Annotated in this window: 99 protein-coding genes and 1 tRNA gene (2 of these 100 cut by a window edge); 34 read left to right on the plus strand and 66 right to left on the minus strand. The window is 73.5% G+C overall.

Annotation, left to right across the window (positions count from 1 at the left end; all coding sequences use genetic code 11):
* From ABIB16_RS05675 to rsmI, 8 genes are all read right to left on the minus strand, one after another.
* Window positions 1–1,037, minus strand: partial view of a sugar transferase gene (locus tag ABIB16_RS05675; protein ID WP_036384942.1) — the 5' portion only. It extends 457 nt beyond the left edge of the window; 1,037 of the gene's 1,494 nt are visible here — the first part of the coding sequence; its start codon is at window positions 1,035–1,037; its stop codon lies off the left edge, out of view.
* Window positions 1,038–1,177: 140 nt separating this feature from the next.
* Window positions 1,178–3,019 (minus strand): ABC-F family ATP-binding cassette domain-containing protein, encoded by a 1,842-nt coding sequence (locus ABIB16_RS05680; protein WP_036384943.1) that lies wholly within the window; start codon window positions 3,017–3,019, stop codon window positions 1,178–1,180.
* 65 nt (window positions 3,020–3,084) lie between these two features.
* Window positions 3,085–4,053 carry a 4-(cytidine 5'-diphospho)-2-C-methyl-D-erythritol kinase gene (locus ABIB16_RS05685; protein WP_170079823.1) on the minus strand — a complete coding sequence of 323 codons (969 nt, stop codon included), beginning with the start codon at window positions 4,051–4,053 and terminating at the stop codon, window positions 3,085–3,087.
* A complete protein-coding gene (gene rsmA / locus ABIB16_RS05690) occupies window positions 4,050–4,973 on the minus strand; it encodes a 16S rRNA (adenine(1518)-N(6)/adenine(1519)-N(6))-dimethyltransferase RsmA (protein ID WP_230260082.1) in 924 nt (307 codons plus the stop codon). The genes ABIB16_RS05685 and rsmA overlap by 4 nt, the downstream gene beginning before the upstream one ends.
* 60 nt (window positions 4,974–5,033) lie before the next feature.
* A complete protein-coding gene (locus tag ABIB16_RS05695) occupies window positions 5,034–6,845 on the minus strand; it encodes an ABC transporter ATP-binding protein (protein ID WP_206451534.1) in 1,812 nt (603 codons plus the stop codon).
* A 33-nt stretch (window positions 6,846–6,878) separates the two neighbouring features.
* Window positions 6,879–7,832, minus strand: a complete 954-nt coding sequence (locus ABIB16_RS05700) for a TatD family hydrolase (RefSeq protein WP_230260083.1) — start codon at window positions 7,830–7,832, stop codon at window positions 6,879–6,881.
* Window positions 7,833–7,951: 119 nt separating this feature from the next.
* Entirely contained in the window at window positions 7,952–9,439 is a 1,488-nt protein-coding gene (locus ABIB16_RS05705) for an NAD-dependent succinate-semialdehyde dehydrogenase (RefSeq protein ID WP_036384948.1), read from the minus strand.
* 183 nt (window positions 9,440–9,622) lie between these two features.
* The gene (gene rsmI, locus ABIB16_RS05710) at window positions 9,623–10,501 is read right to left on the minus strand and encodes a 16S rRNA (cytidine(1402)-2'-O)-methyltransferase (RefSeq protein ID WP_036384949.1); all 879 of its coding nucleotides are present in this window, start codon (window positions 10,499–10,501) and stop codon (window positions 9,623–9,625) included.
* Window positions 10,502–10,568: 67 nt separating this feature from the next.
* Between rsmI and ABIB16_RS05715 the strand changes: the two genes are divergently transcribed.
* The 3 genes from ABIB16_RS05715 to ABIB16_RS05725 all read left to right on the plus strand — a co-directional run bounded on the left by ABIB16_RS05715 (window position 10,569) and on the right by ABIB16_RS05725 (window position 15,014).
* Window positions 10,569–11,441, plus strand: coding sequence for a glycosyltransferase family protein (locus tag ABIB16_RS05715; RefSeq protein WP_036384950.1), 873 nt, complete (start codon window positions 10,569–10,571; stop codon window positions 11,439–11,441).
* A gap of 55 nt (window positions 11,442–11,496) precedes the next feature.
* The gene (locus ABIB16_RS05720; protein WP_141843371.1) at window positions 11,497–13,110 is read left to right on the plus strand and encodes a dolichyl-phosphate-mannose--protein mannosyltransferase; all 1,614 of its coding nucleotides are present in this window, start codon (window positions 11,497–11,499) and stop codon (window positions 13,108–13,110) included.
* A 68-nt stretch (window positions 13,111–13,178) separates the two neighbouring features.
* Window positions 13,179–15,014 (plus strand): AMP-dependent synthetase/ligase, encoded by a 1,836-nt coding sequence (locus tag ABIB16_RS05725; protein WP_141843369.1) that lies wholly within the window; start codon window positions 13,179–13,181, stop codon window positions 15,012–15,014.
* 77 nt (window positions 15,015–15,091) lie between these two features.
* Here the strand turns inward: ABIB16_RS05725 and ABIB16_RS05730 are convergent, their stop codons facing one another.
* Genes ABIB16_RS05730 through ABIB16_RS05740 form a run of 3 tightly spaced genes read right to left on the minus strand, consistent with a single transcriptional unit; the run spans window position 15,092 to window position 18,267 of the window.
* Window positions 15,092–16,312, minus strand: coding sequence for a TIGR01906 family membrane protein (locus ABIB16_RS05730; protein WP_141843367.1), 1,221 nt, complete (start codon window positions 16,310–16,312; stop codon window positions 15,092–15,094).
* Window positions 16,313–16,359: 47 nt separating this feature from the next.
* Entirely contained in the window at window positions 16,360–17,919 is a 1,560-nt protein-coding gene (gene ahcY / locus ABIB16_RS05735) for an adenosylhomocysteinase (RefSeq protein WP_220478842.1), read from the minus strand.
* A 45-nt stretch (window positions 17,920–17,964) separates the two neighbouring features.
* Window positions 17,965–18,267, minus strand: a complete 303-nt coding sequence (locus ABIB16_RS05740) for a DUF3499 family protein (RefSeq protein WP_020628239.1) — start codon at window positions 18,265–18,267, stop codon at window positions 17,965–17,967.
* 62 nt (window positions 18,268–18,329) lie between these two features.
* On the opposite strand from ABIB16_RS05740, the gene ABIB16_RS05745 reads away from it, so the two are divergent.
* Entirely contained in the window at window positions 18,330–18,875 is a 546-nt protein-coding gene (locus tag ABIB16_RS05745) for a hypothetical protein (RefSeq protein ID WP_254184041.1), read from the plus strand.
* 55 nt (window positions 18,876–18,930) lie between these two features.
* Here ABIB16_RS05745 and ABIB16_RS05750 read toward each other — a convergent pair whose 3' ends face one another.
* Window positions 18,931–19,452, minus strand: coding sequence for a WhiB family transcriptional regulator (locus ABIB16_RS05750; RefSeq protein WP_080696049.1), 522 nt, complete (start codon window positions 19,450–19,452; stop codon window positions 18,931–18,933).
* Window positions 19,453–19,622: 170 nt separating this feature from the next.
* Between ABIB16_RS05750 and ABIB16_RS05755 the strand changes: the two genes are divergently transcribed.
* Entirely contained in the window at window positions 19,623–20,246 is a 624-nt protein-coding gene (locus ABIB16_RS05755) for a hypothetical protein (RefSeq protein ID WP_095695405.1), read from the plus strand.
* A 27-nt stretch (window positions 20,247–20,273) separates the two neighbouring features.
* Here ABIB16_RS05755 and ABIB16_RS05760 read toward each other — a convergent pair whose 3' ends face one another.
* Window positions 20,274–20,834, minus strand: a complete 561-nt coding sequence (locus ABIB16_RS05760; protein WP_002854495.1) for a GtrA family protein — start codon at window positions 20,832–20,834, stop codon at window positions 20,274–20,276.
* 162 nt (window positions 20,835–20,996) lie between these two features.
* Between ABIB16_RS05760 and ABIB16_RS05765 the strand changes: the two genes are divergently transcribed.
* From ABIB16_RS05765 to manA, 4 genes are read left to right on the plus strand one after another with little or no spacing between them, the layout of a single operon-like run.
* On the plus strand, window positions 20,997–22,202 hold the full coding sequence (locus tag ABIB16_RS05765; protein ID WP_144819623.1) for a 5-(carboxyamino)imidazole ribonucleotide synthase: 1,206 nt from the start codon (window positions 20,997–20,999) through the stop codon (window positions 22,200–22,202).
* Window positions 22,199–22,756: a 5-(carboxyamino)imidazole ribonucleotide mutase gene (gene purE / locus ABIB16_RS05770; RefSeq protein ID WP_002854497.1), complete on the plus strand. Its 558-nt coding sequence runs from the start codon at window positions 22,199–22,201 to the stop codon at window positions 22,754–22,756. Before ABIB16_RS05765 ends, purE begins: the two co-directional genes overlap by 4 nt.
* Window positions 22,756–24,369, plus strand: a complete 1,614-nt coding sequence (locus tag ABIB16_RS05775) for an LCP family protein (RefSeq protein ID WP_354436107.1) — start codon at window positions 22,756–22,758, stop codon at window positions 24,367–24,369. The genes purE and ABIB16_RS05775 overlap by 1 nt, the downstream gene beginning before the upstream one ends.
* A gap of 41 nt (window positions 24,370–24,410) precedes the next feature.
* A complete protein-coding gene (gene manA, locus ABIB16_RS05780; RefSeq protein ID WP_036384958.1) occupies window positions 24,411–25,655 on the plus strand; it encodes a mannose-6-phosphate isomerase, class I in 1,245 nt (414 codons plus the stop codon).
* Window positions 25,656–25,678: 23 nt separating this feature from the next.
* Here the strand turns inward: manA and glpX are convergent, their stop codons facing one another.
* Window positions 25,679–26,701 carry a class II fructose-bisphosphatase gene (gene glpX / locus ABIB16_RS05785; protein WP_010079310.1) on the minus strand — a complete coding sequence of 341 codons (1,023 nt, stop codon included), beginning with the start codon at window positions 26,699–26,701 and terminating at the stop codon, window positions 25,679–25,681.
* 107 nt (window positions 26,702–26,808) lie between these two features.
* Between glpX and ABIB16_RS05790 the strand changes: the two genes are divergently transcribed.
* From ABIB16_RS05790 to ABIB16_RS05800, 3 genes are read left to right on the plus strand one after another with little or no spacing between them, the layout of a single operon-like run.
* Window positions 26,809–27,399, plus strand: a complete 591-nt coding sequence (locus tag ABIB16_RS05790) for a DUF4245 domain-containing protein (RefSeq protein WP_036384959.1) — start codon at window positions 26,809–26,811, stop codon at window positions 27,397–27,399.
* Window positions 27,396–28,067 carry a carbonic anhydrase gene (locus tag ABIB16_RS05795; protein ID WP_036384960.1) on the plus strand — a complete coding sequence of 224 codons (672 nt, stop codon included), beginning with the start codon at window positions 27,396–27,398 and terminating at the stop codon, window positions 28,065–28,067. The genes ABIB16_RS05790 and ABIB16_RS05795 overlap by 4 nt, the downstream gene beginning before the upstream one ends.
* 55 nt (window positions 28,068–28,122) lie before the next feature.
* The gene (locus ABIB16_RS05800; protein WP_141843363.1) at window positions 28,123–29,544 is read left to right on the plus strand and encodes a class II fumarate hydratase; all 1,422 of its coding nucleotides are present in this window, start codon (window positions 28,123–28,125) and stop codon (window positions 29,542–29,544) included.
* Between the two features lie 90 nt (window positions 29,545–29,634).
* On the opposite strand, the gene ABIB16_RS05805 is transcribed toward ABIB16_RS05800, so the two are convergent.
* On the minus strand, window positions 29,635–30,138 hold the full coding sequence (locus ABIB16_RS05805; protein ID WP_036384962.1) for a prepilin peptidase: 504 nt from the start codon (window positions 30,136–30,138) through the stop codon (window positions 29,635–29,637).
* A gap of 332 nt (window positions 30,139–30,470) precedes the next feature.
* A complete protein-coding gene (gene phoH2, locus ABIB16_RS05810) occupies window positions 30,471–31,925 on the minus strand; it encodes an RNA 5'-3' helicase PhoH2 (protein WP_036384963.1) in 1,455 nt (484 codons plus the stop codon).
* A gap of 221 nt (window positions 31,926–32,146) precedes the next feature.
* Between phoH2 and ABIB16_RS05815 the strand changes: the two genes are divergently transcribed.
* Window positions 32,147–32,794: a rhomboid family intramembrane serine protease gene (locus ABIB16_RS05815; RefSeq protein ID WP_036384964.1), complete on the plus strand. Its 648-nt coding sequence runs from the start codon at window positions 32,147–32,149 to the stop codon at window positions 32,792–32,794.
* Here the strand turns inward: ABIB16_RS05815 and ABIB16_RS05820 are convergent.
* Complete coding sequence (locus ABIB16_RS05820; RefSeq protein WP_036339992.1) at window positions 32,773–33,546, minus strand: isoprenyl transferase; 774 nt, start codon at window positions 33,544–33,546, stop codon at window positions 32,773–32,775. The two genes, ABIB16_RS05815 and ABIB16_RS05820, sit on opposite strands and share 22 nt — an antisense overlap.
* Before the next feature lie 105 nt (window positions 33,547–33,651).
* On the opposite strand from ABIB16_RS05820, the gene trhA reads away from it, so the two are divergent.
* Entirely contained in the window at window positions 33,652–34,371 is a 720-nt protein-coding gene (gene trhA / locus ABIB16_RS05825; protein ID WP_134416316.1) for a PAQR family membrane homeostasis protein TrhA, read from the plus strand.
* Between the two features lie 156 nt (window positions 34,372–34,527).
* On the opposite strand, the gene ABIB16_RS05830 is transcribed toward trhA, so the two are convergent.
* Together ABIB16_RS05830 and mca are read right to left on the minus strand one after the other, a co-directional pair.
* Complete coding sequence (locus ABIB16_RS05830; RefSeq protein ID WP_036384966.1) at window positions 34,528–34,932, minus strand: hypothetical protein; 405 nt, start codon at window positions 34,930–34,932, stop codon at window positions 34,528–34,530.
* Between the two features lie 48 nt (window positions 34,933–34,980).
* Window positions 34,981–35,973: a mycothiol conjugate amidase Mca gene (mca, locus tag ABIB16_RS05835; protein WP_141843359.1), complete on the minus strand. Its 993-nt coding sequence runs from the start codon at window positions 35,971–35,973 to the stop codon at window positions 34,981–34,983.
* 115 nt (window positions 35,974–36,088) lie between these two features.
* Here mca and ABIB16_RS05840 point away from each other — a divergent pair, with 115 nt between their 5' ends.
* The 3 genes from ABIB16_RS05840 (at window position 36,089) to ABIB16_RS05850 (ending at window position 38,022) form a co-directional block, all read left to right on the plus strand.
* Window positions 36,089–36,535, plus strand: coding sequence for a DUF4307 domain-containing protein (locus ABIB16_RS05840; RefSeq protein WP_002856530.1), 447 nt, complete (start codon window positions 36,089–36,091; stop codon window positions 36,533–36,535).
* Between the two features lie 257 nt (window positions 36,536–36,792).
* Window positions 36,793–37,287: a transcription elongation factor GreA gene (gene greA / locus ABIB16_RS05845; RefSeq protein WP_060973861.1), complete on the plus strand. Its 495-nt coding sequence runs from the start codon at window positions 36,793–36,795 to the stop codon at window positions 37,285–37,287.
* A gap of 96 nt (window positions 37,288–37,383) precedes the next feature.
* Window positions 37,384–38,022 carry a GPP34 family phosphoprotein gene (locus tag ABIB16_RS05850; RefSeq protein ID WP_141843357.1) on the plus strand — a complete coding sequence of 213 codons (639 nt, stop codon included), beginning with the start codon at window positions 37,384–37,386 and terminating at the stop codon, window positions 38,020–38,022.
* A 10-nt stretch (window positions 38,023–38,032) separates the two neighbouring features.
* Here the strand turns inward: ABIB16_RS05850 and ilvA are convergent, their stop codons facing one another.
* From ilvA to ABIB16_RS05950, 20 genes are all read right to left on the minus strand, one after another.
* Window positions 38,033–39,364: a threonine ammonia-lyase gene (gene ilvA, locus ABIB16_RS05855; protein WP_141843355.1), complete on the minus strand. Its 1,332-nt coding sequence runs from the start codon at window positions 39,362–39,364 to the stop codon at window positions 38,033–38,035.
* Complete coding sequence (locus ABIB16_RS05860; RefSeq protein ID WP_141843353.1) at window positions 39,364–40,581, minus strand: AI-2E family transporter; 1,218 nt, start codon at window positions 40,579–40,581, stop codon at window positions 39,364–39,366. Before ABIB16_RS05860 ends, ilvA begins: the two co-directional genes overlap by 1 nt.
* The gene (locus ABIB16_RS05865; RefSeq protein ID WP_141843351.1) at window positions 40,578–41,549 is read right to left on the minus strand and encodes an aldose 1-epimerase family protein; all 972 of its coding nucleotides are present in this window, start codon (window positions 41,547–41,549) and stop codon (window positions 40,578–40,580) included. The genes ABIB16_RS05860 and ABIB16_RS05865 overlap by 4 nt, the downstream gene beginning before the upstream one ends.
* Before the next feature lie 121 nt (window positions 41,550–41,670).
* Window positions 41,671–42,546 carry a Bax inhibitor-1/YccA family protein gene (locus ABIB16_RS05870; RefSeq protein ID WP_036384970.1) on the minus strand — a complete coding sequence of 292 codons (876 nt, stop codon included), beginning with the start codon at window positions 42,544–42,546 and terminating at the stop codon, window positions 41,671–41,673.
* Window positions 42,547–42,730: 184 nt separating this feature from the next.
* Window positions 42,731–42,807: transfer RNA gene (locus tag ABIB16_RS05875), tRNA-Leu, on the minus strand.
* 91 nt (window positions 42,808–42,898) lie between these two features.
* Window positions 42,899–44,314: an NAD(P)/FAD-dependent oxidoreductase gene (locus ABIB16_RS05880; RefSeq protein ID WP_060973857.1), complete on the minus strand. Its 1,416-nt coding sequence runs from the start codon at window positions 44,312–44,314 to the stop codon at window positions 42,899–42,901.
* A 53-nt stretch (window positions 44,315–44,367) separates the two neighbouring features.
* Window positions 44,368–45,966: a DUF501 domain-containing protein gene (locus ABIB16_RS05885; protein WP_141843381.1), complete on the minus strand. Its 1,599-nt coding sequence runs from the start codon at window positions 45,964–45,966 to the stop codon at window positions 44,368–44,370.
* Between the two features lie 50 nt (window positions 45,967–46,016).
* Window positions 46,017–46,829 carry an FtsB family cell division protein gene (locus tag ABIB16_RS05890; RefSeq protein ID WP_134416304.1) on the minus strand — a complete coding sequence of 271 codons (813 nt, stop codon included), beginning with the start codon at window positions 46,827–46,829 and terminating at the stop codon, window positions 46,017–46,019.
* A gap of 137 nt (window positions 46,830–46,966) precedes the next feature.
* The gene (gene eno / locus ABIB16_RS05895) at window positions 46,967–48,244 is read right to left on the minus strand and encodes a phosphopyruvate hydratase (protein ID WP_063189010.1); all 1,278 of its coding nucleotides are present in this window, start codon (window positions 48,242–48,244) and stop codon (window positions 46,967–46,969) included.
* A 177-nt stretch (window positions 48,245–48,421) separates the two neighbouring features.
* Complete coding sequence (locus ABIB16_RS05900) at window positions 48,422–49,228, minus strand: MazG nucleotide pyrophosphohydrolase domain-containing protein (RefSeq protein WP_122053959.1); 807 nt, start codon at window positions 49,226–49,228, stop codon at window positions 48,422–48,424.
* A 7-nt stretch (window positions 49,229–49,235) separates the two neighbouring features.
* Window positions 49,236–50,447 (minus strand): adenosine deaminase, encoded by a 1,212-nt coding sequence (locus ABIB16_RS05905; protein WP_036384864.1) that lies wholly within the window; start codon window positions 50,445–50,447, stop codon window positions 49,236–49,238.
* 24 nt (window positions 50,448–50,471) lie between these two features.
* On the minus strand, window positions 50,472–51,119 hold the full coding sequence (locus tag ABIB16_RS05910; RefSeq protein ID WP_036336738.1) for a DedA family protein: 648 nt from the start codon (window positions 51,117–51,119) through the stop codon (window positions 50,472–50,474).
* Window positions 51,120–51,123: 4 nt separating this feature from the next.
* Window positions 51,124–52,458: a thymidine phosphorylase gene (locus ABIB16_RS05915; RefSeq protein WP_036336740.1), complete on the minus strand. Its 1,335-nt coding sequence runs from the start codon at window positions 52,456–52,458 to the stop codon at window positions 51,124–51,126.
* A 74-nt stretch (window positions 52,459–52,532) separates the two neighbouring features.
* A complete protein-coding gene (locus ABIB16_RS05920; RefSeq protein ID WP_036336742.1) occupies window positions 52,533–52,964 on the minus strand; it encodes a cytidine deaminase in 432 nt (143 codons plus the stop codon).
* 2 nt (window positions 52,965–52,966) lie between these two features.
* Window positions 52,967–54,274, minus strand: coding sequence for an ABC transporter permease (locus ABIB16_RS05925; protein ID WP_036336743.1), 1,308 nt, complete (start codon window positions 54,272–54,274; stop codon window positions 52,967–52,969).
* Entirely contained in the window at window positions 54,271–55,686 is a 1,416-nt protein-coding gene (locus ABIB16_RS05930; protein ID WP_148408464.1) for an ABC transporter permease, read from the minus strand. Before ABIB16_RS05930 ends, ABIB16_RS05925 begins: the two co-directional genes overlap by 4 nt.
* Window positions 55,683–57,281: an ABC transporter ATP-binding protein gene (locus ABIB16_RS05935; protein ID WP_036340061.1), complete on the minus strand. Its 1,599-nt coding sequence runs from the start codon at window positions 57,279–57,281 to the stop codon at window positions 55,683–55,685. The genes ABIB16_RS05930 and ABIB16_RS05935 overlap by 4 nt, the downstream gene beginning before the upstream one ends.
* A gap of 126 nt (window positions 57,282–57,407) precedes the next feature.
* A complete protein-coding gene (locus tag ABIB16_RS05940) occupies window positions 57,408–58,565 on the minus strand; it encodes a BMP family lipoprotein (RefSeq protein WP_354436108.1) in 1,158 nt (385 codons plus the stop codon).
* Window positions 58,566–58,709: 144 nt separating this feature from the next.
* Window positions 58,710–59,966: an amidohydrolase gene (locus tag ABIB16_RS05945; RefSeq protein WP_036314553.1), complete on the minus strand. Its 1,257-nt coding sequence runs from the start codon at window positions 59,964–59,966 to the stop codon at window positions 58,710–58,712.
* A 61-nt stretch (window positions 59,967–60,027) separates the two neighbouring features.
* A complete protein-coding gene (locus tag ABIB16_RS05950; RefSeq protein WP_044659646.1) occupies window positions 60,028–61,179 on the minus strand; it encodes a mannose-1-phosphate guanylyltransferase in 1,152 nt (383 codons plus the stop codon).
* Window positions 61,180–61,425: 246 nt separating this feature from the next.
* Between ABIB16_RS05950 and sdhC the strand changes: the two genes are divergently transcribed.
* The 4 genes from sdhC to ABIB16_RS05970 all read left to right on the plus strand — a co-directional run bounded on the left by sdhC (window position 61,426) and on the right by ABIB16_RS05970 (window position 64,969).
* Window positions 61,426–61,830 (plus strand): succinate dehydrogenase, cytochrome b556 subunit, encoded by a 405-nt coding sequence (sdhC, locus tag ABIB16_RS05955; protein ID WP_078025777.1) that lies wholly within the window; start codon window positions 61,426–61,428, stop codon window positions 61,828–61,830.
* A 3-nt stretch (window positions 61,831–61,833) separates the two neighbouring features.
* On the plus strand, window positions 61,834–62,313 hold the full coding sequence (locus ABIB16_RS05960; RefSeq protein WP_036314556.1) for a succinate dehydrogenase hydrophobic membrane anchor subunit: 480 nt from the start codon (window positions 61,834–61,836) through the stop codon (window positions 62,311–62,313).
* Between the two features lie 77 nt (window positions 62,314–62,390).
* The gene (gene sdhA, locus ABIB16_RS05965) at window positions 62,391–64,178 is read left to right on the plus strand and encodes a succinate dehydrogenase flavoprotein subunit (protein ID WP_036340055.1); all 1,788 of its coding nucleotides are present in this window, start codon (window positions 62,391–62,393) and stop codon (window positions 64,176–64,178) included.
* The gene (locus tag ABIB16_RS05970; RefSeq protein WP_010079347.1) at window positions 64,178–64,969 is read left to right on the plus strand and encodes a succinate dehydrogenase iron-sulfur subunit; all 792 of its coding nucleotides are present in this window, start codon (window positions 64,178–64,180) and stop codon (window positions 64,967–64,969) included. Before sdhA ends, ABIB16_RS05970 begins: the two co-directional genes overlap by 1 nt.
* A 179-nt stretch (window positions 64,970–65,148) precedes the next feature.
* Here ABIB16_RS05970 and ABIB16_RS05975 read toward each other — a convergent pair whose 3' ends face one another.
* The 8 genes from ABIB16_RS05975 to ABIB16_RS06010 form a co-directional block, all read right to left on the minus strand.
* Window positions 65,149–65,676 (minus strand): hypothetical protein, encoded by a 528-nt coding sequence (locus ABIB16_RS05975; RefSeq protein WP_036340052.1) that lies wholly within the window; start codon window positions 65,674–65,676, stop codon window positions 65,149–65,151.
* 7 nt (window positions 65,677–65,683) lie between these two features.
* Window positions 65,684–66,298, minus strand: a complete 615-nt coding sequence (locus tag ABIB16_RS05980) for a hypothetical protein (protein WP_152743679.1) — start codon at window positions 66,296–66,298, stop codon at window positions 65,684–65,686.
* Window positions 66,299–66,376: 78 nt separating this feature from the next.
* Window positions 66,377–67,033 carry a hypothetical protein gene (locus ABIB16_RS05985; protein WP_354436109.1) on the minus strand — a complete coding sequence of 219 codons (657 nt, stop codon included), beginning with the start codon at window positions 67,031–67,033 and terminating at the stop codon, window positions 66,377–66,379.
* 58 nt (window positions 67,034–67,091) lie between these two features.
* The gene (locus tag ABIB16_RS05990) at window positions 67,092–68,375 is read right to left on the minus strand and encodes an ABC transporter permease (protein WP_230260101.1); all 1,284 of its coding nucleotides are present in this window, start codon (window positions 68,373–68,375) and stop codon (window positions 67,092–67,094) included.
* Window positions 68,372–69,133 (minus strand): ABC transporter ATP-binding protein, encoded by a 762-nt coding sequence (locus tag ABIB16_RS05995; RefSeq protein WP_063188983.1) that lies wholly within the window; start codon window positions 69,131–69,133, stop codon window positions 68,372–68,374. Before ABIB16_RS05995 ends, ABIB16_RS05990 begins: the two co-directional genes overlap by 4 nt.
* Window positions 69,134–69,314: 181 nt before the next feature.
* Window positions 69,315–70,397 (minus strand): tryptophan--tRNA ligase, encoded by a 1,083-nt coding sequence (gene trpS, locus ABIB16_RS06000; RefSeq protein WP_002856591.1) that lies wholly within the window; start codon window positions 70,395–70,397, stop codon window positions 69,315–69,317.
* Between the two features lie 26 nt (window positions 70,398–70,423).
* A complete protein-coding gene (locus ABIB16_RS06005) occupies window positions 70,424–71,350 on the minus strand; it encodes an exodeoxyribonuclease III (RefSeq protein ID WP_063188981.1) in 927 nt (308 codons plus the stop codon).
* Complete coding sequence (locus ABIB16_RS06010) at window positions 71,350–71,913, minus strand: hypothetical protein (RefSeq protein WP_063188979.1); 564 nt, start codon at window positions 71,911–71,913, stop codon at window positions 71,350–71,352. The genes ABIB16_RS06005 and ABIB16_RS06010 overlap by 1 nt, the downstream gene beginning before the upstream one ends.
* Before the next feature lie 102 nt (window positions 71,914–72,015).
* On the opposite strand from ABIB16_RS06010, the gene ABIB16_RS06015 reads away from it, so the two are divergent.
* On the plus strand, window positions 72,016–73,518 hold the full coding sequence (locus ABIB16_RS06015) for an MFS transporter (RefSeq protein ID WP_231866272.1): 1,503 nt from the start codon (window positions 72,016–72,018) through the stop codon (window positions 73,516–73,518).
* Window positions 73,519–73,533: 15 nt separating this feature from the next.
* Here the strand turns inward: ABIB16_RS06015 and ABIB16_RS06020 are convergent, their stop codons facing one another.
* The 4 genes from ABIB16_RS06020 to glyA all read right to left on the minus strand — a co-directional run bounded on the left by ABIB16_RS06020 (window position 73,534) and on the right by glyA (window position 78,707).
* A complete protein-coding gene (locus tag ABIB16_RS06020) occupies window positions 73,534–75,420 on the minus strand; it encodes an ABC transporter permease (protein WP_354436110.1) in 1,887 nt (628 codons plus the stop codon).
* Window positions 75,421–75,423: 3 nt separating this feature from the next.
* Window positions 75,424–76,410, minus strand: a complete 987-nt coding sequence (locus tag ABIB16_RS06025; protein ID WP_036338212.1) for an ABC transporter ATP-binding protein — start codon at window positions 76,408–76,410, stop codon at window positions 75,424–75,426.
* A gap of 97 nt (window positions 76,411–76,507) precedes the next feature.
* On the minus strand, window positions 76,508–77,419 hold the full coding sequence (locus ABIB16_RS06030) for a bifunctional methylenetetrahydrofolate dehydrogenase/methenyltetrahydrofolate cyclohydrolase (RefSeq protein WP_354436111.1): 912 nt from the start codon (window positions 77,417–77,419) through the stop codon (window positions 76,508–76,510).
* A gap of 7 nt (window positions 77,420–77,426) precedes the next feature.
* Window positions 77,427–78,707, minus strand: a complete 1,281-nt coding sequence (gene glyA, locus ABIB16_RS06035; RefSeq protein ID WP_063188973.1) for a serine hydroxymethyltransferase — start codon at window positions 78,705–78,707, stop codon at window positions 77,427–77,429.
* 227 nt (window positions 78,708–78,934) lie between these two features.
* Between glyA and ABIB16_RS06040 the strand changes: the two genes are divergently transcribed.
* On the plus strand, window positions 78,935–80,449 hold the full coding sequence (locus tag ABIB16_RS06040; protein ID WP_203552522.1) for a catalase: 1,515 nt from the start codon (window positions 78,935–78,937) through the stop codon (window positions 80,447–80,449).
* A 103-nt stretch (window positions 80,450–80,552) separates the two neighbouring features.
* Here the strand turns inward: ABIB16_RS06040 and ABIB16_RS06045 are convergent, their stop codons facing one another.
* A complete protein-coding gene (locus tag ABIB16_RS06045) occupies window positions 80,553–82,112 on the minus strand; it encodes a hypothetical protein (RefSeq protein ID WP_063188969.1) in 1,560 nt (519 codons plus the stop codon).
* A gap of 179 nt (window positions 82,113–82,291) precedes the next feature.
* Between ABIB16_RS06045 and purU the strand changes: the two genes are divergently transcribed.
* Genes purU through ABIB16_RS06060 form a run of 3 tightly spaced genes read left to right on the plus strand, consistent with a single transcriptional unit; the run spans window position 82,292 to window position 84,803 of the window.
* Complete coding sequence (gene purU, locus ABIB16_RS06050; protein WP_036314586.1) at window positions 82,292–83,197, plus strand: formyltetrahydrofolate deformylase; 906 nt, start codon at window positions 82,292–82,294, stop codon at window positions 83,195–83,197.
* A 55-nt stretch (window positions 83,198–83,252) separates the two neighbouring features.
* Complete coding sequence (locus ABIB16_RS06055; RefSeq protein WP_036338196.1) at window positions 83,253–83,774, plus strand: gamma carbonic anhydrase family protein; 522 nt, start codon at window positions 83,253–83,255, stop codon at window positions 83,772–83,774.
* A 24-nt stretch (window positions 83,775–83,798) separates the two neighbouring features.
* Complete coding sequence (locus tag ABIB16_RS06060; protein ID WP_354436112.1) at window positions 83,799–84,803, plus strand: D-isomer specific 2-hydroxyacid dehydrogenase family protein; 1,005 nt, start codon at window positions 83,799–83,801, stop codon at window positions 84,801–84,803.
* 27 nt (window positions 84,804–84,830) lie between these two features.
* Here the strand turns inward: ABIB16_RS06060 and ABIB16_RS06065 are convergent, their stop codons facing one another.
* From ABIB16_RS06065 to hrpB, 5 genes are all read right to left on the minus strand, one after another.
* Window positions 84,831–86,123, minus strand: a complete 1,293-nt coding sequence (locus ABIB16_RS06065) for an ABC transporter ATP-binding protein (protein ID WP_354436113.1) — start codon at window positions 86,121–86,123, stop codon at window positions 84,831–84,833.
* A gap of 35 nt (window positions 86,124–86,158) precedes the next feature.
* On the minus strand, window positions 86,159–87,061 hold the full coding sequence (locus tag ABIB16_RS06070) for a carbohydrate ABC transporter permease (protein ID WP_080695865.1): 903 nt from the start codon (window positions 87,059–87,061) through the stop codon (window positions 86,159–86,161).
* Entirely contained in the window at window positions 87,058–88,029 is a 972-nt protein-coding gene (locus tag ABIB16_RS06075) for a carbohydrate ABC transporter permease (protein ID WP_041102962.1), read from the minus strand. The genes ABIB16_RS06070 and ABIB16_RS06075 overlap by 4 nt, the downstream gene beginning before the upstream one ends.
* On the minus strand, window positions 88,026–89,330 hold the full coding sequence (locus ABIB16_RS06080; protein ID WP_049159782.1) for an extracellular solute-binding protein: 1,305 nt from the start codon (window positions 89,328–89,330) through the stop codon (window positions 88,026–88,028). The genes ABIB16_RS06075 and ABIB16_RS06080 overlap by 4 nt, the downstream gene beginning before the upstream one ends.
* 86 nt (window positions 89,331–89,416) lie before the next feature.
* Window positions 89,417–92,095, minus strand: a complete 2,679-nt coding sequence (hrpB, locus tag ABIB16_RS06085; protein ID WP_354436114.1) for an ATP-dependent helicase HrpB — start codon at window positions 92,093–92,095, stop codon at window positions 89,417–89,419.
* A gap of 66 nt (window positions 92,096–92,161) precedes the next feature.
* On the opposite strand from hrpB, the gene ABIB16_RS06090 reads away from it, so the two are divergent.
* On the plus strand, window positions 92,162–94,009 hold the full coding sequence (locus ABIB16_RS06090) for a glutaminase (RefSeq protein ID WP_354436115.1): 1,848 nt from the start codon (window positions 92,162–92,164) through the stop codon (window positions 94,007–94,009).
* Between the two features lie 46 nt (window positions 94,010–94,055).
* Here the strand turns inward: ABIB16_RS06090 and ABIB16_RS06095 are convergent, their stop codons facing one another.
* Window positions 94,056–95,654 (minus strand): TIGR01777 family oxidoreductase, encoded by a 1,599-nt coding sequence (locus tag ABIB16_RS06095; RefSeq protein ID WP_354436116.1) that lies wholly within the window; start codon window positions 95,652–95,654, stop codon window positions 94,056–94,058.
* Window positions 95,655–95,726: 72 nt separating this feature from the next.
* Between ABIB16_RS06095 and ABIB16_RS06100 the strand changes: the two genes are divergently transcribed.
* Complete coding sequence (locus ABIB16_RS06100) at window positions 95,727–96,320, plus strand: methylated-DNA--[protein]-cysteine S-methyltransferase (protein ID WP_123244107.1); 594 nt, start codon at window positions 95,727–95,729, stop codon at window positions 96,318–96,320.
* Between the two features lie 145 nt (window positions 96,321–96,465).
* Here the strand turns inward: ABIB16_RS06100 and ABIB16_RS06105 are convergent, their stop codons facing one another.
* The 4 genes from ABIB16_RS06105 to purH form a co-directional block, all read right to left on the minus strand.
* On the minus strand, window positions 96,466–98,688 hold the full coding sequence (locus tag ABIB16_RS06105) for an NADP-dependent isocitrate dehydrogenase (RefSeq protein ID WP_354436117.1): 2,223 nt from the start codon (window positions 98,686–98,688) through the stop codon (window positions 96,466–96,468).
* Window positions 98,689–98,805: 117 nt separating this feature from the next.
* On the minus strand, window positions 98,806–99,300 hold the full coding sequence (locus tag ABIB16_RS06110; protein ID WP_073116024.1) for a hypothetical protein: 495 nt from the start codon (window positions 99,298–99,300) through the stop codon (window positions 98,806–98,808).
* Between the two features lie 39 nt (window positions 99,301–99,339).
* The gene (gene mgtE, locus ABIB16_RS06115; RefSeq protein WP_354436118.1) at window positions 99,340–100,692 is read right to left on the minus strand and encodes a magnesium transporter; all 1,353 of its coding nucleotides are present in this window, start codon (window positions 100,690–100,692) and stop codon (window positions 99,340–99,342) included.
* 68 nt (window positions 100,693–100,760) lie between these two features.
* Window positions 100,761–102,452, minus strand: a complete 1,692-nt coding sequence (gene purH / locus ABIB16_RS06120) for a bifunctional phosphoribosylaminoimidazolecarboxamide formyltransferase/IMP cyclohydrolase (RefSeq protein WP_101967363.1) — start codon at window positions 102,450–102,452, stop codon at window positions 100,761–100,763.
* A 119-nt stretch (window positions 102,453–102,571) separates the two neighbouring features.
* On the opposite strand from purH, the gene ABIB16_RS06125 reads away from it, so the two are divergent.
* Window positions 102,572–103,993, plus strand: a complete 1,422-nt coding sequence (locus ABIB16_RS06125) for an MFS transporter (RefSeq protein ID WP_101967364.1) — start codon at window positions 102,572–102,574, stop codon at window positions 103,991–103,993.
* Here the strand turns inward: ABIB16_RS06125 and purN are convergent.
* Window positions 103,980–104,543 carry a phosphoribosylglycinamide formyltransferase gene (gene purN, locus ABIB16_RS06130; protein ID WP_069941533.1) on the minus strand — a complete coding sequence of 188 codons (564 nt, stop codon included), beginning with the start codon at window positions 104,541–104,543 and terminating at the stop codon, window positions 103,980–103,982. The genes ABIB16_RS06125 and purN overlap by 14 nt on opposite strands.
* Window positions 104,544–104,565: 22 nt before the next feature.
* Between purN and ABIB16_RS06135 the strand changes: the two genes are divergently transcribed.
* Window positions 104,566–105,003 (plus strand): hypothetical protein, encoded by a 438-nt coding sequence (locus ABIB16_RS06135; RefSeq protein WP_036382019.1) that lies wholly within the window; start codon window positions 104,566–104,568, stop codon window positions 105,001–105,003.
* A 10-nt stretch (window positions 105,004–105,013) separates the two neighbouring features.
* Here ABIB16_RS06135 and ABIB16_RS06140 read toward each other — a convergent pair whose 3' ends face one another.
* Window positions 105,014–106,378 (minus strand): cell division protein PerM, encoded by a 1,365-nt coding sequence (locus tag ABIB16_RS06140; protein ID WP_231862054.1) that lies wholly within the window; start codon window positions 106,376–106,378, stop codon window positions 105,014–105,016.
* A gap of 160 nt (window positions 106,379–106,538) precedes the next feature.
* Here ABIB16_RS06140 and ABIB16_RS06145 point away from each other — a divergent pair, with 160 nt between their 5' ends.
* The 4 genes from ABIB16_RS06145 (at window position 106,539) to ABIB16_RS06160 (ending at window position 111,639) form a co-directional block, all read left to right on the plus strand.
* On the plus strand, window positions 106,539–107,756 hold the full coding sequence (locus ABIB16_RS06145) for a glycosyltransferase family 4 protein (RefSeq protein WP_061866968.1): 1,218 nt from the start codon (window positions 106,539–106,541) through the stop codon (window positions 107,754–107,756).
* 74 nt (window positions 107,757–107,830) lie between these two features.
* On the plus strand, window positions 107,831–108,889 hold the full coding sequence (locus tag ABIB16_RS06150; protein ID WP_354436119.1) for an aldo/keto reductase: 1,059 nt from the start codon (window positions 107,831–107,833) through the stop codon (window positions 108,887–108,889).
* A 157-nt stretch (window positions 108,890–109,046) separates the two neighbouring features.
* Window positions 109,047–110,387: an NADP-specific glutamate dehydrogenase gene (gene gdhA, locus ABIB16_RS06155; RefSeq protein WP_061866954.1), complete on the plus strand. Its 1,341-nt coding sequence runs from the start codon at window positions 109,047–109,049 to the stop codon at window positions 110,385–110,387.
* A gap of 193 nt (window positions 110,388–110,580) precedes the next feature.
* Window positions 110,581–111,639, plus strand: a complete 1,059-nt coding sequence (locus ABIB16_RS06160) for a hypothetical protein (protein ID WP_061866955.1) — start codon at window positions 110,581–110,583, stop codon at window positions 111,637–111,639.
* Window positions 111,640–111,779: 140 nt separating this feature from the next.
* Here the strand turns inward: ABIB16_RS06160 and ABIB16_RS06165 are convergent, their stop codons facing one another.
* Window positions 111,780–112,226 (minus strand): acyl-CoA thioesterase, encoded by a 447-nt coding sequence (locus tag ABIB16_RS06165; protein WP_002853740.1) that lies wholly within the window; start codon window positions 112,224–112,226, stop codon window positions 111,780–111,782.
* Window positions 112,223–113,310, minus strand: the 3' portion of a protein-coding gene (locus ABIB16_RS06170; protein ID WP_061866956.1) for an App1 family protein phosphatidate phosphatase. 133 nt of this gene lie beyond the right edge of the window; the window shows 1,088 of its 1,221 coding nt (coding positions 134–1,221); the start codon falls outside the window, past its right edge; the stop codon is at window positions 112,223–112,225. Before ABIB16_RS06170 ends, ABIB16_RS06165 begins: the two co-directional genes overlap by 4 nt.

The following is a 113,310-nucleotide window of genomic DNA, read 5'->3' on the forward strand; positions in this document are numbered from 1 at the left end:
CCGATCCGCTCCTGCCGGAACAGCACCGGCCCGCCGTCCGTGGCCTTGACCGCGATCGCGACGGCGATCAACAGCGGCGAGATGGCGATCAGGCCCAGACCCGACGCGACGACGTCGAACGCCCGCTTGGCGAACGCCTTGCCCTCGGAGAGGCGCGGAGTGGAGAGGTGGATGAGCGGCAGACCCGCGAGGGGCTGCGTGTGGAGGCGGGGTCCGGCGACGTCCACGAGCGCGGGCGCCATGATCAGGGAGACGCCGCGCTCCTGCAGCTCCCAGCCCAGTCGGCGGACGTCCCCGGGGACGAACGAATGGCCCGAGGTGATCACCACGGCTTCGACGTCGCGCACCTCCACGAGGGCGACCACGTCCTCCACGGTGTCCAGGTCCGTGGAGACCGGTATCGGGAGGTAGTCCGCCTGCCGGGCCTTGTATCCGGGGAGAGCCGCCGCCACGGGGGCGTAGCCGGCGCCGGCCTCGGAGTCGAGGGCCTGGAAGATGTGCCGGACCGCCTTCGGGCCGCCGACGAGCAGGAGCCGCCGCCGGAACCTGCCGCGGTGTCGCTGCCGGGCCACCCACCCGCGCACGAGGAACCGGCCCAGCAGGAGCAGGAGCACGCCCAGCGGCAGCGCCAGGCCCACGTAGCCGCGCGCCACTTCGAGACCTGCCGCATAGGCGAGGATCGCGACGGTGCCGAAGAGATAGAGGGTGCCCTGCAGGACCCGCTTGTACTCCTCGCTGCCCACCCCCAGGATCCGGATGTCCCGCGAGCCCTGGATGGTCAGCGCGAGCACCCAGGCCGCGCTCAGCGCGAGGCTGATGACGCTGTAGTCGATGATTTCGGTGCCGGGGAGGGTGGTGCGCCGCGATCCGCCGAAGCGGAGCTGGGCCGACACGAAGGTGGCGAGCAGGACCGCGACCACGTCCACGATGAGGACGAGCAGCGGAAGGCCCCGCTCCCAGGGCCGACCCAGGACACGACCGCGGGCCGTCGAGCCCATGCGGTGCGTGGTCGACTCATCACCGGGACTCGCGATCACGCTCTGCTCCTCCGTCCTGACGTGGGGGATGGTTCACGTCGTGGGGGTCGAGCACATTGCTGTGCCCCGGCCCCCGATTATAGGTCGGAAATTGTGAATGGCTGTGCCGTCCGCCGCACCCTCCTGTGAGCGCCCGCCGGTCAGTCCCCTTCGGCGAGTTCAGCGGCCTGCAGCCACTCCTCCTCCAGGACGTCCAGCTGCGCGTCGAGGTCCTTCAGGTCGGCGGAGGCCGCGGTGAGGGCGTCGAAGTCCTGCGCCTGCCCCAGCTCGGCCATCCGCGCCTCGAGGCCGGACCTGCGGTCCCGTAGCCGGGTCATCTGCTTCTCGAGCCGGGCCATCTCCTTGCGGGCCAGCCGACGCTCCGCCTCGGTGGGTCCGGTGTCCTCCTCCGGCCCGCCCATGCCCGCGCACGTCCCGACGACGTCGTTGCGGCCTCGGGCCGCGCCGGTTCCCCGGGCCGGGCCGCCGGCGTCGTCCATCGCGGCGCGCAGCTCGAGGTACTGGTCCACCCCGCCCGGCAGGCCGCGGACCTTGCCGTCCCCGAGCAGGGCGACCTGGTGGTCGGTGATGCGCTCGAGCAGGTAACGGTCATGGGAGACCACCACCAGGGTCCCCGGCCACCCGTCCAGCACATCCTCGACGGCGGCCAGGGTGTCCGTGTCCAGGTCGTTGGTCGGCTCGTCGAGCATGAGGACGTTGGGCTCGCCCACGAGCAGGCGCAGCAGCTGCAGGCGCCGGCGCTCGCCGCCCGAGAGCTCGGAGACCTGAGTCCACTGCCGGGAGGTGCCGAAGCCGAGCATCTCGAGCAGCTGGCCGGAGGACATCTCGCGGTCCCCGACCTGGAAGGACAAGCCCTCGCGGGCCATGACTTCGGCGACGCGCAGGTGGGCGACGTCGTCGAGTTCCTTCACGTCCTGGGTGAGGGTGGCCGAGACCACCGTCTTGCCGCGCTTCACCCGCCCCGAGTCCGGGGCGATGCGCCCGTCGAGCAGGCGCAGCAGGGTCGACTTGCCCGCACCGTTGACGCCGACCACGCCGAGCCGCTCGCCGGGCGCCAGGCGCAGGGTGACGTCGTCGAGGATCGGCTTCTCCCCCAGCGTCAGGCTCACGTGCTCGAGGTCGAGGACGTCCTTGCCCAGCCGGGCCGTGGCCATCTTCGCCAGGGACACCGAGTCGCGCGGGGCGGGGACGTCCTCGATGATGGCGTTGGCCGCCTCGATGCGGAACTTCGGCTTCGACGTGCGTGCCGGGGCGCCACGGCGCAGCCAGGCGAGCTCCTTCTTCACGAGCTGCTGACGCTTCTGCTCCGTCACCGCCGCCTGCCGGGAGCGCTCCGCGCGCGCGAGCACCCACGCCGCGTAGCCGCCGTCGAACGGGTCCACCGTGGCGTCGTGCACCTCCCACGTGCGCGTGCAGACCTCGTCGAGGAACCACCGGTCGTGGGTGACCACCACGAGGCCGCCGTCGGTGGGGCGCCAGCGCTGCTTCAGGTGGCGGGCGAGCCACGCGACGCCCTCGACGTCCAGGTGGTTGGTGGGCTCGTCGAGGAAGAGGACGTCGTCGTCCCCGGCGAGCAGACGGGCCAGGGCGACGCGACGGCGCTGGCCGCCGGAGAGGCCCCGCACGGACTGCTCCAGGTCGAAGCCGTCGAGGAGACCGCCCAGGACGTCCCGGACCTTGGGGTCTGAGGCCCACACGTGGTCGTCCACGTCCCCGACCACGGCCTGGCGCACGGTATGCTCCGGGTCGAGCCGGTCCTGCTGGTCCAGCACGCCCACGCGGACGCCGCCGCGGCGGGTGACGCGGCCCGTGTCGGGTTCCTGAAGGCCGGCGAGGATGCGCATGAGCGTGGACTTGCCGTCACCGTTGCGGCCCACGAGTCCGATCCGGTCCCCCTCATCCACGCCGAGGGAGAGGCCCTCGAGGACGGTGCGGGTTCCGAAGGCGATGCCGATGTTCTCGGCGCCGAGCAGGTGGGCCATGGAGGAGGTGGTCCTTTCCGGACGGAGGAGGGGTGGTCGGGTGCGGCGGGGTGCGCCGCCGGGTGTCACAGCACGTGGGCGCCGGGCACGGGGCCGTGGACGGGGAGGGCGCGCACGCCCGTGCGCTCCTCGATGGCCGAGGCCAGCCGCAGCGCGGAGGCCTCGTCCTGCGCCACGAAGAGCAGGGTGGGGCCGGAGCCGGAGACCATGCCGCGCAGCGCGCCTTCGTCCAGGCCGAGGTCGAGGACGTCCGAGAGCTCGGGGAACAGGACGACGGCCGGGGTCTGCAGGTCGTTGTCCATGGCGGTGGCGAGTTCGAGCGGGTCCGCCGCGGTGAGGGCCCGCAGGACGGCCTCGTTCACCTCCGGGCGCGTCGGCCCGTCGGGCAGGTGACCCTCCCGGCGCAGCTCGTCCAGGGTCTGGAACACCACGGGGGTGGACAGCCCGGCGTCCGCCGGGACGAGGACGAGGTGCACCGGGGTGCGGGCCGCGACGGGGGTCAGCTCCGCCCCGGTCCCGAGCCCGACGGCGGCGCCGCCCAGCACGCTGAAGGGCACGTCCGCGCCCAGCGGGGCGGCCAGTTCGGCGAGCTCGGCGCGGGTGTGCCCGGTCTCCCACAGGGCGCTGCACGCGAGCAGCGCGGCGGCCGCGTCGGCGGAGCCGCCGCCCATGCCGCCCGCGACCGGGACCTGCTTGGCGACCTCGAGGTGGACGCCGTGGCTGTCAGGATCGAGTCCGAGGGTGTGCCTCAGGTGTGCGGCGGCGCGGTGCGCGAGGTTGCGCTCGTCCCAGGGCACGTCTTCGGTGTCCACCAGACTGATGTGGCGGCCCGACGGGCCGACGGTGATCCTCCCGTCCGTGCGCGCGATCGCCGTGACGGTCTCCCGCAGGCTGACGGCCAGGTACACGGTGGCCACGGGGTGGTAGCCGTCCGCGCCGGGCGGCCCCACCCGCAGGGACAGGTTCACCTTGCCGGGGGCGCTGACCGTGACGTGCCGGGCCGTGGGGTCGAGGCCGAGGTCCTCCGTCGTCATGCGCTCACCTCCTCCGCCGCACGCCGCGGGCCGTGCTCGGCGATCCTCGCGAAGGCCGCGATGTCCAGGGCCTCGCCGCGGGCGCGTGGGTCCACGCCGGCGGCCACCAGGGCGTCCTCCGCCGCCTGCGGCGACCCCGCCCAGGAGGCGAGCGCGGCGCGCAGGGTCTTGCGGCGCTGGGCGAAGGCGGCGTCCACCACGGCGAAGACCTCCCGGCGGGACGCGCTGCCCGCCGGCGGCTCGCGCCGGGTGAAGGCGACCAGCCCGGAGTGGATGCGCGGAGCGGGCCAGAACACCTGGGTGCCGATGGTGCCCGCCTTGCGCACCTCCGCATACCACGCCGCCTTGGCGGACGGCACGCCGTAGACCCTGGAACCAGGCCCGGCCGCGAGACGGTCCGCGACCTCCTCCTGCACCATCACCAGGCCGTGCCGCAGCCCCGGCAGGACCGCGAGCGCGTGCAGCAGCACGGGCACGGCCACGTTGTAGGGCAGGTTCGCCACGAGCGCGGTGGGGCCGCCGGCCGCGGCAGCGGGCCGGACCTCGGCCAGTGCCTGCTCGCTCAGCGTCATGGCGTCCGCGTGCAGCACCGCGAGGGCGTCCTCGGCCCCGGGGCGGAACTCGGCGGCGGTGCGCGGCAGGCGGGCGGCGGTGACCGGGTCGATCTCGACGGCGGTGACGGCGGCGGCCGCGTCCAGCAGGCCGAGGGTGAGCGAGCCCAGCCCGGGGCCGATCTCCAGCACGTGCTCGTCCGCGGTCACGTCCGCGGCCTGCACGATGCGCCGGATCGTGTTCGGGTCGATCACGAAGTTCTGGCCCCACTGCTTGGTGGGACGCAGGTCCAGCTCGGCGGCGATGCGCCGCACGTCCGCGGCGCTCAGCAGCGGGGCGGGGGCGGGGTGCGGGGAGGGCTGGACCATGCCCGCGAGTCTATCGGGGCGCCGGACGGGGTAGCCGGGACGCAGCGGCGCGGGGTCCGCTCAGGTGGAGAGGTCACCGAGCCGGACGAGCTCGCGGAACTCGGGGCTCGTCTCCTGCAGCCCGGCGAACGTGCCCTGGCCGATGATCCGCCCCTGGTCCATCAGCACGATCTGATCGCAGCGCTTGACCGTGGAGAGACGGTGGGCGACCACGATGACCGTGATCCGGCCGCGCAGCGACTCGATCACCTCGGTGACCCGGCGTTCCGTGAGGTTGTCGAGGGCCGACGTCGCCTCGTCGAGCACGAGGAGGCGGGGGCGCCGGAAGAGCGCGCGCGCGATGCCCAGGCGCTGGCGCTGGCCGCCGGAGACGCCCACGGCCCCTTCGCCGATCACGGTGTCCAGGCCGTCGGGGAGCTCGTCCAGCCACTGGCCCAGCTGGGCTTCGCGCAGCACGCGCTCCACCTCGGCCCGGTCCGCCGTCTGGGTGGCCTCGACGTCCAGGAGCACGTTGTGCAGCACCGTCCCGTTGACCACGGTGACGGACTGCGGGACGAACGCCACGTTGTCCCACCAGCCGCGCGGGTTGGCCTCGAGCTCCACCCCGTCCACGTAGACCCCACCGCGCTGGGCGTGGTGGAAGCCGATGACCAGGTCCACCAGGGTGGTCTTGCCGGCACCGCTGCCGCCCACGAAGGCGTACGAGGAGCCGAAGGGGATGCGCAGGTCGATGTCGCGCAGGACCGGTTCGGCCTTGCCGGGGTAGGTGAAGGACGCGTCCCGCACCTCGATGGACTCCTCGAACGTGATGCGCTCGTAGGGCCGGTCCGCCGCGTGCAGGACCGGCTGCGCGGCAGCGAGCTCCGCCGTCGTGCGCTCGAAGGCCGGCCAGGAGGTGCGGATCTCATTGGTGGTGGCCATGAGCGCGGCCATGGACGGCAGCACGCGGAAGCCGGCCATCGCGAGCAGGGCGAGCGAGCCGAACGCCTCCCCGCCGCGGCCCTGGATGAAGGCCACGGCCACGAGCGCCGCGATGGCGGCCACGAAGGCGACCTCGAGCACGTAGCGTGGCATCATCGTGAGGATCATCTTGAGCCGCGTGGCTTCGGCGCTCTCCATGCGGGCCGCGCGGTACTCCTCCATGAAGGCCGAGTCGTTGCCGCGGATCTTCACGTCCTTGTAGTTCTCCAGGCCCTGCAGCGCCGCCGTGTTGGCCCGCTCCCCCGCGGTCACCAGGGTCCAGCCCAGGCGGGAGGCCGGGCGGCGGATCACGGTCTTGATCACCCAGGCGACGGCGAGGAAGTACAGGGCCATCCCGAGCCCCGTCAGCGGCATGGAGACGCCCACCACGACCGCCACCGCGACGAGCGTCACGGCCTCCGTGAGGAACGTGACGGACGCGTTCACCACGCCCGTGTACGCCATGCTGGAGGTGCCGGTGACGTTGTTGACCAGGGTGCCCACAGTGCGCGTCAGGTGCAGGCCGTAGTCGGCCCGCAGGTAGTAGCGCAGCAGCGTGGCGGACGTGCGGATCAGGTTCTGGTTGGTGAACCCCATGGTCCACCAGCGGAACGCGAGCACCAGGATCGCCTTGAGCAGGAAGGCCAGCACGATCACGACGGCGAAGGCCACCGTCTGCTCCGGCACCGTCACGGCCCCGAACCGGGCCAGCAGCCCTTCGAGCGCCGGGGAGCCCAGCTCACCCGAGGTCAGCAGGCTGACCAGCGGGAGGATCGAGGCGAGCGCCACCATCTCGAGGCCGGCCACGAGGAGGGACCCGAGGACCACGAACACGAGGCGGATCCGCATGGGGCGGTCCACCAGGTACTGCGTTCCCTCGGGCAGCCGGGCTTTGAGGAGTCGGGTCAGCACGTCGTCCATCCTAGGGGCCGGGTCTGGATCGGCTTAGAACGAGCCGTACACCCGGGCGGTGTTCTCACTCACCGCGCGGGCGAGGGCCGCCACGTCGTCTCCGCGCGTCTCCGCCATGCCCCGCAGGGTCAGCGGGACCAGGTAGGGCGCGTTGGGGCGGCCCCGATGCGGATGCGGCGTGAGGAAGGGCGCGTCCGTCTCCACGAGCAGCAGCTCGGCCGGGGCGATCCGCAGCGCCTCGCGCAGCTCGTCGTTGGCCTTGAAGGTGACGGGCCCGGCGAAGGACATGTGCCAGCCGTGCTCGGCGCACGTGCGGGCCAGATCGGGGCCGCCGGAGAAGCAGTGGAACACCACGTGCGGGGGCAGCCCGCCGTCGGCCGCCTCCTCGAGCAGGATCCGGACGACGTCGTCGTGCGCGTCCCGGTCGTGGATCTGCAGGGCCGTGCCGAGTTCGCGGGCGAGTCGGATGTGCCGGCGGAAGGACTCCTGCTGCGCGGCGTGGCCGGCCTCGTCCTGCGTCCGGAAGTAGTCGAGGCCCGTCTCGCCGACGGCGCGCACGCGGGGGTGGCGGGCGAGCTCGGCGATCTGCGCGAACGCCTCCTCGAACTCGCCGCGCTCGGTCAGGCGGGCCGCGTCGTTGGGGTGCAGCGCCACGGCGCCGAGCAGGCGGGGCTCGGCCTCGATCGCCGAGATCGTGAACCGGGCCGAGGCGACGTCGCAGCCCACCTGGACCGCGCCGGTCACGCCCACGGCCTCCGCCGCGTCCATCGCCTGGTGGACGTCCACCCGGACCAGGCCGTCGCGGAAGTCGAGGTGCGTGTGGTTGTCCACGACGGGCACCGGCAGCGGCTCGGGTGCGGGCGGGTACTCGAGGCGCCGCCGACGTCCCGACTTCTCCTCGTGGGCGTCCCGGCGCGGGCCGCCGTCGTCGTCCGGCTGCGGGGCGGGGGCGCGGTAGGCGAGGGGGGTCTCGGATGCGTGGGCCATGCACCCCACTCTAGGGAGCCGAACCCGGGCTCCCGACACGCCTCGGGGGCGGTATCGGGTGGTATCCACGTCGGATACCACCCGATACCGCCCCCGGAGGACACGGCTCGGCGCGAGGGTCAGGCCTTCGTGGCCGCCCACGGGTCGGCGATGCCGATGTACTGCACCGAGGTGTACTCCTCGATGCCCTCGGCGCCACCCTCGCGGCCCAGGCCCGACTGCTTCACGCCGCCGAACGGCGCGGCCGGGTTGGAGATGACGCCCACGTTGTAGCCCATGAGGCCGAACTCGATGCTCTCGGCCACGCGGTACATCCGGGCCTGATCCTTGGTGAACACGTAGGAGGCGAGGCCGTACTCGGTGTCGTTGGCCATCTCGATGGCCTCCTCCTCGGAGGAGAAGGTCACGATCGGGGCCACGGGGCCGAAGATCTCCTGCTGGAGGATCGGGTTGCCCTTCTCCACCTTGATCGCGGTCGGCGCGTAGAAGTAGCCGTCGCCCTCGATCTTGTGGCCGCCGGTGAGCACTTCGCCGCCGGCCGCCACGGCGTCCCGGACGAGCTGGTCGATGTCGTCGCGCGCGCCCTCGTCCACGATCGGGCCGAGGGTGGACTCCGGGTCGGTGCCGCGCAGGGGCTTGAGCGCCTCGAGCTTGGCCACGAACTTCTGCGTGAACTCCTCGGCCACGTCCTCGTGCACGAGGAAGCGGTTGGCGGCGGTGCAGGCCTCGCCCATGTTGCGCATCTTCGCGGCGAAGGCGCCCTCGACGGCGGCGTCCAGGTCCGCGTCCTCGAAGACGATGAGCGGGGCGTTGCCGCCGAGCTCCATGGAGGTGCGCAGCACGTTGTCCGCCGCGTCCTTCATGAGGCGCACACCGACCGGGGTGGAACCGGTGAAGGACACCTTGCGCAGGCGCCGGTCCTGCAGGATCGGGCTGGAGATCGACGAGGCGGAGGAGCCCGCCACGACGTTGAGCACGCCCTTGGGCAGGCCGGCCTCCTGCATCACCTGCGCGAACAGCTGGGTGGTCAGCGGGGTCAGCTTGGCGGCCTTGAGGACCATGGTGCAGCCGGCGGCGACGGCGGGACCCACCTTGCGGGTGGCCATGGCCAGCGGGAAGTTCCACGGGGTGATCAGCAGGCACGGGCCCACCGGGCGATGGTGCACCTGCATGCGCAGCGTGCCCTCAGGCACGGTCAGGGTGCGGCCGTAGTGGCGGCCGGCCTCCTCGGAGAACCAGCGCAGGAAGCCGTTGCCGTACGTGACCTCGCCGCGGGCCTCGGCGAGCGGCTTGCCCATCTCGAGGGTCATCAGCAGCGCGAAGTCTTCGGCGCGCTCGTTGATCAGGTCGTAGGCGCGGCGCAGGATGTCGGCGCGCTCCTTGGCCGGGGTGCGGGCCCAATCGGCCTGCGCGGCGCAGGCGGCGTCGAAGGCGGCCATGGCGTCGTCGGAGTTCGCGTCCTGCAGGCTCGCGATGACCTTGCCGGTGGCCGGGTCCTTCACGTCGAAGGTCTTGCCGGAGGAGGCATCGCGCCACTCGCCGTCGATCAGCAGGCCGGTGGGGACGGACTCCAGCAGCGCCTTCTCGCGCTCAGCGGTCACGGTCATGATGCACCTCTTTCGGGGTCGGTGGTCGGAGGCGGCACGCCCCGCGTCCCTCAGGGGAACGGGTGGACGGCCACGGGTATTCCGACGCCGTCCGGCAGCGGTCGGCAGCGGCTCCACGGCTGATCCTAGCCAGGCCCCGGGGCCGCGCCATCGCGCATGAGCATCTGTGCAGCCGGGGACGTGTCAGCCCCGGGCCGCGAGCACCGCCTGGTAGAGCTCCCGGCTCCGCATCCCGTGGGCTCCGGCCACCGCGGCCACGGCCTCCTTGAGCCGGGTGCCGGACTCCACCAGCACCGCCACCTCGGCGACGGCGTCCGCCTCGGACGCCTCGGCGCCGGGCGCGGGCGGCCCGATCACCAGCACGATCTCCCCGCGGATCCCCTCCCCCGCGTGCCGCTCCGCAGCCCAGGCATGCACCTCGGCCGCGGTGCCGCGCACCACCTCCTCGTGCAGCTTGGTGAGCTCGCGGGCCACGCACACCGGCCGTTCCGCACCGAGGACCTCCACGACGACGGCCAGCGCGTCCGCCAGACGCTGCGGCGACTCGAAGGCGACCACGGTGCGGGCCTCGGTCAGCAGGGAGGTGAGCCATCGCCGTCGTTCCCCGTCCTTGCGGGGGACGAAGCCGTCGAAGGCGAACCGGTCCGTCGGCAGGCCGGAGAGGGCGAGCGCGGTGGTCACGGCGGAGGGGCCGGGCGCGCAGGTCACGGGCAGCCCTGCGGACACCGCGGCCGCCACGAGCCGGTACCCCGGGTCCGAGACCGTGGGCATGCCCGCGTCCGAGACCACCGCCACCGTGGCACCGCCCCGCACCTGGTCCAGCAGCCCCTGGGTCGAGGCCGCCTCGTTGTGCTCGTGATGGGCCACCACCCTGCCCGTCGGCGTGACGCCCAAACCGGCGCACAGGCGCCGCGCGGTCCTGGTGTCCTCGGCGGCGATCACGTCCGCCTCCGCCAGCAGCTCACGCAGGCGCGCGGACGCGTCCCCGAGGTTGCCGATGGGGGTGGCGGCCAGGACGATGCGGCCGGACGGGGACGGCAGATCAGTCGGTCTCGGGGTCATATGTCAAGATCGTAGAGGCACCGCCCCGAGCCCGCCCGGGCCCACGCCTCTCCGAAAGGTCAGGACCATGCCCGTCGAGCCCCGCATCTGCATCACGTCCGGTGGCGACGAGATCCGCCTGCGCTCCTACGTCAACCACGCGATCTACGCTCGAGAGCACGGGCTGGACTACCGGCTCGAGACGGGCATCGACCCGCATATCGTCACCAAGTTCGACTACAAGGTCGCCATCCTCCGCCGGCTGCTCCCACGTTATGACTGGCTCGTGTGGATGGACGACGATGCCTTCTTCACCGACTTCGAGGCGGACAACCTCCGACGCCTGATCTCCGAGGCCGAGCGTGACGACATCAGCCTGGTCATCGCCGAAGGGCCCACAGAGCCGAACGGGTTCTGGTCACGCATCAACACCGGGGTCATGCTGCTCCGGAACGACGAGACGGCGCGCACGATCGTGGAGTCGACCTCGACAGCGGACCTGGCCACGGTCCGGGCCTGGTGGGACAACGATCGCGACGGTCTGTTCACCCACGGCGACCAGGACCAGATGTGGTGGGCCATCCAGACGGGCGGGCACGCCAAGCGCGTCCGGATCGTCGGCCACCGAGAGCTGAACTCGCGCGGGCACTACTACGAGGACTCCCTGACGGACGCGTTCGTCATGCACTTCACGGGTTATCCGGACAAGGAACTCGGCATCGCCCGCTTCGCCGACCGCTTCGACATCGGACAGGAGATCGTCCCTGAGCCGCTCCTGGACAAGTATCACGTCAGAGTGCGCAGCCCCCTGAGGGGCGCCCGCCGTGTCTGGCGGGAACGCTCGGTGGACACGCTGGCAGCGGTCAAGTACCGGCTCCGCCCCCACAAGGACCGGATCCAGCGCGTCGCAGGGTTCCTCCCGCCCGCCGTGCGCCGCCGGTGGCCGCTCGGCCACGTCTGAGAGCAGGCCGCACGTCGAGGAGGCCTGCTCCACCCCGCCGCCTAGCATGGAGCCCGTGCCCGCCACCGCCCTCGCCCCCCGCCCCGCCGCCGTCGCGGCCGACGACGGTCCCTTCGGCGTCGCCGCCCTGCGCGCCCGCCTCGGGGTGAGTGCGGCGCCCCTGACGCGGTGGCACTGGATCCTGCCGCTGCTGGTCACGGTGATCGCCGGCGTCCTGCGGTTCACGAACCTGGCCCACCCGGACCAGCTGATCTTCGACGAGACCTACTACCCCAAAGACGCCTACTCCCTCCTGGAGTCCGGCTACGAGCGGCGGTGGGGCGAGGACGTCAACGACGCGTTCGCGCGCGGCGAGGCGGAGCCGCTCGAGGGAGCCGCCTACGTGGTGCACCCGCCGCTGGGCAAGTGGCTGATCGGCCTGGGCATGCTCGCGTTCGGCCCGGACAACGGGGTGGGCTGGCGGTTCAGCGCCGCGGTGGCCGGCACGCTGTCCGTCCTGCTGGTCACCCTCGCCACGCAGCACCTGCTGCGCTCGGTGTCCCTGGGCGCGGTCGCCGGGCTGCTGCTGGCCGTGGAGGGCCACCACCTGGTGATGTCCCGCATCGGGCTGCTGGACATCTTCCTCTCGTTCTTCGTGCTCGCGGCCTTCGCCGCGCTGCTGGCCGACCGCGTCCACGGGCGGCGGCTGCTCGCGGCGCGGCTCGCCCACGACGTCGCCCGGTTAGGACGCGACGCCCTGGCCAGCGGGCCGTGGCTCGGCTGGCGCCCGTGGCGACTGCTGGCGGGCGTGCTGCTGGGCGCCGGCTGCGCCGTGAAGCTCTCCGGGCTGGCGTTCATGGCGGCCTTCGGCCTGCTCACGGTCCTGTGGGACATGTCCGCGCGCCGGACCGCCGGGGTGCGGCACTGGGCGTGGGCCGGCGTCGAGAAGGACGGCCTGTACGCGTTCGTGGCCGTGGTGGGCGGCGGCCTGGTCGCCTACCTGGCCTCGTGGACCGGCTGGTTCGTCACGGAGGGCGGCTACTACCGGGACTGGCACCGGGACAACCCGCCGGAGGGCCTGCTCGCCGGGCTGGTCCCCGGTCCGCTGCGCTCCCTGTGGCACTACCACGTGGAGTCCACGACCTTCCACCAGGGCCTCACCAGCCCCCACGACTACGCCGCCAACCCGTGGACCTGGCCGTTCATGGGCCGGCCCGTGAGCTACTACTACGAGGGTGCAGAGCCCGGCGAGGGGATCTGCCCGGCGGACGCCGCGGGCGCGTGCTCGGCGGCCATCACGGACATCGCCAACCCGTTCGTGTGGTGGACGGGCCTGGCCGCCGTCCTCGTGTGCGTGTGGCTGCTGGTGCGCCACCGGGACTGGCGGGCCGGCGCCCTGCTCAGCGCCTACGTGGCCGGGCAGCTGGTGTGGTTCCTGTGGCCCGAGCGGACCATGTTCTTCTTCTACACGATCGCCTATGAGCCCTTCTTCGTGATGATGATCGCCCTGGCGCTCTCGCTGCTGCTGCGGCCGGGTCGCCGGCCCGGGCCCCGCTGGGGCTCGGCCCTGGTGCTGGCGTACGTGACGATCGCCGTCGCCGTGTCCCTGTTCTTCCTGCCCGTCTGGATCGGCGACGTCATCCCGTACGACCAGTGGCGCTGGCGGATGTGGTTCAGCAGCTGGATCTGACGGTCGCGTCCCGGGCGCGGGCGTGCCCGACCGCGCGCCGCACGCCCGGAAATGGATACGCTCGGACCGTGCAGAACCAGAGCCCCGTCCATGAGTCCGCCACCGAGCTCGTCGGCATGCCGCCGGCGGACTCCAACATCACGGACCTGATCGTCGCCTCCTGTGCCGACCGGCCGGACGCCCCCGTGTACGCCGTGCGCAACGGCGCGGGCGGCTGGGTGGACGTCCACTTCACCGCGTTCCTGACCCAGGTGCGCGCCGTGGCGGCCGGCCTCATCGCCCGCGGCGTCCAGCCCGGGGACCGGGTGGGCCTGTTCTCCCCCACCTCCTACGCGTGGGCCGTCCTCGACCAGGCCGTGTGGTTCGCCGGCGCCGTCTCCGTGCCGATCTACGAGACCTCCTCGGCCCACCAGGTGGAGCACATCGTCACGGACTCGGGCCTGCGGGTGGTCGCCGTCGGCAGCGAGGAGCTCGACGAGCGCGTCGCCGAGGCCGCCGGGCACGCGGGCGTGGACGTGGCGACGTTCCCGCTGACGGACGCCGGACTGGCGGAGCTGGCCGAGGCCGGCGCGTTCGTGTCGGACGACGCCGTCGAGCACGCCCGCTCCCTGGCGACCCTCGCCAGCCCCGCCTCGATCGTCTACACCTCCGGCACCACCGGCCGCCCGAAGGGCGCCGTGATCACGCACGGCAACTTCGTGGGCGCGGCCATCAACGTGCTGCACTTCGCGCGCGAGGTGGTCCAGTGGTCCCCGACGACGACGTCGCGCACCCTGCTCTTCCTCCCGCTGGCCCACGTGCTCGCCCACGCCGTCCAGGTCATCTGCCTGTACGCCCGCATCCAGGTGGCCCACTCCGGTTCCCCGGCCACGCTGCTCGGCGACCTCGCCTCCTTCCACCCCACGTGGTTGCTGGCCGTGCCGCGCGTGTTCGAGAAGGTCGAGGCCGGCATCGAGGCCAAGGCCCAGAAGGGCGGCACCGGGCCGATCTACGCGGCCGCCAAGCGCACCGCCATCGAGTGGTCCACGGCCGTGGACGAGGCCGAGTTCGGGGACGGCCCCGGGCCTTCGGCCCTGCTGCGCGCCCGGCGCGCGCTGTTCGACCGGCTGGTCTACCGCAAGATCCGGGAGGCCCTCGGCGGCGAGGTGATCTCGTGCGTGTCCGGCGCGTCCGCCCTCTCCCCGGAGCTGGTGCACTTCTTCCGCGGCGCCGGCATCCCGATCGTGGAGGGCTACGGCCTCACGGAGACCACCGCGCCGGCCACCGTGAACATCCCCGGCGCGCACCGGGTGGGCACCGTGGGCCTGCCCGTGGCCGGGGTGACGGTGAAGATCGCCGAGGACGGCGAGATCCTCATCCGCGGCCCCGTGGTGTTCGACGGCTACCACGGCATGCCGAAGGCGTCGGCGGAGGCGATGGAGGACGACTTCTTCCGCACCGGGGACATCGGCGCGCTGGACGAGCACGGCTTCCTGCGGATCACCGGCCGCAAGAAGGACGTGATCATCACCGCCGGCGGCAAGAACGTATACCCCACGCCCATGGAGGAGGCGCTGCGCCAGCACCGGCTCATCGAGCACGTGGTGGTGGTCGGGGAGAACCGCCCGTTCGTGGGCGCCCTCATCACCCTGGACACCGAGGCCTTCACCCAGTGGGCCCTGGACCGCGAGCTCAGCCTCACGCCGGCCGAGGCCGCGACGGACCCCACCGTGCTGGCCTCGATCCAGGAGGCGGTGGACCAGGTCAACGGGGGCGTCTCCCGCGCCGAGTCCATCCGCCGCTTCCGCATCCTGGACCACCCGTTCACCGAGGACTCCGGGCACGTCACCCAGTCCCAGAAGCTCAAGCGGGCCCAGGTGATCGAGGACCACGCCGAGGACGTCGAGGCCCTCTACCGTCGCTGACCCCGCGCCCCCGGACGACGACGGGCCGGGAGGACGCCTCGTCCTCCCGGCCCGTTCCCGGTGCCATCCGGCGGCGGTCAGCGCACCACGGCGTCGTCCTCCCGGGCCCACCGCAGGCGGGTCCGCAGCAGCTGCTCGCGGCGGTCCGCGCTCAGCTCACGACGGCGGCGCGTAGGCCACGTGAGCACGAGCGTCACGAGGGACGCCAGCAGGGTCACCAGCCCGACCACCACGGCCGCGTCCACCCAGAACTGGCTCGGGTACAGGCGGATCAGCGCGTCCTGCACGGAGAACGTCCACGTGCCGTCCGCGAAGAACAGCGAGTGGAACCCGGCGAAGAACGTCTCCCAGCCCAGCACCGCCAGGACCGCGAGCGCGATCACCGCGAGCGGCAGCCACACGGCGCCGGCGAACAGGGCGCGGCGCACCCCGCCGGGGCTGGTGCGCAGCAGGGACGCGATGAGCAGGGCGCACACCACCACGAGCACCACGAGCGCCGCGGTGGCGATCCACAGCACGGTCTTCACGTCCGTCATGTGGTCGACCTCGACCTCGGTGAACAGGGGCGCGCCCTGGTGCGTGAGGCTGCTGAGATACCGCGGCCCGGCCAGATTGGTCACGTAGTCCAGCCCGGCGGAGCCGTAGTGCATGCGGTCGGCGAGGGTGAAGCCGAACCGGTCCGCGGGGAACCCGGGCCGGTGGTACTCCAGCCACAGGAACACCGGGCTCGCCACGAGGCGGACGGCGGCCAGCAGCAGGGCGAGCGGGGCGAGGATCGCCAGCAGCACCTGCGCCAGGCGCGGACCCGCCTTGGGCAGGCGCGCGCGCTCCTCCGGCGTGGGGCCCTGCAGGGCCGCAGCCTGCGCCACGGGGGCGGCGGTGCCGTCCTCGGGGTAGCGGTCGACCGGGGCGGCTGCGCTCGAACCCGCCGCGCGGGCCCCGACGGCGGCGCTCAGCGGGCCGAGCTCGTCGGCGCCGGGCAGCGGACGCCGGTCGCCCTCGGGCACGGCCCGGGAGGCGACGATGTCGCGGTCGGCGTCCGCGGCCGGGCGGTCGGCGTCACGTCGGTCCGCGGCCGCCGCGTCCCCGCCGCGCAGCGCGGCGAGGTCCTCGGGGCTGAGCGCCGAGGTGTGCTGGGCGCCGCCGTCGTCGTCCCGGCCCATGGCGGGCAGCGCCTGGGTGCGGTTCGGATCGTCGGCGGCGTCGTCCTCGACGAACGCGCCGTAGTCCAGCCCGGATTCGAAGTCCTCCGCCCCGGCGCGCTCGTCGCGCCCGCGGCCGGCCTGATGGGAAGCCATGCTCGTGCCTCTCTCGAGTGGGTCCGTCCGCCCGCGGGCGCCGGGGATCAGTAGCGGTAGTGGTCGGCCTTGTAGGGGCCGGCCACGTCCACGCCGAGGTACTCGGCCTGGACCTTGGTCAGCTCGGTCAGCCCGACGCCGAGGGCGTCCAGGTGCAGGCGGGCGACCTTCTCGTCCAGCACCTTGGGCAGCGTGTAGACGCGCTTCTCGTAGTGCTCACCGGTCAGGGCGCCGGTGCCCGTGGAGCCGCCGAAGAGCTCGATCTGCGCCATCACCTGGTTGGTGAAGGACGCGCTCATCACGAACGAGGGGTGGCCGGTGGCGTTGCCGAGGTTCAGCAGGCGACCCTCGGAGAGCACGATGATGCTGCGCTCGGCCTCCGTGCCGCCGTCCAGGGTCCACTCGTGGACCTGCGGCTTGATCTCCGTCTTCACGACGCCGGGGATGCGGGCCAGGCCGGCCATGTCGATCTCGTTGTCGAAGTGGCCCACGTTGCCCACGATGGCCTTGTCCTTCATGGCGGCCATGTGCTCGGCCATGATGATGTCCTTGCCGCCGGTGGTGGTGACGAAGATGTCGCCCTCGCCCACCACGTCCTCGAGGCGGGCCACCTGGTAGCCGTCCATCGCGGCCTGCAGCGCGCAGATCGGGTCGATCTCCGTGACGATCACGCGGGCACCCTGGCCGCGCAGGGCCTCGGCGGCACCCTTGCCGACGTCGCCGTAGCCGCAGACCACGGCGACCTTGCCACCGATCAGCACGTCCGTGGCGCGCATGATGCCGTCCGGCAGGGAGTGGCGGATGCCGTACTTGTTGTCGAACTTGGACTTGGTCACGGCGTCGTTCACGTTGATCGCCGGGAAGAGCAGGCGGCCCTCCTGCGCCAGCTGGTAGAGGCGCAGCACGCCCGTGGTGGTCTCCTCGGAGACGCCGCGCAGGGTGCCGGCGGTGCGGGTCCAGTGCTGCGGGTCGCGGGCCAGCGAGCGGCGCAGCGTCTCGAGGATGATCCGGTACTCCTCGGGATCGTCCTCGGTGGCGCTGGGCACGGCGCCCGCGGCCTCGAACTCGACGCCCTTGTGCACCAGCAGGGTGGCGTCGCCGCCGTCGTCCAGGATCATGTTGGGGCCGCGCTCCGGATCCTCGTCCGCGCCCGGCCAGGTGAGGATCTGCGAGGCGGTCCACCAGTAGTCCTCGAGGGACTCGTTCTTCCAGGCGAACACCGGCACGCCCTGCGGGTCCTCGGGGGTTCCCGAGCCCACGACGACGGCGGCCGCGGCCTCGTCCTGCGTGGAGAAGATGTTGCAGGAGGCCCACCGGACCTCGGCGCCGAGGGCGATGAGGGTCTCGATGAGCACGGCGGTCTGCACGGTCATGTGCAGGGAGCCGGCGATGCGGGCGCCCTTGAGCGGCTGGGCCTCCCCGTACTCCTCGCGCAGGGACATCAGCCCCGGCATCTCGTGCTCGGCCAGGCGGATCTGGTGGCGGCCCGCCTCGGCCAGGGACAGGTCCCGGACCGTGAAGTCGAACGAGGCACCGGGCACGGTGGTGCGGTTGGCGAAGGCCGGGTCGACGTCGGGGGTGCGGAACTCTGCGGAGGTCTCAGTCATGCCCTCCAGCCTAGCGAGGCCCAGGACGGCACGACACGTGCCGCGTCAGTCCCCGTCACGCACCACGCGCAGCCCGGGGCGGGCCGGCGGGACGGCCATGGGCCGGGTGGGGACCGTGCGCACGCCGCCGTCCGCGTCGACGGCCTCGTAGTGCTCGGGCAGCTCCAGCCGCAGCACCTCCCAGCCGCGCGGGGCCGTGGTGCGCCGAGCGTGCTCGCCGCAGAGGTCGTACGTGTGCGGCTCCGCCCGGCGCGACAGGGGCCCGATGACCACCTGCGAGTCCGCGTAGTTGTACGTCAGCGTGGCCAGGGCAGGGCTCTGGCATCCGGTCTTGCTGCAGCGTCGCATGGGTCCCACGCCCGCCACCCTACTCGGCGGACGGCCCGGAGCGGTGGCCTACCATGGCGCGCATGACCGCGTCCGCCTCCTCCGATCCCCTCGACCCCCTGCCGTTCCGGGCGGGCGACGCCGCGGGGGCCGAGCCGGGCGTCGAGGGCGGCCCGGCCGAGGCCGGCGTCTCCTCCCCCACGGGGCGCGGCGTCCGGGACCGCCGTGGCCGAGGGCTGCGGCATCCGCGCCCGTTCGGTGCGCGCTCGGAGCGGGGCCGGGGCGAGGCGCTGCTGACCGCCGTCGAGAAGGCGGTGGACCGGCTGGGCTCCCTGGACGCGCCCGGGCTGCGGCACGTGACCGCGCGGGTGGAGCGCATCCCGGACCGGCTCGACGAGCGGCTGCGCGAGCTGCACGCCGGCCGGGAACGGGATGAGGAGGCGCTGTTCGCGCGGGCCGAGCGGCAGGGCCGGGACGGGGTGCTGATCACCCTGTTTGAGCGGCCGCTGCGGGACGCGGCCGACCCGGCCGACCTCGAGGGGGCCGTCTACGGGGTGGCGCTGAGCCGTTGCGCCGACGCGCTGGGCGTGGACCCGCAGGTGCTCGACCCCAGCTGGGGCCGCGGCTGAGCCCGGACCGGGTGGTCCGCGCCGGGCACCGCGCCCGGCGGATGAGCGCGGTGCGTCAGGCGCGGGCGCGGCGCAGGCGGCGACGCTCGCGCTCGGAGAGCCCGCCCCAGATGCCGAAGCGCTCGTCGTTCGCCATGGCGTACTCCAGGCACGCGTCCTTGACGGTGCAGGCCTCGCACACGCGCTTGGCGTCCCGCGTGGAGCCGCCCTTCTCCGGGAAGAACGCCTCGGGGTCCGTCTGCGCGCACAGGGCGTCCGCCTGCCAGGCCAGCTCGCCCTCGACGGGCTCGGTGGTCACGCCCGGGATGGCGGCCCAGTCGGCGGAGACGGGCACGGCCTCGACCGGACGCGCGTCACCGGGGAAGAGGGCGGTGACGGTGGCGGCCGGGGTGCCGGTCTCGCCGTCGAGGTCGTGGGCGGTGAGGAAGGCGGTCGCCTGATCCTCGAGGCTCGCGCTGGAGACGCTGGCCTGCGGGTCGGCGGGGTCGAGGAACCAGTCGCTGGGGACGCTCCGCGGACGAGGCGCCGGCGCGGGATCGGCGCGGTGCGCGTCCTCGACTCGCTGGGTTTGCTCCATGTGTGACGCCTCTTCCCGGGATCGACGTGGCGGTGTGGGCCGGGTGACCATGCGGTCCGCGCGGGTGCCGGGCAATCCGGCGGGCCCCTCCTGGCGGGACCGTTGGCCCGGGTTCATTACATCGGTGTGATTCATGCCGAGTCAAACCGAGCGGGTGCCACACTGGGCCCATGGTCTCCCTCTCCGTGCCCCGGTCCACCGGCCCCCTCGTGCTCCGCCTCGCCTCCTCCCCGCGGCCCGCGCTCGTCCAGGAGCCGGGGGCCCCGGACGAGCCCGGCGCGGTGGACCAGCGCATCGAGCTCTCGGGCCGTGTGACCGTGAACTGGGCCGCCAAGTTCGCGGGCCTGCTCGGCGCCGAGGGCATCGGCGCGGGCGACGCCGTCGCCCTGGACCTGCCCGTCCACTGGCTCTCCCACGCCCTCGCCCTCGGCGTGCTCTGCGCCGAGGCCGAGCCCGCCCTCGACGGCGACTCCCCCGCCGCCGTCCTCACGGACCGGCCCGAGGCGTGGCCGGACCCGTCCGTGGCCGTCTTCGCCGTGGCCCTGCCGCGCGGCCTCGAGCCCGAGTTCGACGGCCCGGCCGCCGACCCGGCCGTCGTGGACGTGGCCGCCGAGATCCGCGCCCAGCCGGATGCCCTGCCCGGCCCCGTGGATCACGTGCGGCCCGCGTCGATCCCGGCCGGGGCCGACGTCGCCCCGGACGACGACGGCCCGCGCCCCCGCCTGACGTGGGCGGGAGTGCGGGCCGCGCTGGAGGCGTGGGACGCGGGTCGGGCGGTGACCGTGCGCCCCTGACGGGGCGGCGGGGTCAGGCCGGGGCGCTCAGACCCCGGCGTCGGGGGTACGGTGCCGGCCGCGCGGACGCAGCTGGTCCTCGCGCAGCACGGGCATCTGGCCGGTGATGATCGCGAGGTCGTTGGCGAAGCCGGGCTCCACGTCCAGCTTCTCCTTGAACACCCAGAACCGGTAGGCGAAGTAGCGGAACACGGTGCCGAAGAACAGGCCGATCACGTTGCCGGCGATGAACAGGCCGGTCGGGTCGGTCACGCCCAGCAGGTACTGCGCGATCGCCACGCAGCCGGCCTGGATGCCCAGCCCGATCGCGTTCATGATCAGGAACATCACGAGCTCGCGCGTCTTGTTCGAGGAGCGCTTGTCCCGGAACGTCCAGTAGCGGTTGGCGACCCAGCTGAACAGGGTGGCGACGACGCCGCCCACGATCTTGGCCTTGACGTTGGACCCCTCGAGCGGGCCGGTCATCATCCACCAGAAGACGAGCGAGTCCACCACGAACGCGGCCGCACCGACGGTGCCGAACTTGGCCACCTCCCGCCACAGCAGGGAGGCCATCCCGGTCAGGCGGCCCCAGAGATCGGACAGCATGGGCGTGGACTCCTCGGTTCAAGACGGGGGTGTGCACGCGGGCCGGACCCGCGCAGGGCTGGGGAACACTGTAGCCGCGCCCCCGGCGCGCGACCTCCTCGGATCCGGCGTCGGCCGCCCCTCCGTGACGGAGTTCTCAGCCGGTCCGACTACCCTGTGCGGGTGACTTCCCCTCGACTCGGTGTGATCGGTGGCGGGCAGCTGGCCCGCATGATGGCGGGCGCGGCCGCGGAGCTCGGCGTGCCCTTCCGCGTGCTCGCGGAGGCCCCGGACGCGTCAGCGGCCCAGGTCGCCCCCCACGTGGTCGGCGACCACGCGGACCTCGCGGACCTGAGGGCGTTCGCGGCCACGGTGGACGTGGTGACCTTCGACCACGAGCACGTGCCCACCGAGCACCTGCGGGCCCTGCAGGAGGCCGGCGTCGCCGTGCGCCCCGGCCCCGAGGCGCTGCAGCACGCGCAGGACAAGCTGGTCATGCGCGCCGCCGTCGAGCGGCTGGGCCTGCCGAACCCGGCGTGGGCGCCGGTCGACGACCTCGAGGCCGTCCTCGCCTTCGGCGACGAGCACGGCTGGCCCATGATCCTCAAGACCGCCCGAGGCGGCTACGACGGCAAGGGCGTGCTCAAGCTCGACGACGCCGACGACGCCCGCACCTCCGCCGCGGACGGCACCCTGGCCGCGTGGCTCGGCGCCGGCATCGCCCCGCTGCTGGCCGAGGCCCTCGTCCCCTTCTCCCGTGAGCTCTCCGCGCAGGTGGCGCGCACCCCCTCCGGTGAGGTGGCCGTCTACCCCGTCGTCGACTCGGTCCAGGTGGCCGGCGTGTGCGACCTCGTGGTCGCCCCGGCCCAGGACCTCGACCCGGCCGTCGCCGCGGCCGCGACCGCCGCGGCCGTCCGCCTCGCCGAGGAGCTGGACGTCACCGGCATGCTCGCGGTCGAGCTGTTCGAGACGCCGGGGGTCGGCCCGGGCTTCCAGGTGAACGAGCTGGCCATGCGCCCCCACAACTCCGGCCACTGGTCCATGGACGGCGCCGTCACCGGCCAGTTCGAGCAGCACGTCCGCGCCGTGCTCGACCTGCCGCTGGGCGAGACGACCCCCCGCGGGGCCGGCGTCGTGATGAAGAACGTCCTCGGCGGCGCCCGCGAGGACCTGCACGCCGGCAGCGTCGCGGCCCTCGCCGCCCACCCGCAGGCCAAGGTCCACCTCTACGGCAAGGACGTGCGCCCGGGCCGCAAGGTCGGTCACGTCAACGTCGTCGCGGACCACGGCCTCAGCCTCGAGGAGGCCGTGCGGACCGCCGAGTCCGCCGCCGCACTCCTGCGCGACGACGCCCCCACCACCGGCACCGAGACGGAGGCCCGCCCATGACCGCCACGCCCCAGACCCCCGCCCAGCCCCTGCAGGACGACGCCCCGGTCGTCTCCGTCGTGATGGGCTCCGACTCCGACTGGCCCGTGATGAGCGCGGCCGCCGAGGCCCTGCGCGAGCTCGACGTGCCCGTCGAGGTCGGCGTGGTCTCCGCGCACCGCATGCCCCACGAGATGGTGGAGTTCGGCGCCCGCGCGCACGAGCGCGGCATCCGCGTGATCGTGGCCGGCGCGGGCGGCGCGGCCCACCTGCCCGGGATGCTCGCCGCCGTCACCCCCCTGCCCGTGATCGGCGTACCCGTGAAGCTCAAGAGCCTGGACGGGATGGACTCCCTGCTCTCGATCGTCCAGATGCCCGCCGGTGTGCCGGTGGCCACCGTCTCCATCGACGGCGCCCGCAACGCCGGCCTGCTGGCCGCCCGCATCCTCGCCTCGGCCGACACCGCGGAGGGCGACCGCCTGCGCGCCGCCCTCGCCGAGCACGCCGACGAGCTCAACGCCCAGGCCCGGGCCAAGGGGGCCCGCCTGCGCGAGCGGATGGCCGCCGACCGCTGATGTCGTCCGCCACCGGATCCGTGCCCGCCGGTCACGCGCAGCCCGACCCGCTCCGAGATCCACGCGTCGCCTCCCCCACCGAGCGCACCCGCCGGGCGCTGATCCTCACCGCCCTGACCCTGCTGGTCCCCGGCGGCGCCCAGCTCGTCGCCGGCAGCCGCCGGCTCGGCCGCGTGGCGCTGCGGGTCACCGTCACCGTGTGGGCCGTGCTGATCCTCGGGCTGCTGTGGTGGCTGGTCTCCCGCGCGAGCCTGATCTCGCTCATGGCCCGGGACGGCGTGCTGCTCGGGCTGGCGGTGGTCCTGGCGGCGCTGGCGGTGGGCTGGGCGGTGCTGTGGGTGGACACGTTCCGGCTGATCCGGCCGCACCTGCTCGCCCCCGGCGCGCGGAAGATCACGGCGGCGGTCACCGCGCTCGCGCTCGTGCTCACCAGCGGCGCCCTGCTCTACGGCGGCTGGGCGGCGAACACGAGCCGCGGGGCGCTCGGCGAGGTCTTCCAGGAGGGGCCGGCCGTCCCGGAGGCCGAGGGCCGCTACAACATCCTGGTCCTGGGCGCGGACGCCGGCGAGGGCCGCCAGGGGCTGCGCCCGGACTCCATGCACGTGGTCTCCGTGGACGCCCGCACCGGCGCCATCGTGATGTTCTCCCTGCCCCGCAACCTCCAGAACGCGCCGTTCGTCGAGGGCTCCCCACTGTGGGACGTGTACCCGAACGGCTTCGACTGCGGCGACGAGTGCATCCTCAACGCCCTCTACACGGACGTGGAGGAGCATCACGCAGACCTCTACCCGGACGCCGAACACCCCGGCGCCGAGGCCATGAAGGACGCCGCCGGCGGCATCCTCGGCCTGGACGTCTCCGGCTACGCCCTCATGGACATGGGCGGCTTCGCCCAGCTGATCGACGCCATGGGCGGGGTGGACGTCGTCAGCGGCGGCTACGTGGTGCACCGCGGCGTCCGGCCCGACGGCGCCTGGGGCAACATCTGGTGGGAGCCGGGCACCCACCACTTCAACGGCGACGACGCGCTCGCCTTCGCCCGCTCCCGGCACTGGTCCACCGACTATGCCCGCATCCGCCGGCAGCAGTGCATGCAGGCGGCGATGCTGGAGCAGTTCAGCCCCGCCACCGTGCTCACCCGCTTCGAGGGGATCCTCGCGGCGGGCGAGCAGATCGTGACCACCGACCTGCCGCAGTCCCAGCTCGGCACGTTCGCGGACCTCGCCGAGCGCTCGCGCGGCCAGAAGATGCGGCGGCTGACCATCGGCCCGCCCGACTTCGGCGACACGGGCACCCACTTCACCACCTACCCCGACTACGACCTCGTCCACCGCCGCGTGGACGAGATGCTGGCCGACGAGTCCGCAACCGCCGGGTCGGACCCGACCGGCGTCACGGCGACGCCGCTGCTCACCGCGCTGGCCGTCGTCGCGCAGGAGACGCAGACCCCCGACGTCGACGAGGATGACCCGGCCACGTGGCCGGCCCCGCCGACCCGCTCCGACGGCAAGCCCTTCACCGCCGAGGACCTGATGATGGCCGAGGACCTGGGCCAGGAGGACGTGCTGAACCACGCGTCCTCGACGAACGGGCTGTGCGTCCCCGCCCCGTGAGGCGCGACGCGCGGGCCGACGGGCTGATCTAGGCTGGGCGCATGCACGTCCTGAAGCCCGTGATCCGTGACTACGCCTGGGGCTCCCCCACGCTCCTCGCCGACCTGCAGGGACGCGAGCCCACCGGCCGCCCCGAGGCCGAGCTGTGGCTGGGCGACCATCCGGGCGCCCCGTGCGTCGCCGTCGTGGCGGACGGCGCCCACGTCGGCCTGGACGAGGTGGTGGCCGCGGACCCGGAGCGCTGTCTCGGGCCCGCCGCGCCGGAGGGCCGACTGCCCTTCCTGATGAAGCTGCTCGCCGCGGGCGCCCCGCTGTCCATCCAGGCGCACCCCACCCTGGAGCAGGCCCGCGCGGGCTTCGCCGCGGAGGAGGCCGCCGGCGTGCCGGTCGACGCCCCGGAGCGCAACTACATGGACGCGAACCACAAGCCGGAGATGCTGCTCGCGCTGACCCCCTTCGCGGCGATGTGCGGCTTCCGCTCCCCCGAGGTCTCCTCGGACAGCTTCGAGGCCCTGGCCCGCGCCCTCACGGAGCGGGCGGACGGGGACACGTCCGCCGTCGCCGTCGCCGCCGCCCGGATCAGCCAGGCCCTCGCCGCCGGGGACCTCGAGGACGCGTTCACCTCGATCCTCGACCCCGACTCCGTGTGGGGCGCCCCCGGCGCCGTCGCGCAGGTCGTGGACGTGCTGCGGGCTGCGCCGGACCTGGCCGAGCGCGACCCCTCGCTGGCCACGGCCCTCGAGGTCGCCCAGCACCACCCGGACGACCCCGGCGTGGTGGTGGCCATCCTGCTCAACCGCGTGGACCTGGCCCCGGGTCAGGCCATCCATCTGCCCGCCGGCAACGTGCACGCGTACCTGCACGGGCTGGGCGTGGAGGTCATGGCGGCCTCGGACAACGTGCTGCGCGGCGGACTCACCACGAAGCACGTGGACGTGCCCGAGCTGCGCCGCGTGGTCACCTTCGAGGCGCTGCCGGTGCCCTCCACCGAGCCCGAGCGCGTGGCCGACTCCGTGGTGGCCTTCCGCCCGCCGTTCGAGGAGTTCGAGCTGCTCCAGGCCACGCTCGAGGACGACGCCGTCCACGGACTCGACGTGCACGGGCCCGGGATCGCGGTGGTCACCCGCGGCACGGCGAGCCTGGCCCTGGCAGGCCAGGAGATCGAGCTGGGCCCGGGCGAGGCCGTGTTCCTGCCCGCCGCGGAGACGGCGTCCGGCCCGCTGGCCGTCCGCGCCGCGGCCGGCGCCCCGGCGACGGTGCACGTGGCCGGCCTGCCGCGGGGCTGAGCCCGGCAGACCGGCCCGCGGGCTCAGCGGGCGTCGCGGTCCCCCAGCCACTTGGACCACTTCTTCACGTCGTGCTCGGCGTCCACGGTGCGGACCGTGCCGGACGACGAGCGCATCACGATGGACTGCGTGTGCACGCGGCCGTCGGCGAAGCGCACACCGCGCAGCAGGTCGCCGTCGGTGATGCCGGTGGCCGCGAAGTAGCAGTGGTCGGAGGTGACCAGCTCGTTCGTGGTCAGCACCGCGTCGAGGTCGAGGCCGGCGTCGAGGGCCTTCTGCTTCTCGGCGTCGTCGGTGGGGGCCAGGCGGCCCTGGATGATGCCGCCGGTGGCCTTGATCGCGCACGCGGTGACGATGCCCTCCGGGGTGCCGCCGATGCCCATCATCATGTCCACGCCGGTGCCCGGGCGGGCGGCGGCGATGGCGCCGGCGACGTCGCCGTCCAGGATGAACTTCACGCGGGCGCCGGCCTGGCGGATCTCCTTGACCAGGCCCTCGTGGCGGGGGCGGTCCAGCACGCACACGGTCACCTGGGAAACGGGCTTGTCCAGGGCCTTGGCCACGAGGTTCACGTTCTGCTTCACCGGCAGGCGCATGTCCACGAAGTCGGCGGCCTCGGGGCCCACCACGAGCTTGTCCATGTAGAACACGGCCGACGGGTCGAACATGGTGCCGCGCTCGGCCACCGCGAAGACGGAGAGCGCGTTGTTGTAGCCCATGGCGGTCAGGCGGGTGCCGTCGATCGGGTCCACGGCCACGTCCACGGCGGCGCCGGAGCCGTCGCCGACCTGCTCGCCGTTGAACAGCATGGGGGCCTCGTCCTTCTCGCCCTCGCCGATCACCACGGTGCCGTCCATGGCCACGGTGTCCATGAACGCGCGCATCGCGTCCACCGCGGCGCCGTCCGCCTTGTTCTTGTCCCCGTAGCCCACCCAGGGGCTCGCGGCGATGGCCGCCGCCTCGGTCACCCGCACCAACTCCATGGCCAGGTTGCGGTCCGGGACGTGATTCTCGTAGCCGGTCTTCTCCGAGGACGCGCTGGTCATCGCTGCTCCGATCCTTGCTCGCGGCGCTCCGTCCGCACGAGACGGGGCGTGAGGGCGGCTCTGCCCCGGTCCTCATCCTACGGGGGCGGCCTCCCGTGGGTGGCACAATGCTGACCGTGAGCTCCGCCGACCCCCACGCCCCCGCCCCCCGTCCCGTCCTGACCGCCACGCAGGCGCAGCGGGCCCGGCAGCCGTGGATGGCCATGGTGCTCTCCCTGGCGGCTCTGCTGGCGATCGTGGCCGTGGTCCTCCTGCTCAACCCGGAGCCGCCGCAGCGGCCCCGTGAGGACCGCGTCGACGTCGCCGCCGAGGCCGCCACGGTCCCCCACGACGACGGCGACCTGCCGGCCCTGGCGCCCGAGGTGCCGGAGTCCTGGTATGCCAACTACGCCCGCCTGCAGAAGCTGGACGGCGTCTCCACGTGGGACGTCGGCTGGGTGGTCACGGACACGGTGTTCGCGGGCCTGCAGCAGGCCGAGGACGTCGACCCCACCTGGGTGAGCCTGCGGGTGGACCAGGTCCCGACGTCGGAGACGATCGAGATCGACGGGATCGCGTGGGACCTCCACGCCGATCCGACGAAGCCGGAGCGACGGCTCGTGGCGGAGGTGGACGGCAGCACCGTGGTGCTGACCACCACCGGCGACCACGCCGTCCTCGAAGACCTGGCCCACGGCGTCGCGAAGGAGACCCGATGACCCCCCACACCCGCCCCGAGACGACGCCGACCCCCGACGTCGTCGTCCCCACCTCCGGCCTCACTCCTGCTGAGGCGTGGGAGGTCCTCGCCGAGGGCAACCGCCGCTTCGTGGCGGGCGAGCCGAGCCACCCGAACCAGAACGCGGAGCGGCGCAGCGACCTGACCGCCGGTCAGGCCCCGGTCGCCGTGATCTTCGGCTGCGCCGACTCGCGCCTGGCGGCCGAGATCATCTTCGACCTGGGCCTCGGCGACGTGTTCGTGGTGCGCACGGCCGGCCACGTGATCGACGACGCCGTGCTGGGCTCCATCGAGTACGGCGTGGACGTGCTGGAGATCCCGCTCGTCATCGTCCTGGGCCACAATTCGTGCGGCGCCGTCACGGCGACGGTCGAGTCCTACATCTCCGGCACCATGCCGCGCGGCTTCGTGCGCCCCCTCGTGGAGCGCATCATCCCGTCCGTGCTGGCGGGGCGCCGCCGCGGTCTGGAGGAGGTCGACGAGTTCGTGGCCGAGCACGTGGACCAGACCTGCGACCACCTCTTGGAGACCTCGCAGTCCGTCCGCGCGGCCGTCGAGTCGGGGCGCACCGCCGTCGTCGGGCTCACCTACTCGCTGTCCGAGGGCACCGCGCGACCGGGCCGCGTGCACGGCGACCTGGCGGTCTGACGACGTCGGGCGTCCGGTGCGGCACCGGGCGCCCGCGCCGTCCTAGGATGTGACCATGACCGCAGAGAACACCGATCAGCAGTTCCGCATCGAGCACGACACCATGGGCGAGGTGAAGGTGCCGGTGGACGCCCTCTACCGTGCGCAGACCCAGCGCGCCGTGGAGAACTTCCCGATCTCCGGCAAGGGCCTCGAGCCCGCCCACATCCACGCCCTCGCGCAGGTCAAGAAGGCCGCGGCCAAGGCGAACGCCGAGCTGGGCATCATCTCGCAGGAGCGCGCGGACGCCATCGTCGCCGCCGCGGACCAGGTCATCGCCGGCGACCACGACGACCAGTTCCCGATCGACGTGTTCCAGACCGGCTCCGGCACCTCCTCGAACATGAACACCAACGAGGTGCTCGCCACCCTCGCCACCCGCGCCCTGAAGGAGGCCGGCTCCGAGGACGAGGTGCACCCCAACGACCACGTCAACGCCTCCCAGTCCTCGAACGACGTGTTCCCGACCTCCGTGCACGTGGCCGTCACCGCCGCCCTCGTGAACGACCTCGTCCCGGCGCTGGACCATCTGGCCGTCTCCCTCGAGAAGAAGGCGGAGGACTTCGCCGGCATCGTGAAGTCCGGCCGCACCCACCTCATGGACGCCACCCCGGTGACCCTGGGCCAGGAGTTCGGCGGCTACGCCGCGCAGGTCCGCTACGGCATCGAGCGCATCCAGTGCGCGCTGCCCCGCGTGGCCGAGGTCCCGCTCGGCGGCACCGCCGTGGGCACCGGCATCAACACGCCCCAGGGCTTCTCCGCCCGCGTGATCGAGCTGCTCGCCGAGGAGACCCGCCTGCCGCTGACCGAGGCCCGCAACCACTTCGAGGCCCAGGCCAACCGTGACGGCCTCGTGGAGGCCTCCGGTCAGCTGCGGAACATCGCGTACTCGATCATGAAGATCAACAACGACCTGCGGTGGATGGGCTCCGGCCCGAACACCGGCCTCGGCGAGATCGCCCTCCCGGACCTGCAGCCGGGCTCCTCGATCATGCCGGGCAAGGTCAACCCCGTGATCTGCGAGGCCGCGATCATGGTGTGCGCCCAGGTGATCGGCAACGACACCACCGTCGCCCTGTCCTCCACCAACGGCGCGTTCGAGCTCAACGTGGGCATCCCGGTGATGGCCGCCAACCTGCTCGAGTCGATCCGCCTGCTGGCCAACACGACGCGCGTCATGGCGGACAAGATGATCGACGGCATCGAGGCCAACGAGGAGCGCTGCGCCTTCCTCGCCGGTGCCTCGCCGTCCATCGTGACCCCGCTGAACAAGGTGATCGGCTACGAGGCCGCCGCCAAGATCGCCAAGCACGCCGTCGCGAACAAGATGACCGTGCGCGAGGCCGTCGTGGACCTCGGCTACGTCGAGCGCGGCGAGGTCACCGAGGAGCAGCTGGACAAGGCCCTGGACACCATGTCCATGACCCACCCGGAGTGATCCTGCGGATTCGGTGAGCGGCGCGACGCCGCCTCCCGGACCACGACGACGAGCGGCCGTCCTCCCGTGCGGAGGGCGGCCGTCCGACGTTCACGCCAGCACCAGCACTCCGGTGGCCGCCGCCACCATCGCCGGTCCGAACGGCAGCGCCGTCTGCCCCGTCGCCCGACCCGCGAGCACCAGCAGCCCCGCCACCACTCCGCCGAGCAGGATCGCGCCCACCCCGGCGGCGAGCACCGCCGTCGGGCCGAGCGCCCCCGTGTACACGCCCAGCCCGCCGGCCAGCTTCACGTCGCCCATCCCGAGGCCGCCGCGGCTGAGCACGTGCAGCGCGAGCATGGCCACGGTGTAGCCGAGACCGCCCAGCAGGCTGCAGAGGGCCAGGTCACCCCGGCCCGCCAGCAGCGCTCCCCCGGTCATCATCGTCAACCCGCCCAGCGCCAGCCGCAGCGTCCATCGGTTCGGCAGCCGGTGCTCGCGCAGGTCCGTGCGCACGAGCACGCCCGTGCACACCGCGAACCACACCAGTCCCAGGGACCACAGCACCGCCGTCGCCGGCGCACCGTGCGCCCACGCCCATCCCACCCCGCTCATGCGCCCAGCCTAGGCCGGACGGCGCACACGCCGGGTCGCCGTCCACAGGGCGATCCGGCCACCTCGCGTTCACGGTCCGGCCACCCGGTGTTCTGCCCACAGCGCAACCGGAGCCGCCCATTGCGACGACCCCCCCGCACGGGTCTACTCTGAAGTCACGAGCTTCCGGCCGTCTGATGGACGTACGGGGCTCACACAGACCCCATGGCCTCAATCCCGTTTCAAAGGGGCCATGGTGGCGGGCTTCCTCGGTCCCCCATCCCCCCTCCGCGGGGCCGAGCACCCCCGCCGGGGGCCGCTGCTTCGGCAGCGGCCCCTTTTTCATGCCCGGCTCAGGCTCGGCCCTCCTCCAGCAGGTCCGTGACCAGCGCGGCGATCGGCGAGCGCTCGGAACGGGTCAGCGTCACGTGCCCGAACAGCGGGTGGCCCTTGAGGCGCTCCACCACGGCCGCGATGCCGTCGTGCCGGCCCACGCGCAGGTTGTCCCGCTGGGCGACGTCGTGGGTCAGCACCACCTTCGAGTTGCGGCCCATCCGGCTCAGCACCGTGAGCAGCACGTTCCGCTCGAGCGACTGCGCCTCGTCCACGATCACCCACGCATCGTGCAGCGAGCGGCCGCGGATGTGCGTCAGCGGCAGGATCTCCAGCATCCCGCGGTCCACCACCTCGTCCACCACGGACGGGGAGACGAGCGCGCCCAGGGTGTCGAACACGGCCTGCGCCCACGGGCCCATCTTGTCGCCCTCGGAGCCGGGCAGGTAGCCCAGGTCCTGGCCGCCGACGGCGTACAGCGGGCGGAACACGACCACCCTGCGGTGCTCGCGGCGCTCCATCACGGCGTCGAGGCCCGCGCACAGCGCCAGCGCGGACTTGCCGGTGCCCGCGCGGCCGCCGAGGGAGACGATGCCCACGCTCGGATCCGTCAGCAGCTCGATGGCCAGCCGCTGCTCGGCGGAGCGGCCGTGCAGGCCGAACACGTCGCGGTCCCCGCGCACCAGGCAGGCTCGGCCGCCCTCGCCGACCCGGGCCAGAGCGGAGCCCCGGGGCGCGGTGAGCACCAGCCCCGTGTTGATCGGCAGGCGGTCCGCCTCGGCCGGGGCCTCCTCCGGCCCGGTCTCGACGCCCGTGCCGGTCAGGGTCCCCAGCGGGACGCCGGCCAGGTCGACCTCGCCGTCGTCGTAGAGGGCGTCCAGCCGCTCCTGCGCCACGCTGAGGGAGACGGTGCCGCGCCAGCCCGAGTCACGCACGAGCTCGTGGCGGTACTCGTCCGCGGCGAGGCCCATGGCCGCCGCCTTCACGCGCATCGGCAGGTCCTTGGACACGACCGTGACCGTGGCGCCCTCGTCCGCGAGCGCCTTCGCGACGGCGAGGATGCGGGAGTCGTTGTCCGTGCCGCGGATGCCCAGGGGCAGCACGTCCACGGACACGTGGTTCAGTTCGATCCGCAGCGTGCCGCCCTCGGGGGTGATCGGCACGGGCTGGTCCAGCGCGCCGTGGCGGCCGCGCAGGTCGTCGAGCAGGCGCAGGGCCGTGCGCGCGTAGTAGCCGAGGTCGGGGTCGGCGCGCTTGGCCTCGAGCTCCGAGACCACCACGAGCGGCAGGACCACCTCGTGCTCGGCGAAGTGCAGCAGGGCGCGCGGGTCCGAGAGCAGCACGGACGTGTCCACCACGTAGGTCCGCAGGCCGGTCGCCTCCGCCGGCCCCGCCTCGGCACGCGCCTGGCCCGGCCGGTTCGGCCTCGGCGGCTCCTGCCGGGTCTGCGCGTGCTCCACGAGCTCTGCCACCATGTCTGCCTCCTGTGCCGGTGAACCGTGCGTGCGGGGGTCCGCCCACGGGCCACGCTAGGAAGCGGCGTCGTCCGCCGGGTCCCGGCACGGTGAACCCGGGATGAAGTCGCGGTGACGGTCCGTCCGAGCCCCGCCACGGCCCCGACGTCCCGCGCTCCCTACACTGGAGACGCGCCGCCGACGTCCCGACGGCCGCCCGCTCCCCGTCCCCAGGAGGGCCCATGAGCATGCACCGCCCGTCCCCCGGCCTGCCCGATCGGCCGGGCGGCCCGGCCCCCGCCCCGACCCTGGCCGAGCGCGCCGGCGGCCGCCTGCTGGGCGCCGTCGCGCCCACCGCCGTGCTGATCGCGGCCATGTGGGTCGCGCAGGTCGTGCTGATCTTCCTCGGCCGGGTGATCATCCCCGGCGTGGGCCTGATCCCCCGACGCCTCGACGGTCTCGACGGGGTCCTGTTCTCCCCCGTGCTGCACGCCGGCTGGGCCCACCTGATCGGCAACACGACGGCGCTGCTCGTCCTCGGTCCGCTGGCCGCCCTGGTCTCGCGCCGACCGGTGGCCCTGCTCGTCTGCGCCTGGCTGGGCTCGGGCCTGCTGACCTGGGTGATCGGCACCCCGGGCGTGCACATCGGCGCCTCCGGGATCGTGTACGCGCTGATCGCGTTCCTGATCGTCTACGGGATCGCGGTGCGACGGATCGGGGCGGTCGTCGTCTCCGTGCTCGTCGCGCTCACGCACCTGGGCTCGAGCCTGATCGGCCTGCTGCCGGCACCCGGCATCTCGTGGACCGGCCACCTGGCCGGGGCCGTCGTCGGGGTGCTGCTGGGCCTGTGGTGGGGCCGCGCCGACCGTCAGGTGCCGAACCGGCGCTGACGGCTGCCGTAGTCGCGCAGGGCACGCAGGAAGTCGACCTTGCGGAACGCGGGCCACATGGCCTCGCAGAAGTAGAACTCCGAGTACGCGGACTGCCAGAGCAGGAACCCGGAGAGCCGCTGCTCCCCGGACGTGCGGATGACCAGGTCCGGGTCCGGCTGGCCGCGCGTGTAGAGCCGGTCCGCGATCTGCTCGACGGTGACGGACTCGGCCACCTCCGCCGCGCTGTGGCCCAGGGCGTGCTCGTCCCGCAGCAGCTCGCGCACGGCGTCGAGGATCTCCTGGCGGCCCCCGTAGCCCACGGCCACGTTCACGTGCACGCCGTCGTGGTCCTTGGTCTGTTCGGCCACCTCGGCGAGCCGTCGCGCCATGGGCTCGGGGAGCAGGTCCACCGCGCCGACCGGCTGCACGCAGACGGGGGCGCGGCCCTCGGCCGGCTGGGCGAGGCGCTCCGCCGTCGTCTGGATGATCTCCAGGAGCGGGGCGAGCTCCTCCGCCGGGCGCCGCAGGTTCTCGGTGGAGAGCATGTAGAGCGTGACCACGGGGATCCCGGCCTCGTCGCACCAGCCGATGAAGTCGAGGATGCGCTCGGCGCCGGCCTGGTGGCCCTGCTGCGTGGACGCTCCGAACGCGCGGGCCCAGCGACGGTTGCCGTCCACCAGCACGCCGATGTGCCGGGGCAGCCGCTCCGGGTCCAGGCCGCGCGTCAGCCGCCGCTCGTACAGGCGGTAGAAGGCCTCGGGTCGACCCACGGCGCGCTCCCCTCTCGGACGGTCCTGCGAGCCTCCAGGATACGCGCGCGGCACACAGCGACCATCCCGTGCCCCGGCCCCGGGTCGACCGACGACAATGGAGGCATGGACCCTGTGACACCCCTCCGCGAGACCGACGCCGCCCGTCGCCTGCGCTGGCGCATCGAGCGCATCCGCGACCCCGACCATCCGCTGTACAAGCCCCGACTGCGCGGCTGGATCCACGCGGCCATGGCGCCCCTGACGCTCGCGGCCGGCATCGTGCTCATCGTGCTCGCGCCGACCGCGACGCTGCGGTGGGCCAGCGCGGTCTACGCCGTGACGGGCCTGCTGCTGTTCGCGGTCTCGGCGACGTACCACCTGGTGCAGTGGAACGAGGTGGTCTCCCGTGTCCTCAAGCGGCTGGACCACACGAACATCATGCTGGTCATCGCCGGCACCTACACGCCGCTCTCCCTGGCCCTGCTGCCTCCGGACCGGGCGCGTGTGCTGCTCACCCTGGTGTGGGTGGGGGCCGTGGCCGGCGTCGCGTTCCGGGTGCTGTGGACGGACGCGCCGCGCTGGCTCTACACGCCGGTGTACGTGGTGCTCGGGCTGGCGGCGCTGCTGTACCTGGGCGACTTCTTCGCCGCGGATGCGGCGGCGGGGTGGCTGATCGTGGCCGGCGGCATCGCGTACATCACGGGCGCGGTCTGCTACGCGCTGCAGGCCCCCACGATCCACCGCGAGTGGTTCGGCTTCCACGAGCTGTTCCACGCCTTCACGGTGGCCGGCTTCGTGTGCCACGCCGTCGCCATCTACCGGGCGGTGCTCCTCGTCGCCTGAGCGCGGCAGGGACGGGGGTCTGCGCCCCGCCGGGCAGCGCCGAGGCCCGCAGACGCGCCGCTACGTCCATGCCGTAGCGGCGCGTCTGCGGGCCTCAAGGGTTCGGGCGTGGAGTCTCCGGCGCCGAATCTCGGGCGTGCACGGGCCCGACGACGGTCAGTCGCGTCCGGTGTCCGGGGCCTGGGGCTCCGGGGCCGGCTCCTGGAGGTAGCCGGGGTACTTCTCCTGCAGGCGGCGCAGCCGGTCCTCGGAGTCCGCGTCCAGGTGCTCGCCGCCCGCGCGGACCTCGTCCGGCAGGTGCTGCTGATGGCGCTCCACGAGCATGGCCTCGGCCTCCGGGGACCGCTGCTGGACGCGGCGCACCGAGCGGACCATGACGCGGAGGACGATGATCGCCATGACCACCATGAGCGCGGTGAACAGGAACCCCTCGATGCCGGGGGTGACCTCCGCCTCCTCGAGCCCGGGGCGCAGCGTCGGCTCCGGGACGGCGGGCACCGGCGCGGGGCTCGCGGCCGCGAGCGCGGTGAGGACGAGGGGAAGGCCAGACAGGGGTGTCACGCCGCCCCACTCTACCGGCCCCGGCTGCACGGCCCGAGCCGGGGCGGCTCAGCGCAGGCCGGCGAAGAGGTCGTGCTCCGGCAGCTCGGAGGGCACGCGCGAGTCGATCAGCGCGAAATCCTCCCACGGCCAGGCGCGCCGCTGCAGGTCGTGGGGGGCGTCGAAGAACATGCCGTCGGGGTCGATCTGCGTGCGGTGCGCCCGCAGGGCGGCGTCGCGCTCGTCGAGGAAGCCGGTGACGTCCACCTGGGTGGTGACGTCGTGGTCCGCGGTGACCCACGGCGGGATGACCTCCGGGTCGGGCACGTCCTCCCCGGCTTCACGGCGGCGCAGCACCTCGCGCATCGCGTCCATCGCGTCGAACATCATCAGGCGTCGGGCGAACGGCACGTCCTCGCCGTCGGCCTCGGCCACCGCGGCCATCGTGCGGAACTTCCGCGGGTTGAACCCGCAGTCGTAGTAGACCTTCGAGACCTCCCACGCGGGCCCGGCCTCGGGGTACTCGTCCGCGAGGCCGGCGGCCCGGTAGGCCTCCATCGTCACGGCGTGGGCCTGCAGGTGGTCCGGGTGCGGGTAGCCGCCGACCTCGTCGTAGGAGATGAGCACGTGCGGGCGGAACCGGCGCACGAGCGAGATCAGCGGGGTCGCCGCATCCTGGAGCGGGACCTCGGCGAAGCAGTTCGCCGGGAGGGCGGGCAGCGGATCCCCCTCGGGCAGGCCCGAGTCGAGGAAGCCGAGCCAGGCGTGCCGGACGCCGAGGATGCGCGCGGCCTCGGCCATCTCCTCGCGGCGCACGGCCGCGATGTCCCGGTCCGCCCGGGTGGTGTCCCCGAACGACGGGTTGAGCAGGGTGCCGGCCTCGCCGCCGGTGCACGTGACGACCATGACCTCGGCCCCGGCCGCCGCGTAGGCGGCCATCGTGCCGGCCCCCTTCGAGGACTCGTCGTCCGGGTGGGCGTGCACCGCCATGAGACGCAGCCCGGTGGAGGGCGGCAGGGCGGTGCCTGCGGCGGGCTGGGCCTGGGGGGTCTGATCGGTCACGGGGATCGCACACTCCTGTCCGGATGGCAGGGCCGCCGCGGGGGCGGCGGCGTGAGGGGTCCAGGCCGACGTCGTCATCGGCCTCCGGCGGCGGGCAGCGGCTAGGGTGGAGGGGATGTCTCACCACGCCCCCGCGGTCCGCGCGCAGGACCCCACATTAGCCAACCGGTACGGCACGGACCACACGCGTCCGGGCCGTCGTCGGCTGTGGGCGGGCCTCGGCGGTCTCGGGCTGGTCGTGGCCGTGCTGCTGTCCGTGTGGATCGGCCTGAACATGTCCGTGGGCGCCATCGAGTACAAGGACGTCGGCTTCACCATCGAGGACGACGGCCACGCGACCGTCACCTTCCAGGCCTCGGTCCCGGAGGGCGTGCAGGCCGAGTGCGATGTGCTCGTCACCGACTCCCACGCCGCCCCCGTCGGCTTCCGCACCGTCCGCCTGGAGACCCTGCCGGCCGACCGACGGGACTCCCCCTCGGACGCGCAGCAGCGCTACACCGTGGACGTGCGCACCGTGGTGCGGGGCGACTCCGGCGTTGTCGAGACCTGCCGCAAGGTCTGAGCCCTCCCGGCCGCTCCGCCCTCGGCGTAGCGGCCGCCTTTGGTGTGACGCACGCCGCCCGGATAGACTCGTCGGAGCATTCCCGCCCCGCCGGTGAGTCAGGCAGGCGTCGCACGGAGCCCTCGGGTCACGCGCGTCCTCCTGATCGGCGGGGTCTTTCGCATGCGGGCGCGTCCGCCGGACGCGGATCGCGCACCGGATGCGGTGCGCCGCGCCCCGGACTCCGCATCACCCGAGACAGAAAGGCGGAACAGAGCATGACCACCAGCCAGTCCGACGCCCCGTGGCTGACCCAGGAGGCGTACGACCGCCTCTCCAAGGAGCTCGAGTACATCTCCGGCCCCGGCCGCCAGGAGATCATCGAGCGCATCGAGGCCGCGCGCGATGAGGGCGACCTCAAGGAGAACGGCGGCTACCACGCCGCCCGCGAGGAGCAGTCCAAGAACGAGGGCCGCATCGCGGAGCTGAAGCACCTGCTCGAGACCGCCCGCGTCGGCGAGGCCGCCGAGAACGACGGCGCCGTGCACCCGGGCACCGTGGTGACCGCCGTCGTCGCCGGCGACGAGATGACGTTCCTCTTCGGCAACCGCGAGATCGCCGCGGACGACGAGTCGCTCGAGGTCTACTCCGAGCGCTCCCCGCTCGGCGAGGCCATCAACGGTGCCAAGAAGGGCGACAAGGTCTCCTACACCGCCCCGAACGGCAAGGACATCAAGGTCGAGGTCAAGGACGTCCAGCCCTACTCCGGCTGACCGACCCCGGCTCCGACGACGGCCGCGGTCCCCTCCAGGGGCCGCGGCCGTCGTCCGTCCCGGGTCCCACCGCGCCCCCGTTGCTACTCTGGCCCCATGCTGACCGTCGAGAAGGCGCACCTGCTGCTCACCCGCGAGGACGGGCTCTCCGAGAGCCAATCCCACCACCGCGTGGCCCTTGCGGCCGCCGCGCTGGCCGACCACCGCTCCGCCGGGATCGTGACCCTCGAGGACGTCCCCGTGGACCGGGCCCGCGTGCTCGTGACCGCGGCCGGCACCACCGGCGACCCCGTCCTGGACTCCTCCCTCGCACAGGTCGACGCCCTGGCCGGCCGACCGCTCGTGTCCACCGTGGCGGCCGGCAAGCCGGATCTGCGCAAGGCCGTCGTCGCCCATCTGACCGAGACCGGCCGCCTCACCGAGCGCAAGGCCTTCCTGGCCACCCGGCACGTCCCCCGGGGCACCGAACGCGCCGAGCTGCTCGCGCACCTGACCGCCGTGGTCCTGGACGAGGCCGAGCCCTCCGACGAGGACGTGCTCCTGCTCGGCGTGCTGCAGCACCTCAACCTGGCCCGACGCCTGCTGCCGGGCGCCCACGAGCGCTACGACCGCCGCGAGATGGTCCGCCGCATCGAGGCGCTGACGCGCGAGGACCTCCTGGTCCAGGCCGTGCGCCGCGCGGTGGGCGGGACCTGCGGCACCGTCACCGCGGCCGCCGCCGGCTCCGCGGCCTGAGCCGGCCCGGTCAGGGCAGCGGGGCCGGGCTGTAGCCGGCCGCGCGCAGCGCCTCCAGGACCTGGGCGGAGTGCTCGGCGCCGCGGGTCTCCATGTCGATCGTGATGTGCACGCCGCCCATGGACAGCTCCGGGCCGACGCGGGTGTGGTCCACGCGCACCACGTTGGCGTCCGTGTCCGCGATGATCCGTGAGATCGTGGCCAGCTCGCCCGGGCGGTCCCGCAGCGGGATGCGCACGGTCATGTAGCGCCCCGCCGCCGACAGTCCGGCCTGGATGGACTTCAGCATGAGCATCGGATCGATGTTCCCGCCGGAGAGGATCACGGCGGTGGTGCCGAGCTCGAAGCCCAGGTCCGCCGTGCGGCCCGCCAGCAGGGCGGCCACCCCGACGGCGCCCGCCGGCTCCACCACGAGCTTGGAGCGCTCGAGGAGGTGGACGAGGGCCGCGGCGATCTCGTCGTCCGTGACGGTCACGACGGCGTCCACCAGCTCGGCGGCGATCCGCAGCGGCAGGGCCCCGGGCTTGCCGACGGCGATGCCGTCCGCGATGGTGGACACGCTCTCCAGCACCTGGACGCGGCCCTCCTCGAGGGAGCCGGGGAACGCGGCGGCGGTGGCCGCCTGCACGCCGATGACGCGCACCGTGCGCCCACGACGCCGGGCGGCCTCCTTGAGGGCCACGGCCGTGCCGGCGATGAGCCCCCCGCCGCCGATGCCCATGATCACGGTGTCCACGTCCGGCAGCACGTCGAGGATCTCGAGGCCGACGGTGCCCTGGCCCGCGATGACGGCCGGGTCGTCGAACGGCGGGATGAATACGGCATCGGTCTCCGTGGCCCACCGCTGCGCCTCGGCGAGGGACTCGTCCACGGTGGAGCCGTGCAGGACGACCTCGGCGCCGTGGTCCCGGGTGGCCTGCAGCTTGGGCAGGGCCACGCCGTGCGGCATGAAGATGCGGGCGCGGATGCCGAGCTTGGCGGCCGCGAGGGCGACGCCCTGGGCGTGGTTGCCAGCCGAGGCGGCCACGACGCCGCGGCCGCGCTCCTCCTCGCTCAGCTGCGCCATCCGCACGTAGGCGCCGCGGACCTTGAACGAGCCGGCCCGCTGCAGGTTCTCGCACTTCAGGTGCACGTCCGTGCCCACGGCCCGGGAGAGCGCCCGGGAGTGCTGCAGCGGGGAGAGCTCGGCGATCCCGCGCAGCGTCTCGCGCGCCCGCTCGATCTCCTCGAGCGTGACGGGCAGCGCCGCCGGGGCCGGCGGGCCGCTGGCAGGCCGCACCCACCGGGGCGACGGCGTCGGGACGGCCCGGTCCGGGGTGTCCGTGGCCTGCGTCGCGCCCATCAGGCGTCGTCCCCGTGCCGGGTGCCCGCGTCGGCCTCGGAGGCGAGAGCGGCGTCGTCGTGCGCCGAGGGGCGGTACCGGTGGGAGCCGGCCGCCTCGTCCTCCGCGCCGCCCGGTTCGAGGGCGTGGTCCGTCCGCTCCGTGAGCTCCTCGGGGGTGTCGGCGGTGAGGGCGCGGACGAAGCTGTTCACGAAGGCCAGCACCGGGACGGCGAACACGGCGCCCGCCAGACCGAGGACGGTGGAGCCGGCGGCGACGGCCAGGAACACGGCCAGCGGATGCAGCGCGACGGCCTTGCCCATCACGAGCGGCTGCAGGACGTTCGACTCGATCTGCTGCACGAGCAGCACCACGCCCAGCATGAGCAGCGCGTTGACCAGGCCGTTGGACATCAGCGCCAGGAGCACCGCCATCGCGCCGGTCAGGGTGGCGCCGATCATCGGGATGAACGAGGCCAGGAACACGAGCACGGCCAACGGGATGGCCAGCGGCACGCCCAGGATCAGGGCGCCGATGCCGATGCCGACGGCGTCGATGAACGCCACGAAGATCTGGACCCGCACGTAGGAGCCGAGCGACTGCCAGCCCGAGCGGCCCGCGCGGCCCACGGTGGCCCGGTGCGCCTTCGGCACGAAGATCAGCAGGAAGCGCCAGATGCGGTCGCCGTCGTAGAGGAAGAAGATCAGGGAGAACAGGGCGATGAACAGGCCCGCACCGATGTTGACGGCCGTGGAGCCGAACGAGACGGCGCTGTTCATGACCGTGGCGGAGTTGTCCCGCAGCGTCTGCCACAGGCCCTCCAGCCCGGCACCGGAACGGGGGATCTCCACGCCCACGCCGGCCAGCCAGGCGATCGCGTCGTCGACGGCCTGGCCCAGCTGGTCGCCCAGTTCGGCGAAGCCCTGCACGATCTGCTGACCGGCGAGCCCCATGAGGCCCACCACGACGACGACCAGCAGCAGCACGCACAGCAGGGCGGCCGCGACGCCCGGCACCCCGATGCGCCGCATCGCCTGGAACACCGGGGCCAGCAGGGTGGCCAGCAGCGCGGCCACGAGGATCGGGATCACCACGAGGCTCACGAAGCCCAGCAGGTACACCACGACGCCGATGCCGATGACGACGGCCACCAGCCGCCAGGACCAGGCCGCGGCCACCGTCAGCCCGTAGGGCACGTCCTTGTCGATCTTGGTCTGGGCCGCCAGGGTCGAGCTCACGCGCGATCCTCCTCGTGTGGGTGGTCGGGGACATGGGGGGTCAGGCCCCACTGGGCGCTCCAGCGGGCGTGCGGGGCGAGCCGGTGCAGGCCCTCCTCCGAATTCAGGGCGTCCGCGGGAGCGGTGAGCGGCTCCACCGCGAGCGCCGTGTCACGGCCGGGCAGCCGGTCCGTGACGAAGACGTGGGTGTAGGCGAACGCGTGGTCGGACCACAGGGTCACGGCGCGGCCGTCCGCGGCGAGCAGGGTCTGGCGGTGCCGGCCGTCGGCGTCCGGGGTCAGGCCGGTGAGGCACACATCCAGGGCGGCCTCGCCCACGGCCCGGCCGCGGCGGAAGTCCAGGTCCGTGCCGTCCACCGGCAGGGTCTCCACGGGGATGAGGTCCTCCCCCGTGCGGATCCAGGCGTCCGCGGGCACGCGCAGGCTCAGCTCCGCCGTCGGGACGTCCCCGATCCGCAGGAACGGGTGGGCGCCGACCGCCACGGGCACGGTGGCGTCCGTGTGGTTCTGCACCTCGGCGGTGACGGTGAGGCCGCCGTCCGCCTCGAGCTCGTAGGTGACGCGGTGGGTGAGCCGGAAGGGCCAGCCGTGCTGGGGGTGGATCTCACCGCGCAGGGTCACCGCGTGGGCGGAGAACGTCTCGGTGACGAAGTGGGTGTTGCGCAGCAGGCCGTGGCTGGCGTGGCCGCGCGCGGGCTCGGTGACGTCCAGGCGCTGCTCGACGCCGTCCAGGATCCAGCGGGCGCCGGCGACGCGGTTCGGCCACGGGCTCATCTGGATGCCGTTGGCGGCGGGCGGGACCACGTCCGGGCCGTACGGCTCGGTCAGGTCCACGCCGGACACGCGGTACCTGCGCAGGGCACCGGCCAGGCCGACGACGACGGCCTCCGCGGACCCGCGGTGCAGGCGGTGCTGGGTGCCGGTGGCGTCCGGGGCCCCGAAGGCGGGCAGGTCGCTGGTCTCGGTCACGGGACCTCCTGGGTGGCGGCGAGGGACCCCCTCAATCTACGCCCTCGCGGACGCAGACCGCCCCGGCCCTGTGCAGGACCGGGGCGGCGGTGCGGGTCTCCGTGCGGGGACGGGGCGCCGGTCAGTCGTTGCCGCGCAGGATGGCGACGATGCGCAGGATCTCGATGTACAGCCAGATCAGGGTCACGGTCAGGCCGAAGGCCACGGACCAGGAGTACTTCTGCGGGGCGCCGTTCTTCACGCCCACGGCGGCCATCTCGAAGTCCATGGTCAGCGAGTACGCGGCGAGCAGCACGGCGATCGCGCCGATGATCAGGCCCAGGCCGCCCTCACGCATGTTGCCGATGCCGGTCCAGGTGAGGACCAGGTTGACGAGCATGAAGACGAGGTAGCCGATCATGGCGCCCATGACGATCTTCGTCATGCGCGGGGTCGGGCGGAACTTGCCCGAGGTGTAGAGCGCCAGCATCACCGCGAACACGGAGAAGGTGCCGAGCACGGCCTGCACCACGATGCCCGGGTAGGCGCCCTCGAAGAACGCCGAGATGCCGCCCAGGAACAGGCCCTGCGCCACGGCGTAGGCCATGATCAGCACGGGCGAGGGCTCGCGCTTGAACGCGTTGACCAGGCCCAGCACGAGGCCGGCGATCGCGCCGATGATCATCAGGCCCGGCGAGAACCAGCCCACGGCGCCCGCCACCACGACGAGCACGAGCATCAGGCCGGTCTTGCCGACGACGTCGTTGAAGGTCATCCGGCCGGTCTGCTCCGGGCCGGCGGAGGGCGCGCGGAAGGCGTCCTCCATGGACTGCTGGTGCGCGTACTGCTGGGCCGCCTGGCCGGCGCCGAACGCCTGGGCCTGGCCGTACGGGCTCTGCTGCTGGCCGTACGGGGACTGCGCGGACTGCTGCCCGCCCTGGTACCAACCGGGCTGCGCCTGTCCGCCGCCCTGCATCTGCTGCTGGAAGTTCTGAGAGTTCATGACCGGATTCGCCACGGCTCACTCCTTCGGGTCGAGTCGGCCCGGTCGCACGCCGCCGCAGTGAGCCGCGTTCGTGCCCCGGGGTTCAGCACGATCCTATCGGGAGGTCTGTGTCCGCGCGCGGGGTCGGAGCGTGGATCCGCGCCGGTTCACCGGCTGTTCACGGTGGGCGCAGAAGCGAGGCGCGCGGGGAGACGCGTGGTGCCCCCGGCGGGACTCGAACCCGCAACACGCCGATTTTAAGTCGGCCGCCTCTGCCAGTTGGGCCACGGGGGCGTGGCGGGCCCGTGGACGCGGGCCCGGGTGCGGACGACGCCGGCCCCGCCCGATGCGCTCGGACGGGGCCGGCGGCCCGCTGGCTGCGGGATCAGCCCTTCGAGGACTCGAGGGCCCGCTGCCGCTCGAAGCGGCCGGGCTCGAGCTCGACGCCCGCGGCGCGGCGGAACGGGTTGAACGGGGTGTCCAGGCCCGCCACCGAGGTGGAGTCACGGCCGAACAGGGTCTCGGCGACCCAGCCGGACAGGATGCGGAACTTCCGCTCCAGGGTGGGCATCGCGTAGCCGTGGTAGCCGCGGTGGGCCAGGAACGCCGGGATGCCGGCGATCTTGGTGCCCAGCGGGTTGCCCACGCCGCGGCCGAAGCCCAGCCCCGCCACGGTGCCCAGGGACTTGTGCACGTACTCCTGCACCTCGCCCTCGCCGTGGCGCACGGCCATGTAGTTGGCGGCCAGACGCTTGGCCTGACGGATGGCGTGCTGGGCGTTCGGGACGCAGAAGCCGCCCGGGCCGGCCCCGGTCAGGTCCGGCACGGCGGAGACGTCGCCGCAGGCCCACGCACCCTCGAGCGCGCCGGCCTCGCCGTCCTTGATCTGCAGGGTGGGGGTGGCCTCCACGCGGCCGCGGTCGTCCACCGGGAAGTCGGTGCTCCTGACCACGGAGTTGGCCACCACGCCGGCGCACCACACGAGGGTGTCCGCCGCGAAGGTCTCCGCCTCCTCCTTGGAGGGCATGGCCACGAGCTTCATGACGCCGTCCGTGGCGTCGCCCAGCGAGGTGTTGAGCAGGACCTCGATGCCGCGGTCCTTCAGGTGCTCCACCACGCCCTGGGCCTGCTCCTCGGAGACCTCGGGCATGATGCGGCCCATGGCCTCGACGAGGACGATCCGGATCTCCGACTGGGAGAGGCGCTCGTTGCGCTCCACGGCGTTGCGGATGAGGTTCTCCATCTCCGCGATGGCCTCGATCCCGGCGAAGCCGCCGCCCACCACCACGAAGGTCAGGGCACGCTTGCGCTCCTCGGCGTCCGTCATCAGGGAACCGGCGTCCAGGCGCTCCAGGATCTGGTTGCGCAGCTGGACGGCCTCCTCGACCGAGCGCAGACCGATGCCCTGCTCGCCCAGACCCGGGATGGGGAACACGCGGGTCACGGCGCCCGCGGTCATCACGATGTCCTGGTACGGGATCTCGAACTCGTCGCCGCCCTCGCCGCGCACCACGGCGGTGCGGCCGGCGTGGTCCACGGACACGACGGCGCCGCGGACGACCTCGGCGTCCTTGAGGTGCGTCTGCAGGTCCACGTTCACGTGGCGGCCCTCGATGTGGCCGCCCACGACCTCGGGCAGGAACGGGTAGTACGTCATGTACGGGCGGGGGTCGACGACGGTCACGACGCCGCCGCGCTCGGCGACCTTCTTCTGCAGCTCGCGGGCGACATGGAACCCGGCGTAGCCGCCGCCGACGATCAGCAGGCGCGGCTTGGGAGACAGTTCAGGAGTGAGAGACATACCGCCAGTCTACGCACGCACGGGCCCGGCCCCTCCACTCTCCGCCGTCGTGGTCAGGACCGCAGCGAGAGCACGATCCCGTCCAGGATGTCGTGCTCGCTCGCCCAGGCCTCGGTGACGCCCGCGACCTCGGCCACCCGCTCCAGGACGGTGCTCCACAGCAGCGCGCCCGCGCCGATCACGTCCACCCGTCCCGGGTGCATGAACCCCCGCTCGGCGCGTTCGGCCCGGGTCGCCGCCACGAGGCCCTCCGCCGCCGCGCGGAACTCGGCGATCGGCAGGCGCGCACCGTGGATGGCCTCGGGCTCGTACGTGCTGAGCCCGAGGGCCTCGGCGGTCACGGTGGTCACCGAGCCGGCCACGCCGACCACGCGCGCCACGCGTTCCAGCGGCAGGCGGGCGGCGGCGTCGTCGAGGAGGCGGCGGGCGTCCGCGCGGGCCGCGGCGACCTCGTCCGACGTCGGGGGGTCGGAGCGCAGATGACGCTCGGTGAACCGCACGCAGCCCATGTCCAGGCTGACCGCGCCCACGACCTCGCCCGCGGGCGTGCCGACGACCAGCTCGGTGGAGCCGCCGCCGAGGTCCACGACGAGCACGAGGTCCTCCGGGCCCAGGTCCGCGGTCTCGACGGCGGAGACGGCGCCCGCGAAGGACAGGCCGGCCTCCTCGGCGCCCGAGACGACCTCCGGCTCGACGCCGAGCCGCTCCCGGACGCCGTCGACGAACGCGGCCCGGTTGGAGACGTCCCGGCTGGCGGAGGTGGCCACGAACCGGACCCGGCCGGCGTGGTGGCGCTGGACCAGGCGGGCGTACTCGTCCACCGCCGCGAAGGTGCGCTCCAGCGCGGCGTCGGAGAACGCGCCGGTGGCGTCCACGCCCTCGCCCAGGCGCACCACGCGCATCTCGCGCACGACGTCGGCCAGCGGCGCCGTCGGGTCGGCCACGGCGCCGGTGGTCTCATCCGTCCCGGCCGGCCGGGAGATCAGCAGGCGGATGGAGTTCGTGCCGCAGTCCACGCCGGCCACCGTGACCTCCTTGAGCGCGGCGACGCGTTCGAGGTGCCTCACGTGCCGGGACAGGTCCTTCGTGGGCACCGCCGCGGCCTCGTCCCACGCGCCCTCGCACGCGCAGACCTCGGGCGTCCACCACGGGGCCACCAGGGCGATCGCCTCGTCACCGAGCGGGTTCACCCCCGGCCCGGCCGCGAGCGCGTGGCCCACGAGGGCGTGCAGGCACTTCACGCGCTCGGGCATGCCGCCGGCCGAGACCCCGGCGATCTCCGGGACGGGCCCCGTGCCGGCCTCGGCCCCGACCCGGTCCCGCTCGGCGATGTAGGCCTCGTGCGCCGCGCGGTGCGCGGCCGCGAGCGCGGGGTCCTGGGCGAGGCGGTCGTTCATGCGCGCCATCTCCCCGTCCGCCTCCACGCGCGAGACCGCCGCCGTCAGCACGGGGTGCGTCAGGTAGAAGGTCGTGGGGAACGGGATGCCGTTGGAGAGCCGCGGCGCGGTGGTGGCCACGAGGGGGTTGCCGCACACGCAGCGGGCACCGATCTCCACGACGTCCCGGACCGGGCGGCCGAGCTGGCGGGACAGGGTGTCCAGGTCCTGCTCGGTGACGGTGCGGTCCTGGGCGGGGCGGGGGCTGACGGTCATGGTGTCCTCGGGGGTGCGGGGGTGGTGCGGGCGGGGGCGGGACGCGGGGTTCACTCGAGCCCGGCGCGGACGGCCGAGTCCCACAGGCCCTCGGCCCACGGCAGGCGGGTGTTGACGACCTCGTCCGCGCCGGCGGCGGGCGTGTCCTCGGCCTCGGTGTCGGTCTCGGAGGGCCGCCCCGTCACGGAGTACAGGGTCTCCCCCGGCATGACCAGCTCGAGACGCTCACGCGCCTGCTGGGTCACGTAGGCGGGATCGTCCCACAGCTGGATCCGCCGTTCGTAGTCCTCGCGCTGGGCCTGCATGGTGGCGATCTCCTCGCGCGCGGCCGAGATCTCCAGCTGCTGGTTCAGGAACGCGCGCAGCGTGGGCGCCACCAGGACGGCGGCCACCAGCAGCACGGCGACGACGATGAGCGAGCGGCCCGTGATCTGCCGGGCCGGCACCGGCTCCGGCAGCGGGGCCCGACGGCGGGCGGCCGTGGCGGCGGCGGATGCGGCGCGGCGGGGGGCGGGCCGGGGCCGACGCCCGGCCGGGCGGGCCGGAGCCGTGCGGCGCGGGGGTGCCGACGGGGATGCGGGGGCGGCGGTGTCCCCGGCGGGGGCCGTGTCGGCCCGGTCCGCGTCCGGGTGCCCGTCCAGGTGTCCGGGGTGACCGGCCTGGCGGCGCTCCTGGACGCTCTGCAGGTCGATGACCTCTGCGTCCGTCGCCGCGGGCGCCGGCGTGGGGGCCGCGGGGGTCGGCGTGGGCGTGTCCGCCTTCGGGGAGGCCGTCGTCGGGGCCGCCGGGGCCGCGACGGCGGTCCGGCGCGGGGCGCCCGTCGTCGGGTCGACACGGGGCACGCGGGGGCGGCGCGGACTCATCGCGGACTCCTTCGGACGCGTGGCGGGGACCCTCCCAGCCTACTGCCCGCCCCTGGCAGGCTCCTGGCCGCCCCCGGGACGGACGCGGGCCCGCCCGGAGGGATCCGGGCGGGCCCGCGCGTCGTCGTCGGGGACGGTCAGCCGCGGAAGCGCGGGAAGGCGGAGCGGCCCGCGTAGACGGCGGCGTCGGCCAGGTCCTCCTCGATGCGCAGCAGCTGGTTGTACTTGGCCACGCGGTCCGAGCGGGCCGGGGCGCCGGTCTTGATCTGGCCGGCGTTGGTGGCCACCGCGAGGTCCGCGATGAACGTGTCCTCGGTCTCGCCCGAGCGGTGCGAGATCATGCAGTGGAACATGTGGCGCTGGGCCAGGGCGATCGCGTCGAAGGTCTCGGTCAGGGAGCCGATCTGGTTGACCTTCACGAGCAGGGCGTTGCCGGCCTTCTCGTCGATGCCGCGCTGCAGCCGCTCCACGTTGGTGACGAACAGGTCGTCGCCCACCAGCTGGACGCGATCGCCCAGCTGCGCGGTCAGGTGCTGCCAGCCGTCCCAGTCGTCCTCGTCGAGCGGGTCCTCGATGGAGACGATCGGGTAGTTGTCCACCAGCTCGGTGTAGTAGGCGGCCATCTCCTCGGCGGAGCGCTGCTGGCCCTCGAAGGTGTAGGAGCCCTTGTCGAAGAACTCGGAGGAGGCGACGTCCAGCGCCAGCGCGATGTCCTCGCCCAGGCGGTAGCCGGCCTTCGTCACGGCCTCGGCGATGAGGTCCAGGGCGGCGCGGTTGGACTCCAGGGACGGGGCGAACCCGCCCTCGTCGCCCAGGCCGGTGGACAGGCCCTTCTCCTGCAGCACGGTCTTCAGGGCGTGGTAGACCTCGGTGCCCCAGCGCAGGGCCTCGCGGAAGGACGGGGCGCCGATCGGGGCGATCATGAACTCCTGGATGTCCACGTTGGAGTCCGCGTGGGCGCCGCCGTTGAGGATGTTCATCATCGGCACGGGCAGCACGTGGGCGTTCGGGCCGCCCAGGTACTTGTAGAGCATGAGGTCGGAGGCCTGCGCGGCGGCCACGGCGACGGCCATCGACACGCCCAGGATCGCGTTCGCGCCCAGCGTGCCCTTGTTGGGGGTGCCGTCCAGGTCCCGCATCGCGCGGTCCACGGCGCGCTGGTCCGCGGCGAACTCGCCCTCGAGCTCCTCCGCGATGCCCTCGACCGCGGCGACGGCGTCCAGCACGCCCTTCCCGCCGTAGCGCTTCTTGTCCCCGTCACGGCGCTCGACCGCCTCGAACTCGCCGGTGGACGCGCCCGAGGGCACGGCCGCGCGGCCCAGGGAGCCGTCGGTGAGCAGGACCTCCACCTCGACGGTGGGGTTGCCGCGCGAGTCGAGGATCTCGCGAGCGTGGATGGCGTCGATCAGGGCCATGGACGGGTCTCCTTCAATCGAAGTCGGAAGTCGTGCCCGCGGCGTGGACACGGCCTCAGCCTAGCGGGGACCTCCGGTTCCGGTCGGCCGCGCGCCGGCGACAAGACCGCCGTTCCCCCCGGCTGCGATGTCGCTGGGGCGCGGTCGGGGCTGCGGCCGGGCCGGCGCGGCGCCGCGTCAGCCGGACGGACGCAGCGCCGACCAGTCCCCCGCACGCACTCGCGCCACCGTGGTGCGCAGGGCCCGTTCGGGGTCGAGCCCCGCCGCCCGGGCCCGGCGCACCAGCGCGAACAGCTCCGCCCCGAGCGCGGCCTCGTCGGGCCACACCGCCGCCGGGCGCTCCCCCGCCTCGGCGGCCGGCGCCGGGACGTGCGCCGCGAGCGGGTCCGGCTCCTGCCGGGCCGCGCGGTCGACCACCTTCGCGGCGGCGGCCAGCGCCGGCAGCCGGGCCGGGATGTCGCCGACGTCGAGGCCCGGGCCGGTGCCGCCGTCGCCGTGGGCCGGGGCGGCGGACGAGAGCCCCGCGGCCGCCCGCTCCTGCGCCTTGACCCGCTCCCAGGCCAGCTCGACGGCCTCCGGCGTGACGGCGGCGAGCTCCTCGGCCGGGCGCAGGCCGCCCTCGGGGGTGAGCACGAGCGGGTTGCGCCGGATCATCTTGGCCGTGAGGGCGTCGGCGGCGTCGTCCACGCGGAACCCGGCCGTCTCCGCCGGGGCGCCCGGCGCCCGGGAGACGGCGGCGTGCAGGACCACCTGGAACAGGACGTCCCCGAGCTCGGCGGCCAGGGCGGGGTACGCGCCGTCGGCCCGACGCGCGGGCACGTCGGCCCACGCGGCGGCGTCGCGGGACTCGATCTCCGCCACCGCCTCGTACGCCTCCTCCACGAGGTACTCGGCGAGGTCGGCATGCGTGAGCGCGGCCGTCCACGGGCAGTGGTCGCGCAGGGCCTCGACCACCGCCACCAGACGGTCCACACTCGCGCTCACGGGCGGATCAGTCGTCCTCGTCCTCGTCGTCCAGCTCCTCGAGGACCGGGCCGACGGCGTCGCCGGAGATGACCTCGCCCCAGCCGGCCACGAGGATCTCGGCGAGGTCCTCGCGCTCGTCCACGGACAGGAAGGCGGCCTCGGCCGCGTTGAGCTGCAGGTCCAGCAGCTCGGAGAGCGAGTAGCCGAAGGTCTCGGCGAGCAGGTAGAGCTCGTCGGTCAGGGACACGTCCGAGACGAGCCGGTTGTCCGTGTTCACGGTGACGCGGAAGCCGAGCTGCACGAGCAGGTCGATGGGATGGCCCGCGATGCCCGCCGCGGCGTCCACCGCGCCGGTCTGCAGGTTCGAGGACGGGCAGACCTCCAGGGCGATCTGCCGGTCCCGCACCCACGCGGCGGTCTCGCCCAGGTCCACGATGCCGGTCAGCTCGTCCAGCTGCTCGCCGTCCTCGTCCACGCCGCCGTACTCCACCGAGATGTCCTCCGCCAGGCGCACGCCGTGGCCCAGGCGCAGGGCGCGGCCGTCCACGAGGGCCGAGCGGACGGAGTCCAGGCCGTCGCCCTCGCCCGCGTGCACGGTGACGGGCAGGTGGTGGGCGGCCAGCCACGTGAAGGTGTCGGCGAAGCGGGAGGGCGGGAACCCGGCCTCGGCGCCCGCGATGTCGAAGCCCACGACGCCGGCCTCGCGGTGGCGCACGGCCAGCTCGGCGATCTCCTGGGCCCGGTCGGCGTGCCGCATCGCGGTGACCAGCTGGCCCACGCGGATCACGTGGCCCGCGGCGTCGGCGGCCTCGACCGCCTCGTCCAGGCCGGCCTGCACGGCCTCGACGGCCTCGTCCAGGCTCAGCCCGCCGGCCAGGTGCTGCTCGGGGGCCCAGCGGATCTCGCCGTAGACGACGCCGTCGGCGACCAGGTCCTCGACGAACTCGCGGGCCACGCGGCGCAGCTGCTCGCGGGTCTGCATCACGGCGGTGGTCAGGGCGAAGACCTGCAGGTACTTCTCGAGGGACTCGCCGTTGGCGTGCTCGGCGATCCACTCGGCCAGGCCCTCGACGGTGTCCGCGGGGACCTCGACGCCGGCCTCGCGGGCCAGGTCGAGGACGGTGCCCACGCGCAGGCCGCCGTCGAGGTGGTCGTGGAGGGAGACCTTGGGCAGGACGGCCAGGTCGACCTCGAGCGGGGAGGGGGATGCGGTGTCCGGAAGCTGCGTCGTCGTCACGGGCGTCACTCTACGGCAGGGCGCTCAGCGCAGGGCCTCCTGCTCGGCCAGGGTGAGGCCCTTCACCCCGGCGCCCAGCCGGCGGCGCAGCAGGGCCTTGAGCAGGCGGTCCAGCAGCAGGCCCACGAGCGCGGCACCCGTCACGGAGACGGCGATCTGCAGCACCGGGTTCTCCAGCCAGCCCGCGGTCAGGCGCGCGATCATGATCGAGTACGCGGCCCAGCTGGCCGTGGAGAGCAGGTCCAGCGCCACGAACCGCACCGGCGGATAGCGGGTGGCGCCGGCCGTGAGGTTCAGGGCCACGCGGCCGCCGGGGATGAACCGGGCGGTGAACAGCAGCAGCGCGCCGTGGCTGTGCAGGTGGTGACGGGCGACCTCGACCGTGGCCCGCACCCGCCGCAGCCGCATCCACCGGAACCGCTCCACGCCCACGGCACGGCCGATCGCGTACGCGGCCACGTCCCCCAGGAACGCGCCCGCGAAGCCGACCCCCCACAGCGCCCACAGGGAGAACGGATGCCCGTCGCGGACGATCGCGCCGAGGGCCACCAGCACCGACTCCGACGGGAAGATCGGCACGATGCCGTCGAGCAGGCACAGCAGCAGCGTCAGCGGCAGGACCCACCACTGCGCGGAGGCGTGGAGGATCGCCCCCTCGAGCCACGCGAGCATCCGGTCAGCCGATCCGGTCCAGGATCACGGAGCGCTCGCGCAGGGCCCGGGCGGCGTCGTCGTCGAGCTCGCCGACGGACCAGCCGCCGGCGAGCGCGGCCCTCGCCCGCTCGAAGCGCTCCGGCGTGTCCGTGTGCAGGGTCAGCACCTTCTGACCCCGGGCCACGCGCTCGCCGGGGCGCACGTGCACCTCGACGCCGGCCGCGGCCTGGACGGCCTGGCCCTGTCGCTCCCGCCCGGCGCCGAGGCGCCACGCGGTCAGGCCCACGGCCATCGCGTCCAGCTCGGTGAGGACGCCGTCCGTCTCCGCGACGACGTCCTCGGTGTGGGCCGCCGTCGGGAGGGCTGCGCGGGGGTCGCCGCCCTGGGCCTCGATCATCCGGTTCCACACGTCCATCGCCCGGCCGTTGGCCAGGTGCTCGGCCGGGTCCACGTCCGTGACCCCGGCGCCGGCGAGCATCGCGGCGGCGAGCGCCACGGTGAGCTCCACGACGTCGGCCGGGCCGCCGCCGGCGAGCACCTCCACCGACTCGCGGACCTCGAGGGCGTTGCCGGCCGTCCGGCCCAGGGGCACGGACATGTCCGTGAGCAGCGCCGAGGTGTCCACCCCGGCGTCCCGGCCGAGGTCCACCATGGTCCGGGCCAGCTCGCGGGCGGACGCCTCGTCCTTCATGAACGCGCCCGAGCCGCACTTGACGTCCAGCACGAGGGCGCCGGTGCCCTCGGCGATCTTCTTGGACATGATCGAGGAGGCGATCAGCGGGATGGCCTCCACCGTGCCCGTGACGTCGCGCAGGGCGTACAGGCGCTTGTCCGCCGGGGCCAGGCCGGAGCCGGCGGCGCAGATCACCGCGCCCACCTCGGAGAGCTGGCGCAGCATCGCCTCGTTGCTGAGGTCGGCCCGCCACCCGGGGATCGCCTCGAGCTTGTCCAGGGTGCCGCCGGTGTGGCCGAGGCCGCGGCCGGACAGCTGCGGCACGGCCACCCCGAAGGAGGCCACGAGCGGGGCCAGCGGCAGGGTGATCTTGTCCCCCACGCCGCCGGTGGAGTGCTTGTCCGCGGTGGCCAGGGGGCGGCCGTCCGGGGTGGTGAGCCCGCCGAAGTCCATGCGCTCGCCCGAGGCGATCATCGCGTCCGTCCAGCGGGCGATCTCGGCGCGGTCCATGCCGTTGAGCAGGATCGCCATGGCCAGGGCGGACATCTGCTCGTCCGCCACCACGCCGCGGGTGTACGCGTCCACCACCCAGTCGATCTGCTCGGGGGACAGCGTCCCCCGGTCCCGCTTGGTGCGGATCACCTCGACGGCGTCGAAGGGCTCGGCCTGCGGCTGCGCGGTCATGGGGGTCTCCTCGGGGGACGGCTGCGACGGTCAGCCTCCGACTCTAGCGAGCGGGCCCGGGAGCGCGCCGCAGGTCAGGGACGGTCCGCCCGCTCCAGGTCGGCCGGGCCGAAGGCGTCCGGCAGCACCGCGTCGATCCCCCGCTCCCCCGCCGGGGTGAGCAGCACGAGCCCGGGGGCGCGGAACTCGTACAGCAGCTGGCGGCACCGCCCGCAGGGCATGGTGAGCACGCCCGCGCCGTCCACGCACACGAACGCGGCCAGTCGGCCGCCCCCGCCCATGCGCAGGTCGGCCAGCAGCGCGCACTCGGCGCACAGGGTCAGCCCGTAGGACGCGTTCTCGATGTTGCAGCCCGAGACGAGGCGGCCGTCGTCGGTGAGCGCGGCGGCGCCCACCCGGAACCCCGAGTAGGGCACGTAGGCGTGCTCCGTGGCGGCCAGGGCCGCGGCCCGCAGCCGGTCCCAGTCCACGCGCGGCGCCGTCGTCGTGTGCTGCCCGTCCGCCACGGCTACTCCTTCACGTACGGCACGCCCGAGGCGGCCGGGCCGCGCGAGCGGCCCACGAGGCCGGCCACGGCGAACACCGTGACGAGGTACGGGAGCATCGCCATGAACTGGCTCGGCACCGGGGTGCCGAGGATCGCCAGGACGTACTGCATGTTGGTGGCGAAGCCGAACAGCAGCGCCGCGAAGAACGCGCCGATCGGGTTCCAGCGGCCGAAGATCACGGCCGCGAGCGCGATGAAGCCCTGGCCCGCCGTCATCTCCTTGGTGAAGGACGACGCGGAGACGAGCGTGAAGAACGCCCCGCCCATGCCGGCCACCGCACCGCCCAGCAGGACGGCGGCGTACCGCGTGCGGTTCACGTCGATGCCCACGGTGTCCGCGGCCTTGGGGTGCTCGCCCACGGCGCGCACGCGCAGGCCCCAGCGGGTGCGGAACAGGGCGAACCACAGCGCGATCACGAGCAGGTACATCGCGTAGCCCAGGATCGTCTGGTCGAACAGGATGGGCCCGAGCACGGGGATGTCCGCCAGGCCCGGGATCCGCAGGTTCGGGAAGTGCGGCGGCGCGTTGAGCTCGGTGTCCCCGTCCGTGAGGACGGTGGAGTACAGGAAGCTCGTCAGGCCGGCCACGAGCACGTTGAGCACGACGCCGACGATCACCTGGTTGACCAGGTACTTGATCGAGAACACGGCGAGCAGCCAGGACACGAGGACGCCGGCCACGATGGCGGCGACCAGGCCCGCCCAGGGCGAGCCGGTGGCGGTGCCGACGACGGCGGCCGTGAACGCGCCCGCCAGCAGCTGACCCTCGATCGCGATGTTCACCACGCCCGAGCGCTCGGCCAGGATGCCGGCCATCGAGCCGAAGATCAGCGGGACGGCCAGCGCGAACGAGCCGGCGATCAGGCCGGTGAGGAACACGGTGGTGTTGTCCGCCGAGCCGATCACCCAGATGAGGAACGCGGCCACGAAGGCGACGGCGAACGGGGCCGCGGCCCAGCCGGGGGTGCGCCCCGAGCGCAGGGTCGCCAGCCAGGCCACCGCGGTCAGCAGCGCCATGAGCCCGACGAGCAGCCAGCCCCCCAGCACGGGGTCGGCGGTCAGGTCCGGGAGCACGACGGCGTCGGACGCGTTCGAGAGTCGGAAGGTCGCCGCCGCCTCGGGGGCGCCGAGGGCGAAGACGGCCAGGGCCAGCAGGGTCAGGATCGTCAGGGCGATCGGGGTGGTCCAGTGCCGGACCACGACCCGGGCGGGCTCGGCGGCCTCGGGGCGGACGACGTCGGCGTGGGGCCGGGCGGCGGTCGCGCTCATCGGGCGTCCCCCTTCTGCTCGTGCGGGCGGTGGGTCGGGGCCGTGTCCGTGGGTGCAGTGGTCGGAGCCTGCGGGTCCGCGACGGCGGCGGTCGCGGCCTCCTGGACGCCCGTGGACGGGGCGGCGGCGTGGCCGCCGGCGCCGGTCAGCGCGGCGCCGGCCACGGCGGGCTGGGTCACGGGGTCGGCCGCGCGGCGGGCGCGCGCGGCGCCCGGGGCGGGCAGCCGGAAGATGGCGCGCACCAGCGGCGGGGCCGCGATGAGCAGCACGATCACGGACTGCACCACGAGGACGATGTCGACCGGCACCCCGGTCTCGGTCTGCATGGTCACGCCGCCGGCGCGCAGGGCGCCGAAGAGCAGGCCCGCGAACAGCACGCCCACCGGGTGGGACCGGCCGAGCAGCGCCACCGTGATCGCGTCGAAGCCGAAGGACCCGGCCACGGAGGTGTTCAGCGTGCTCTCCGTGCCGGCCACGTGGGTGGCGCCGGCCAGGCCGGCGAGGCCGCCGGAGATCGCCATGGCGGCCAGGTAGGAGCCCTTGACGGAGATGCCGGCCGTGCGGGCGGCGTCCGGGTTGGCGCCCACGGCCCGCAGGCGGAAGCCGAGGGTGGAGCGCTGCATCAGCCACCACGTGAAGAGCACGGCCAGCAGCGCGACGAAGAAGCCCCAGTGCAGCCGGAAGTCGGTCCCCAGCAGCCGCGGGAACATGGCGGAGCGGTCCAGCGGCGCGGACACCGGGTTCGTGGTGCCGGGTGCCCGCAGGACGGGGGTGTTCAGCAGGTACGCGAGCAGGTTCACCGCCACGTAGTTGAGCATGATCGTGAGGATCACCTCGTGCGCGCCGGTCCAGGCCTTGAGCACGCCGACGACGGAGCCCCACAGCACGCCGCCGAGCACGCCCATCACGACGACGAGCAGCAGGTGCACGCCGGCCGGCAGGTGCAGATGCACGCCGAACCACGTGGCGAACATGGCGCCGAAGATGAACTGGCCCTGGCCGCCGATGTTGAACAGGCCCGCCCGGAAGGCGATGGCGATGCCCAGCGAGATGATGATCAGCGGGGTCGCCACGGTGAGGGTCTCGGTGAGCGGGTAGAGCATGCCCGTCGCGTCCGAGGCCCGGTAGTTGAAGACGGCGCCGCGGAACAGGGCCGCGAAGGCCCCGGCGAACGCGGCCCAGGCGGCGGAGAGCAGGTCGCCCGGGCGGGCGAAGAAGTAGCCGGCGGCGTCGCGGACGTCCTCGTCCACGGCGATGATCAGCAGACCGGAGATCAGCAGGGACAGCAGGATCGCCAGGGCGGTGACCGTGCCGTTGCCCGAGAGGATCCGGCGCAGGGCGGAGTCGGCGGGGGCGGGCCGGACGGCCGCGTCGGACGCGGGGGCCGGGCGCTGCGGGGCGGCGGTGCTCACGGGCGCTCTCCTTCCGTGGTGGGGTGGGCGGCGGGCGCCTCACCGGCGGTGCCGGGCGTGCCCGCGGCGACGTCTGCGCCGGAGGCGAGGGCCGCGTCGTCGGGGGTCTGGCCGGCCATCATGAGGCCGAGCGTCTCGCGCGAGGTGTCCCCCGGCACGATGCCGACGATCCGCCCGTGGTACATCACGGCGATCCGGTCCGCCAGCTCGAGGACCTCGTCCAGCTCGGTGGAGACGATCAGCACGGGGGTGCCGGCGTCGCGCTCGGCGATGATCCGGTCGTGCAGGAACTCGATCGAGCCGACGTCCACGCCGCGCGTGGGCTGCGAGGCGATGAACAGGCGCAGCCCGTCCACGAGTTCGCGGGCCATGACGACCTTCTGCTGGTTGCCTCCCGAGAGGGAGGAGACCGGCAGGTCCACGCCCTGGGTGCGGACGTCGAACTCGGCCACGCGGCGCTCGGCGAGCGCCCGCACCGCGGCGGGGCGCATCTGCACGGCGTTGCCGGCCGGGGCGACGTCGTACCGGTTGAGCACCATGTTCTCCGCCACGGAGAACGGGCCGACGAGCCCGTCCGTGGAGCGGTCCTCGGGCACGAAGCCGACGCCGGCGCGGATGATCTGGCGGGTGGACCGGCCGATCAGCTCCCGACCGTCCAGGGTGACGGAGCCGGTGGCCTTGACCAGGCCCATGATCGCCTCGGTCAGCTCGGTCTGCCCGTTGCCCTGCACACCGGCCACGGCGAGCACCTCGCCCTGGCGGACGGCGAAGGACACGGCGTCCAGCAGCACCTGGCCCGTGGGCGAGACGACGGAGAGGTCCTCGACGCGGAACGTCTCCTCCCCCAGGGTCGGGGCCGTCTTGCGCCGCTCGAGGACGACGCTCCGGCCCACCATGAGGGCGGCCAGCTCGGCGGCCTCGGCGGAGGGGTCCGCCGTGCCGACCACGCGGCCGCGGCGCAGCACGGTGATGTCGTCCGAGACGGCCTTGACCTCGCGCAGCTTGTGGGAGATGAACACGATCGCCGTGCCGTCCTCCCGCAGCTGCCGGATGATGCCGAGCAGCTCGTCGGTCTCCTGGGGGGTGAGCACGGCGGTCGGCTCGTCCAGGATGAGGATGCGCGCGTCGCGGACGAGGGCCTTGATGATCTCGACGCGCTGCTGCACGCCCACGGGCAGGTCCTCGACGACGGCGTCCGGGTCCACGTCGAAGCCGTACTGGGCGGAGATCTCCCGGATCCGCCGGCGGGTGGCCTCGAGGTCGAGCACGCCCAGGGCGCGGGTGTGCTCGTCGCCGAGGGCCACGTTCTCGGCCACCGTGAAGACGGGCACGAGCATGAAGTGCTGGTGCACCATGCCGATGCCCGCGCGCATGGCCTCACCGGGACCGGAGAACCGGACGGGCTCGCCGTCGAGGAGGATCTCCCCCTCGGTGGGCTCGTAGAGCCCGAAGAGGACGTTCATCAGGGTGGACTTGCCGGCGCCGTTCTCGCCGAGGAGGGTGTGCACCCGCCCCGACTCCACGGTCAGGTTCACGTCCTCGTTCGCGGCGAACGAGCCGAAGCGCTTGGTGATCCCGCGCAGTTCGAGCCTCATCGAGGGCCTTCCGTCTGGTCGATGCTCGTGGTGCCGCGCTCGGCGGCGGGGGCGGGCCGGGCGCCCGCGCGCCGCGGGGCCGGTCCGGAGGGGTCCGGGCCGGCCCCGCGGCGGTGGCGAGGCGGGTCAGGCCTCCGGGGAGTACTCCGAACCGACCTTCAGCTCGCCCGAGATGATCTTCGCCTCGAGGTCCTTGAGCTCGTCCTTGAGCTCCTGCGGCACCGTGTCCTCGAAGTCGTGGAACGGGGCCAGCTCGACGCCCTTGTTCTCCAGCGTGCCCACGTAGGGCTCGGCCGAGAACTCGTCCTTCAGGTCCGCGGCGATCACGTCGGTGACGGACTGGCCCATGTTCTTCTTCACCGAGGTGAGGATCAGGTTGCCGTCCTTGGTGGACTCGTAGCCGTCCGAGTCCGGCCAGATGACCTTGACGTCCTTGCCGCCCTGGTTCGCCTCGCGGACGGCGTCCAGGGTGCCCAGGCCCACGGGTCCGGCCACCGGCATCACGATGTCGGCGCCCTCGTTGATGAAGTTGGCGGTGTTCGTCTTGCCGTTGGCCACGTTCTCGAAGTCGCCCGTGAAGGAGCCGGTCTTCGCGTCCTTGTCCCAGCCCAGGACCTTGACGTCCTCGTCCTTGACCTCGTTGTAGTGCTCCACGCCGCGGGCGAAGCCGTCCATGAAGATGGTGACGGTGGGCAACTCGGCCCCTCCGTAGGTGGCCACGGTGCCGGTCTCGGTGGTGCCCGCGGCCAGGTAGCCGGCCAGGAACGCCGCCTGCGCCGTGTCGTAGGTGAGCTTCTGGAAGTTGTCGGTGAAGTCGCCGTCGGTGACGTCCACGCCGAAGAAGTGGGTGTCCGAGTGCTGGGCGGCGATCGGCTTCATGGTGTCACCGAGGAGGAAGCCCACGCCGATGACGGCGTCGCAGTCGGCGTTGACCATGGCGGTCACGTTCGGGGTGTACTCGCTGGGCTCGTTCGACTCGGCCTCGCTGGCGGTGATGCCGTAGGCCTTCTCGGCGGCCTTGAGGCCCTCGTAGGAGGACTGGTTGAAGGAGCGGTCGTCGAAGCCGCCCTCGTCCGAGACGATGCAGGCCTTGTAGTCGTTGTTGTCCGAGCCGACGCCGTCCACGGTGGCGGCGGCCTCGCTCTCGGCGGCGCCGGAGCCCGATGCCTCGGACTGCTCCGGCGGGGCGCCGCACGCGGTCAGCAGCAGGCCGGAGACGCCGAGCGCGGCGGCGGGGAGCAGGAGACGACGGCGGCGCGCGGCCGACGGGGTGGCGATGCCCATGGGGTCCTCATTTCGGAAGGCACGGTGCGAGGTCCGCGGCCGGTGGCCGCGGAAAGACGGGGCCCGTGCGGGTGGCCCCGTCCGGATGTGCGCGAGTCTACCGAACGGTTGGCCCGTCCCCTCCGGCGGGGGCGGGCGGCGGGGTCAGTGGTGGTCCTCGCCCGTGAGCACCTGCAGCGCGGCGGCGGTGAAGACCCGCATGCCCACGCCGATGGCCCGCTCGTCCGGCGCGTAGTCCCCGCGGTGCAGATCGTAGATGGGGCCACCCGGGGACCGGGTGCCGAGGCGCAGCATGGAGCCGGGCACCTTCTGGGTCATCCAGGCGAAGTCCTCGCCGCCCATCGACTGCGGGGTCAGGACGATCGCCCGCGAGCCGAGCTCCCGCCGCGCCGCGGTCTCGATCAGCGCCGTCTCGCCCTCGGTGTTGTGCACCGGCGGGACGCCGCGCACGTGCTCGAGCTGCACGTGCACGCCGTACGGCGCGGCCACCTGCCGGACCACCTCGTCGAGCAGCGCACCGGCCTCCTCCCACACGTCCGCGTCGAGGCAGCGCATGGTCCCGGCCAGGTAGCCGGTGTTGTCGATCGCGTTGGGCGCGCTGCCGGCGGCGATCTGCCCCCACACCACGGAGACGGCCGAGCGCACGTCGATCCGCCGGGAGAGCACGGCGGGCACGTTCACGGCGATCTGGGACAGGGCGAAGACCATGTCCTCGGTGAGGTGGGGCCGCGAGGTGTGCCCCCCGCGTCCGGTGAGGGTGATCCGGATCGTGTCCGCCGCCGAGGTGATGGCGCCGATGCGGGTGCCGATCGAGCCGACGTCGACCTGGGGGTCGCAGTGCGCCGCCAGGATGCGGGGAACGTCGTCGAGGATCCCCTGCCGCAGCACGGCCAGGGAGCCGCCGGGCAGCCGCTCCTCCGCGGGCTGGAAGATGACGCGGACCGTGCCGTGGACCCGCTCGCCGACCGCGCGCAGGTCGGGGTCGGCGGTGGCCCCGCGGAGGATGCGGCCGAGGGCGACGGCCACACCCGCCATCACGGCGGTGTGCATGTCGTGGCCGCACGCGTGCGCGACGCCGTCATTGACGGACACGTAGGGCAGGCCGGTCTCCTCCTCGACCGGCAGCGCGTCGATGTCCGCGCGCAGGGCCAGCACCACCGGCCCCTCCCCGACGTCCACGTAGGCGCCCGTGGACTCCATCCGCACGGGCGAGAGCCCATAGCCGGAGAGCAGCTCCACGATGCGGTCGGTGGTGCGGTACTCCTCATAGGAGAGCTCGGGATGCCGGTGCAGGTCCCGGCGGAAGGACACGATCTCGTCCTCGAGCTCGGCCACCACGGGGCCCACCGAGGGGACGGAGGTCGGACGGGGCCCGGTCAGCACGGAGTCGGAGGTGGTCATGGCCCAGCACCCTACTCCGGGGGTGCCGGTCGGTGCGGACCGGACCCGGCCCAGGGCGCGGTCAGAGGACCTCGTCCACGCCCTCGGCCTTGAGCGCCTCGACGGCCTTCTTGACCTCCTGGGCGTGCTCCGTGGTGGTGACCAGCAGCGCGTCCTCGGTGTCCACGACGACGACGTCCTCGATGCCGATCAGCGCGATGACGCGCTTCGTGTCCGTCACCACGACGCCGGACGCGTCGTCCGAGTACACGCGCGGAGTGTCGCCGATCACCGTGATGCCGGAGGCGTCCCTGACCGGGTTCAGGCGGGCGATCGCCGCGAAGTCCCCCACGTCGTCCCACGTGAAGGAGCCGGGGATCACGGCCACGTCGCCGACGGCGGCGGCGGGCTCGGCCACGGCGTAGTCGATGGCGGTCTTCGTCAGCTCGGGCCACACCCGGGCCATGACCTCGTCCCGCTCCGGCGTCTCCCACGCGCGGGCGATCTCCATCAGGCCGGCGTGCAGCGCGGGCTCGTTCTCCTCGAGGTGGGCCAGCATGAGGCCCACGGGCGCCACGAACATGCCCGCGTTCCAGAGGTAGCGGCCGGACTTCACGTACTGCTGGGCGACCTTCAGGTCCGGCTTCTCCACGAACGCGGCGACGTCGTGCGCGTCCGGGGCGCCGGCCACGCGGAGACGGCGGCCCCGGCGGATGTAGCCGAAGCCCGTGGCCGCGTGCGTGGGCTCGATGCCGATGGTCACGATCCGGCCCGTGGCCGCCGTCTCGACGGCCTGCCGCACCGCGTCCTGGAAGACCTCCACCGGGGAGATCACCTGATCCGCCGCGAACGAGCCCATGATCGTGTCCGGGTCGCGCAGGGAGAGGATCGCCGCGGCCAGGCCGATGGCGGCCGCGGAGTCCTTGGGCGAGGGCTCGAGCACCAGATCCGTCTCCGCCAGGGCCGGCAGCTGCGTGCACACCGCCTCCCGGTGGGCCTCCCCGGTCACCACGAGCATGCCCGCGGCCAGGGGCGCCAGACGGTCCCACGTGGCACGGATCAGGGTCTGGCCCGAGCCGGTGAGGTCGTGGAGGAACTTCGGCGCGGCGGCCCGCGAGAGGGGCCACAGGCGGGTGCCCACGCCCCCGGCGGGGATCACGGCGTGGAAGCGGGACAGGGCCGTGCCCGGCGCGGCCTCGCGCGGGGCATCGGTCAGGTTCGGATCGGTGCTCACCGGGCCAGACTACGGAACCGTCCGGACGGGGGACCACTCGACGCGTCCCAGGCGGGGCACAGCCCAGACCGAACAGGACGGCGGCGGGGCGCCGCACGCGTCACAGTGGTCGCCCGGGTCCCGGTCGGGCACGGAGGCGCGGGAAGGGTCTACCCTAGGTGGAGGAATCCACTCGCACACGCCCCTGCCCGTCGTCGTCCCACGGCGGAGGACCGGGATCGTGCATTCCCCCTGGAGGTATCAACCGTGTCTAGCGCCACTGCGCAGGCCCCGGCCAAGAACGGCCGCGGAACCCTGTACCGGGGCCACGGCGGCATGTGGTCCTGGGTGGGCCACCGCGTCACCGGCGTCGTCATCTTCTTCTACCTGCTCGTCCACGTGCTGGACACGGCCCTGGTCCGGGTCTCCCCCGAGGCCTACAACGCCGTGATCGGCTCGTACAAGACGTGGTACTTCGCGCTCGGCGAGGCCGGCCTCGTCGCGGCGATCATCTTCCACGCCCTGAACGGCCTGCGCATCATCCTGGTCGACTTCTGGAAGGGCGGCACCCAGCACCACAAGACCCTGCTGTGGATCGTGCTGGGGCTGTGGGTCGTCCTGACCCTGGGCTTCGCCATCCGTCACTTCAGCCTCGCACTCGGAGGTCACTGAGCCATGAGCACCACCGCTGAGACCACCATCGCGGCGCCCCGCAGCCGCCGTCTGGACCCCAAGTACACGCGCGACGGCGGCGGCCGCGGCAACTTCGAGATGCTCGCCTGGCTGTTCATGCGCATCTCGGGCGTCTTCCTCGTCGTGCTGATCGCCGTGCACCTGACCACCAACCTGCTGGTGGGCGACGGCATCCACGCCATCGACTTCGGCTTCGTGGCCGGCAAGTGGGCGCACCCGCTGTGGCAGTTCTGGGACCTGGCCCTCCTGTGGCTGGCCATGCTGCACGGCGCCAACGGCGTGCGCACGATCATCAACGACTACACCCGTCGCGGCAGCGCCCGCTTCTGGCTGACGATGATCCTGTACATCGCCACGGCCGTGATCATCATCCTCGGCACCCTGGTGATCTTCACCTTCGATCCCTGCATGGTGGACGCCTCCGGCGCCCTGCTCGAGGGCTCCCCGGCCTTCTGCGGCTGACCTCGGAAACGCTCACCCTGCGGTGCGGCCGGCCCGAGCGGCCGCCGCGTCACAGACACCCAGAAAGAGAGACCTGAATGCAGGTGCACAAGTACGACGTGGTGATCGTCGGCGCCGGCGGCGCGGGCATGCGCGCGGCCATCGAGGCCGGTCAGCGCGCGCACACCGCCGTCCTCACCAAGATCTACCCCACGCGTTCCCACACCGGCGCGGCCCAGGGCGGCATGTGCGCGGCCCTCGCCAACGTCGAGGAGGACAACTGGGAGTGGCACACGTTCGACACCGTCAAGGGCGGCGACTACCTCGTGGACCAGGACGCCGCGGAGGTCATGGCCAAGGAGGCCATCGACGCGGTGCTGGACCTCGAGAAGATGGGCCTGCCCTTCAACCGCACCCCCGAGGGCAAGATCGACCAGCGCCGCTTCGGCGGCCACACCCGTGACCACGGCAAGGCGCCCGTGCGCCGCGCCTGCTACGCCGCGGACCGCACCGGCCACATGATCCTCCAGACGCTGTACCAGAACTGCGTCAAGCACAACGTGGAGTTCTTCAACGAGTTCTACGTGCTCGACCTGCTGCTGGTGGAGGAGGACGCCGTGCGCGAGGACGGCACCGCCTACAAGCAGAAGCGCACCGCCGGCGTCGTCTCCTACGAGCTGGCCACCGGCGAGATCCACGTCTTCCAGGCCAAGTCGGTCATCTTCGCCACCGGCGGCGCCGGCAAGGTGTACAAGACCACCTCGAACGCCCACACGCTCACCGGAGACGGCATGGCCATCGCCTACCGCGCGGGCCTGCCGCTGGAGGACATGGAGTTCGTGCAGTTCCACCCGACCGGCCTGGCCGGCCTGGGCATCCTGCTCTCCGAGGCCGCGCGCGGCGAGGGCGGCATCCTCCGCAACGCGGACGGCGAGCGCTTCATGGAGCGCTACGCCCCCACCATCAAGGACCTCGCCCCGCGCGACATCGTGGCCCGGTCCATGGCCGAGGAGGTCCGTCAGGGCCGCGGCGCCGGCCCCAACAAGGACTACGTGCTGCTCGACCTGACGCACCTGGAGCCCTCGCACATCGACGAGAAGCTCCCGGACATCACCGAGTTCGCCCGCACCTACCTGGGTGTCGAGCCCTACACGGAGCCGGTGCCGGTGTTCCCCACCTGCCACTACTTCATGGGCGGCATCCCCACGAATATCAAGGCCGAGGTCCTCCAGGACAACGACACCGTCGTGCCGGGCCTGTACGCCGCCGGCGAGGTGGCCTGCGTGTCCGTGCACGGGTCCAACCGCCTGGGCACCAACTCGCTGCTGGACATCAACGTGTTCGGCCGCCGCGCCGGCATCTACGCCGCCGAGTACGCCGTGCAGGCGGACTGGGTGGAGCTGCCCGAGGGCGGCGAGCTGCCGACCGTGGAGCACATCGAGAACCTGCGCTCCGCCACCGGGTCCGAGCGCGTCGCGGACATCCGCGCCGAGCTCCAGGAGTCCATGGACGCGGACATGCAGGTCTTCCGCGACGAGGACTCGATCCGCCGCGCACTGGCCAAGATCGAGGAGCTGCGCGGCCGCTACGAGAACGTGTCCGTCCAGGACAAGGGCCACCGCTTCAACCTCGACCTGCTCGAGGGCATGGAGCTGGGCTACCTCCTGGACATCGCCGAGGCCATGACCCTCGCGGCCCTGGGCCGCAAGGAGTCCCGCGGCGGGCACTACCGCGAGGACTACCCCGACCGCGACGACGAGAACTTCATGGCGCACACCATGATCTACCGTGACGAGACCGCGGAGATGGAGGGCGTCAAGGGCATCCGCTTCGAGACCAAGCCCGTCGTCGTGACCCGTTACCAGCCGATGGAGCGTAAGTACTGATGAGCCACTCAGCAACCGAGACCGAGGCCCCCGTGGCCCAGGCGCAGACCCAGTCCGCCGGTGGCGGCGCAGGCGAGGTCGAGAGCTTCGACATCGTGCTCAAGGTCCGCCGCTACCTCCCGGAGTCCTCCGAGGAGTCCTACTGGGACGAGTGGCGCCTGACCATGTACGGCACCGACCGCGTGCTGGACGCCCTGCACAAGGTCAAGTGGGACCACGACGGCACCCTGTCGTTCCGCCGCTCCTGCGCCCACGGCGTGTGCGGCTCCGACGCCATGCGCATCAACGGCCGCAACCGCCTGGCCTGCAAGACGCTCCTGAAGGACCTCGACCTGTCCAAGCCCATCCTGGTGGAGCCCATCAAGGGCCTGCCGGTGGAGAAGGACCTGATCGTGGACATGGACCCGTTCTTCCAGTCCTACCGCGAGATCATGCCGTTCCTGGTCGCCGAGGGCCACGCGCCCACCAAGGAGCGCTACCAGTCCCAGGCCGACCGGGCGATCTACGACGACACCACGAAGTGCATCCTGTGCGCCGCGTGCACCTCGTCCTGCCCGGTGTTCTGGACGGACGGCCAGTACTTCGGCCCGGCCGCCATCGTCAACGCGCACCGGTTCATCTTCGACTCGCGTGACGAGGCCGGCGACATGCGCCTGGAGATCCTGAACGACAAGGAGGGCGTGTGGCGTTGCCGCACGACCTTCAACTGCACCGACGCGTGCCCCCGCGGCATCCAGGTGACCAAGGCGATCTCCGAGGTGAAGCGGGCCATCCTGGCCCGCCAGTTCTGATCCCCCGCACCACGACGGCGGCCCGTCTCCTCGCTCGAGGAGGCGGGCCGCCGTCGTCGTGGAGGGGTGCCCCTCCCGCCGAGGCCCGCAGACGCGCCGTCACCGGCCCGGTGTAGCGGCGTGTCTGCGGGCCTCGGCGTGGGGACGGGGGCGGGACCGGAGGCGGAGGCGGTCCGAGCTCAGACGTCGAAGGCGTCGCGCGTCTCCCGCCGGTGCGCCACACGCAGCCACACCGCGCTGGACACGAGCATCCCGACGACGGCACCCAGCACGACCGGCCCCCCTCCCCCGTCCTGCACCATCCGTCCACCGTCGACCATCCAGAAGGCCGCCGTGAGCATCCCCAGCACCACGAGCACGCTCCCCACGGGGCGCACGGCCCGGATGCGGCGGGTGATGCCGGCCAGGAGCACCAGGGTCAGGACGACCACCGCCGCGGCGGCCACCGGCCACGCCCCCGCCGGGGTGAGGAACGCGGCGACGTCGGCGTCGGTGACCTCGCTCGCGCCCCAGGAGCGCGCCTCCAGCACGGCGCGGGCGTAGCCGGGCGTCGCCTGCAGCGCGAGCACGCCCCCCACGCCGGCCGCGCTCAGTGCCCCCGTGACCGCCGTGACGGTCTGGAACAGGCGCAGGGGACGCAGGGCCGCGCGATCGGGACCGGGGTCGCGCTCCGTGGTCTCGTGGGGATCGTCGTCGAGGGGGTGCATGCCCCCATCATGCCCGGCGGCGCAGGAAGGTCGTTGCGAGGCCCGGGTTGAAGGCGCACACGAGCCAGGCCGCGTTCACGAGCGCGAACAGCCCGCCCAGGACCAGGGGCAGCACCACGTCCCCGGCGGGGAAGACGAACAGGCGGATGGCCCCCAGCAGCGTCACGAAGATGGCGATCGAGGCGAACAGGGCACCCATGATGCGCGCCGTGTTGCTGTGCCGGGTCAGCCCGACGAGGACGATCGCGTAGACCGCCAGACCCAGCAGGGTCGCGAACCAGGCACTGCCGGTGAGGGCGCCCTCGATGGCCTCGGCGGTCATCGCGGGCGACTGCGCGCCGCCCTCGGGCAGCGAGTCCGCGATGTCCTGGGCCGCGCCCGGGAGGAGGTTGCGCAGGATCGACGCGGCATAGAGGACTGCGGACGCGACCGTCAGTCCGAGCAGCGCCCGAAACACGCCGGGGGTGCGGGCGTCGGGGCGGATCAGCGGGCGGGCGTCCGGGCCGGAGTGCCCGGCGATGCGCCGCCGCGCCTCATCCGGGCCCACCACGGGCCGCCCGCCGCCGTCCAGGTCGTCGGGGTGGGGGGACACGGGATGCGGGGGTCGATGATCGGAGGCCATGTCGCCATGGTCTCCGCTGGCCGACGCCGGGGCGAGGGCTGGCGACCCAGGACTCGCCGCCGGCGAACGGCGTCGGGGTCAGGCGCGGCGGCCCTGACGGGTGTAGGCCGCGACCTGCGGGTTGAAGGCCTTGACCAGCCACAGGATGTTCACGATCACCAGCGCCAGGCTGAGCACGGAGGCCAGCACGCCGCCGATGCCGGGGTAGGTCACGAAGGAGAAGATGCCGCCGACGGCGCTGAGGGTGCCCAGGATCCCGACGACGATGCCGAGGATGCGGGCCCAGTTCTTGGCCCCGCGGAGGTTGAAGTACACCAGGGCGTACAGGGCCACGCCGATGAGCAGGACGATGATCGTGCCCACCGTCACGGAGGCGCCCACGACAGGCGCGATCTCCTCCACCTGCTCGGGGGTGAGGCCGCTCTGGCGAAGGGAGTCCCGCATGCGTTCGATGCTCTCCTCGCCGCCGAACAGGGCCGGCAGGGAGGACAGCACGTACAGCGCGAGCGACGTGAGCGTCAGCGTCAGGAGCGCGGGGAACGCGGCCGGCTCCGGGACGATGCCGTACGGGCTGCCCGGCTGGGCGCCGTAGCCCGGGGCCGCGTAGGGCTGCGTGCCGTAGCGGGAGCCCACGGCGGGCTGGCCGTATGCGGGGTTCTGGCCCGGGTACGGGCCGGGGCCGCCCGCGGCGGGCTGCTCCGGGTTCGGGTCCGGGTTCGGTCGATCGGTGGTCATGGTGAGCTCCTCGGTGTCGTGGGTGACGGTGATGGTGATGACGGGCGCGGCGGCAGGATCACTCGTGTCGCAGTGCCTCGATGGGATCCTTCCGGGCCGCACGCAGGGCGGGCAAGGTGCCGGCGATGAACGCGATGGCCACGATCAGCAGCAGGATCAGCAGCAGGGCGAGGGGGTTGACCGCGAACAGGACCAGGCCGGTGACGCCGCTGAGGGGGCCGGTGGTCAGCACCTGGTTCGCGATGAGTCCGACGGCGACGCCCAGGCCGATGCCGATCAGCGAGCCGAGCAGGCCGATCACGACGGCCTCCATGGTGAACAGGCCGAAGATCTTCCCGCCGGTCATGCCGAGGGCCTTCATGAGGCCGATCTCCCGGGTGCGCTCCTGCACCGCCATGAGCAGGGTGTTGATGATGCCGAAGCTGGCGGCGAGCAGCGCGATGAGCGCGAAGCCGGTGAGCACCCACGTGACGGCGTCGATGATGCCGCGGATCACGCCGAGCTGCTCCTCGAGGGTCTGCGCCAGCAGGCCCTGGTCGGCCAGCGCCTGCTTCACGGCGTCCTCGTTCGCCTCCGGGTCCTCCACGATCGCCGTGGCCTGGAAGTAGGTGTTCCGCTGCGACTCCGGCAGGCCCTCCGTCGTGATGTCGTAGATCTCCTGCTCGAGCGACTCCGACGGCGTCGGGGCGGTGCCCGCACCGGACGCGGCCGCCTTCGTCACACCGACCACGGTGGCCGTCACGGACTTGTGCTCCTGCAGCGGGGTCGCCGCCACGACGGTCAGCTCCGTGCCGACCAGGTCCTCGGCGTCGCCGGCGCCCAGGTCCTCCACCCACGACTCGGGCATGACGATCTCCGCGGCGCCGGCCTCGGGGGCACGGCCGGCCGAGAAGGTGAGCATGTCGATCTCGCCGGAGCTGCCCATGAAGCCGGTCTGCCACTTGCGGTCGTCCGGGCCCTGGATGTACTCCGGCTCGGCCACCCGATAGGTCTTCACCTCGGTGACGTGCTCGGTGTCCTCGATCGCGGCGAGGTCCTCCTGCGTGAGCAGCGGCATGCCGAACATCTCGCCGCCGGCGGCGTCCTGCTCCGTGTACTCCTGGGGCGAACCGCTCGCCGCACCGGCCGAGGACATGTCCTGCTGCTTCATCACGGTCAGCTCGCCGGGCTTGCCGAAGCCCTCGACCACGTTGTCCACGTACTTGTTGATGCCCGCGCCGAGCCCCGTGGTGAGGGTCAGCGTGAATGCGCCGATCACGATCGCGACGACGGTGAGGAAGGTGCGCAGCTTGGAGCGCATCGTGTTGGCGAGCGCCGTGCCCGCGACGTCGGTGACCTTCATGCCCGTGCTCCGTCCCGCTCGGTGCCGACGCGCTCGTCGGCGATGACCACGCCGTCCTGCAGCTCGACGCGACGGTCGCACTTCGCGGCCAGGTCGTCGTCGTGCGTGACCACCACGAGGGTGATGCCCTCGTCGCGGTGCAGGCCGAAGAGGATGTCCTCCACGGCCGCCGAGGTGGCGGAGTCCAGGTTGCCCGTGGGCTCGTCCGCGAACAGCACCGCCGGGTTGTTCACGAGCGCGCGGGCGATGCACACGCGCTGCTTCTGGCCGCCGGAGAGGTCCGTGGCCTTGTTCTTCGCCTTGTCCGCGAGCTCGAGCCGCTCGAGCACCGCCATGCCGCGGCGGGTGCGCTCGGCCCGGCCCACGCCGGCGATCTTCAGCGGCAGCACGGTGTTCTCCAGGACCGTCTGGTTCGGGTTCAGGAAGAACTGCTGGAACACGAAGCCGAACCGCTCGTTGCGCAGCTGCGAGATCTCCGCGGCCTTGAGCTGGGAGACGGGACGGCCGTCCATCGCGACGACGCCGGCGGAGGGCTGGTCCAGCAGCGCCAGCAGGTGCATCAGGGTGGACTTGCCGGAGCCGGACTTGCCGACGACGGCCAGGGACTCGCCGCGCTGGATCTGCAGGGTGATGCCCTTCAGCGCGTCGAAGCGGGACGCCCCGCGGCCGTAGACCTTGACGAGGTTCTCCGTCTCCAGGACGGGTTCGGCCCCGGGCGGGACCTCGGCGACCCCGGGGGTCGCGACTGCGGTGGACATGGCTCCGGCACTCCTCTGTCGGTGGGGCATGCCCCCACGGCGGCAGGAGCGGGGGCGATGCCTCCATCCTGTCAGCCGCGCACGCGCCGCCGCCTCCACCTCGAGTCGGAGAAACACGACGGCCCGCGTCCCCCGCAGGTCGGGGGCGCGGGCCGTCGTCGGGGGGCCGGTGCGGTCCGGCTCAGCGCAGCGGCGGCAGGAAGCCGACCTTGGCGTAGACGTCCTCGAGCACGGGCGTGGCCACGGCGCGGGCCTTCTCGGCGCCGGCGGCGAGGATGCGGTCCAGCTCGGCGGGATCGTCCAGCAGCGCGAGGGCGCGCTCGCGCACGGGGGCCAGGCGCTCGACGACGGCGTCCGCCACCGCGACCTTGAGGTGCCCGTACATCTTGCCGACGAACTCCTCCTCGAGCTGCGGGATCGGTGTGCCGGACACCGCGGAGAGGATGGTCAGCAGGTTGGAGACGCCGGGCTTGGCCTCACGGTCGAAGCGCACCTCGGTGCCGTCGTCGGTCACGGCCGACTTGATCTTCTTGGCGGTCTTCTTCGGCTCCTCGAGGATGTTGATGAGCCCGTTCGGGGACGCCGCGGACTTGGACATCTTCGACGTGGGGTCCTGCAGGTCGTAGATGCGCGCGCCGGTCTCCGGGTAGAAGCCGGTGGGCACCACGAACGTCTCGCCGTAGCGATGGTTGAAGCGCTGGGCGAGGTCGCGGGTGAGCTCCACGTGCTGGCGCTGGTCGTCGCCCACGGGCACGCCGTGCGGCTGGTAGAGCAGGATGTCCGCGGCCATGAGCATGGGATACGCGAGCAGGCCGACGCCGGCCGCGTCCGCGCCCTGCTTGGCGGACTTGTCCTTGAACTGGGTCATCCGCATGGCCTCGCCCATGCCGGTCATGCAGGTCAGCACCCACGCCAACTGCGCGTGCTCGGGCACCTGGGACTGGACGAACAGCGTGGAGCGCTCGGGGTCGATGCCGCCGGCGATGAACTGCGCGGCGGCCACCCGCGTGCGCTCCGCCAGGGCTGCCGGGTCCTGGGGCACGGTGATGGCGTGCAGGTCGGGGATGAAGAAGAACGCCTCGAAGTCGGCCTGGGTGCGCTCCCAGTTCACGAGGGCGCCGAGGTAGTTGCCCAGGTGGAGGGAGTCCGCCGAGGGCTGCATGCCGGAGAGCACGCGGTGCCGGGCGGACGCGCCGGCCAGGTGGGCGGTGGCGGCGGCGTCCTGGGCCAGGACGTCCTGGACGGAGTTCTTCTTCATGGTCATCTCAGCCTCGGGTCTCTCCTGCACGGTCAGAACTGGTAGTCGACCACGAGCGGGGCGTGGTCGGAGAAGCGGGTGCCCCAGCTGGGGGCGCGGTCCACGACGGCGGTCCTCGCCCGCTCGGCCAGGCCCGCGGTCGCCATGTGGTAGTCGATGCGCCATCCGGCGTCGTTGTCGAAGGCCTTGCCCCGCATGGACCACCACGTGTACGGGCCCGGCACCGGCCCGGCGAGGGCTCGGTGCACGTCCGTGAAGCCGAGCTCGCCGAAGAACCGGTCGAAGTAGGCGCGCTCCTCGGGCAGGAAGCCGGCCTTCTTCACGTTGCCCTTCCAGTTCTTGATGTCCAGCTCGGTGTGGCCCACGTTGAGGTCGCCCGTGACGAGGGCGTGCCCCTCCCCCGCGGCCAGCTCGGAGAGGCGGCGGACCATCTCGTCGAGGAACCGGTACTTGTCCACCTGCTTCGGGGTGTCGACCTCGCCCGAGTGCACGTAGGCGGAGACCACGGTCAGCGGCGAGCCGTCCGGCAGGCGCAGGTCGGCCTCGATCCAGCGGCCGGCGTCGTCGAAGTACCCGTCGGCGTCGGCGATGCCCGTGCGGACCTCGCCGAGCGGGAACCGCGAGGCGATCGCGACGCCGGCCCGCCCCTTGGCGGCGGCCACGGCGTCCGCCAGGTGCACCTCGTCCCAGTCCTCGCCCACGATCTCGCGGACCAGCTGCGCCGTGACGTCCGCGGGGGCGCGCACCTCCTGGAGGGTGAGCACGTCCACGCCGCGACCGGCGAACCACTCCCGCATGCCCTTGCGGTGCGAGGCGCGGATGCCGTTGACGTTCACGGTGGCCACGCGCACGGCGCCGTCGGCCTTGGGCGCGCCGGCGTTGGCGTGCACCACGGGCTCGCCCTCGGCGGGCTCGGGGTACTTCCCGGTGACGGGGTCCTTCTCGGGCAGCGCCGTCATCAGCTGATCACCGTCCCGCTCACCGGGCCCTCGGCGCCGCCGGCCCGGGACTCCTTGATCATGTCGCGGGCGTTGGAGGCCGTGATGTCGATGGTCTCCAGGGCGCGGTCCACCATCTCGCGGTCCATGCCCTCGCCCGCGGCGAGCTGCTCGCGCACCACGCGCACCTGCACCTGGGCGATCTTGAACGAGTGGTCCAGCTTGGTGTCCCGCAGGGGGTCCGCGGCCGGTGCCGGCGGGGCCACCGCGGGGGCGGCGGCGTCGGTGTCCCGGCCGCGCAGGGCGGCGACGTCGGCGCGGGCGTTCTGCATGGCGGTGTCCACCTTGCGTCCCGCGGCCTGGACGCCGCGGCGCATCTGCAGGTACACGACCACCGCGAACACGAGCCAGCCGGCGGCGACGGCGACCACGAGCCACCCGATCACGTCGTTCTGGTTCGCGGCGAAGATGATCGCCACGATCAGGATGACGATCATCGCGACGAAGCCGAGCGATCCCACGCGCAGGCCGGCGCGGGGGCCGCGGCGCGCGCCGTCGGGACCGGGGGTCAGGGACTGGGACATGGGTGCTCCTCCGGAGGGGCTCGTGGGGTCTGCCCTCCATCATCCCGCATCGTGGGGTGCGCTCCGAATCGGGCGTCCCGCGTCGGCGCCTATCCTGAGGCGATGACCCCCCGCCCCCCGCGCCCCGCCGACTCCGCGTCCGGGGCCTTCACCCCTGACCAGCGCCGCATCCTCACCGCGCTGCTCATGCCGCTCTTCCTCGCTCTGATGAGCGTGTCCGTGGTGAACGTGGCGCTGCCGGCCATCGAGTCGGGCCTGGACGCCACGAGCGCGGATCTGCAGTGGGTGCTGGCGGGGTACACGCTGACGTTCGGCACCGTGCTCGTGGCCGCGGGCCGCGCCGGCGACCTGTGGGGCCGCAAGAGCCTGTTCCTGGCGGGCATCACGCTGTACATGCTCGGCTCCCTGCTCTCCGGCCTGGCCGGGGACACCCTGCTGCTCAACGCGGGGCGCCTGCTCACGGGCCTGGGCGCGGGTGTGTTCAACCCCCAGGTCATCGGGTTCATCCAGTCGAACTTCCACGGCCGCGCCCGCGGGCGGGCCTACGGGCTCTTCGGCACCGTGGTGGGCCTCGGCGTGGCCGTGGGACCCCTGCTCGGCGGGCTGTTCCTCGGCGCGTTCGGCCCCGAGTGGGGCTGGCGCTCCACGTTCCTCATGAACGTGCCCGTGGGCCTGGCCGCCGTCGCGATGGGCGCCCTCTGGCTGCCGCCGCCCACCCGCGTGCACGGCCTGCCCGCCGCCCCCGGACCGCGCGGGATCGCCGCGCTCGACCCGGTGGGCGCCCTGCTGCTCGGCGCCGGCGGGGTGAGCCTCATGGTGCCGTTCATCGTCCCGGGCACCGCCGGGCTGCTGGTGCTCGCCGCCGCGCTCGTGACGGCGTGGTGGCTCTGGGAGAAGCGCGTGAAGGCCCGGGCGGCGGCCACCGGCGTGCAGCCCATGGTGGACCCGGCCCTGTTCCGGCGGCCGTCCTTCACGATCGGCGCGCTCGAGTCCACCATCTACCTGGCGACGATGCCGGCGGTGTTCGCGATCGTGGCGATCTTCCTGCAGCGCGGCATGGGGTTCACGCCGCTCGAGGCCGGCCTCGTGGGCCTGCCCGGCGCCGTCGTCGTGGCCTCCCTGTCCCCGTGGGTGGGCTCGATGGTGCAGCGGCGCGGGCCCGTGCTCGTGCTGCTCGGCGCCCTCGTGGGCCTCGTGTCGCTGGGGGTGCTCGCGCTCGCGTTCGAGCGCAGCGCGGCCGGCGCGTGGTCGCCGTGGATCGTGGGGGTGGGGCTGATCGTGCAGTCGGCCTCGCAGGCCCTGCTGCTCACCAGCACGCAGGTGCTGATGATGGACGACGTCGCCGGCCACGAGGCGGGGGCGGCCGGCGGCGTCGCCCAGACGGCGCAGCGCCTCGGCACCGCCCTGGGCCTGTCCGTGGTGACGGGCGCGTTCTTCGCGGCCCTGGCCGGCGCCGCAGCCGAGAGCGCCGGGCCGCCGTCGGCCGCGGCGTACGCGCACGCGGCCTCGACCGCCATGGGCATGGTGGCCGTGTGCTGGGCGCTCACCGCCGCGGTCGCGGCCCTGGACGTGGTCCGGCGACGCCGCGCCGCGCGCGCGGCCTGACCGGCCCGCGGGGCCTCAGCGCAGGAACAGCGCGCCGAGCCGGCGGGCGGCCAGCCACACCCCGACGCCGGCCATCACCACGAAGTAGAGGACGTGGCCGGCGGTCGCCCAGCTCAGCACGCCCACCGCGAGCGCGCGCATCAGCTCCACGGCGTGCCACAGCGGGAACACGCGGATCACCCACTGGATCGGCTCCGGGTAGACCGCGAGCGGGAAGAACGTGGCCGAGAACAGGAACATGGGCATCAGCACGATCTGGACCCAGTCCATGTGCTGGAACGTCTTCATCCAGCTCGTCACCGCCATGCCGAGGGAGGCGAAGCCCAGCGCCACGAGCAGGGCGCCGGGGATCATGAGCAGCGCCGTCCAGGAGGTGACGAGCCCGGCCGCGGTCATGACGATCAGGAAGCCGACCGCGTAGATCAGCCCGCGCAGCAGCGCCATCGCGATCTCCCCGAGTGCCACGTCCAGCGGGCCCAGCCGCGTGGAGAGCATGGTCTGGTACGTCTTCGCGTAGCGCAGCTTGAAGAACACGTTCCACGTGGAGTCGTAGATGGCGCCGTTCATCGCCGAGACCGCCAGCAGCGCGGGGGCGAGGTACATGCCGTACGGGACGGGGGTGCCGTCCGGGCCGGCCACGTCGCCGACCAGCGCACCGAGACCCAGCCCCATGGAGGCCAGGTAGAGCACGGGCTCGAAGAACCCGGAGAAGAACACCACCCAGTTGTTGGACTTCAGGGAGAGGAACGCCCGCTCCATCACCGCGCGCACGTTGCCCGAGTACGCGCCGGCCAGCGGGCCGCGGCGCACGGGGATCTCGGGCATGGGCGGCACGGCGACGGCGTGTTCCCGCACCACCGACGACGGCGCGGCCGGGTCCGCCTGCGCGGCGGCGGGTGCGACGTCGGCGCGGGCGGCCCCGGTGCGCGCGGCACGGCGGCCCAGGCGCGGGGCACGGCGGCCCAGGCGCGGGGCACGGTCCCGACGGGCGGCCGTGACGGCGTCGCGGTCCGGGGCGCCGCGGACCCAGCCGAGGCGGCGCGTGTAGATCCGCACCGCGAGCCAGGCCCCGCCGAGCGCGAGGGCCAGCAGGAACGCCACGTGCACCACGGTGAGCCAGCCCGGCTCGGCCATCCCGTAGGAGAGCACGCGGCCGAGCTGGGCGGCATGCCACTGCGGCGAGAGCCAGCCGATCCAGCGCAGCCACACCGGCAGCGCCTCGAGCGGGTAGAAGGTGGCGGAGAACAGGAACAGGGGCATGATCACGAGCCGCTGCAGGGTGGCGAACTGGCCCTTGTCCTCCTTCAGGGAGGCCGCGAACGCCATGATCGGCGCGCCGACGGCGAGCCCGCCGAGCGTGGCGGTGAGGACCTGCACCCACGCCCACGGGCTCGAGACCACGCCGAACGCCAGCATCACCAGCAGGAACACGGCAGCCTGGAACACGAACCGCAGGCTCACCGCCACGAGGTGGCCCAGGGCGATCTGCGCCGGAGACAGCGGAGTGGCCTGCGCCGCGTAGTACGTCCGCTGCCACTGGAACCCGCCCATCACCGGGTAGGAGAACTCGACGGACGCGGTCATCAGCGCGCCCGAGGCCAGCAGCGCCGGGGCGATGAACGCGACGTAGGAGACCCCGCCCAGGGCGTCCTGCGGCATCCCCCCGCCCATGAGCTGGGCCAGGCCCAGGCCCATGGCCAGCAGGTAGAGCACGGGCTCGCCGAGCGCCCCGACGAGCAGCACCGCGCCGTAGCGACGCATGTTCCGCAGCTGGTGTTCGGCGTAGAGCAGGACGCCGCGGCGCCTCACACGCTCCGCGGACGCCGCCGCGGTGACCGGCGGGCGCAGCGGCTCGGCGGGCGAGGCGGGGCCGGGGGCCGTCGTCGTGGTGGGGGACGGCACGGGTCAGTCCACCAGGGTGCGGCCGGTGAGGATGAGGAACACGTCCTCGAGGCTCGCGCGGCGGGTCAGCGTGGTGGCGGGGGCGGGCAGGGCGCCCTCGTCGACGAGGCGCTGCACGACGTCGTGCAGGTCGTCCGCGCGTCGGGCGTAGACGAGGACGCGGTCCGGGAGGACCTCGACGCGGTGCACGACGCCGTCACCCGCGTGGGCCTGGACGGTGCGGGCCGCGGCCTCGTTGCGGTCCGCGCCGAAGCGCGCCTCGAGGACCTCACGGGAGGCGTGCTCGCGGATGAGCTCGGCGGGGGTGCCGGCGGCCATGATCTCGCCGCCGTCGACGACGACGAGCCGGTCGCACAGCTGCTCCGCCTCGTCCATGTGGTGCGTGGTCAGCAGCAGCGTGGTGCCGCGTTCCTTGAGCCGGTAGAGGCGGTCCCACAGGATGTGGCGGGCCTGCGGGTCCAGGCCCGTGGTGGGCTCGTCGAGGAGGAAGAGGGCCGGCTCGTTGACCAGGGCGCGGGCGATCACGAGCCGGCGCTTCATGCCGCCGGAGAGGTCGGTGACCTTGGCGTCCGCCTTCTCGGTGAGCTGGGCGAAGGCCAGCAGCTCCTCGGCCTTGGGCCGCAGGTATGAGTAGGGCAGGCCGAAGTAGCGGCCGTAGATCAGGATGTTCTCCCGGGCGGTGAGCTCCTCGTCCAGGTTGTCCTGCTGCGGCACCACGCCCAGGCGCGCACGGACGGCCGGCCCGTCCTCCTCCGGGTCGATGCCCAGGATGGTCAGCTCGCCCGCGGTGCGCTGCGAGGTGCCCGCGAGCATGCGCATGGTGGTGGACTTGCCCGCGCCGTTGGGGCCGAGCAGGCCGAAGCACTCGCCGGGACGCACGTCCAGGTCGATGCCCTTCACGGCGTGGAACTCGCCGTACTGCTTGCGCAGCCCACGGGCACGGATGACGGAGGCGTCGCCGGGGGACGCGTGCAGAGTGGTGTGACTCACAAGGCGACAGCATAGGCGCACCACCCGCCCGGACGCGCGCCGCCCCCTCGGCGACGAACCCTGCGATTCGCAGGGTTCGTCGCGGGGCGGGGAGAGGTCAGGCGCCGGCCCGCTCCCCCGCCCAGTCCTCGCCGTCGGCGGCGCGCTCGGCGGCCTCGACGACGTTCGCCAGCAGCATGACGCGGGTCATCGGCCCGACGCCGCCCGGGTTCGGCGCCATCCAGGCCGCCTTCTCCTTCACGGCCGGGTCCACGTCGCCCAGGACGCGGGACGTCCCGTCCTCCCCGGTCACGCGGGAGACGCCCACGTCCAGGACGATCACGCCCTCCTTGACCTGTTCCGGCTTCACCATGTGGGCGGAGCCGGCGGCGGCGATCACGACGTCGGCGCTCGCCAGCAGCTCGTCGAGGTTCGTGGTGCCGGTGTGGGCCAGGGTCACGGTGGCGTTGACCTCGCGGCGGGTGAGCACGAGGCCGGCAGGCCGGCCGATGGTCACGCCGCGGCCGATCACGAGCACGTGCTTGCCGGCCAGCTCCACACCGTGGTGGCGCAGCAGCTCGACGCAGCCGGCCGGGGTGCACGGCAGCGGCGAGTCCAGCTCGCCGCCGACCGAGGCCACGAGCCGCCCCAGGTTCATGGGGTGCAGGCCGTCCGCGTCCTTGTCCGGGTCGATGGCCTCGAGCACCTTCTGGGTGTCCACGTGCTTCGGCAGCGGCAGCTGGACGATGTAGCCCGTGCAGGCCGGGTCCTCGTTCAGCTCTCGCACGACGTCGAGGATCTGCTCCTCCGTCGCGTCCGCGGGCAGCTCACGCTGGATGGACTCGATGCCCACCTCGGCGCAGTCGCGGTGCTTGCCCGCCACGTACTTCTGCGAGCCGGCATCCTCACCCACGAGCAGGGTGCCGAGGCCGGGGGTGTACCCACGCTCGGCGAGGGCGGCCACGCGGCCGCGCAGCTCCTCCTTGATCGCGGCGGCGGTGGCCTTGCCGTCCAGGACCTTCGCGGTCATCGGCGGCTCACCAGCCCTCGAGGCCGTCGTACAGCGGGAAGTCCTCGGTGAGCTTCACGACGCGGGCGCGCAGCGCCTCCACGTCCGGGCTCGGCTTCAGCGCCTCGGCGATGACGTCGGACACCTCGCGGAACTCGGCCTCGCCGAAGCCGCGGGAGGCCAGCGCGGGGGTGCCGATGCGCAGGCCGGAGGTGGTCATCGGCGGACGCGGGTCCCACGGCACCGAGTTGCGGTTCACGGTGATGCCGACCTCGTGCAGGATGTCCTCGCCCTGCCTGCCGTCCAGCTGGGACTCGCGCAGGTCCACCAGGACCAGGTGCACGTCCGTGCCGCCGGTGAGCACCGAGATGCCGTGCTCGGCCATGTCCGGGGCGGTCAGGCGCTCGGCCAGGATCTGCGCGCCGGCCAGGGTCCGCTCCTGCTTCTCCTTGAAGTCCGCGGAGCCGGCGATCTTGAAGGCCACGGCCTTGCCCGCGATCGCGTGCATCAGCGGGCCGCCCTGCTGGCCCGGGAACACGGCGGAGTCGATCTTCTTCTTCAGCTCCTCGGTGGAGAGGATGAAGCCCGAACGGGGGCCGGCGAGGGTCTTGTGCACGGTGGAGGAGACGACGTCGGCGTGCGGCACCGGGTTCAGGTGCAGGCCGGCGGCCACGAGGCCGGCGAAGTGGGCCATGTCCACCCAGAGCCGGGCGCCGACCTCGTCCGCGATCGAGCGGAAGGCGGCGAAGTCGAGCTGACGGGGATAGGCGGACCAGCCGGCCACGATCACCTTCGGCCGGGCCTCGAGGGCCTTCTCGCGCACCTTGTCCATGTCGATGCGGTGGGTGTCCGGCTCCACCTCGTACGCGGCGATGCTGTAGTTCTTGCCGGAGAAGTTCAGCTTCATGCCGTGCGTCAGGTGGCCGCCGTGCGCCAGGGACAGGCCCATCATCGTGTCCCCGTGGTCCAGCAGCGAGGTCATCACGGCCACGTTGGCCTGGGCGCCGGCGTGCGGCTGGACGTTGGCGTGCTCGGCGCCGAACAGGTCCTTGGCGCGCTGGATGGCCAGGTTCTCGGCCACGTCCACGAACTCGCAGCCGCCGTAGTAGCGGCGGCCCGGGTAGCCCTCCGCGTACTTGTTGGTCAGCACCGAGCCCTGCGTCTCGAGGATGGCGCGCGGCACGAAGTTCTCCGAGGCGATCATCTCGAGCGTGCCCCGCTGGCGGCCGAGCTCGTCCGCGAGCGCCGCGGCGATCTCCGGGTCCACCTCGGCGAGGGGCTGGGTGTTGATGTCGGGCGTCTGCGTCACGGGGGTTCCCTTCGAACGGGGGTCTGTGCGGCCGGAAGGCTCCGGTGCCCTCCATCCTAGTGACCAGGCGCCGTCGTCGGGCCTGCGCGACGGCGGCCCGCGGCCCCGGCGACCGACCCCGGCACGCGGTTCTTTTGACTGATTCAGAAATATGCCAAGATCGGGGGTGACGCCGCCCACCGCGCCGATCGGTGCGCGGCCGACGTCGATCGACGAAGGAGAGTTCCATGACGGAGTACCAGAAGACGACCCCGCACGCGACCGGTTCCACCCGCCAGAACGGCGCCCCGGCCGTCAGCGACCGCCAGTCCCTGACCGTGGGCAGCGAGGGGCCCATCGTCCTGCACGACACCCACCTGCTGGAGACCCACCAGCACTTCAACCGCATGAACATCCCGGAGCGCCGCCCGCACGCCAAGGGCTCGGGCGCGTTCGGCGAGTTCGAGGTGACCGAGGACGTGTCGAAGTACACCAAGGCCCTCGTGTTCCAGCCCGGCACGAAGACCGAGACCCTCCTGCGCTTCTCCACCGTGGCCGGCGAGCTCGGCTCCCCGGACACCTGGCGCGACGTGCGCGGCTTCGCGCTGCGCTTCTACACCGAGGAGGGCAACTACGACATCGTCGGCAACAACACCCCGATCTTCTTCCTGCGCGACCCGATGAAGTTCACCCACTTCATCCGCTCGCAGAAGCGTCTGCCGGACTCCGGCCTGCGCGATGCCACCATGCAGTGGGACTTCTGGACCAACAACCCCGAGTCGGCGCACCAGGTGACCTACCTGATGGGCCCGCGCGGCCTGCCCCGCACCTGGCGTGAGATGAACGGCTACGGCTCCCACACCTACCTGTGGGTCAACGCCCAGGGCGAGAAGCACTGGGTGAAGTACCACTTCATCTCCCAGCAGGGCGTGCACGGCCTCTCGAACGACGAGGCCACCAAGATCGCCGGCGAGAACGCCGACTTCCACCGCCAGGACCTGTTCGAGTCCATCGCCAAGGGCGACCACCCCAAGTGGGACCTCTACATCCAGGCGATCCCCTACGAGGAGGGCAAGACCTACCGGTTCAACCCCTTCGACCTGACGAAGACGATCTCCAAGAAGGACTACCCGCGCATCAAGGTCGGCACGCTGACCCTGAACCGCAACCCGGAGAACCACTTCGCGCAGATCGAGTCCGCCGCGTTCAGCCCGAGCAACACCGTGCCGGGCATCGGCCTCTCCCCGGACCGCATGCTCCTGGGCCGCGCCTTCGCGTACCACGACGCCCAGCTGTACCGCGTGGGCGCCCACGTGAACCAGCTGCCGGTGAACCGTCCCAAGAACGCGGTGCACAACTACGCCTTCGACGGCCAGATGTGGTACGACCACACCGGCGACCGCTCCACCTACGCGCCGAACTCCAACGGCGACTCCTGGTCGGACGAGACCGGCCCGGTGGACGACGGCTGGGAGGCCGACGGCACCCTGACCCGCGAGGCCCAGGCCCTGCGCGCGGACGACGACGACTTCGGCCAGGCCGGCACTCTCGTCCGCGAGGTCTTCTCGGACCAGGAGCGTGACGACTTCGTGGAGACCGTGTCCGGCGCGCTGAAGGGTGTCCGCCAGGACGTCCAGGCCCGCGCCTTCGAGTACTGGAAGAACGTGGACGCCGCGATCGGCCAGCGCATCGAGGACGAGGTCAAGCGCCACGAGGGCGACGGCATCCCGGGCGTCGAGGCCGGCGGCGAGGCCCGCATCTGACGGCTCCCTCCCCCGGCGGGCGCCCGCGCGCGCCGCTGAACGCACGGCGGCCGCTCCCTCACACGAGGGGGCGGCCGCCGTCGTCGTGGGGCGAATGCCTCGGTCAGCGCTTGCCCCAGCGGCGCTCCTGCGCCTGGGCCAGCTTGTCCTTGACCACCTTCACGGCCTTGTCCTTGGCGGGCACGGCCACGTTGTCCCGCAGCGGGATGGCGACCTTGTCACGCACGGTCTCGAACGCGGAGGCCGCCACGGCGCCGGCCTGGGCCAGCTTCGACTCGCCCTCGGCGTCCGAGCCTCGGGTCTCGTCGCGGTCCGCCCGCAGGTCCGGGAGGGCGGCGCCCTCGGTGTCGTCCTCGGCGGGCTCCTCATCCGTGGGGGCGGAGGAGGTGGAGGTGTCCGGGGCCACCGTCGAGGGCGTCGACGACGTCGGCGCGGTGGTCTCGGCGGTCCCAGCAGTCCCGGCGGCTGCCGCCGACTGCGCGGCGCGGGCCTCGCGGCGGGTCGCCGGGGTGGCGTCCTCCGCGCGGCCGGACGAGGCCGCGGTCGGGTCCAGCTCCGGGGTGCCGCCCAGGGGCGTGGCCGGCGTGGTGCCGGCGTGGGTCTCCGGGGTCTCGGCCCGGCGGGTGGCCGGGGCGGCCTCGAGGGACGGGCGCTCGGCCGCGGACTCGACCGCCGCCGGCTGCGCGGCGTCCGCGCGGTGGTCGTCGGTGCGCGCCGACTCGCGGTCCGCCTCGGCCACGCGACCGGGCACGCCGGGCGTGCCGTCGACGCGCAGGGACCCGGCGGCCGAGCGCTCCGTCCCGTCGGCGCCGTTCTGCTCGGATTGGTCCGACTCGGTGGCCACGACGGTGACCGAGCCGTGCGCGGTGGTGGCGACCGTGTGCGTCTCGAGGTGCTCGCCCTGCGGGGCGGGGATCGCGTCCGTGGCGAACTCCTTGGTGGGGGTGTGCTCGGCGGCGACCTGGTCGGCGGGGACAGTCCCGGGCACGTGCTCGGGAGCCGGGGTGAGGTGGCTCCGGTGGTCCGGGGCCGCGGCGGCCGGTGCCGCCGGAGCGGGGGTCTCGGCCACCGGGGACGGGGAGGCCGGGGTCGCCGGGACGTCGGCCGCGGGCGTCTGCTCGTCCAGAGTGACGCCGGAGCCGCCGGCCACACCGGCCGCGCCCAGGCCCACGGTGTCCGCCTCGCGCGCTGTGCTCGGCGCCGCCGCGGCGGGGCGCAGAGTGCGCCGGGTGGCCGGAGCCGCGGCATCGCGACGGGGGGTCTCAGCGGTGGCCTCGGTGCTCGGGGCGTCCTGCTGGTCCACGGTCACCCCCGCACCGCCGGCCACGCCGGCGACGGACTCGTCGGTCTCGCGGTCCGCCGCGGCGGTGTCGGACGCAGCCGGACCCCCGGCGGGCTTCACCGCGGCCGCGGGGCGAGCGTCCTTCTCGGCCGCCACCTCGTCCAGGCGGGAGAGGCGGGTCGGGGCCGCGGGGGCGGCCGCGGCGGCGGCCGCCTGCTCACCCGCGGTGTCCGCGCTGACGCCCCGGCGCTCGAGCCGGGTCTCGGCGGCCTCGGCCTCGGCCTCACGACGACGGCGGGAGGCGATCACCGAGAGGATGATCAGGATCAGCAGCACGACGATGATCGCCGCGATGATCCAGTAGAGGGTGGACTGTGGCATGGGGGTGCTCCTCGGTCGTCTGGGGCGACCGGCCGGGCCGGGCGCCGCGTCTTGCTTCCCGCGCCGCCGCGCGGCGGGGAACCTGGTCTTGAGGATGACACGGGGCCCGGCCCCCCGACCAGGGATCAGCCCCGTCATCCCGCGGTTCCGCGCGGCCGGCACCGCCTACCATCGACGCCATGGACACGGCAGCCCTCTCCCCCAGCCCCTCCCCCGCCTCCGGCGCGGAGCACGCCCGCGTGCTCACGCTGGCCTGCACGAACCGCAAGGGCATCGTGCACGCCGTGACGGGCGCCCTGCTGGGCGTGGAGGCGGACATCACCGAGTCGCAGCAGTACGACTCCCCGGACACCGGCGACTTCTTCATGCGCGTGGAGTTCGTGACCCCGGCCACGCGGGAGGACATCGAGCAGGCGCTCGCGCCGGTGCGCGAGGAGTTCGGCATGCGCATGGGCCTGTGGGACGCGGCGCAGCGCATGCGCACCCTCGTGATGTGCTCCAAGGACGGGCACACCCTCAACGACCTGCTCTTCCAGCAGCGCGCCGGCACCCTGCCCATCGAGATCCCCGTGGTGGTCTCGAACCACCTGGACCTGCAGCCGCTCGCCTCCTTCTACGGCGTGCCCTTCATCCACGTGCCCGTCTCGAAGGACCCCTCGAGCCGGGACTCCAAGGAGGCCGCGGAGGACCGGCTGCGCGATCTGATCGCCCAGTTCGACATCGAGCTGGTGGTCCTGGCCCGCTACATGCAGATCCTCTCGGACGAGCTGTGCCGGGACCTGGCCGGGATGGCCATCAACATCCACCACTCGTTCCTGCCCTCCTTCAAGGGCGCCCGCCCCTACCACCAGGCGCACGAACGCGGCGTGAAGCTCATCGGCGCCACCGCCCACTACGTGACCGCCGACCTGGACGAGGGCCCGATCATCGCGCAGTCCGTGCAGCCGGTGACCCACGCCCAGACCGCCGCCGACTTCGTGGCCCGCGGCCGCGACGTCGAGGGCTCCACGCTCGCGCAGGCCGTGCGCTGGCACGCCCAGCACCGCGTCCTCGCGGACGGCCGGCGGACCGTCGTCTTCAGCTGAGCCCGGGACGACGGCGCCACGCGGCGCCGTCGTCCTGCCCGCCTAGGCTGGTGGCATGGCCCACATCATCACCGTCGCGGGTGCCACCCCGCGCATCCACGAGTCCGTCTTCCTCGCCCCGACCGCCGCGATCACCGGCGACGTCGAGATGGCCGAGCACTCCTCCGCGTTCTACGGCGCCTCCGCCCGCGGCGACTCCGCCCCCATCCGCGTCGGGGCGGGCACCAACCTGCAGGACAACGTGGTGCTGCACGCCGACGAGGGCTTTCCGTGCACCCTCGGCGCCGGCGTCTCCGTGGGCCACTCCGCCGTGGTGCACGGGGCCACCGTGGAGGACGACTGCCTGATCGGCATGTCCGCCACGGTGATGAACGGCGCGGTCATCGGCGCCGGTTCGCTCGTGGCCGCCGGCGCCCTGGTGCTCGAGGGGACGCAGGTCCCGGCCGGCTCGCTCGTGGCGGGCGTGCCCGCGAAGGTCCGCCGCCCCCTCACGGACGAGGAGCGGGAGGGCCTGAAGAAGAACGCGGCCACCTACCTGCGGCTGTCCGCCGCGCACCGGGACGCCGTCGCCGGCTGAACCGGGCCCGGAGGATGTGGGACGGTGGGCACCATGCCCACCTCTTCCGCTCTCCCCCGCACCACGCCCGACGACGTCCCCGAGCGTCTGCTCGTCCTCCCCGCGGCGCAGGACGTCGCCGGCACCCCCTACGCCCACGCCCGTCGGCTGGCCGAGCAGGCCGTGGCCGACGTCGGCGGCACCGTGGTGGCCGAGGGCGATGCCTCCGCCACGGCCCTGCTGATGGTCCGCCCGATCCCGGTCGAGGCGCTCGCCGCGGCCCTGGCCGCCCACCCCCACGTGAGCTGGGTGCAGTTCCCGTTCGCCGGGATCGAGCCGTTCATCCCCCTCGTGCGCAGCCGCCCGGACATCGTGTGGACGTCCGCCAAGGGCACGTACGCGCCGCCGGTGGCCGAGCACGCGCTGCTGCTCACCCTGGCCCTGCTGCGGGACCTGCCCGCGCGCGTCCGCGCCACCACGTGGGGCCCCTCCTCCGGCCGCACCCTGAACGGCCTGAACGCCGTGGTCGTGGGCGGCGGCGGGATCGCACAGGAGTACGTCCGCCTGCTGAAGACCTGGGACGTGCACGTCACCGCGGTCCGACGACGCGCGGGCGACGTGCCCGGTGCGGACCGCACCGTCACGACCGACAGCCTCGACGAGGTCCTGCCCGGTGCGCAGGTCGTGATGATCGCCGCGGCCGCCACGGACGAGACCCGCGGCCTGTTCGACGCCGACCGCCTCGCCCTCCTGAACGAGGACGCCGTGCTCGTGAACATCGCCCGCGGGACGCTGGTGGACACGGACGCCGTCGTCCGGGCGCTCGCGGCGGGCCGGCTGCACGGCTACGGCACGGACGTCACCGACCCCGAGCCGCTGCCGGAGGGCCACCCGCTCTGGACCGAGGAACGGGCCCTCATCACGCCGCACACGGCGGACACCCCGGAGATGTGCGTTCCGCTGCTTCACGCGCGGGTCGAGCGGAACCTGCGGGCCCGCGCGGCCGGGACGGAGCTGGAGGGCCTGGTGGACGCCGAGGGCGGGTACTGACCCGCCCCCGGCGTCCGCGGCGCCGGCTCAGCGGCGCGGCGCGTCCGCCTCGTGCTCGGCGGCGTCACGCTCGGCCGCCATCTCGATCTGGCGGCGGCGCTCCTCGGCGGCCCGGCGGGTCAGCTCGGCGCCGACCTCGGGGTCGCGGGTGAGGTTCTCACCGGTGGTCGGGTCGAACAGGTGCACGCGCGTGGTGTCCACCCACAGGCGGGTCGGCGTGCCCGGCCGGGCGCGGGACTCGCCGGAGAGGGTGGCCACGACGACGGGGCGCAGCTCGTCCGCGTCCAGGTCCTTGGCCAGCGCGGAGAGCATCTCGGCCACGGCCGGGTCCGGATCGAACTCGATGTAGCCGTACTGCTCGTGGCCCAGCCACTCCAGGTGGGTCAGCGTCGCGTCGAAGGTGGAGCCCTGGTCGCGGCGGCTGTCCTCCACCAGCTCGGCGTCCTCGAAGAACTCCGGCCGCAGGCCGAGGAACACGATGTCCCGCCCCTCGGCGGCGCGGGCCTTCTCGGGCGGCACCGGGATGTCACCGATCGGCGAGGACAGCACGTGGCCGCCCTCCTTCTGCTTCAGCGAGGCGGGCAGGAAGTTCATCGACGGCGAGCCGATGAAGCCGGCCACGAACAGGTTGAGCGGCTGCTCGTAGAGCTCGCGCGGGCTGGCCACCTGCTGCAGCTCGCCCTTCTTGAGCACGGCCACCCGGTCGCCCAGGGTCATGGCCTCGGTCTGGTCGTGCGTCACGTAGATGGAGGTGGTGGCCAGGCGGCGCTGCAGCTGCGAGATCTCCGCGCGCATCTGCCCGCGCAGCTTGGCGTCCAGGTTGGACAGCGGCTCGTCGAAGAGGAACGCGTCCGCCTCGCGCACGATCGCCCGGCCCATGGCCACGCGCTGACGCTGGCCGCCGGAGAGGTTGCCGGGCTTGCGCTCGAGGTGGTCCTCGAGCTCGAGCACGCGGGCGGCGTCGCGCACCTTGCGGTCGATCTCCTCCTCGGAGGGCTTGTTCTCCTTGATCAGCCGCAGCGGGAAGGCGATGTTCTCGTACACCGTCAGGTGCGGGTACAGCGCGTAGTTCTGGAACACCATCGCGAGGTTGCGGTCCTTGGGGGCCGCCTCGTTCACGCGGCGGCCGTCGATCAGCATCTCGCCGTCGGTGATGTCCTCGAGGCCCACGATCATGCGCAGCAGCGTGGACTTGCCGGAGCCGGAGGGGCCCACGAGGATGACGAACTCGCCGTCCTCGATCTCCAGGTTCACGTCCTTGATGGCGTGGAAGCCGTCGTCGTAGGTCTTGTCGATGTGGTTCAGGGTGATGGAGGCCATCGGGGGGTCCTTTCGGGAGGTCTCGTGTGCGGGCCTCAGCCCTTCACCGCGCCGTTGGTCAGGCCGGCCACGATCTGACGCTGGAACGCCAGCACCAGGATCACGATCGGGATGGTCACGATGATCGCGGCCGCCGAGATGGCCCCGGTCGGCGACTCGAACTGCGAGGCGCCGGTGAAGAAGGCCAGGGCGGCGGGCACGGTGCGCGCGGTCTCGGTGGAGGTCAGGGAGATGCCGAACACGAAGTCGTTCCAGGCGATGAAGAAGGCGATGATCGCCGTCGTGAAGACGCCGGGGGCGGCCAGCGGGACGATCACCTTGCGGAACGCCTCGAGCGGGGTGGCGCCGTCCACCTGCGCGGCCTGGTCGAGCTCCCACGGGATCTGGCGGAAGAACGCGGCCAGGGTCCAGATGGAGATCGGCAGGGTCAGGGACAGGTAGGGGATGATCAGGCCGAGCCACGTGTCGTACAGCCCGAGGGTGCGCCACATGTTGAACAGCGGCGTCACCAGGGAGATGACGGGGAACATCGAGACCATCAGGGACACCGTGAGCACGATCCGCTTGCCCGGGAAGTCCAGGCGGGCGATCGCGTAGGCGCACAGCGTGGCCAGGATGACGGCGATGATCGTGGCGATCACGGTGATGCCGATCGAGTTGCGCAGCGCCGTGAGGAACAGCTCGCGCGAGCCGCCCACGAAGATCTCCTCGTAGTTCACGGTGGACCACTGGGTGGGCAGCAGCTTGCCGTTGGCGAGGTCGGCGGGCGTCTTGAAGCTGGTCGCGAAGATCGAGAACAGCGGGAAGAGGCACCACACGCCGATCACGACGGTGAGGATCCACCACAGTGCGGTGGCCTTTCCGGTGCCGCGACGGTGGGGCGCGCGGCCCTCAGGCGCGCGGCCCTCGGGGGCGGGAGCGGATGCGGCGGTGCTCACTTGGAACCTCCTCGGTCGGCCAGGTCCACCTTGAAGCCCTTGACGGCGATGACCGCCATGAGGGCCACGCACAGGAACAGGATCACGGAGACCGCCGAACCCATGCCGATCTCGAGCCGGCCGATGGACGTGCGGTAGGCCAGCAGCGAGAGGACCTCGGTGCCGTAGGCGCCGTTGGTCATGATGTAGATGGAGTCGAAGATGCGGAACGCGTCCATCGCGCGGAACAGGACGGCCACCATGATCGAGGCCTTCATGTTCGGCAGGATGACCAGCTTCATCCGCTGCCACCACGAGGCGCCGTCGACGGAGGCGGCCTCGGTGAGGTCGCCCGGCACCTGGGCCAGGCCGGCCAGCAGGAGCAGGGAGATGAACGGGGTGGTCTTCCAGATCTCGGAGAGCATGATCACGAACAGCGCGGTGCTGCCCTGCGCGAACCAGTTCAGGTCCGCGTCGACGCCCGGCAGCCACTCGAACCAGGCGTTGATGTAGCCCGAGTCGATCGAGAACATGTAGAACCACGCGAACGCGGAGACCACGGTGATGATGCCGTACGGCACCAGGATGATCGTGCGGATCAGGCCGCGGGTCTGCTTGATGGCGTGGTGCATGGCCAGGGCCAGCAGGAAGCCGAGGATGAGCTCGACCACCACGGTCACCACGGTGATCAGCAGGGTCACCCCGAGGCCCTTCCAGAACACGGGGTCCGTGAGGATCACGCCGTAGTTGCCCAGGCCCACGAACTCGCGGTCGCCCGGCGCGGTGAGCCGGTACTTGAACAGCGAGTCGTAGAGGGCCTGCAGGATCGGGTACAGGACCACGAACAGCATCACGAAGAACGCGGGGCCGGCAAGGAGCCAGCCGAGACGCGCCTCGGACTTCGCGCGCTGGGACTTCACCCGGCGGGGGCGGCGGCCCTCGGCGGCGCGCGGGGTGGATGCGGCGGGTGCGGTGTCGACGTGGCTCACAGCAGACGCTCCCCTCTCAGGACTTCCTGGATGAAGTCGTCGGTCTCGGCCGGGGTGGACTCGGAGACGCCCGACGGCGGCGCGTAGCGCTGCTGGATCGCGGTGGAGACCTCGTTGTAGTACGGGGTCTGCGGCCGCGGGGCGCCGAGTTCGAGGGACTCCCGGATGGTGTCCGCCATGGGGTACTTCTCGGCGACCTCGGGGGCGTCGTAGGCCGCCGGGTCGGCGGGCGGGTTGCCGTTCTCGACGAAGTACTGGCTCTGGTGCTCGGTGGTGGTGATGCAGGAGATCGCGTCCCAGGCGAGGTCCTGGTGCTCGGACTTCGCGCCCACCCCCAGGTTGATGCCGCCCACGGGCGGCGCGGCGTCCTCGCCCTCGACGGTGCGGGGGTAGACGGCCCAGCCGATGTCCTCGGGCAGGTCCTCCGGCAGCGAGCCCTCCTCCACGGAGCCGAGGGTGGCCGGCCAGACGAACGGCCAGTTGACCATGAACGAGCCGTTCTCGCCCTGGAAGAGCAGCATGGAGGCGTTCTCGTCCTGGGTCGGCAGGCCGGCGCTGCCGAGACCCTCCTTGCCGATCGTGGAGATGATCCGGGCGGCCGTGCGGCCGGCCTCGGAGTCGAGGTTCGTGGTGACCTCGTCCGTGGGCGCCTCGGCGTTGGGGACGATCTGCTCCCCGCCGCCCTCGATGAGTGCGTTGAGCCACACGGTCATGGACTCGGCACGGGCGCCCTGGACGGCCAGGTCCTTGTCCTGGCTGCGGGCGGCCTCGATCAGCTGGTCCCACGTGACGGGCCGGGACATGTCCAGCCCCGCTGCCTCGGCGACCGACTTGCGGTACCAGAGCAGCTGCGTGTTGGCCCAGAACGGGACCGTGACGAGCTCGTCCTTCCAGCTGGCGGCCGCGAGCGCGCCCTCCAGGGCGTTGTCCTTCGCGTACGCCTGCATCTCCTCCGGCACGGGGGCCAGGAACCCGGGCTCGGCGAGCTCGGGGACGAACGGCGGGTCGAGGGACATGATGTCCATCGACGTGTCGCCCGCGGCGAGGCGGCGGGTCAGCTGCTCGCGCTGGGAGGCGGCGTCCGTCGGAAGCATGGACGTCTCGACTCTGTACCGGCCGTTCGCGGCGTCGGTGCACTGGGCGGCGATCTTCGCCTGCCCGCCGTCGTCGGGGTTGGTGTACCAGGTCAGGGTGGGCGTCTGCTCGGCCGGGGCACACCCGGCCAGGATGAGCGCGCCCGCGGCGACGGCGCCGGCCAGCGTGGCCCGGCGCCGTTGACGTGCCCGCGTGTCGTGTCTCACAAGTGGAACCTCAATCGATGCGAGTCGGATGTGACGGCCATCATCACGCATCACAGCGATTCCTGCACGTTTCGCGGACCCCTTTCTCAGCGGGCGCGGCGGTTCGTCCGGGCGGTCGGCTCCGCGGCGGCGGGATCCTCGGGCCACGGGTGCTTGGGGTAGCGCCCCCGGTTCTCAGCGCGGACCTGCGCGTAGGGGCCGGCCCAGAAGGAGGGCAGGTCGGCGGTCACGGCGAGCGGGCGACCTGCCGGGGAGAGCAGGTGCAGGACCACCGGCTCACGACCGTCCGCGACAGCGGGGGTGACACGCGCCCCGAAGAACTCCTGCAGCTTGGCGGCGACCACGGGCGGGGTGTCCTCGTGGACGGCCGGATAGTCCACGACGACGGCGCGCCCGCTCGGCACGGGCAGGCGCTCGGGGGCGAGCTCGTCCAGCCGGCCCGCCTCCGGCCAGGGCAGGGCGCCGCGCAGCAGCGCCTCGGCGTCCAGGCGTGCGAGGGACCGCCCCGCGGCCAGGTCGGCCGCAAGCCCGTCGACCAGCGCGTCCAGGCCGGGCAGCGCCGCGTCCGAGAGGTCCGGCCACGGGGCGCCGAGGACGCGGTGGAGCAGGTGCACCCGGCGGCGCAGGCGTTCGGTCCGACCGCTCGGGTCGAACCGGGCGAGGCCGTCGGCGGCGAGTGCGGCGCGCACGGCCTGCGCGGCGGCGTCGGGGGCGACGGGGGCCGGCGTCTCCGCCAGCACGAGCGCGCCCAGCCGGTCCACGCGGCGGCCGGTGAGCCGGTCCCCGCGCCAGTCGGCGGTGTCCTCGGTGCGCCGCAGGCCCGCGCCGGCGAGCTCGGCGAGCGTCCGGTCGATCGGCGCGGTCGCGCGGATCGCGGCACCCGTGCCGGCCGCGTCCCCGGCCACACGGGCGACCTCGGCCACGGCCAGCCACTCCTGCCCCGCCAGGCCGCCGCCGGCGGCGTCGCGGGGCAGGGCCGCGCGGGTGCCGGAGGCGAGCAGGTACGCGCCCGCCTCCCCCGCGCGTCGGGCGATCCACGCGGGGAAGGCTAGGGCGGACACGAGGCCGGCGGGGTGCCGCCGCGCGGCCGCCGCCTCGGGCCCGGGCTCGTCCGGGGCGTGGTGCGCGTGCCGACGGGCGAGTCGTTCCAGTCGGTCCGCCTCCCGCCGCCAGCGCCCGGCCTCCGGGTGCCGGCCGTCCCGCACGGCCGCGACCAGCGCCTCGAGGTCGGCCCCGGGGGCGCGCAGGTCCAGGGCGAGGGCCGCCGTCGCCTCGGCCGCGGGGCGGGGCCCCGTCCACGGTGCCGCGCGCAGGAGGGCGTGGCCGAGGGGCGGGTCCAGGGGCAGCTCGGCCAGGACGGCGCCGTGCGGGGTGATGCGCCCGTCCGCGTCCACCGCGTCGAGGGAGGCGAGCGTGCGCTCGGCGGCGGCCATCGCGTCGGCCGGCGGGTCCTCGGGCAGGGTCAGCCCGCGGCCGCCCGGGGCGCCCCACGCCGCGAACGCCAGGGCCACCGGCGCGAGGTCGACGACGGCGAGGGCCGGCGTCGGGGCTGCGGGCGCGGTGCCCAGGGCTGCAGCGGTGTGGCAGCGGACCACGGTGCCGGGGCCGAGGCGGGCGGCGCGGCCCGCGCGCTGGCCGGCGGCCGCCCGCGAGGCCTGGACGGTGACGAGCCCGGCCATGCCGCGCCCCCGGTCCCGGCGCGGCTCGCGGGCCAGGCCCGAGTCGATGACGAGGCGCACCCCCGGCACGGTCAGCGAGGACTCGGCGACCGCCGTCGCGACGACGACGCGCGGCACGGCCGGGTCGGCGCGGCCGGCGAGCGCGGCGTCCTGGTCGGCGGGTTCCTGGCGGCCGTGCAGGACGCGGACCTCGGTGTCCGGGGCGAGCGCGGCGACGCGCCCCGCGACGGCCTCCACCTCGGCCACGCCGGGCAGGAAGACGAGGGCGTCCACGGTCGGGTCGGCGTCGAGCGCCTCGGCGTGGGCGCGTGCGGCCGTGGCCGCGACGTGGTCGAGGAAGGCCCGGTCCACGCGGCCCTCGGCCGTGAGGCGGTGGCCGCGGAAGGGGGTGTGCTCCTCGCGCAGCGGGTGCAGCACGGCCGGGGTGGAGACCACGGGCAGGGGCGAGTCCTCCCCCATGCCGCGGGCCCAGCGGGCGGCCAGGGCCGCCGCGTCCACGGTGGCGGACATGGCCACGAGCGCCAGCTCGGGACGCAGCTGCCGCAGGTCGGCGAGGAGGGCGAAGAGCACATCCGTGTCCAGGTCCCGCTCGTGGACCTCGTCCAGGACCACCGCGCCCACGCCGTCGAGCCCGGGGTCGGCGAGGAGGCGGCGCAGCAGCAGGCCCGGGGTCACGAACTCGACGGCCGAGGCCCCGCCGCCCGCCGCGTCGCCGCGCACGGCGTACCCGACGGCGGCGTCCCCGAGCCGAGCCTGCGCGTCGGGGTCGGCGCCGGGCTGCGCGTCGGCCGCGGCGGCCAGCACCGCCGTGCGCAGCCGCCGCCACGCCGCGCGCACCGCGACGCGCCGCGGCTGCGTGACCAGGACGCGCCCACCGCCGTGGTCCGCGAGCCGGACCGCGAGCGCGGGCGGGACCACGGTGGTCTTGCCCGTGCCCGGGGGCGCCTCGACGACGGCCGCCCCGCGCGCGTCCAGCGCCGCTTCGAGGTCGGGCAGGGCGGCGGCGAAGGTCAGGCCAGCGCTGAGGCGGCCGAGGGCGGCGGAGAGGGCGGAGGGGACGGAGACGGGATCGACGGGGGTGGGCATCGGGACCCATTGTGCCCGCCTCCGCCACGCTGTCCCGGGACCGTCCCACTGACTAGGCTGTGACCCATGACCACACCCGTCCAGGAGCACCTCGATCGCCTCACGTCGGCCCACGCGGGCGAGGGGGAGGTCCCGGACGGGCTGGGCGTCGCGATGCTCCTGGTGGACGGGCACCGCTACGTCTCCGGATCCATGACGCCCGTGCCGCTCGCCACGCTCGCCTCTCCCCTGTTCCACGCGCAGGCCCTCGAGGACCTCGGCGCGGTGCGGGTGGGCGAGCGCGTGGGAGCCGCCCCCGTGCGCGACCTGGACCACCGGGTCGAGGTGGACGCCGTCACGGGCCTGCCGCACAACCCGCTGCAGAATGCGGGGGCGGTGGCCACGGCCTCCCTGGTGAAGGGCCGCGGTGGCCGCGACCGGACCGCACGCATGATGCAGCTGCTCTCCGCCCTGTTCGACCGCGAGGTCACCGTCACGGAGTCGGCCGCGCGTGCGGAGAACCGCGCCCAGCACCACACCCGGTCGGCTGCGTGGCTGATGAAGTCCCTCGACACCCTGGACGCCGATCCCGAGACGCTGCTCGAGGACATCGCCACGGTGCGTGCCGCCGCCGTGACCGTGGAGGACCTCGCCCTGCTCGCCGGCACCCTCGCGCACGGCGGCGTCCACCCCGTCACCGGGGACCGTGTGCTGAGCGAGGAGACGGTCCGCGGTGTGCTCTCCGTGATGGACTCCTGCGGCATGGACACCCGGGACTCCCGGTGGGCGTACGACGTCGGCCAGCCCGGCTGGGCGTCCACGCGCGGCGGCACGGTGCTCGTGGTGGTGCCGGGCCACCTCGGTCTGGCGCTGCAGTCGGACACGACGGACGAGAACGGGCTCGGCGCCGCGGCGATGGCCGCCCTGCGGACCATCGTCGAGGACTTCGAGCTGCACCCGTCGGTGGTCACCGGTTCCCCGCGCGCGGCCCTGCGCACCCACTACCGGATCGATCAGGCGCCCTCGGGCACGGTGCGCAGCGCCGTCGTCCTCGAGGCGCTCGGGCGGTTCGCGGACACCGTGCACGTCATGGAGCTGGGCGGTCACCTCGGCTTCAGCCAGGTGGACGCGATCGCCCGCGTCAGCCGCGGTCTGCCGGAGGCCCTCGAGACGCTCGTGGTGGACATGCGCTCGGTCAGCTCCATCTCCCGTCCGGCCCGGCTGCTGGTGGCCCAGTGGTTCGCCCGCGCGCTGGGCAACGGGCTCGACGTCGTCGTCGTGGACCGGGACGCCGCCGAGATGAAGGAGCTGATGTCGGCCGTCGAGGAGTCCGTGGAGGTGGACCTGCCCGAGCCGCTGCAGGATGAGGCCGAGGGGGTGGACCCCGCCGCCGAGGGCGCGCAGTTCGTGTTCTTCGACTCCCGCTCGCGGGCCGCCCAGTGGGCCGAGCAGCGGCTGCTCTCCCGGCACGCCCCCCACCTGCTGCCGCGGGATGCCCAGGAGGCGGCCGTGGCACCCCTGCTGCAGCACCTCTCCGCGGACGACGCACGCCTGCTCGAGTCCATGATGGACGAGCGGGTCTACTCGGACGGCCAGATCATCCGCCGCGCCGGCCAGCCGTTCGGCGGCATCTACGTGATCGTCTCCGGCACCGTGGAGCTCTCGGGTCAGGGCACGGGCAGCCGCCGCGTGCGCCGCACCCTGCTCACCCCGGGGATGACGTTCGGCGAGATGGCCCTCGGCCAGCCCGGCCGCCAGCCCTCCACCGTCCGCGCGCGCGGGCCGGTGACGACGCGAGTCCTCACCGCCCAGGTGATGGTCGCGCTCCAGGAGGGCTTCCCCCAGCTGGCCCTGGCCCTGTGGGAGGCGCTGGCCCGCGACGCGTTCACCGCGCTGGGCCAGCTCATCCGGGAGACCGGCGCGCTGCAGGACTGACGACCCGCGGGGGCAGCGTCCCCGGGGGACGCTGCCCCCACCCCCGTCACCGCCCGAGGACGTGGCGCAACGCGCCCTCCAATTCGGGGTCGCGCATCTCGTAGCCGGAGGCGACCAGCCGGTCCGCCAGGACCTTCTGGTCGGCCGCGACGGTCTCCACCCGGCCCTCCTCGCCCAGCAGCAGGCGCGGCCCGGCCTCGGGCACCGGGATGACCGCGGGCCGGCGCAGCACCCGCCCGAGCACGGTGGCGAACTCCCGGGCCGTGACCGGCTCGGGAGCCACCGCGTTCACCGGGCCGGTGACGCCGTCGTCGAGCACCGCGTGGGCGAAGGCCCCCGCGATGTCATCCGCGCCGATCCAGCTCAGCCACGGGCTGCCGTCGTGGCTCTCCCCGCCCGAGGTCGCGACCGGGCCGCCGAGACCCGCGAGGAACAGCGGCAGCACCTGCTGCAGCATGCCCCCGGCCGGGCTCAGGACCACGCCGGTCCGCAGCATCGCGACCCGGATCCCGGCCGCCTCGGCGCGTCGGGCCTCCGCCTCCCAGTCCGCGACGACCTCGGCGAGGAAGTCGTCCCCGGGCTCCAGATCCTCGACGAGGCCGCTGCCGAACGGGCCCGTGCCCGCGTCCGCCCCGTAGTACCCGATCGCCGAGCCGTTCACGAGTGCCCGCACCCGCGCGTCGTCCCCCTCCCGTGCGGCGATCCGGGCGAGCGCGTCCACGAGGGTGCGCGTGCCGCGGACGCGCGAGTCGTGCACGGCCTCCTTGTGCGCGTCCGAGAACCGGCCCGCGATGGGCTCGCCCGCCAGGTTCACGACGACGTCGGCCTCGGCCAGGGCGTCCTCATCCACGGTCTCCCGGCCGGGGTCCCACAGCGCCGCGTCCAGCGCACCGGCCCTCTTCGGGCTCCGCACGAGCCGGATGACGCGGTGGCCGCCGGTGGTGAGCAGGGCACAGAGCTGCCGACCGATCAGTCCACCGGACCCCGTCACGGCGACCGTGCGGGCCGGCCCGCCGACGAGGGGGCCGGGGTGGGCGGCGTGGAAGTCCAGGTCGTCGGCCATCACGCGGGCGCGGTAGGCGAACTGGCGGCCCAGCTCCGCCTCGAAGGCCTCGTGGGTGCGGCGCGCGGCCGCGGTGCCCAGACCGGGCACGCGGGACACCAGGGACTCCCCCGGCAGGGCGTACTCGATGTGGTCCGTCACGACCGTGCCCCGCCGGCCGTCCGCCGTGTCCGCCTCACCGGGCGCAGCGTCGTCGAGCAGGTGCGTGTGCCGCCAGGAGGCGAGAGGGCCGGAGACCATCTCGTCCCGGAACATGCGGCCCTCCTCGTAGGCCGTGTGGCGGGCCCGCCACGGCACCGCGGGCGCGGCCCCGCCGGGCAGGCGGGAGGCGACGGCGTCCGGCAGCAGGCCGGTGAGCATCCCGTGGGCCGCGCCGGCGAACAGGCCGGCCGCCCCGGGGGCCTGGATGCGCAGCCGCGACTCGGAGCCCACGCGGAGGCCGTCCGTGGGTCCCTGGACCACCTCGCCCGCGAAGGGCGGGGTGAGCCGCTCCAGCGCGCCGGGGTTCTCCAGCCAGCGGAAGACCACCTCACGCGGGTGGCGCAGGAGGGTGCGATGCTCGAAGACGCGGATCTCGGTCATGGACGCCAGCCTGACACAGGGAGGGGACGCGCGAACACCTGTCCGGGCCGGGCCGTGCAGGACAATGAGGGGATGGACCTGCTTCCCGAGCTGCGCTGGACCGCCGCCGCCCTGCCCGCCACCGAGCTCACCCTCGTGGCCGTCTTCTCCCCCGAGGACCAGACGGTGCGCGCCTCCGGCGTGGCCGTGCCGGAGGACTCGGAGCCCCCCGCCGCCGCGATCGGGCGCCTCCTCGAGACGCTCATGGACCGGCTCGTGGCCCTGGACCCGGAGACCGCCGACCGCGAGATGAACCCGCGCCCCGTGGAGCCGCGCCCGGGCGTGTCCCAGCCCGTCGCCGACGCCCTGGCCGCCTACACCGCGGGGGACGTGGCCGCGCTGGACGCCCTCGACGTCGCCCAGCCGGGCACCGCGTTCCGGCAGCGGGCGTGGCGGGAGCTGCGCGGCATCGCCCCCGGCTCCCCCGCCACCTACGGCGGCCTGGCCGAGCGGTGCGGGGCTCCGCGGGCCGTGCGTGCCGCCGGCGGGGCGTGCGCCGCCAACCTGGTGGCCGTCGTCGTGCCCTGCCACCGCGTGGTGCGCGCCGACGGCGCCGCCGGCCACTACCTCTACGGCACCGCCGCGAAGCAGGCCCTGCTGGCCCACGAGGCGGCGCGCGCGGGCTGACCACCCCTCCCCCCGGGCAACGCGGGTTGAGTTGTCACGGGTCCGGGGCTCGAACACCCGTGACAACTCAACCCGCGTTGCGGACACGAGAAGGGGCCGGGCCGCGCGCTCCACGCACGCGGCCCGGCCCCAGGCGCTCAGATCGTCAGACGGAGAGCTTGTCCACGATCGCGTTGAGCGTCGCGGACGGACGCATCACGGAGGTGACCTTCTCCAGCTCCGGCCAGTAGTAGCCGCCCAGGTCCACCGGGGAGCCCTGCACGCCGTTGAGCTCGGCCAGGATGGTCTCCTCCTGGGCCCCCAGCTCCTCGGCGATCGGCTTCGCCGCGGCCGCCAGCTCGGCGTCCTCGGTCTGCTTCGCCAGCTCGCGGGCCCAGTACAGCGCCAGGTAGAAGTGGCTGCCGCGGTTGTCCAGCTCGCCGACCTTGCGCTTCGGGGACTTGCCCTCGATCAGCAGGGTGCCGGTGGCGGCGTCCAGGGTGTCCGCCAGGACCTGCGCGCGGTGGTTCTCGTTCGCGACCGCCTCGTGCTCGAAGGACACGGCCAGCGCGAGGAACTCGCCGAGGGAGTCCCAGCGAAGGTGGTTCTCCTCCAGCAGCTGCTGCACGTGCTTCGGGGCGGAGCCGCCCGCGCCGGTCTCGAACAGGCCGCCGCCGTTGAGCAGCGGGACGACCGAGAGCATCTTCGCGGAGGTGCCCAGCTCGAGGATCGGGAACAGGTCCGTGTTGTAGTCACGCAGCACGTTGCCGGTCACGGAGATGGTGTCCTCGCCGCGGCGGATGCGCTCCACCGAGAGCTTGGCGGCCTCCACCGGGGAGAGGATGCGGATGTCCAGGCCCTCGGTGTCGTGCTCCTTGAGGTACTCCTCGACCTTCTTGATGAGCTCGCGGTCGTGGGCGCGGGTCTCGTCCAGCCAGAACACGGCCGGGGTCTGGGACGCGCGGGCGCGGGTCACGGCCAGCTTCACCCAGTCGCGCACCGGGACGTCCTTGGTCTGGCAGGCGCGCCAGATGTCGCCGGCCTCGACGTCGTGGGAGAGCAGGGTCTCCCCGGCGGAGTTCTTCACGGCCACGGTGCCCGCGGCGTCCATGATGAACGTCTTGTCGTGCGAGCCGTACTCCTCGGCCTTCTGCGCCATGAGGCCCACGTTCGGGACGGTGCCCATGGTGGTGGGGTCGTAGGCGCCGTTGGCCCTGCAGTCGTCGATCACGGCCTGGTAGACGCCGGCGTAGGAGGAGTCCGGGATGACGGCCAGGGTGTCCTGGGTCTGGTCGTCCTTGTTCCACATGCGGCCGGAGGTGCGGATCATGGCGGGCATGGAGGCGTCCACGATCACGTCGGAGGGCACGTGGAGGTTGGTGATGCCCTTGGCGGAGTTCACCATGGCCACGTCCGGGCCGTTCTCGTAGGCGGCGGCGATGGCGGCGCGCACTCCCTCGGCGGTCTCGGCGTCGAGCTTGTCCAGGCCGCCCTCGATCGCGGCGAGGCCGTTGTTCGCGGACAGGCCGGCGGCGGCCAGCTGCTCGCCGTACTTCTCGAACAGCTCGGAGAAGTAGGCCTTCACGACGTGGCCGAAGATCACCGGGTCGGAGACCTTCATCATGGTGGCCTTCAGGTGCGCGGAGAAGAGGATGCCCTCCTCCTTGGCGCGCTTGACCTGCTCGGCGAGGAACGCGTCCAGGGCCTTGGCGGACATGAACGTGCCGTCCACGACCTCGCCCTTGAGGACCTTCAGGCCCTCCTTGAGCACGGTGGTCTTCCCGTCCTCGCCGGTGAACTCGATCGTCAGCACGTCGGCGGCCGGCAGGGTCACGGACTGCTCGTTGGCGCGGAAGTCGTCCGCGCCCATGGTGGCGACGGCGGTCTTGGAGTCCGGGGTCCACTCGCCCATCGAGTGGGGGAAGCGCTTGGCGTACGCCTTCACGGCCTTCGGGGCGCGGCGGTCCGAGTTGCCCTCGCGCAGCACCGGGTTCACGGCGGAGCCCTTGACCGAGTCGTAGCGCGCCTTCGCGTCCTTCTCCTCGTCGGTCTTCGGCTCGTCCGGGTACTCCGGCAGCGCGTAGCCGTCCGCCTGCAGCTCCTTGATCGCGGCGCGCAGCTGCGGCACGGAGGCGGAGATGTTCGGCAGCTTGATGACGTTCGCCTCGGGGGACTTCACGAGCTCGCCGAGCTCGGCGAGGGCGTCCGCGGTGCGCTGGTCCTCGGGCAGGACGTCCTTGAACGCGGCGAGGATGCGGCCGGCCAGCGAGATGTCACGGGTCTCCAGCTCCACGCCGGCGGTGCCCGCGTAGGCGCGCACGATCGGCAGCAGCGACGCGGTGGCCAGCATGGGGGCCTCGTCCGTGAGCGTGTAGATGATCTTCGACATGCGGATGATCTCTCCTTCTGGCCGCACTCGAGACGCGGCCCTCGTCGGCAGGGAACGGGTGACTCCCCGCCAATCTACCCGGCGCCTCGGACGCGCCACACCGTGTGTGGCTCGGCGTCAGCGTCCCCGGCCGTCGCCGGTGCCCTCGCCGGGCCGGGCGGGGTCGCCCGGGTACCAGGGGGGCGTCGGGTCGGCGGGGGCGCCCCCCGACGACGGCGGCACGGCCGGTCCGGCGGGCCCGCCCCGGAACGCCTCGCCGAGGCGGGCCGCATGCCGCACCTGCTCGGCCTCGCGCCGGCGTCGCCGCTCCCCCTCGGTGAACGACTGCCAGGCGCCGAGGGCGGTGACCGCGGCGAAGGCGATCCCCATGAACCCGAAGAACGTGCCCCACGCGGCCAGGGCCACCACGACCGCCACGGCGAGCAGCCCGAAGCCGACCGCCCCGGGGACGGCCCACGGCTGCCCCTCGGCCCGTCGCTCGCCGGCCGCGCGCAGAGGGACGCGCGCGAAGCCCCCGAGCACGAGGCACGCCAGCAGCGCCAGCCAGCCGCTGCCGACCATGAGTTCACCCATCATGCCGCCCATGCCACCCCAGGGCCCGTCGTGCATCATGCGGCCAGTGTAGGCAGGGCGTCGTGGCTCGTGGCCGGCTCAGATGCCGAGCACGGCCTGGGCGATGAAGAAGTAGACGACCAGGCCGAGGGCGTCCACGAGCGTCGAGATGAACGGGTTCGAGAACACGGCGGGGTCGGCGCCGATCGTGCGGGCCGCCAACGGCATGAGACCGCCGACGGTGGCGGCGAAGGCACACACGGTGAACAGCGTCGCCCCGATCACGAGACCGACGGGCCACGAGAACACGAGCCCGGCGATCACGAGGCCCAGCAGGCCGATGCACCCGCCCAGGGCCATGCCGACGCGCAGCTCGCGGAACATCACGCGCGGCGCATCGCGGGGCCGGACGTCGTCGAGGGCGAGCGCCCGGGTGACCGTGGTGGCCGCCTGGTTGCCCGTGTTGCCGCCCGTGCCGATGATCAGCGGGATGAACAGGGAGAGGACGACCATCTCCTCGAGCGTGTCCTCGAAGACGCCGAGCACCTGCACGGTGAGGGTGGCGCCGACCGCGAGCACGAGCAGCCACGTGATGCGCGAGCGCATCAGCGCCAGCACGGAGGTCGCCAAATAGGGCCGGCCGAGGGGCTCCACACCACCGGCGCGCGCCGCGTCCTCCGTCGACTCCTCGTCGAGGACCTCGAGGGCGTCGGCCACGGTGAACACGCCGATCAGGCGCCCCTCCGAGTCCGTCACGGGGACCGTCCACAGGCGGCGGTCCGCACAGAGCCGGGCCACCTCCTCGGCGTCCTCGGTGGCGACCGCGGACACCGGTTCCCGCATGATCTCCGAGACCCGCGCGTCGAGCGGCTGCGTGACCAGGACGGAGACGTCCACGACGCCGGTCAGGCGCGCCTGCGGGCTCACCACCGGCACGGAGACGATGGCGGCCTGCTCCCGGCCGCCGTGGTCCCGGAGGTTCTCCAGGGCCACGGCCACGGTCCAGTCCTCGCGCAGACGCACCGGCGCCATGCGCAGCCGGCGGCCCACCGAGTCCGCCGGGTAGCCCAGGAGCCGACCGACCTCGCCGCGCGCCTCGGCGTCGAGCCCGGCGAGCATCTTCCGGGCCACGGTGGCCGGCATCTCGTCGAGCAGCCGGGCCTGGCCCGAGACCCGCAGCTCGGCGAAGAGGTCCTGGACCTGACCGTCCTGGAGCTGGCGCACCAGGTCGGACTGCTGGCCCGTCTCCATCGCCGCGAAGACGTGGACCGCCGTCGACTTGTCCAGGAGCCGGAACAGCACGGGGACCATGCGCGGCTCGGAGCGGTCGAGCAGTTCGAGCGCGTCGCCCGGAGACAGCGCGCGCAGCAGCTCGACCGCGCTGTCGAGGTCGTCCCTGCGCAGGTGCTCGCGGATGCGGTCCTCGACGCTCTCAACCTCGCGGCGGGTCATCGCCTCGTCACCTCCTGGGGGTCGCGGGGGCCCGGTCCGGGCCCCCGTCCGGCAGCGGCGCGCCGCGCTCAGCCGTGGAAGAAGTGGCGCGCCCCGGTCAGGTACAGGGTCACGCCGGCGGCCTCGGCCGCGGCCACGACCTCCTCGTCCCGGACGGAGCCGCCCGGCTGGACGACGGCCTTCACGCCGGCGTCGATGAGGATCTGCAGCCCGTCCGCGAACGGGAAGAACGCGTCCGAGGCGGCCACGGAGCCGCGGGCCCGCTCGGGGGCGCCCTCCCCGGAGACGTTCTCCGCGCCGCCGGCGCTGCTCACGTCCTGCCCGCCGGTCTGCGCGGCGCCCAGGGTGTTGGCGCGCTCGACGGCCAGGCGGCAGGAGTCGAGGCGGTTGACCTGGCCCATGCCCACGCCCACCGTGGCGCCGTCGTGGGCCAGCAGCACGGCGTTGGACTTGGCCGCGCGCACGGCACGCCACGCGAACGCCAGGTCGGCCAGGACGGCGTCGTCGGCGGCGGGACCGGCGGCGAGGGTCCAGGTGGCCGGGTCGTCGCCGTCCGCGTCCACCGCGTCCGCAATCTGCAGCAGCATGCCGCCGGAGACCTGCTTGGCCTCCACGGCGTCCCGCAGGAAGCCCTCGGGCAGGCTCAGCAGGCGCAGGTTCTTCTTGGCGGAGAGGATCTCCAGGGCCTCGGACTCGAACGCCGGGGCCACGACGACCTCCGTGAACACGTCCTTCACCTGGGCGGCCATGGCGGCGGTGACGGGGCGGTTGGCCGCGATCACGCCTCCGAACGCGGAGACCGGGTCGCACGCGTGGGCCTTGGCGTGCGCCTGCGCGATGTCCGTGCCCTCGTCCGTGACGGCCACGCCGCACGGGTTGGCGTGCTTGACGATCGCCACGGCCGGGACCGGGTGGTCGAAGGCGGCGCGCACCGCGGCATCGGCGTCCACGTAGTTGTTGTAGCTCATCGGCTTGCCGTGCAGCAGCTCGGCCTGCGCGATGCCGGGGGCCGCCGAGGAGTCCAGGTACAGCGCCGCGGGCTGGTGCGGGTTCTCGCCGTAGCGCAGGATCTGCGCGCGCTCGAGGGAGAAGCCGGCGTAGGGCGGGAACACGGGGATCTCGTCGGCGTGCGTGTCCTCGCCGAAGTGGGCGGCGGTCCAGGCGGCCACGGCGTTGTCGTACGCCGCGGTGTGGGCGAAGGCCAGGGCGGCCAGGCGCCGGCGGGCGTGCAGGTCGAAGCCGCCGGACTGCGCGGCCTGGACGACCTCTCCGTAGCGGGCCGGGTCCACGACGATCGCCACGGACGCGTGGTTCTTCGCGGCCGCGCGCACCATGGACGGCCCGCCGATGTCGATCTGCTCGACGACGGCGTCCTCCGCGGCGCCCGAGTTCACGGTGTCCACGAACGGGTAGAGGTTCACGACGACGAGGTCGAACGGCTCCACCTCGAGCTCGCGCAGCTGGGTCACGTGGTCCTCACGACGACGGTCGGCCAGGATGCCCGCGTGCACGCGCGGGTGCAGCGTCTTCACGCGGCCGTCCAGGCACTCCTGGAACCCGGTGACCTCGGCGACCTCGGTGACGGGCACGCCGGCGGCGGCGATGCGCTGGGCGGTGGAGCCGGTCGAGACGATCTGCACGCCCGCGGCGTGGAGCCCGGTGGCGAGCTCCTCGAGTCCGGTCTTGTCGTACACGGAGATCAGGGCCCGCTTCAGGGGCACCGTGTCCAGGACGGTGGGGATTGACTGGGCAGAGGTCACGAGGGGGCGCTCCTTCGAGGGGGTCCGGGTGCGTCCCCCAGCATAGGCCGGGCCGCATAATGGCCCAGGCGTCCGCGTGACGGACCGCCCCCACTCCACCCGACGAACGGGAGCCGACCATGTCCTCCGCCACCCCACCCCACCCCAGCGCCGACGGCGCGCACCCCGGGCCCACGTCCGACGTCGTCGCCCCCGACGCCACCCTGCCCACCGGTGAGGCGGTCGTCCAGGAGCTGCCGTGGCGCTGGTCCGTCCAGGGCCGCATCTTCCTGATCGGCGGCCTGGGCTTCATGTTCGACGCGTGGGACGTCACGCTCAACGGCGTGATGATCCCGCTGCTGCGCGAGGAGTGGGCCCTGGACAAGGCCGACGCCGCGTGGATCGGCACCGCCAACCTCATCGGCATGGCCGTGGGCGCGTTCCTGTGGGGCACCATCGCGGACCGCATCGGCCGCAAGGCGGCGTTCGCGTGGACGCTGGCGATCTTCTCCGTGTTCACGATCGCGGGCGCGCTGACGGACTCCCTGCTGTGGTTCGCGCTGTTCCGGTTCGTGGCCGGCATGGGCCTGGGCGGAACGATCCCCGTGGACTACGCGCTCGTGGGCGAGTTCACCCCGCGCCGGCTGCGCGGTCGCGTCCTGGCCGCGATGGACGGCTGGTGGCCCGTCGGTGCCGCGCTGTGCGGCCTCGTCTCCGCCTGGCTCGTGGGCACGTGGGGCGACTGGCGCCTGCCCCTGATGGCCATGGTCCTGCCGGCCCTGCTCGTGTTCGTCGTGCGCCTGGGCATCCCCGAGTCCCCGCTGTTCCTGATGAGCCGGGGCCGCGAGACACAGGCCCGCGCCGTCATCGACCGCATGGTGGCGGCCACCGGCGCGCCTCGCCGGCCCTACACGATGCCCCCGGCCGAGCCGGCCCGCTCCGGCGGCGTCGGCGCGCAGCTCGCCGCGGTCTGGCGGTTCTCCCCGCGCATCACCGCGGTCGCCTGGGCCCTGTTCGTGGCCATCATGCTCGTCTACTACATCGCGCTGCAGTGGCTGCCGACGTTCCTCATCGACGCCGGCTACGCGGAGGGCCGCGCCTTCATCATGACCTCCGGCATGGCCGCGGCCGGCCTGCTCGGCGTGGTCGTGGCCACCGCGCTGATCGAGGTCACCGGCCGCCGCTGGCTGCTGGCCGTCAGCGCCGTCGTCGCGAGCGCCCTGACCGTCTGGCTGGCGAGCGTGCTGGACGTGCCCGCTGCGGTGCTGCCGCTCGTGCTGACGTTCGGCTTCGTGGTGCAGGTCGCGATCCCGGTGCTCTACACGTACGTCTCCGAGCTGTACCCGACGACGCTGCGCGCCTCCGGCTTCGGCTGGGCGTCGGCGGCCTCGCGGGTGGGCGCGGGCCTGGGCCCGCTGCTCTTCGTGGGCACGCTGGTCCCCGCCCTCGGGCTGCCGGGGGCGTTCGCCGTCACCGGCGGGCTCGTGGTCCTGGCCTGCGCGGCGATGCTGGCGCTGGCCCCGGAGACCCGCGGCCGCGCCCTCGAGGTCAGCGCCGACTGAGCTCGCCGAGCACGCGCAGCAGCAGGGCCCGCTCCTGGACCTTGATGCGCTCGTGCAGCTCGGCCTCGGTGTCCGTGTCCAGCACGGGCACCGCGGCCTGCGCGAGGATCGGGCCGGTGTCCACGCCCGCGTCCACCACGTGCACGGTGCAGCCGGTGACCTTCACCCCGTGCGCCAGCGCGTCCCGGACGCCGTGGGCCCCCGGGAAGGACGGCAGCAGGGCCGGGTGGGTGTTGAGGATGCGGCCCTCGAACCGCTCGAGCAGCGGGGCGCCCAGGATCCGCATGAACCCGGAGCACACCACCCAGTCCGGCGCGTAGGCGGCGACGGCGTCCGCGAGCGCCTCGTCCCACGCGCGCCGGTCCGCGTGGTCCTTCGGTGACACCACGAACGTCTCGATCCCGTGGGCGCGGGCGCGCTCCAGGCCGCCGGCGTCGGCGACGTCGGCGCCCACCGCGGCGATCTCCACGTCCAGGGCGCCGGAGGCGACGGCGTCGAGGACGGCCTGCAGGTTGGTGCCGGAACCGGAGACGAGGGCAACGATGCGCATGCGCCCATCGTAGGGTGAGGGGGTGTCCGCCCCCGTTCCCTCCTCCCCGCCCCGCCCGCCGCAGGGCGCCCCGGACCCCGGCCGCGTCCGCACCGGTCGTGCCCTGCTGTGGCAGTCCGTGGCGCTGCTGGGGATGGTGCTCTCCTTCTCCCTCGTGCTGCCGTGGAAGCTGATCGCCCTCGCGCTGGGGCTGGTCGCCCTCGTGCTCGGCGTGCGCGTGTGGGTCACGAGCCGCGGCGCCGAGCGCTCGGGGCTGCCCCGCGCGGTGGCGTCCGCCGGCATGGCGATGGCGCTGATGGGCATGACGACGGCGGCGCTGCCGCTGCTCGCGTGGGACGCGACGGTCCAGCTCGAGCAGTGCAGCGCCTCCGCGCTCACCGTGCGGGCACAGCAGGCGTGCGCGGACGAGTTCACCCGTCAGGTGGAGGAGCGCACGGGGGTGCCCCAGCTGCGGCCCTGAGCCGCGGGCGTCAGTCCCGCGCCCGGCGCGGGGACGGCCGGTCGCGCGGGCCCGAGGCGCGGTCGCCGGACCGCGGCACCGTCGTCGTCCCGTCCCGGTGCCCGGCCACGGCCAGGGCGGTGAGGTAGCCGGCCGCGCAGCCCAGCGCGACCCACCCGGCGACGGCGGCGCACACCGCCCAGACGTGGGAGCCGATGTCCGTCAGCGTGCCGAGCCCGAGCGTCCCGGAGGTGAGGGCCAGCGGCACGAGCAGCAGCAGCCCCGTGAGCAGTCCGGTGAGCACGGCCAGGGCCAGCGTGGACAGTGTCAAGGACACCGCGCGGCTGCCGTGGCGGGTGTGCAGCCAGTCGTCGAGGTGGTTCTCCCCCTCCCGCAGCAGCCACACGCCGGCCACGGCGCCGGCGCCGATCGGCACGGCCAGCAGGAGCAGCTGCCACGGCGACCACGTCCCGGGCAGCGCACCCAGCGCCGGGAGGGCGGGCGCGGTGGCCGGCGTCGCGCCGAACACGGAGTAGAGGCTGTCCGCGCCCACGGAGAACCCCGGGCCCGCCGTCCACGCGATCGACCACGCGGTGAACGTGGGCAGCCAGCCGATCTGCAGCAGCGCCAGGAGCAGGCCGCCCAGCGGACCGCCCCCGATCGCCTCGGCCACGGTGACGACGGCGGTCCACTCGACGGCCAGCCGCCCCGCCACGAGCAGCGCGTTCAGGCCCGTCAGGGCGAGCACGGCGAGGACCGCGGCGCGCACCACGGACCAGGCGTACGAACCGGCCCAGCGTTCGTACTGCGAGCGCCGCGAGATCCGCTCCGTGAGGTCCAGGCCGATCAGGTGGGCCCAGGTGCCCGCCTCGCGCCGGGCCCCCGCGAGGGCGGCGACGCCGAAGAGCAGGGCGGGCAGCAGCGCCGCCGGGGCGGGGTGGACCGTCAGCTCGTCCGTGCCGGGCAGGAACGCCACGGCCAGCCCCACCAGGGCGTAGGCCCCCACCGCGCCCACGAAGGCCTGCCACGCCTGGTCCCGGTAGGACGCGCGGGCCAGGCGCCGGCCGGCCCGCCACGACAGCGCGAGCGGGACCAGGGTCAGGCCCCACGGCACGAGCCACGCCGTGCCGGTGATGAGGTGATCCGGCGCGGTGGGCATGGCCGTGGCCACGGTGACGGGCACCGCGTGCAGGGCCAGCCACAGGACGCCGCCCACCTGGACGGCACCCTCGATGGTCGGCCGCTCGAACCCGCCCGTGGCCCACACCGCGAGGGTGGGGACCATGACCGCCAGCAGGCTGATCATCGCCGTGACGAGCGCCTCGACCACCCCCTGCAGCCACAGCGGCAGGGGGACGGGGCGCAGCAGACGGGGCGCAGCGGGGCGGGAACTCACCCGTCCATGGTGCCACCCGACTCCGGGCGGCGCCTGGACGGGGGCGGGCCGCGCGGGCCGGTGCGACGACCGTCACGCGCCCCGAGAGTTCACCGCGGGGTCACCGGGCCGTCGTCGGCGGGTGTCCCGGCCGTGGTCCGGGGTCCTTAGCGTCGGCCACGTGCGTGTCGTCGTGGTCGCCGAATCGTTCCTGCCCCACATGAACGGGGTCACCAACTCCATCCTCCAGGTGCTGCGGCACCTGCGGGAACGGGGCGACGAGGCGATGGTGGTCGCCCCGGCCGCCTCGTGGTCCGCCGGGTGGACCCAACGCGCGGGCGCCGGTGAGGCCCCCCGCGAGGTCGAGGGCTTCCCCGTGCGCACCCTGCCCTCCGTGCCCCTGACCGGGTACACCTCCGTGCGGGTGGCCGCCGGCACGGTGGGCCGGCTGCGCGGCATGCTCGCCGACTTCGCCCCGGACGTGGTGCACATCGCCTCCCCCTTCGTGCTGGGCTGGCGCGCGGTGCAGGCGGCCGAGGAGCTCGGCATCCCCTCCGTGGCCGTCTACCAGACCGAGGTCCCCGGCTACGCGGCCCGGTACGGCGCCCCGTGGCTGGAGGACGTCCTGTGGAGCCACGTGGCGCGCCTGCACAACATGGCCACGCTGACGCTCGCGCCGTCGTCGTTCACCGTCCGGCAGCTGCACCGCCAGGGGGTGCGACGCGTGCACCTGTGGGGCCGCGGCGTCGACTCCCGCCGATTCCATCCCGCCAAGCGGGACGAGGCGCTGCGCGCCGAGCTCGCCCCGAACGGCGAGAAGCTCGTGGGCTTCGTGGGGCGGCTGGCGCACGAGAAGCAGGTCGGGGACCTGCGGGTGCTCTCGGACCTGCCGGGCACCCGCCTCGTGGTCATCGGCTCCGGGCCGCTGCGCGAACAGCTCGAGCGGGAGCTGCCCGGCGCGCACTTCGCCGGCTTCCAGGGGGGCGAGGACCTCGCGCGCCACGTGGCCAGCCTGGACCTGTTCGTGCACCCCGGCGAGTCCGACACCTTCGGCCAGACGCTGCAGGAGGCGATGGCCTCGGGCGTGCCCGTCGTCGCCGTCGGCCGCGGCGGCCCCCTCGACATCGTGGACGCCTCCCGCACCGGCTGGCTCTACCCGCCCGGCGAGCTGGACGAGCTGCGCCGCCACGTCGCGGACCTCGTGTACGACGACGTCAAGCGGGCCGCGTTCGCCGACGCGGCGTGGGCGTCGGTGCAGGGCCGGACCTGGCCGGTGCTGTGCGAGCAGCTCGTGGGCTACTACGAGAAGGCGATCGCGGTGCAGGAGCGCCGCCGCGTGGAGCTGGCCCGCCGGCTGCTGACGGCGCCGTCGCTGCTGGCCGCGCGCGTGTTCGGCTGAACCCCGGGCCGGACGCCGGGCGGGCGCCCGGCGGTCCGGGTCTCGCGTCCGGAGCCGTGGCTAGGGTGGCGGGCATGGACGCCACCCCGCACCCCCGACCCGCCGAGCCCGGCCCCCTGCCCGATCCCGCCGCGCCCCGCCGCCTCGCCGGCAAGGACGTGCACCCCGTCGGCCTCGGGTGCATGAACATCGTGCACGGCTACTCCGGATTCCTCGACGACGACGCCGCCGTCGACCTGCTCACCCGCGTGCTGGAGGACGGCACCGACCACCTGGACACCGCCACCCTCTACGGCGGCGGCCGCAGCGAGGAGCTCGTGGGGCGCGCGCTCGCCCGGGCGGGGTCGGACGTCCGCGAGCGCGTGCTGCTCGCCTCCAAGGGCGGGCTCGTGCGGGACGGGCAGCGGCGGATCGACGGCCGCCCGGAGACGCTGCGCGCGCACGTGGACGCCTCCCTGAGCCGGCTCGGCCAGGACCGGATCGACCTGTACTACCTGCACCGGCTGGACCCGGAGGTCCCCGTCGAGGAGTCCGTGGGGGCGCTCGCAGAGGCCGTCACGGAGGGCAAGATCGGGGCGATCGGCCTGTCCGAGGTCTCGGCCGTCACCCTGACCCGGGCCGTGGCCGTCCACCCGATCGCGGCCGTGCAGTCCGAGTACTCCCTCGCCACCCGCAACCCCGAGTGGGGCGTGCTCGAGGCGTGCCGCCGCCATGGGACCGCCTTCGTGGCCTTCTCCCCCGTCAGCCGCGGCCTGTTCACGGACGCGCCGCCGCGGCTGGGCGGGCTGGACGCGGGAGATCTGCGGCACCGGCTGCCCCGCTTCGCCGAGGGCCACTACGAGGCCAACCTGACGCTGCGCGAGGCGCTCTCGGCCGAGGCCGTCCGGCTCGGGACGAGCACGGCGGGGCTCGCCGTCGCCTGGGTCCTGGCCCAGGGCAAGGACGTCCTGGCGATCCCGGGCACCACCTCGTGGGAGCACTGGCTCGAGGACCGGGGCGCGCACGAGGTGCGGCTGACCCCGGCCGACGTCGCCCGGCTGGACGACCTCGTCAACGACGCGACCGTGGCGGGCCCGCGCTACAGCGAGAGCCAGCAGGCCAGCATCGACACCGAGGCGGCGCCGCCGCGCTGAGCCGAACGCGGGGCCCGGGGTGGCCCGCGTCTCATTTCGGCAACAGAGCGCACTCCCTGTCAGGATGGGCGTCAGGCACCGCGGCCTCCTCCGACCGCGGCGCGCCACGGCGGGGGCACCGCGGGGCGTCTCTACCCCGACGTCCGAGGAGGACACCATGAATGAGTCTCTGGAGACCCTGCGCGACGAAGTGTTCGCGCGCAACCCCGGCGAGGCCGAGTTCCACCAGGCGGTGTCCGAGGTGTTCGAGGCGCTGGGGCCGGTGGTGCAGCGCCACCCCCAGTACGTCGAGGCCGGGGTCATGCACCGCCTCTGCGAGCCGGAGCGCCAGATCATCTTCCGCGTCCCGTGGATCGACGACGCCGGCGTCGTGCAGGTCAACCGCGGGTTCCGCGTGGAGTTCAACTCGGCGCTCGGCCCGTACAAGGGCGGGCTGCGCTTCCACCCCTCCGTGTACCTCGGGATCGTCAAGTTCCTGGGCTTCGAGCAGATCTTCAAGAACTCGCTCACCGGCATGCCGATCGGCGGCGGCAAGGGCGGCTCGGACTTCGACCCCGCCGGCAAGTCCGACCGCGAGATCATGCGGTTCTGCCAGTCCTTCATGACGGAGCTGCATCGCCACATCGGTGAGCACACGGACGTGCCGGCCGGTGACATCGGCGTGGGCGCCCGCGAGATCGGCTACATGTTCGGCCAGTACAAGCGACTGACCAACCGCTTCGAGGCCGGCGCCCTCACCGGCAAGGGCCTGACGTGGGGCGGCTCGCTGGTCCGCACTGAGGCCACCGGCTACGGCGCCGTGATGTTCGTCGACTCCATGCTGCGCACGCGCGGCGAATCCATGGACGGTCAGCAGGTGCTGATCTCCGGCTCCGGCAACGTGGCCATCTACGCCGCGGAGAAGGCCGCCGCGCTCGGGGCCACCGTGCTCACCGCGTCCGACTCCTCGGGCTACATCGTGGACCCGGACGGCCTCGACCTGGACCTGCTCAAGCAGATCAAGGAGGTCGAGCGTGCCCGCATCTCCGAGTACGCCGAGCGCCGCGGCGGGCGGTCCCGCTACGTGACCGGCGGCAGCGTGTGGGACGTCGAGGGCACCGTGGCCCTGCCGTGTGCCACCCAGAACGAGCTCGACGAGTCCGCCGCGCGGACCCTGCTGAAGAACGGGGTGAAGGCCGTGGCCGAGGGCGCGAACATGCCCTGCACCGAGGCGGCCTCCCACCTGTTCGTCGACTCCGGGACGCTGTTCGGCCCGGGCAAGGCCGCCAACGCGGGCGGCGTGGCGACGTCGGCGCTGGAGATGCAGCAGAACGCCTCGCGGGACTCGTGGAACTTCGACTACACCCACGACCGGCTCGAGCAGATCATGCGCGACATCCACGACCGCTGTGTGGAGACCGCCGAGGAGTACGGCACGCCCGGCAACTACGTGGCGGGGGCGAACATCGCCGGGTTCATCAAGGTCGCCGACGCGATGATCGCCCAGGGCGTGGTCTGAGTCCCCGCCCTGCCCCTTCCGTGACCCTCCGCCGCCCTGCGACATCACCGCCGTTCTGACGCGCGGTGATGTCGCAGGGCGGCGGTCGCTCGAGGGCACCCGACTCCTGCACAGGCTCCCCGACGTCGGGTGCCCTCCACCGCCGGCGCGGCCGACCCCTCGCGCCCCGGACGGGCCCACGACACTGGGCCGCATGACCCCGCTCTCCGACCACTCGCGTACGCTGCTCCCGGGACGCGGGCCCCTGCTCAGCGCGGCGGACCCTCACGACGGGGCGGCGCGGCGCCGTCTCGAACGCGCCTGGACCCGCGGGGTCCTCGTGCGGCTCTGCCCGCGCGTCTACATCAGCGTCAGCGACTGGGCCGCGCTGCGTCCGTGCGACAGGGCGGTCGTGTCCGCCGTCGCCCTCTCGATCGCCCGCCCCGCGACGGTGTTCACGGGCCTGACCGCGGCCCGGTTGCACGGTCTGGGGCCGGCCGTCGAGCCGCCCGCGCTCGAGCTGCGCGCCCCCTCGCCCGGGCATCACGGCTGCGGTCCGCTGACCCGCCGTCCCCTCGCCCCCTCCCTGGTGGCCCACGACCGCCGGCTTCCCGTCCCGCCGCGCCGCCGACCCCGGTGGGGGCTGCCGGAGGCGGCCCCCGCCGCGCCTCAGCCGGTCGAGGCCGTCCTGTCGGACGGGCAGAGCCTGGGAACCGTCCTGGCGGATCCGCTGCCCACGGTGCTGCTGGTCCTCGGAGCGGCCACCCCGTTCCGCGACGCCGTGGCCCCGCTGGACGCGCTCGTCCGAGCCCGGCCCGAGGAGGCCGCACGCTGGGCGAGGCAGGCGGAGAGCCGACTCGGATCGGCGGCCGCCCTCCGCCGATTCGAGCGGGCCTGGCACTTCGCGGACGCGCGGGCGGAATCCGCCGGCGAGTCCTACAGCCGGGCCATCATCCACGAGCTCGGCTTCGTCCCGCCCACGGCGCTGCAGCATCGCCACCGGGATGCGAACGGACGCGAGGTGGCCCGCACGGACTTCTGGTGGGAGCAGGTGCGGGTGTACGGGGAGTTCGACGGGCTGGGCAAGTACGACCTGTCGTTCTTCGACGGTGACGACACGGCCCGCCGCGCCAGCATCCGCCGGGAGAAGGAACGGGAGGTGGCCCTGCAGCTGGTCACCCGGGCGGGTGCGCATTGGACGTGGGGAGACCTCCTGCGGCCGGACCGGCTGGCGCGGATCCTCACCGCCGCGGGCGTCCCCCGCTCGGTCTGATCCACGGCCGTCCCACGGGCCCGGTCCCGACTCGGCGAGCCCGAGCGGTCGACCTCCGCTCTGCGACATCGCAGCCGTGCTGCACGGCGGTGATGTCGCTGGGCGGCTGCCGGGCAGTCAGCAGCCCACCTCGGCCCACCTCAGCCGGCCAGCGCCGCCCGCTGCTCGGGGCTGATGCGCACGGGGCGGCCCGTCTGCCCGTCGACGAACACCATGACGGACGTCGCGGTGGCGCAGAGGGTGTCGTCGACGCCGTCGTGCAGGGCGTAGCCCACGTGCACCGAGGCGGCCTTCACGGCGTCCACGCTCACCACCACGCGCAGCGGCACGGGGCGGTAGGGCATCTGGGCCCGGTACTTCACGGTGTGCTCGGAGATGAACGTCCGCACACCGGGGGCCACCCCCTCGAGCAGGTCGATCGGCGGGGCCTGCCCGCCACCGGCGCCGGTGTTCGCGGGCACGCCGAAGGCCGCCACGCGGGCCTCCTCCAGCAGCTGCACCACGGCGATGTTGTTCACGTGGCCGTAGGCGTCCATGTCCGCCCAGCGCAGCGGGATGCGGACCTCGACGGAGCGCGAGGCGGTCATCGGGCGGCCTCCTCGTCCGCGGGCCGGCCGTCGCGCTGCCCCGGGGCGTCGAGGGTCGCCGGCGCCTCGTCGTCACCGAGGATGTCCTCGCGCCAGGCCTCGGGCTGCACGTCCACGAACTCGACGGGCAGGATGCCCAGGTCCTCGAGCTGATTGGACAGCGTGGCCCCGTCCGGGCCGTAGCACCACGGGATGCCCGGGGTGGAATGGCGGGTGTCCTCCGCCCGGCCGCCCGCGAGCAGCGCCTGCGAGGGGGTCAGCTGCCGGATGACGATCGCCTTGACCCGGTCGGGGTGGCGCTGCGCGAACTCGGCGTAGATCTCGGGGTCGTGCTGGCCGTCGTCGCCAACCAGGATCCACTGGATGTCCGGGAACTGCTCGGCGAGGCGCTCGAGCTGGACCCTCTTGTGCTCCTGACCGGAACGGAACCAGCGGTCCCTCGTGGGCCCCCAGCTGGTCAGCAGCAGAGCGCCGAGCGGGTAGAGGTTGCGGCCCAGGAAGCGGGTGAGGGTCTGCGCCACGTTCCACGCGCCCGTGGACAGGTACAGCACGGGGGCCTTCGGCTCGAGCTCGGCGATCCGGCGCAGCAGCACGGCGATCCCCGGAGTGGGCGTGCGGGCGTGCTCGTCGATCACGAACGAGTTCCAGGCCGCCAGCAGGGGGCGGGGCAGCGAGGTGACCACCACGGTGTCGTCGATGTCCGAGACCAGGCCGATCCGCGCGCCCGGCTCGCAGATGTACAGGTCCATGACGGCGTGCTCCTCTTGGCCGCCGACGTGGAGGGTGGCGGTCTGCCAGCCGGGCTCCAGCTCGACGTCCAGCACGACGTCGACGACGCCCATCCGGTCCGTGCGCACCGTGGTGCGCAGGTCCCCCACCTGCACCTCCACCTCGGCGTAGGCCATGGGCGGGGCCACGAAGTTGCGCCAGCCGCGCACGCCGTCCGCCACCACCTTCGACAGCCGACGGCCGTTCATGAACTCCTCGTCGGAGGCGATCACCACACGGGAGAGGATCCGCACCCAGCTGGTGCTGCCGTAGCCCGTGAACGCCATGACCGTCGGCACGTTGCCGGCACGCAGCG

Source organism: Micrococcus sp. UYEF5, assembly GCF_040546065.1.
GTDB lineage: Bacteria > Actinomycetota > Actinomycetes > Actinomycetales > Micrococcaceae > Micrococcus > Micrococcus luteus.

Bases quoted from the DNA above. Each gene is read 5' to 3' on its own strand.
- ABIB16_RS05890 (WP_134416304.1), bottom strand. From the start codon at position 46,829: ATGAGTCCGCGCCGCCCCCGCGTGCCCCGTGTCGACCCGACGACGGGC.
- ABIB16_RS05750 (WP_080696049.1), bottom strand. From the start codon at position 19,452: ATGGAGCAAACCCAGCGAGTCGAGGACGCGCACCGCGCCGATCCCGCG.
- ABIB16_RS05960 (WP_036314556.1), top strand. From the start codon at position 61,834: ATGAGCACCACCGCTGAGACCACCATCGCGGCGCCCCGCAGCCGCCGT.
- ABIB16_RS05815 (WP_036384964.1), top strand. From the start codon at position 32,147: ATGAGCATGCACCGCCCGTCCCCCGGCCTGCCCGATCGGCCGGGCGGC.
- ilvA (WP_141843355.1), bottom strand. From the start codon at position 39,364: ATGGGCGCGACGCAGGCCACGGACACCCCGGACCGGGCCGTCCCGACG.
- ABIB16_RS06090 (WP_354436115.1), top strand. From the start codon at position 92,162: ATGACCACACCCGTCCAGGAGCACCTCGATCGCCTCACGTCGGCCCAC.
- ABIB16_RS05910 (WP_036336738.1), bottom strand. From the start codon at position 51,119: ATGCTCGCGTGGCTCGAGGGGGCGATCCTCCACGCCTCCGCGCAGTGG.
- mgtE (WP_354436118.1), bottom strand. From the start codon at position 100,692: ATGACCCGCCGCGAGGTTGAGAGCGTCGAGGACCGCATCCGCGAGCAC.
- greA (WP_060973861.1), top strand. From the start codon at position 36,793: ATGACCACCAGCCAGTCCGACGCCCCGTGGCTGACCCAGGAGGCGTAC.
- ABIB16_RS06125 (WP_101967364.1), top strand. From the start codon at position 102,572: ATGTCCTCCGCCACCCCACCCCACCCCAGCGCCGACGGCGCGCACCCC.
- ABIB16_RS05840 (WP_002856530.1), top strand. From the start codon at position 36,089: ATGTCTCACCACGCCCCCGCGGTCCGCGCGCAGGACCCCACATTAGCC.
- ABIB16_RS06065 (WP_354436113.1), bottom strand. From the start codon at position 86,123: ATGGCCTCCATCACCCTGAACCACATCGACAAGACCTACGACGACGGC.
- ABIB16_RS06160 (WP_061866955.1), top strand. From the start codon at position 110,581: ATGACCCCGCTCTCCGACCACTCGCGTACGCTGCTCCCGGGACGCGGG.
- ABIB16_RS05715 (WP_036384950.1), top strand. From the start codon at position 10,569: ATGCCCGTCGAGCCCCGCATCTGCATCACGTCCGGTGGCGACGAGATC.
- ABIB16_RS05990 (WP_230260101.1), bottom strand. From the start codon at position 68,375: ATGAAGGTCACCGACGTCGCGGGCACGGCGCTCGCCAACACGATGCGC.
- ABIB16_RS05795 (WP_036384960.1), top strand. From the start codon at position 27,396: ATGACCCCCCACACCCGCCCCGAGACGACGCCGACCCCCGACGTCGTC.
- ABIB16_RS05915 (WP_036336740.1), bottom strand. From the start codon at position 52,458: ATGACCGCGCAGCCGCAGGCCGAGCCCTTCGACGCCGTCGAGGTGATC.
- rsmA (WP_230260082.1), bottom strand. From the start codon at position 4,973: ATGGTCCAGCCCTCCCCGCACCCCGCCCCCGCCCCGCTGCTGAGCGCC.
- ABIB16_RS06005 (WP_063188981.1), bottom strand. From the start codon at position 71,350: ATGACGGCGCTGCCCGAGAAGGACCCCGTCACCGGGAAGTACCCCGAG.
- purU (WP_036314586.1), top strand. From the start codon at position 82,292: ATGGACACGGCAGCCCTCTCCCCCAGCCCCTCCCCCGCCTCCGGCGCG.
- ABIB16_RS05700 (WP_230260083.1), bottom strand. From the start codon at position 7,832: ATGGCCCACGCATCCGAGACCCCCCTCGCCTACCGCGCCCCCGCCCCG.
- ABIB16_RS05850 (WP_141843357.1), top strand. From the start codon at position 37,384: ATGCTGACCGTCGAGAAGGCGCACCTGCTGCTCACCCGCGAGGACGGG.
- ABIB16_RS06150 (WP_354436119.1), top strand. From the start codon at position 107,831: ATGGACGCCACCCCGCACCCCCGACCCGCCGAGCCCGGCCCCCTGCCC.
- ABIB16_RS05935 (WP_036340061.1), bottom strand. From the start codon at position 57,281: ATGAGGCTCGAACTGCGCGGGATCACCAAGCGCTTCGGCTCGTTCGCC.
- ABIB16_RS06110 (WP_073116024.1), bottom strand. From the start codon at position 99,300: ATGATGCACGACGGGCCCTGGGGTGGCATGGGCGGCATGATGGGTGAA.
- ABIB16_RS05995 (WP_063188983.1), bottom strand. From the start codon at position 69,133: ATGTCCACCGCAGTCGCGACCCCCGGGGTCGCCGAGGTCCCGCCCGGG.
- ABIB16_RS05680 (WP_036384943.1), bottom strand. From the start codon at position 3,019: ATGGCCCACCTGCTCGGCGCCGAGAACATCGGCATCGCCTTCGGAACC.
- ABIB16_RS05685 (WP_170079823.1), bottom strand. From the start codon at position 4,053: ATGACGACGGAGGACCTCGGCCTCGACCCCACGGCCCGGCACGTCACG.
- trpS (WP_002856591.1), bottom strand. From the start codon at position 70,397: ATGACCATGAAGAAGAACTCCGTCCAGGACGTCCTGGCCCAGGACGCC.
- ABIB16_RS05800 (WP_141843363.1), top strand. From the start codon at position 28,123: ATGACCGCAGAGAACACCGATCAGCAGTTCCGCATCGAGCACGACACC.
- ABIB16_RS06105 (WP_354436117.1), bottom strand. From the start codon at position 98,688: ATGTCGAAGATCATCTACACGCTCACGGACGAGGCCCCCATGCTGGCC.
- sdhA (WP_036340055.1), top strand. From the start codon at position 62,391: ATGCAGGTGCACAAGTACGACGTGGTGATCGTCGGCGCCGGCGGCGCG.
- phoH2 (WP_036384963.1), bottom strand. From the start codon at position 31,925: ATGGTGGCAGAGCTCGTGGAGCACGCGCAGACCCGGCAGGAGCCGCCG.
- ABIB16_RS05755 (WP_095695405.1), top strand. From the start codon at position 19,623: ATGGTCTCCCTCTCCGTGCCCCGGTCCACCGGCCCCCTCGTGCTCCGC.
- ABIB16_RS05975 (WP_036340052.1), bottom strand. From the start codon at position 65,676: ATGCACCCCCTCGACGACGATCCCCACGAGACCACGGAGCGCGACCCC.
- ABIB16_RS05985 (WP_354436109.1), bottom strand. From the start codon at position 67,033: ATGACCACCGATCGACCGAACCCGGACCCGAACCCGGAGCAGCCCGCC.
- ABIB16_RS06100 (WP_123244107.1), top strand. From the start codon at position 95,727: ATGGACCTGCTTCCCGAGCTGCGCTGGACCGCCGCCGCCCTGCCCGCC.
- ABIB16_RS06045 (WP_063188969.1), bottom strand. From the start codon at position 82,112: ATGCCACAGTCCACCCTCTACTGGATCATCGCGGCGATCATCGTCGTG.
- purE (WP_002854497.1), top strand. From the start codon at position 22,199: ATGACCGCCACGCCCCAGACCCCCGCCCAGCCCCTGCAGGACGACGCC.
- ABIB16_RS05940 (WP_354436108.1), bottom strand. From the start codon at position 58,565: ATGGGCATCGCCACCCCGTCGGCCGCGCGCCGCCGTCGTCTCCTGCTC.
- rsmI (WP_036384949.1), bottom strand. From the start codon at position 10,501: ATGACCCCGAGACCGACTGATCTGCCGTCCCCGTCCGGCCGCATCGTC.
- eno (WP_063189010.1), bottom strand. From the start codon at position 48,244: ATGGCCCTGATCGACGCCATCCACGCTCGCGAGATCCTCGACTCGCGC.
- ABIB16_RS05885 (WP_141843381.1), bottom strand. From the start codon at position 45,966: ATGACCGTCAGCCCCCGCCCCGCCCAGGACCGCACCGTCACCGAGCAG.
- ABIB16_RS05945 (WP_036314553.1), bottom strand. From the start codon at position 59,966: ATGACCACCTCCGACTCCGTGCTGACCGGGCCCCGTCCGACCTCCGTC.
- ABIB16_RS05760 (WP_002854495.1), bottom strand. From the start codon at position 20,834: ATGCTGTCCGATCTCTGGGGCCGCCTGACCGGGATGGCCTCCCTGCTG.
- purN (WP_069941533.1), bottom strand. From the start codon at position 104,543: ATGCGCATCGTTGCCCTCGTCTCCGGTTCCGGCACCAACCTGCAGGCC.
- gdhA (WP_061866954.1), top strand. From the start codon at position 109,047: ATGAATGAGTCTCTGGAGACCCTGCGCGACGAAGTGTTCGCGCGCAAC.
- ABIB16_RS06030 (WP_354436111.1), bottom strand. From the start codon at position 77,419: ATGACCGCGAAGGTCCTGGACGGCAAGGCCACCGCCGCCGCGATCAAG.
- ABIB16_RS06015 (WP_231866272.1), top strand. From the start codon at position 72,016: ATGACCCCCCGCCCCCCGCGCCCCGCCGACTCCGCGTCCGGGGCCTTC.
- ABIB16_RS05925 (WP_036336743.1), bottom strand. From the start codon at position 54,274: ATGAGCGCGACCGCCGCCCGGCCCCACGCCGACGTCGTCCGCCCCGAG.
- hrpB (WP_354436114.1), bottom strand. From the start codon at position 92,095: ATGCCCACCCCCGTCGATCCCGTCTCCGTCCCCTCCGCCCTCTCCGCC.
- ABIB16_RS06040 (WP_203552522.1), top strand. From the start codon at position 78,935: ATGACGGAGTACCAGAAGACGACCCCGCACGCGACCGGTTCCACCCGC.
- ABIB16_RS06165 (WP_002853740.1), bottom strand. From the start codon at position 112,226: ATGACCGCCTCGCGCTCCGTCGAGGTCCGCATCCCGCTGCGCTGGGCG.
- ABIB16_RS06055 (WP_036338196.1), top strand. From the start codon at position 83,253: ATGGCCCACATCATCACCGTCGCGGGTGCCACCCCGCGCATCCACGAG.
- ABIB16_RS05970 (WP_010079347.1), top strand. From the start codon at position 64,178: ATGAGCCACTCAGCAACCGAGACCGAGGCCCCCGTGGCCCAGGCGCAG.
- ABIB16_RS05730 (WP_141843367.1), bottom strand. From the start codon at position 16,312: ATGGCTTCCCATCAGGCCGGCCGCGGGCGCGACGAGCGCGCCGGGGCG.
- ABIB16_RS05790 (WP_036384959.1), top strand. From the start codon at position 26,809: ATGCTGACCGTGAGCTCCGCCGACCCCCACGCCCCCGCCCCCCGTCCC.
- ABIB16_RS05775 (WP_354436107.1), top strand. From the start codon at position 22,756: ATGTCGTCCGCCACCGGATCCGTGCCCGCCGGTCACGCGCAGCCCGAC.
- ABIB16_RS05980 (WP_152743679.1), bottom strand. From the start codon at position 66,298: ATGGCCTCCGATCATCGACCCCCGCATCCCGTGTCCCCCCACCCCGAC.
- ABIB16_RS05880 (WP_060973857.1), bottom strand. From the start codon at position 44,314: ATGTCTCTCACTCCTGAACTGTCTCCCAAGCCGCGCCTGCTGATCGTC.
- ABIB16_RS06095 (WP_354436116.1), bottom strand. From the start codon at position 95,654: ATGACCGAGATCCGCGTCTTCGAGCATCGCACCCTCCTGCGCCACCCG.
- ABIB16_RS05745 (WP_254184041.1), top strand. From the start codon at position 18,330: ATGACCGCGTCCGCCTCCTCCGATCCCCTCGACCCCCTGCCGTTCCGG.
- glpX (WP_010079310.1), bottom strand. From the start codon at position 26,701: ATGACCAGCGCGTCCTCGGAGAAGACCGGCTACGAGAATCACGTCCCG.
- trhA (WP_134416316.1), top strand. From the start codon at position 33,652: ATGGACCCTGTGACACCCCTCCGCGAGACCGACGCCGCCCGTCGCCTG.
- manA (WP_036384958.1), top strand. From the start codon at position 24,411: ATGCACGTCCTGAAGCCCGTGATCCGTGACTACGCCTGGGGCTCCCCC.
- ahcY (WP_220478842.1), bottom strand. From the start codon at position 17,919: ATGACTGAGACCTCCGCAGAGTTCCGCACCCCCGACGTCGACCCGGCC.
- ABIB16_RS05705 (WP_036384948.1), bottom strand. From the start codon at position 9,439: ATGACCGTGACCGCTGAGCGCGAGAAGGCGCTGCTGGAGTCCGTCCCC.
- ABIB16_RS05805 (WP_036384962.1), bottom strand. From the start codon at position 30,138: ATGAGCGGGGTGGGATGGGCGTGGGCGCACGGTGCGCCGGCGACGGCG.
- ABIB16_RS05740 (WP_020628239.1), bottom strand. From the start codon at position 18,267: ATGCGACGCTGCAGCAAGACCGGATGCCAGAGCCCTGCCCTGGCCACG.
- ABIB16_RS06010 (WP_063188979.1), bottom strand. From the start codon at position 71,913: ATGTCCCAGTCCCTGACCCCCGGTCCCGACGGCGCGCGCCGCGGCCCC.